Here is a 115,343-nt window from a genome sequence, read left to right on the forward strand (position 1 = left end):
TCGCGCATGCGTGCAGGTACACTGACCTGTCTGACCACAAGTACGCCCCGGGGCTTGATGAAACGTTGGTACGGAAAACTGCTGGGCGTCTTCGCCGGCGCCGCCCTGGTGCGGTTCAACCCCTTGCTGGGCGGACTGATCGGGCTTTTGATCGGGCACGCCTTTGATGTCGACTGGTTCCGGTTGCGGCGCGACGACCCCTACGCCGCGCTCGGACTGACGGCGCAGGCATCGGATGTGGAAATCGACCGCGCCTATCGCCGCCTGATCTCCCAGTACCATCCCGATCGTCTGCAGGGTGCTGCCAGCGAGTTGCGCCAGCAGGCCGAGCACAAGGCGCGCCAGATCAACGGCGCCTATGACCGCATCAAGACCCTGCGCAAGCGAAAATAGCCGGCGCAAGCCGCCAGCGCTTGTCGTCGAGCCCCGCCCATCGAGCCCCGCCATGCAACCGACCATCATTTCCCCGTCGATCCTTTCCGCCGATTTCGCACGCCTGGGCGAGGAGGTCGACAACGTCATCGCCGCCGGTGCCGACTGGGTCCATTTTGACGTGATGGACAACCACTACGTGCCCAACCTGACCATCGGGCCGATGGTCTGCCAGGCACTGCGCAAGCACGGCGTGACCGCGCCGATCGACGTCCATCTGATGGTCGAGCCGGTCGACCGCATCGTGCCGGACTTCGCCCAGGCCGGGGCGAGCATGATCAGCTTCCATCCCGAGGCCGTGCGCCACGTCCATCGCACCATCCAGTTGATCAAGTCGCATGGTTGCCAGGCCGGGGTGGTGTTGAACCCGGCGACCTCGCTGGACGTGCTGGACTGGGTGCTGGAGGACGTGGACATGGTGCTGCTGATGTCGGTCAACCCGGGGTTTGGCGGCCAGTCGTTCATCCCGTCCACGCTGGCCAAGCTGCGCCAGGTGCGCGCGAGGATCGATGCCAGCGGCCGGCCGATCCGGCTTGAAGTCGACGGCGGGGTCAAGCCCGACAACATCGCCGATATCGCCGCCGCCGGCGCCGACACGTTCGTGGCCGGCTCGGCGATCTTCAACGCCAGCGACTACGCCGAGGTAATCGGTCGGATGAAGGCCGCGGTAGCCGACGCACGTCGCTGAACAGAGCGCCACCTTCACCGCGTTCTTCTCGGAGCGCCGACGCTCACCACCCGCTTGGGTGCCGTCGCGCCCACTTCTTCAGTTTTTGAGGAGTACCGTTTGGATCAGCATCTGCTCGATATCCGCGAAGACGTTTTCCATCGCAACCAGGGTGAATCAGAATTCCACCAAGCCGTGACCGAGGTCTTCCAAAGCCTCAATGCCGTCATCGGCAAACACCCTGAATACGTCAACGCGGCCATCCTGGAGCGCATGTGCGAACCCGAGCGGCAGATCATCTTCCGGGTGCCGTGGACCGACGACGCCGGCAAGGTGCAGATCAACCGCGGTTTCCGCGTGGAATTCAACTCGGCGCTTGGCCCGTATAAGGGGGGTCTGCGATTCCACCCCTCGGTCTACCTGGGCACCGTGAAGTTCCTGGGCTTTGAACAGGTCTTCAAGAACGCGCTGACCGGCATGCCCATCGGCGGCGGCAAGGGCGGCTCCGACTTCGATCCGCGCGGCCGGTCCGAAGGGGAAGTCATGCGCTTCTGCCAATCGTTCATGACCGAGTTGTACCGCCACATCGGGGAGTACACCGATGTCCCCGCCGGCGACATCGGAGTCGGCGGTCGCGAGATCGGCTTCCTCTTCGGCCAGTACAAACGCATCACCAACCGCTACGAATCAGGCGTGCTCACTGGAAAGGGCATGGGTTGGGGCGGGTCACTGCTGCGCCCGGAAGCCACGGGCTACGGGACGGTGCTGTTCGTCCAGGAAATGCTCAAGACCCGTGGTGCCAGTCTGGACGGCCAGCGGGTGGTCGTCTCCGGGTCGGGCAACGTCGCCATCAACGCCATCGCCAAGGCGCAGAGCCTTGGGGCCACGGTCGTCGCCGCCTCCGATTCCGGCGGCTGTATCGTCGACGAGGCCGGCATCGACGTGGACCTGCTGCGCCAGATCAAGGAGGTCGAGCGCGGCCGGATCAGCGCCTACGCCGACCGGCGTGGCGGCAAGGCCACGTACGTCGAGGGCGGCTGCGTCTGGGCCGTCGACGCCACCGTGGCGCTGCCCTGCGCCACGCAGAATGAACTCGAGACCAAGGATGCCAAGCGCCTGGTCGAATCCGGCATCCTGGCGGTTGCCGAGGGCGCGAACATGCCGTGCACTGCCGGTGCCACGGCCCTCTTCCAGGAAGCCGGGGTGCTCTTCGGCCCGGGCAAGGCCGCCAACGCCGGGGGAGTGGCGACCTCGGCCCTGGAGATGCAGCAGAACGCCAGCCGCGACTCGTGGAGTTTCGGGCACACCGAACGCCGCCTCGAGGAGATCATGGTCGGCATCCACACCACCTGTGCCACGACGGCCGATGCCTATGGCAAACCCGGCAACTATGTGGCCGGCGCCAATATCGCCGCTTTCACGAGGGTCGCCGACGCCATGCTCGCGCTGGGGGTCATCTAGGCCGGCATCGGCCGCGCTAGCCGACGCACGTCGCTGAACAAACCGCCACCTTCACCACCGCATTGGTAGCGTGGTCTCCCGCAATATTTTTGGCCCGTCATTCTCGTCTGGCCCGTCATTCCCGCGAAGGCGGGAAGCGCTCCACCACAGCCCAAAGGGCTGGTCATCCATGGACGTTAAGCCGGTCGAATGCAAAGTCCATGGATCCCCGCCTTCGCGGGGATGACAGCTGTTCGCAGAGATGACAGTTGTTCGCGGGGATGACAGTTGTTCGCGGGGATGACAGGTGAACGTTTTTTTCAGGACAGCACACTAGCCCCCTCCATGAACGTACCCACGAACATTGAGTCGAAACCGGTCGAGTCCGGGCAGCGTTGGCGGTTGATCCTCAACGGCAAGTCCGCCGGCGATGAGGCGTTGCGCGCAGCGGTCATGACAATGCGCGAACGCGGCGTCGCGCTCAGTGTGCGGGTGACCTGGGAAAGCGGCGACGCCGAGCGTTACGTGGCCGAGGCCATTGCCGACGGCGTCGACACGATCGTGGCGGCTGGCGGCGATGGCACGCTCAGTGCAGTGGCAACCACGCTGGCACATCGCGACGAAGCCGCCGAGAACCTGCCAAGCCTTGGGCTGGTGCCACTGGGAACCGCGAACGATTTCGCCACCGTGGCGCAGATCCCGGTCGAGGCCGAGGCCGCGCTGGAGCTGGTACGCGCCACCGCCGCGCAGGCGATCGACCTGCTCCGGGTCGACAGTAACGAGCAGACCCACTGGTGTGCCAACCTGGTCAGCGGCGGTTTCGGCACCCAGGTCACGGTGGAGACCGACGAGGGCCTGAAGAAAATCCTCGGTGGCCTGGCCTACCTGGTGACCGGCATCACCAAGCTCGGCCGGATCGAGGCGGTTCCCGCCCGGATCCATGCAACCACCGTGGCGGGCGACGAGTTCAACTGGGAAGGCGGCTTCATTGCGCTGGGGGTCGGCAACGGTCGCCAGGCGGGCGGCGGACAGGCGCTATGTCCGGACGCGGTGATCGATGACAGCCTGCTCGACCTGACCATCGTGCCGGAGCTGGAAGGTGAGGTCGGCAGCACCGTGGCCGCGCTGTTGGCGGAAGGCAAGGAGGCCGCGCTGGACCGCATTGCGGTGCGCCGGCAATTGCCCTGGGTGCAGATCGAGACGTCCGCCCCGCTGACCCTGAATCTGGATGGTGAGCCGGTGGAATCGACCCGCTTTCGGATCCACTGCGTGCCCGGTCGCATCCGCATGCACCTGCCACCCGGCTGTCCGTTGCTGCGCCCGCCCGGGAACCCGCTGTCGTCGGCGACAGGTGAGGATGCGCCGGACCCGACTGAGCTTGCGCCGGGCCTGCTTCCGGCGTGAGTGATGCCGGACGCGCCGGCAACCCACCCGTCGCGTAGTTGCGACGAAGCAGCTAAAGTACGCCCATGAATTTCCGGGCAAACCCGATTTCCTGCAATGCCGACACCGGTTGGCGATGGTGGCGTGCCGCCATCGTCCCCGTCCCGTCGCATCTCCAGGAAATGCCCCATGACTTCGCACGACCCGTCCACGCCCGATAAATCTTCTGACCAGTTCGCCCGGCATGCTGCCGACGGCTACACCCGCATCCCGGTGGTGCGCGAGGTGTTTTCCGACCTCGACACCCCGCTGTCGGTGTACCTGAAACTCGCCGACGGCCCGCACACCTACCTGTTCGAATCGGTCGAGGGCGGCGAACGCTTCGGTCGTTACTCGATCATCGGCCTGCCGGCGACCCGCGTGTACGCGTTCGCCGGCCACACCCTGTACGTCACCGAGCACGGCGAGCTGGTCGAGGCGCGCGAGGTCGCCGATCCGTTCGCCGAGGTCGAGCGCCTGCGTACCCAATACACGGTGCCGAAGATCGACGGCCTGCCGGGTTTCACCGGCGGTCTGGTCGGCTGGTTCGGCTTCGAATGCATCCAGTACATCGAGCCACGCCTGGCCGGTTCGCAGCCCGGTGCCGCCCAGATGCCCGACGGCGCTCCCGTGGACGATGGCCCGGTGGACGAGCTGGGCACCCCCGACATCCTGCTGATGCTTAGCGAGGAGGTCGCGGTGTTCGACAACCTCAAGGGCCGGCTGTACCTGATCGTCCACGCCGACCCGGGCGAGCCACAGGCGTGCGCACGTGCCAACCGCCGGCTGGACCAGTTGGTCCACCGCTTGCGCAGCAGCGGCGCGGCGTACCCGGAAACCCTGGACCCCAATGGCCTGGACGAGGCCGATTTCGTCTCCGGCTTCACCCGCGACGGCTTCATCAAGGCGGTCGAGAAATCCAAGCAATACATCCGCGACGGCGACATCTTCCAGGTGGTGCTGAGCCAGCGCCTGAGCGTGCCATTCAAGGCCCGACCGGTGGACGTCTACCGGGCATTGAGGGCGCTGAACCCGTCGCCGTATATGTACTTCCTGGATGTGGGTGACATGCAGGTGGTCGGCTCCTCACCGGAGATCCTGGTGCGGTTGCAGTACGACGCTGCCGGGCAGGGCATGGTCACCGTGCGCCCGATCGCCGGCACCCGCCCGCGTGGCGCCACGCCGGCCGAGGACGACGCACTGGAGGCCGAGCTGTTGGCCGACCCGAAGGAGCGCGCCGAGCACCTGATGCTGATCGACCTGGGCCGCAACGATGTCGGCAAGGTCAGCCAGCCGGGCACGGTCGAGGTCGGCGAGCAGTTCGTGATCGAGCGCTACAGCCACGTCATGCACATCGTCAGCGAGGTCACCGGCACGTTGAAGCCGGGCCTGAGCTACGCCGATGTGCTGCGCGCGACCTTCCCGGCCGGCACCGTCTCCGGCGCACCGAAGATCCGCGCGCTGGAAGTGATCCGCGAGCTGGAGCCGATCAAGCGCAATGTCTACGCCGGCTCCATCGGCTACCTGGGCTGGCACGGCGACGCCGACACCGCCATCGCGATCCGCACCGCGGTGATTCAGGACGGCAAACTGCACGTGCAGGCCGGCGCCGGCATCGTGTACGACTCGGATCCGCAGAAGGAATGGGAAGAAACCATGAGCAAGGGCCGGGCATTGTTCCGCGCTGTAGCCGAAGCGGCGCGAGGGCTTTGACGTGCTGCTGATGATCGACAACTACGACAGCTTCACCTGGAACATCGTGCAGTACCTGCAAACGCTGGGGGCCGAGGTCAAGGTGATCCGCAACGACGAGCTGTCGGTGCCGCAGATCGCGGCGCTGGCGCCGGAGCGCATCGTGATCTCGCCGGGCCCCTGCACCCCCAACGAGGCCGGGGTGTCGGTCGATCTGATCCGCCAGCTCGGCCCGGGTACGCCGATCCTGGGTGTGTGCCTGGGCCACCAGTCACTGGGCCAGTGTTACGGCGGCGACGTGGTGCGGGCCAAGACGATCATGCACGGCAAGACCTCGCGCATCCGGCACGAGGGCAAGGGCGTGTTCGCCGGCCTGCCGGATGCCTATGAAGCCACCCGATATCACTCACTGGTGGTCTCGCGCGAGACACTGCCGGCCTGTCTTGAGATCACCGCCTGGACCGATCAAGCGGACGGCAGCTTCGATGAAATCATGGGCCTGCGCCACCGCGAGCATCCGGTCGAGGGCGTGCAGTTCCATCCCGAGTCGATCCTGACCGAGCACGGCCACGCGTTGTTGAAGAATTTCCTGGAGCGTTGAGCGTCATGCCGATTACCCCGCAAGAAGCCCTGCAGCGCGTGATCGAGCATCGCGAAATCTTCCATGACGAGATGGTCGATCTGATGCGCGCGATCATGCGCGGCGAAGTGTCTCCACTGATGACCGCGGCGATCATCACCGGGCTGCGGGTGAAGAAGGAAACCGTCGGTGAGATCGCCGGCGCCGCGCAGGTAATGCGTGAGTTCGCGCTGCCGGTCGAGGTCGCCGACCGCACCCGCCTGATCGACATCGTCGGCACCGGCGGCGACGGTGCCAACACCTTCAACATCTCCACCGCCAGCAGCTTCGTGATCGCCGCCGCCGGTGGCCGGGTGGCCAAGCACGGGGGCCGCAGCGTGTCGTCCAAGTCCGGCAGCGCGGATGCGTTTGAAGCGCTGGGCGCGGCGATCGAGTTGCAGCCCGCGCAGGTGGCGCAATGCATCGAGCGCACCGGCATCGGCTTCATGTACGCGCCGCTGCACCACCCGGCAATGAAGGTGGTCGCGCCGGTGCGTCGCGAGATGGGCGTGCGTACGTTGTTCAACATCCTCGGCCCGCTGACCAATCCGGCCAATGCACCGAACATCCTGATGGGCGTGTTCCACCCCGACCTGGTCGGCATCCAGGTCCGGGTGCTGAAGAAAATGGGTGCGAAGCGGGCATTGGTGGTGTGGGGTCGCGACGGCATGGACGAACTGTCACTCGGCGCCGGCTCGCTGGTGGGCGAATTGCGCGACGGTGAGGTGCGCGAGTACGAGGTGCACCCCGAGGATTACGGCATCGCGATGGCGGCCAGCCGCAACCTGCAGGTCGCCAACCCGACCGAGTCGAAGGACATGTTGTTGCAGGCGCTGGACAACGTCGATGGCCTGCCGCGTGAGATCGTCGCCCTGAACGCCGGCGCGGCGCTGTATGTCGCCGGCGTCGCCGAGAGCATCGGCGACGGCATTGCACTCGCACGTCAGGCGATCGCGTCCGGCGCCGCGCGCGCCAAGTTGGACGAGTTCGTGACCACCACTCGCGAACTCGCGGGACAATAAGACCGCATCGCCATTCCCACCCCCACACCGTCATTCCCGCGAAGGCGGGAATCCATGGACGTCCGCGCGGCCTCCCACCCACGCAGGCGTGACAGCAGCACCGGAGCCAGCAACACGCAATGACCGACATCCTGCAAAAAATCCTCGCCCGCAAGCATGAAGAGATCCTCCAGCGCAGCCAGATCCGCGCGCTCGACAGCGTCCGCGCGCGCGCCGCCAACCAGCCGCCGACGCGAGGCTTCGTCGATGCGATACGGCGCAAGCACGAGGCGGGGGAGGCAGCGGTGATCGCCGAGGTCAAGAAAGCCAGCCCGTCCAAAGGCCTGATCCGCAAGGATTTTGATCCCGCTGCGATTGCCCGCAGCTACGAAGCAGGCGGTGCTGCCTGTTTGTCCGTCCTCACCGACGTCGATTTCTTCCAGGGCAGCAACCGCTACCTCGGCGAAGCGCGCGACGCCTGCGCCCTGCCGGTGCTGCGCAAGGACTTCATCGTCGACCCGTACCAGGTCTATGAGGCGCGCATGATCGGTGCCGACTGCATCCTGCTGATTGTCGCCGCGCTGGAGGACGGGCCGCTGGTGGAGATGGCCAACCTCGCCCACGAGCTGGATATGGACGTGCTGGTCGAAGTCCACGACATCGACGAGCTTGAGCGCGCGCTGCAGGCCGATTGCGAGTTGATTGGCGTCAACAACCGGGACCTGCGCACGTTCGAGGTGTCGCTGGACACCTCGCTGCAACTGAAGGACATGGTGCCGCCGGACCGGACCATGGTCACCGAGAGCGGCATCGCCAGCCGCGACGACGTGGCGCGGTTGCGCGGCGCCGGCATCCACACCTTCCTGATCGGCGAGTCGTTCATGCGCGAGCGCGACCCGGGTGCGGCCCTGCAACGGATGTTCGCGCCGTGACCCTCGCCCGTCCCGCGCCGCACGCCGCGACTCCCGGCGGCCGCGAGGACGCGCCACTGGTGGTGTTCGATTTCGACCACACGCTTTACGACGGGGATTCCGGCGGCCATCTGTTCCGCTGGCTGATCATGCGCGACTGGTGGCGGATCGCCTTGGCGGCGCTGATCGCACCAGTGTTCGGGCCGATGGTCGCGCTGCTGCCAACGCGCCGGGTCGGGATTTCCGGCTTTGTCTGGGCCGGAACGGTCGGCCTGCACCGGCGTCGCGACCTCGACATCGAAATCGATCGCTACGTCCAGATCCATGCCGCGCAACTGCAGGCGCGGCTGTTGCCGGTCGCGCTGGACGTGTTGCAGGCGCACCGCACGGCGGGCGACCAGGTGGTGATTGCCACGGGCGCGCCGCCGGAGCTGGCCCGCGCGATCCTCGCCTTCGTCGCCCACCAGGACCTGCCGGTGGTCGGCACCCTGGTCGGTCCGCGGCTGGGAGGAATCGGTGCCAAGCGCCATTGCCATTCGGAAATGAAGATGACGATGCTGCGCGAGGCGGGGTTTACCGCGCCCGTCGCGATCGCCTATTCCGACAGCAGCGCCGACCTGCCGCTGCTCAAGGCCGCGCAAAGCCCCGTCGTGGTGAACCCCAAGCAGAGCCGGGTGGCGATGTTCCGCCAGGTGCTAACGGCCGGTACGCCGATCCTCAACTGGGGTTGCGCGGACCGCGGCGGCGATCCGGTTCCGCCGCGCGACGCGGCGTTGCCGTAAGACCGGCGTCAGCGCGTGCCGTACAGGACCACGGTCTTGCCGCGTGCATGCAACTTGCCGTCGATCTGCAGCTTCTTCAGCACCCGGCCGGCCATCTCGCGCGAGCAACCCACCAGGCGCGAAAGCTCCTGGCGGGACACGCGTAGCTGGGTGCCGTCGGGGTGCGTCATCGCCTCGGGTTCCTTCGCCAGGTCGTGCAGGGCGCGGACGATGCGGTCGGTGACGTCGAGGAATGCCAGGCTGCCGGCCTTCCTGCTGGTATCGAGCAAGCGCTGGGAGATCTGCGATGCGATCGCGTACAGCAGTTTTGGTGCGTCGGGAGCCAGTCGTGACAGCAGCAGGTCGTAGACGCGCTCGTGGCCGATTTCCGCCAGCTCGCAGGGCGTGCGGGTGCGCAGGATCACTTCGCGCCGATCGCTCTCGACGAACAATCCCAGCTCACCAACGAACTCGCCGGGACCGAAGTACCCCAGCACCAACTCGCGGTCGTCGTCTTCCTCGGTGATGATGCTGACCGAGCCGGAGACGATGTAATACAGCGTGCTGGCCGGGTCGCCGGGACGGAATACATCCGTTCGTGACGGATAGCGTCGGCGGTGGCAGTGGGCGAGGAAGCGTTCGATGGTCGCGCCATCGGGAGTCAACGGGCTATGGGTTCGGCGCAATGCAGTCACAGGGTCTACCGGGTTGGCTGACATGTCAGTTGGGTTCAGATTATCAACCGGAGCTTAGGATGAACTGGCGCTAAGTAGCAAACCTTGACGCAAATTGGCAGCTCGGCCGGGTGAATCGGGGCTGGCTGCCGGGCCGGCTGCGTTTCAACGCGGAGACAATTGCCGCATAATCCGCCGTTCCTGTCGTGTCCGGGTCATGCATAGTGGTCAAGCCGTTGCCGCGCCTGAGGTTGCAGGGTTTCAACAACCTCACCAAAGCGCTCTCGTTCAACATCTATGACGTCAGCTTTGCCGCCTCCGAGGAGGAGCGGCAGCGCTACATCGAGTACATCGACGAGGAATACAACGCCGATCGCCTGACCCAGATCCTGACGGATGTGGCGGACATCATCGGTGCCAACATCCTCAACATCGCGCGTCAGGACTACGACCCGCAGGGCGCGTCGGTGACGATCCTGATCTCCGAGGAGCCGGTGGTCGACAAGTCCGATGCCAAGGGCGTGATCTCCGAGGCGGTGGTCGCGCACATGGACAAGTCGCACATCACCGTGCACACGTATCCGGAGACGCATCCCGACAACGGCATCGCGACCTTCCGTGCCGACATCGACGTGGCGACCTGTGGGGTGATCTCGCCGCTGAAGGCGTTGAACTACCTGATCGAGAGCCTGGAGTCGGACATCGTGGTGATGGACTACCGGGTGCGCGGCTTCACCCGCGACATCAAGGGCAAGAAGCACTACATCGACCACCGGATCAATTCGATCCAGGACTACCTGGCCAAGAACATCAAGTCGCGCTACGAGATGCTCGACGTGAACGTTTATCAGGAAAATATCTTCCACACCAAGATGCATCTGAAGGACTTCGACCTTGATCAGTACCTGTTCGAGGAGAAGGCGCGCAACCTGTCATTCAAGGAGCGCATGAAGATCGAGGCGCGGCTCAAGCGCGAGATCGAAGAGCTGTACCACGGGCGCAACCTGGTCGATTGATCCGTTGGAACCACGCGTGTACCAAGCGAAGGGTCGGCACTGCCGGCCCTTTTGCGTTGATGCGGTTCAGATCCGGTAGGCGATCGTCTTCATTACCTTGGATGCGGCGGCCATGATGCTCGGGATCGGCGGCGGCAGGATTCGCGCGCCGGCGGCTTCGGCGTTGTCGGCGTGACGGGCTTCGTCGGCCTTCATCACCTCCAGGATGGCGCGGCTGCGGGCGTCTTCAGGCGGCAGCGATTGCAGGTGCTCGTCGATATGCGCCTCGACCTGGCGCTCGGTCTCGACCACGAAGCCCAGGTTCCAGCCATCGCCGCGCAAGCCGGCCAGTACGCCGATGGCGTAACTGCCGCCGTACCACAGCGGGTTGAGCAGGCTGGGACGGTCGTCGAGCTCGCGCAGGCGGTCACCGCACCAGGCCAGATGATCGGTTTCTTCCTGCGCCGCTTCCAACAGGTGCGCCCGCGTGGCGGGATCGCGGGCCACGGCCGCCTGGCCGCAATACAGTGCCTGCGCGCAGACCTCGCCGACGTGGTTGACCCGCATCAGTCCGGCGGCATGGCGACGCTGGGCATCGTCCAGCACGACTTCCGGTTCGCCGGCACCCGGGTTGGGCCGCATCGCCGGCGGCGCACCGAACACGGTTTCCAGCGCGCGCTGGGTGTCGTCGATAAAGCGATCAATGGCGGTCAGGCGGCGTGCGTTCATGCGGTCGATTCCAGTCGAGCGAGCTGTGGGGGCTTTTTGCCCGTCATTCCCGCGCAGGCGGGAATCCATGGACGTTAGCCCATTGAAGTGCAAAGTCCATGGATCCCCGCCTGCGCGGGGATGACGATGTTTCATTTCCAGGGCGAGGTTGTCAGCGCGATGGATTCCCCCTGCGCGGGAATGACGGATGAGCGTTTGTTGCGCGATATCACGCTAATGTTTGAGGTCGTGACATCGCCCGGCACAACCAACGCGTCGGCAAGGAACGCCAACGGATGCTGCACCTCCAGGGCGGTGCCGCCGGCCAGGTGCAGCCGGCAACCGATGTTGGCGCTGAGCAGGCGCGTGGCGCCACTGGCGGCCAATTGGGCCAGCAGCGGCTGGCGGTACGAAGCGGCGCGGTCGGGGTCGGTCAGCATCTGGCTGCCGGCCGCGCCGCAACAGCCGTAGCCGGCGTCGAGCTCGACCACCACCAGCCCCGGCACCCGGGCCAGCAAGCGTCGCAGCGCGGGCACGGTGCCGACCACGTTGCGCTGGGTGCAGGGCAGGTGCAGGCCGATGCGTTCTCGGCGCTCGGCAAACGTCAACCGTTCCCGGTGCTCGTCCAGGAAAGCCAGCGCATCCACGGCCGTCCCGTCCAGCGCGCCGGCCACCGATTCGTGGCAGCCGCTGGCCAGTGTGAGCACCCGCGGGTAGCCGGCGAAGGCAGTGTGGTTGATGGCCGACAGTCGCGACGCCTGGGCGAGGTTGCCGGCGTGGGCATGGATCGCGCCGCAGCATGTCTGCCCCGCAGGCGTCACCAGGTCGATCGACAGCGCCGCGCATAGTCGGCCCAGCGCGGCACGGACATCCGCTTCATACGCATTGGCAACACAGCCGACGAACACGGCGACAGGAGCGTGGGCGCCGGGGTGTTGGCGATCTCCGCGATCAGATCCAGGCTCGAGCCATCCGGCAGCCGCATGTCGGTCAGGCACAGGCCGTACTGATTGCGTGCCAGCTGGGTCATCGATCGACGAGGCGACGGACGCCGCGGTGGGTGGATTGGTGGTGGATGGATCGGGGCGTGGCGGACGTGGCAATACCCGCAGTCCGGTCGGAAGCAGGCGATGGATGCGCCGATACATGCCGAGCAGGCCGGTCAGCAGGCGCGGCCGTGCGGTAAGTGCTTCCAGCAGGCGCTGCAACAGGTTGGCGCCGCGTCGCTGGCGCTGGCGTCCGCGCGCGGTGACCAGCAGCGCGCCATACTCCACGCCCGCCGGGCACACCGCCTCGCAGGCGCGGCACGCCAGGCAGTGGTCAAGGTGGTCGTCGCCGGTCGCGCCCGGCTCGATGGTTTCCAGCGCCCAGGCGCGTACCAGTGCGATGCGGCCGCGCGGGGATTCCGCCTCCAGTCGATCGCGTGCATAAGTCGGGCAAACCGGCAGGCACAGCCCGCATTGCACGCAACGGTCGGCCAACGCTACCAACGGGTCGACGGCAGGCGGACGGTTGGCAGCGAGCATGACGGTGATGCTAACATGGGCGGTCCGGCGACTTGCGGTGCGCCGCCGGTCCCGCTATCATTCCGCCTCTTTCGTTCCGCACTTAGGTGCGAGGCGAGAATTCCGCACTCCAACGCGTGGCGAAATTCCGGACCTGTCGTTGACCGCCTACGCAGTCGACCGCCGGAATCAGCCCGACCAGGTACCTATAGATATAGCCATGAAGACCTTTACCGCCAAGAACGAGACCGTCCAGCGCGACTGGTACCTGGTCGACGCCGCCGGCAAGACCCTCGGCCGCCTGTCCGCTGAACTGGCCCACCGCCTGCGCGGCAAGCACAAGCCGGTGTACACCCCGCACGTCGATACCGGCGACTACCTGGTAGTCATCAACGCCGAGAAGATCGTGGTCACCGGCAACAAGCTGGCCGACAAGAAGTACCACCGGTTCACCGGCTACATCGGCAACCTGAAGACCGAGACCCTCGCCCAGGCGCTTGAGCGCCATCCCGAGCGCGTCATCGAGATCGCGGTCAAGGGCATGCTGCCGAAGAATCCCCTCGGCCGCGCCATGTACCGCAAGCTCAAGGTCTATGCAGGCCCCGAGCATCCGCACACCGCCCAGCAGCCGCAGCCGCTGGATATCTAAGGGCACCGATATGGCAATCCAGCAGAATTACGGCACCGGCCGCCGCAAGTCCTCCACCGCCCGCGTGTACCTGCGCAAGGGCGAGGGCAACATCACCATCAACAAGCGCACGATCGAGGAGTTCTTCGGTCGTGAGACGGCGCGCATGATCGTGCGCCAGCCGCTCGAGCTGACCCAGTCGATCGACAAGTTCGACGTCAACGTCACCGTTGCCGGCGGCGGCACCACCGGCCAGGCCGGCGCGATCCGCCTGGGCATCTCCCGTGCGCTGGTCGAGTACGACGAGTCGTTGAAGTCCGAGCTGCGCAAGGCCGGTTTCATGACCCGCGACGCACGCGAAGTCGAGCGCAAGAAGGTTGGTCTGCACAAGGCCCGCCGTGCGACCCAGTTCTCCAAGCGTTAGTTTTTAGCGTTACAATCTGCTTCATAGCCCCGTCGCCAAGCGGTAAGGCATCTGCCTCTGACGCAGACATTCGGTGGTTCGAATCCATCCGGGGCTGCCATACCAACAAAAAACCCGCCTTCGCCGGCGGGTTTTTTGTTGCCCGGTGAAGGCGGTTACAATTGAAACCATCGCGCGCAGGCGCTGCACTCAAGGAGATCCCGATGAAGCTTGGTTCGCTGAAAGAAGGCGGTCGTGACGGCACCCTGGTGGTGGTTTCGCGCGATCTCAAGCACGCGGTTCGTGCGACCGGAATTGCCGACACCCTGCAGCGCGCCCTTGAAGACTGGAGCAACATCGCCCCGCGCCTGAGCGCGCTGTCGGAGGCGTTGAACGCCGGCAATGCAGAGGCCGCGTTCGAGTTGGACACGGCCCAGTTGGCGGCGCCGATGCCGCGCGCCTACGAGTTCGTCGATGGCAGCGCCTACCTGCCGCACGTGGAGCGCGTGCGCCGGGCGCGTGGAGCGGAGGTGCCCGAGAGCTTCTACACCGACCCGCTGATGTACCAGGGCGTGAGCGCCGGCTTCCTCGGCCCGCGCGATCCGGTGCGGGTTCCCAGCGAGGAGCACGGCATCGACCTGGAAGCCGAACTGGTGGTGGTCACCGACGACGTGCCGATGGCGGTGACGCCGGAGCGGGCGGCCGGGCACATCCAGTTGATCGGCCTGATCAATGACGTCTCGCTGCGCAACCTGATCCCGGGTGAGCTGGCCAAGGGCTTCGGCTTCCTGCAATCCAAGCCGCGCTCGACGCTGAGCCCGGTGCTGGTGACCCCCGACGAGCTGGGCGACAACTGGCGCGACAGCAAGCTGCATCTGCCGATGCTGACCCACGTCAACGGCAAGTGGTTTGGTGCGCCGTTGGCCGGTGTCGACATGCAGTTCAACTTCGGCCAGCTGGTCGCCCATGCGGCCCGGACCCGGCCACTTTGCGCCGGTGCGATTGTCGGCTCGGGCACCATCGCCAACGAGGACACCAGCCTGGGTGCATCGTGCTTTGCCGAGCTGCGCACGGTGGAGACCCTGCGCGATGGCAAGCCGACTACGCCATTCATGAGCTTCGGTGATACGGTTCGCATCGAGATGCTGGATGCCAACGGTGACAGTATCTTTGGTGCGATCGATCAACGTATCGAGCGCTACGACGGCTGACCGGCGGTCGCGCGCCGGTTCTTTCGGCCGGTGCGCAACGCGCAGGCCGTCAGGCGGTCGGCGCGCGCAATCAAGCAGCGCAGGCTCAACCAGGGCGCAGCAGCAGGGATGTCGACGATGCGAGGTGGGGAAGAAATGGCGGATCAACTACAGCTGTATTCCTACTGGCGCTCCAGCGCCGCCTACCGCGTGCGTATCGGGCTGAACCTCAAGGGCCTGGTATACGAAACCGTGCCGGTGCATCTGGTTCGCGATGGCGGCCAGCAACACACGGACAGCTATCGCCAGCTCAACCCGCAGGAGCTGGTGCCGGTGCTGATGCACGGTGACCGGGTCCTGCGCCAGTCGGTCGCCATCCTTGAATATCTCGATGAGACCTGGCCGGCACCGGGCCTGTTGCCCGCCGGCAGCCGCGACCGCCAGCGCGTGCGCGCGATCGCCCACGCGGTGGCCTGCGATATCCATCCGCTCAACAACCTGCGGGTACTGCAGTACTTCGACCGGACCTGGAACGTGCCACCACCCGAGCGCGACGAGTGGGTAAGGCATTGGGTCGTCGACGGATTTTCCGCGATCGAGGCCATGTTGAATGACCATCCAGCCACAGGTGAGTTCTGCGAAGGCGACATCCCCGGCATGGCCGATTGCTGCCTGATCCCGCAGGTCTACAACGCACGGCGGTTTGGCGTGGATGTCAGCCAGTTCCCGACCATCGCCCGGATCGACAAGGCCTGCCTGGCGTTGCCCGCATTCGACCGGGCGCGCCCGGAATTGCAGCCCGACGCCCCGCAGCCGAACTGAGCCGGCGGCGGCCGGCAGCAGCACCTCCCCGGCATTCCAAGGCCCCCGCAGCTCCAAGGCCCGTCGTCCCAAGACCCCGTCATTCCAAGGCCCCGCCATTCCAAGGCCCCGCCATTCCAAGGCCCTGTCATTCCCGCGAAGGCGGGAATCCATGGACGTTCGTGCTTGACGGGTCAAAGTCCATGGATCCCCGCCTTCGCGGGGATGACGTTATGGGGTGACGACGGTTGCGGGGATGACGACCCGCAGGGATGACGAACCGTTACCGGAGATAACGGCAGCTACGCCCCCCCTAGCTGGAAAACACCTCGGCGTACGGGTCGTGTTCCTCGCCAGCGCCTTCCGACAGGCGGAACTTCAGCGCCAGGCCGTCGCGTGAATCGGCGGCCTGCAACGCTTCCTCCAAGTCGATCAGGCCCGACTTCTGCAGCCGGAACAGGCACTGGTCGAAGCTCTCCATGCCGGCCTCCAGCGACTCCTCCATCGCCTGCTTGATCTCGTGGACCTGGCCGCGACGCATCAGGTCGCGGATGTGCGGCGTGTTGATCAGCACCTCGGCCGCGGGCAGTCGGCGCCCATCGGTGCCGATCACCAACCGCTGGGAAACCACGGCCTTGAGGTTCAAGGCGAGGTTCATCAGAACGTTCTTGTGCGCGCCCTCGGGGAAGAAGTTGAGGATGCGCTCGATCGTCTGGTCGGCGTTGTTGGAGTGCAGCGTGGCCAAGCATAGATGCCCCGTCTCCGCGAAGGAGATCGCCGCCTCCATGGTGGTCTGGTCGAGGATCTCGCCGATCAGGATCACATCGGGCGCCTCGCGCATCGCGTTTTTCAGTGCGCTCTGGAAATCATGGGTATCCAGACCCACCTCGCGCTGGTTGACCAGTGAGCGCTTGTGCCGATGCAGGTACTCGATCGGATCCTCGATGGTGAGGATATGGCCGGAGACGTTGCTGTTGCGGTGGTCGATCATCGACGCCAGCGTGGTCGACTTGCCCGAGCCGGTGGAACCTACGATCAGCACCAGCCCACGTGGCTCCAGGATGATGTTCTTGAGCACCTGCGGCAGCTGCAGCTCCTCGATCGACGGAATCACGCTGCGGATCGCGCGGATCACCATGCCGACCTCGCCACGCTGCTTGAACACGTTGATGCGGAAACGGCCCGTGTCGGGCAGCGCATAGGCCATGTTCAGCTCCAGCTCGCGCTCGAACTGGGGCACCTGGCCCTCGCCCATCAGCGAGTAGGCGATCTTCTTGACCAGCCCCGATGGCAAGCCGGTATTGCCCAACGGATGAAGCCGTCCTTCGATCTTGATGTACACCGGCGCGCCGGTGCTCAAGAACATATCCGACGCATTCTTCTCCGTCATCAGCTTCAGAAAATAGCCGATGTCCATGCACGCACTCCCCGTTTACCTGGCGTATTGTTGCATCCCACGCGCAGGCCTGATCACAATGACCCGCGACAGACTATTGCCACGGCCCCCATATGCATCCCAGCTTCGCACAAATCCGTCCCCTGCTACTGGGCACAGTTCTCGCTTGCGCACTTGGCGCATGCGCGACCTTGCCTCCGCCGAGCGCCGAACTCAATAGCGCCCAGCAAGCGGTGGTGCGCGCGGCCGGCGCCGACGCCGACCAGTACGCCGATGAGCAGTTGGCGCTGGCCCGCGACGGATTGTCCCGGGCCCAGCGTGCCATGGCCGAGGGCAAGCACGATGTCGCCCGCGCACTGGCCCTGGCGTCGCAGTCCGACGCGGACCTGGCGTACGCGCTGAGCCGCGAGGCCTTGGCCAAGACCGAGCTGGCCCAGCGCCAGGCCGAAGTCGATCGCTTGCGGCAACGTGTTGAAGGAGGCCGTGGCCAATGAAACTCCAGACATCCGTGCTGTTTACCGCCCTTGCGCTCGCCGCCGGCCTGGCCATCGCGCCGGCCCACGCCCAGGACAGCCAGATCGCCCAGTTGAACCAGCAGTTGGCCAGTCTCGATGCCGATCCGGGCACCGCCTCGTTGGCGGCATACGAGCGGCTGCAGGCGCGACAGGCCATCGAAACGCTCGCCAACGCCCGCAGCAGCCAGGCCGACGGCGCCCGTTACGTCGCCGAGCGACGGGTGCGGATTGCCGAGGTGGCGGCGCGTACCGCGGCGATGGAGCAGCAGGTCCGCGAACTGGATCGTGAGCGCAGCGAGCTGTTGGTCGAGGCCAGCCGTCGCGATGCGGCCCAGGCCCGTGCCGAGGCCGAGCGCCTGCGCGTCATGACCCAGATCCAGGCCGAAGAGGCCGCCCGTCTGCGCCAGCAAACCGTCAGTGACGCCGACGCCATGGCGGACGTCGAAACCGCGTTGAAAGACGTGGCCGGCGCCCAGGCAGCCCGACTCAAGGCCGCCCGAGCGCGCGAAGCCGAACTGGCTCGCCAGGAAGCGGAACTGATGAACGAACAGCCGGAAGAAGACCAATAGGGAAGGCCTGATGTCTTGAGGTTCCCGCCTCCATCGTCATCTCCGCCCACATCGTCGTTCCCGCCTCCATCGTCGTTCCCGCCTCCATCGTCATTCCCGCCTCCATCGTCATTCCGCCTCCATCGTCATTCCGCCTCCATCGTCATTCCGCCCCACATCGTCATTCCCGCGAAGGCGGGAATCCATGGACGTTAAGGCCTGACAGTCAAAGTCCATGGATCCCCGCCTTCGCGGGGATGACAGTGGAGAGCGGGGATGACGGTGCATAACTGAGACCGCTTCCGCACTGCATAGCCTTCCGCGATATTGTCAAAATATCGTTATTCATCAATCACTTGGTTAGGTGAAGGCGTGCGGTGGCGCGGTTTCCCGGTGCCGCGGCATGCCAGTGGCCGCATTCAGTAATCCGAGCCGCCGTTACACCTCCAAATGACCCTTGCCGAGCTTCCGGGGCTGGAGTAGGGTCAGTTATCCAGGCAGCGGCTTCCCCGCCTGCGATGAGCCCCGCAAATGAAGCAGATTCCCGATCCAGACAGCGCAACGGCGTACAGAGCCGCCGCCGTCTGTGTGATCCCGCGACACCCCATGACGACACCCCATGACGCCTCGGCCAACCGGTCGGGGCGTTTGTTCATGTGCTGATGAAGGAGGCTTCAATGTTCGATGACCAAGCGCAGCCGGAAATAGAGGCATTGATCAACGCCAATCCCGAATTCAAACAGCTCTACCAGCGCCACAAGAAGCTCGACAAGAAGGTGATGGACGCCGAACTGGGCGTATCGGCGGTCGATGACGTCACCCTGACCCAGATGAAGCGGGAGAAGCTTGCGGCCAAAGATCGGCTCAGTCGGATGTACGCCTCCCAATAAGCGACAACGTTGTATCGGGCCGTGGGCGGTGGTGGCCATCCTCGTCGGTCGCCATCGCCCGCATCCCTTAGAATCACTGGTATCTGCCGCATCCGACGGCGCCAGGGTTCTTTTCCCGCATGTCCATCTCCACCTCCGTACTCGACCTGGTCGGCAACACCCCGATCGTCAAGGCCCAGAATCTCGACACCGGCGTCTGCGAGCTGTACTTCAAGCTTGAATCGCAGAACCCGGGCGGCTCCATCAAGGACCGCATCGGCCTGCAGATGATCGACGCCGCGCAGGCCCGCGGCGATATCAAGCCCGGTGACATCCTGGTGGAAGGCACCGCCGGCAATACCGGCCTGGGCTTGGCGCTGGTGGCCCGGCAGCGCGGCTACAAGCTGATCCTGGTCGTGCCCGACAAGATGAGCCGGGAAAAAATCTTCAACCTCAAGGCGATGGGTGCGCAGGTCGTGCTGACCCGCTCGGACGTGGCCAAGGGCCACCCGGATTACTACCAGGACCTGGCCGAGCGGCTCGCGCGCGAGACCCCGGGCGCTTACTTCATCAACCAGTTCGGCAACCCCGACAACCCGGCAGCGCACGAGCAGGGCACCGGGCCGGAGATCCTCGCCCAGATGGCGGAGGTTGGCGGCCTGGACGCGGTGGTGTTCGGCTGCGGCAGCTCCGGCACCATGACCGGCCTGTCGCGCTGCTTCGCCGAAAAATCCCCCCATACCGAGTTGATCCTGGCCGATCCGGTCGGCTCGATCCTGGCCGAGTACATCAACGAAGGCACCCTCAGCGACAAGTCCGCCAGCTGGATGGTCGAGGGCATCGGCGAGGACTTCCTGCCGTCCATCTCCGACTTCAGCCGGGTCACCAAGGCGTATGCGATCAGCGACAAGGAAAGCTTCCTGACCGCGCGCATGCTGCTGGAGAACGAAGGCATCCTGGCCGGCTCATCCACCGGTACCCAGTTGGCTGCCGCGCTGAAGTACTGCCACGAGCAGACCACGCCGAAACGGGTGCTGGTGCTGGTCTGCGATACCGGCAACAAGTACCTGTCGAAGATGTACAACGACTACTGGATGATCGACAACGGCTTCCTGGAACGCGAGCAGCACGGTGACCTGCGCGACCTGATCGTGCGCCCGTTCTCCCAGCGCGACACCGTGGTGGTCGGCCCCGACGATTTGCTGGTCACCGCCTACCAGCGCATGAAGCTGTACGACGTCAGCCAGCTGCCGGTGATGGCCGACGACCAGCTGGTCGGGATCATCGACGAGTCCGACGCCCTGCTGCACGTCTACGGCGACGAGACCCGCTTCCGTGACCCCGTCTCCACCGCGATGGTCAGCAAGCTCGACACGATCGACATGCGCGCGCCGATCGAGTCCCTGCTGCCGGTGTTCGATCGCGGCCACGTGGCGATCATTGCCGATGGCGAGCACTTCCTCGGCCTGATCACCCGGATCGACCTGCTGAACCACTTGCGACGGCGGGTGGAGTAGGCGTGGGCAGGTTCAGCTTTGGGCCGCCCCGGCCAATGCTAAACTTGCTGGTCGCGTATCACCGTCCAACGAGCACTCCACCATGAGCGAAAACACCTCCGGCGATTCCGGCCGCAAGCATGGCCTGGGCACCTTGGCCATCCATGCCGGCCAGTCCCCCGACCCCAGCACCGGCGCGGTGATGACGCCGATCTACCAGACCTCGACCTACGTGCAGTCCAGCCCGGGCGTGCACCAGGGCTTCGAATACACCCGCAGCCACAACCCGACCCGCTTCGCCTACGAGCGCTGTGTTGCCGCGCTGGAGTCGGGTACCCGCGGGTTTGCGTTCGCTTCCGGCATGGCCGCGACCTCGACCATCCTCGAGCTGCTGGATTCGGGCAGCCACGTGATCGCGATGGATGACGTCTACGGCGGTACCTACCGCCTGTTCGAGCGCGTCCGCCGTCGCACCGCCGGGCTGGACTTCAGCTGGGTCGACCTCAGTGACGCGGCGGCATTCGAGGCCGCGATCCGCCCCGAGACCAAAATGGTCTGGATCGAGACCCCGACCAACCCGCTGCTGAAGCTGGTCGACGTCGCCCAGATCGCCGCGATCGCCCGCAAGCGCGGACTCATCGTGGTCGTGGACAACACGTTCAGCTCGCCGATCCTGCAACGCCCGATCGAGCTGGGTGCGCACATCGTCATGCATTCGGCGACCAAGTACCTCAATGGTCACTCCGACATGGTCGGTGGCATCGCGGTGGTTGGCGATGATGCAGAACTGGCCGAGCAGATGGCGTTCCTGCAGAACTCCATCGGCGCGGTGCAAGGCCCGTTCGACAGCTTCCTGGCGTTGCGTGGTCTGAAGACCCTGCATCTTCGGATGAAGGCGCATTGCGAGAACGCACAGGTGCTGGCGGAATGGTTGGAAGGCCACCCGGCGATCGAGAAGGTGCTTTATCCGGGACTCAAGTCGCACCCGCAGCATGAGCTGGCCAAGCAGCAGATGGATGGCTTCGGCGGCATGGTGTCGATCTATCTCAAGGGCGGCGTCGACGCGGCGATGCGGTTCTGCGAGCGAACGAAGCTGTTTGCATTGGCCGAGTCACTGGGCGGCGTGGAGAGCCTGGTGAACCATCCGGCGATCATGACCCATGCCAGCGTGCCGGTGGAACGGCGGGCGGAGCTTGGGGTTAGCGACAATCTGGTGCGGCTGAGCGTGGGGGTCGAGAATGTCGATGACCTGCGTGCCGACCTCGACAATGCGTTGGCGGCTCAATGACGAAGGCCGAAGATCGTCCACAAGCCCCAGTTCGAGAAGGCCAGCAGAAGGGCGAGACGGCATGAAACTTCTGCACGATCTGCGCGACAGCTTGCGCCATCACGAATTCTGGACCTATGCGATATGGCTGGATATCGTCACTAGATATCGCCGCACCCGCATTGGTGTCGCCTGGATAGTGATGCCGCCATTGGCGTACGTGTTGGGCCTGGGCTACCTATATTCCACCATGCTGGGGGGAGGTGCTGCGGAATTCATTCCGCATCTGGGCTTTGGTTATATCTTGTGGCGCCTGGCAATCCAGACGATGACCGAGTCGGCCGACGTCTTTTCTGCGCATCATGCGTTCATCATGGATGGGCGAACAAGATTCACCGATTTTATCCTGCGCACCGTCGCCAAGTCATCTTTGTTCTTCGTGGTTGGGCTGGCGATAGTCGTGGTGGTCGTCATGGCTATTTCACCGTCTTCGAACATTCGATTGTTGACCCTGGTGGTTACTCTGCCGGTGTTTTTCATCAATGTCCTCTGGATGGCAGTTGTCATCAGCTTGGTCGGTGCGCGTTTCCCGGACACCAAGGAGATGATCGGCACGGTGCTGATATTCGGATTTCTCCTTACGCCTATTTTGTGGGACGCGTCCATGGTGCCGCCGGAAACCCTTCGTGGCTCAGTGATGCGACTCAACCCGTTCTTCCATTTGCTGGAGTTTGTGCGCGCGCCCGCGCTGGGCGGATTGCCTGAGAAGCTGACGCTTTACTATGTGATTCCGGCCATGACGATATTGGGGTCCGCGCTTGCCGCGATACTCTATCGGCGCTACTCGCGATTCGTACCGCTTTGGATATGAGCAGGAATTTATTTCGATGACCATACACTTGGACGCGCATGGCATCGGTTTGCGAGTGCCACACTACGTACAGACCCCGCGCAAGGACAAGTCGTGGTTCGACACACTGGTGGGCGCGTCGATGTCGAGGCCGAAGCGGGTATTCCGCACCATTCTCGAGGATGTGAGTTTCAATGTCGCTGATGGTGATCGGATTGCGTTGATTGGCCGCAATGGTGCAGGAAAGTCCAGCTTGTTGCGCGTGCTTACCGGTGCCTATCCGCCAACCACGGGTTGGCTTGACATCAAGGGCGAGCGGCAAGCGCTGCTGAACATCTCGTTAGGTTTCAGTGGGGAGGCCACGGTCGAGGAGAATATCCTGCTGCGTGGGACCGCAATGGGCATGGCTGCAGACCATATCCGCGAACTCAGTAGCGAGATACTGCAGTTTGCGGGGCTCAATGATGCTGCCCAACACCGGTTACGCACGTTGTCATCCGGACAGAGGATGCGCTTGGGATTTGCGGTTTCCACGGCCGCAGTGCGGGATATCATGTTGCTCGATGAATGGCTCGGTGCCGGCGACATGCAGTTCATCAAGAAGGCGCGGGCACGAATGAACGACCGCGTGAATGGAAGCCGTATCGTTGTCCTCGCCACACACAATCTTGAAATTGCGCGGCGCGTTTGCAACAAGGGTGTTGTGATGGAACACGGCCGGGTTGTATTTGTCGGCGGGGTAATAGATTCAATAATGGAGTATCGGAAGCTGTGCCGCTGACAGCTGAATTGTGCAGGCGACCATGCGAATACTGTTGATTGCGCATGAATTTCCGCCAATCCCGTCTGCACAATCGTTGCGATGGGCGTACCTCGTACGGGAGTTGGCACTGCAGGGGCATCAGGTGCATGTGCTCGCCCCCGATCATCCGGGCTATGGGCCTTCCCATGGTTATCCCGAGCTTCCATCTACCGTAGCGGTCCACCGAACATTCCCCGGGCCTTTTGCCTGGTTGTTGAAGTTCCGCCCGACGCGGTCGCCGGCGACGACGACAGCAGTCTGTCCTGATACGCCCGCAACGAACTCGGTACGGCCGCCGGGCGACGGGCAGTCATCGCCTGTAGTACGGCTTAACTGGAAAGGGCGCTTGTTTGGAACCATCACTGGCTTGTATGGTTTTGGAATGTTCCCCGACCTGCGTGCGGAATGGAATCCTTGGGCGCGCCGGGCGTTGGGCCCGTTGCTTGAAAAAATCAGGCCAGATGTGGTCATCGCATCGCATGAACCGGCAAGCACACTCTCGCTCGGGTTCATGGCGCAGCAGCACGGCTATCGGTTGGCCATAGATCTTGGCGACCCTGTTTGTACCGGCTACACGCCTCGCCGGTGGCGCCAACGGTCTTTGCGTTTGGAGCGTCGAGTTTGTGACGAAGCCGACCTGGTCACTGTCACCTCGGCGGCGACCCGTGATTTGTTGATTTCCCGCCACGGCGCGAAGTACTCCCGCATCCATGTCATGGAGCAGGGCTTCGATGACTCTGTCAAGAGAACTGAAGGAGGTTCTCTTGCCGCTCCAATGGATGCTGGCCGTCTTGAGATGTTGTATACCGGTAGCTTCTATTCGTTCCGTCGGTCTACCGAGTTGGTTGCTGCGGTGGTTGGGACAGCCGGAGTTCGGCTCACTGTAGCGTCATCGGCCGTCCCCGACGCTCTTGTCCACGCAGCTGATCGACATCCCGAAGCAATTCGTTTGCTGGGCTTTCTTCCCCATTGCGAAGTACTGAAAATGCAGCGAAGGGCCGATCTTCTGGTCAATCTCGGGAATGACGACCCAACCCAGATCCCAGGGAAGATATACGAGTATCTGGGCTCCGGCCAGCCGATCCTCCATATCGGCGACGATTTGGAAGATGAGTCTGCGATGTTGTTGCAACGCACGGGTGCGGGCTGGGTCTGCAACGACGACAGAGGCGCGATCGCCGGGATATTGGTTGAACGTTTACAAGAGCATTTGACGGAGGTAGCTCCGTTGCAACGACACCGCAATGAGGACGCAATAGGCCGCTACGCATGGAAAGCACATGCTCATAAGCTGGCTCAGGAGCTTCTTCGGTCAGAGCGGTAAAAGTGGAAATTGATATTGGACTCAGGGAGTCACGAGATGCAAGATGAGTTTGTACAGGAAATCTCTACCCTTTCGGTGATCGGACTTGGCTATATCGGCCTACCGACTGCAGCGATGTTTGCTTCGACTGGATTGCGTACGATCGGTGTCGATGTGAGTCAGCGCGCGGTTGATGCGATCAACAGCGGTGAGGCTCATATCGAGGAAGATAACTTGGATGAGCTGGTCGAGCGGTGTGTTCAGTTGGGCCATCTGCGCGCGGTGAAAGAGCCGGTGCCTGCCGATGCCTTTATCATTGCGGTGCCCACCCCCGTTGCGCACGACGAAGCACATACCCCGGACGTATCCTACATTGCGGCTGCCGGCGCGGCCATCGCGCACGTGTTGAAAAAAGGAGACTTGATCATCCTCGAGTCGACCTCACCGGTAGGAACTACCGGTCTCCTGGCGGACATACTGGCGCAAGCACGGCCAGACTTGAGCTTTCCGCAGAATGCGGAAGATCAGCCTGATGTGTGCTTGGCATATTGTCCCGAGCGCATCATTCCCGGGCGGATGTTGAAGGAGTTGGTCGAGAACGACCGAATCATCGGCGGCATGACTCCTCGTTGTGCGGAACGAGCCGCAGCCCTGTACAAGCGCTTTGTACGTGGTACGTGTCATATAACCACGGATCGCACCGCGGAGATGGTAAAGCTGACTGAGAACTCCTTTCGCGATGTCAACATTGCGTTTGCCAACGAGTTGTCGATGATCTGCGATGACCTCGACCTCGACGTATGGAAGGTGATTGAATTTGCCAATCGCCATCCGCGCGTATCGATTCTCAAGCCGGGTGCAGGGGTTGGCGGGCATTGTATTGCGGTGGATCCGTGGTTCATCATTTCCAGTGCACCCGAACGGTCGCGCATGATCCGCACCGCGCGCGAGGTCAATGATTTCAAACCCCATCATGTCGTCGCCAAGGTGGACGCTGCATTGGCGCTCGACCCGGATGCCACCGTCGCGTGCCTCGGGTTGACGTACAAGCCGGACGTGGATGACTTCCGCGAAAGCCCATCGCTTGAGATTGCCACGGTGCTCTCTCGCAAATATGCTGGACGCGTTGTCTGCTGCGATCCGTTTGCCACGGCACTGTCGGAAGATGAGGCGCGGGATCGCGGAATCACGTTCGTCGAGATCGACAGGGCGTTGAACCAAGCGGACATAATCGTGGTGCTGGTGTCGCACAGCGCGTTCCAAGGCTTTCCGAAGCCGCAGAACAAGACTGTCGTCGATCCCGTAGGATTTTGGATCTAATCGCTTCTAATCGGGATGTCCATCGGATGTTCCAACACCAAGTTCAAGTGAGAAAATGATGGCGGGCATGGGTGCGGATCGCGAAGTACCTGAGGTGGAACAGTGTTTCGACCCGCCCGTGGGCGCCGGGCAGCAGCTGGATGCAACGCAACGACGCATTCGGCAGCTGCATGACGATCTGCGGCGCAGCCAGGGGGAAGTCCGTGAACTGCGCGCAACGGCCCAGCGGATCAGGAGTGAAAGCTCGCGCAGGGCGGATTTGCTGATTGAAGCCGATACCTTGGTGACTGCGGTGGAAGCGGGCATGCAGGCGGTGCTGCGCTCTATCTCCCTGCAGCTGGGCTACTTGATCACGCGCTCGGTCCGATCCGTAACAGGCATGCTGGCGCTTCCCTATCGCGCTGCGAAGCTGTTGCTTGAAGCTCGTCGTTCAGCCCGGTCCATGCCAGGCGAGGCGCGACCGGTGGTCACGGTTCCGTTGCCATATGACTGGTTCCCACCGGCCCTGCGCCAGCAACTGACGAGGTTTCATGCTGAGTACGTAGCGGATACTGGCGAGGAGAGGAAGATCGAGGGTAGTCAAGCAGCGGCCATGGCTCCGCGTGTCAGCGGCCTGCCGGCGAACTCGGCGGATCTCCGGGTCGCTGCGATCATGGACGAATTCACGTTCAACGCCTATCGCGACTGCTGCGATGTCAAGGCGGTGACGCCGGAAGGCTGGCGCGGAGAACTTGAACTACAAAAGCCCCACCTGCTGTTCATTGAGTCGGCGTGGGATGGCAAGGACAGCCTGTGGCAACGCAAGGTCTCCAATGCCTCTGCAGAATTGCGCCAGTTGGTCGGGCATTGCCGGCGGACCGGCATTCCGGTGATCTTCTGGAGTAAGGAAGACCCCGTCCACTTCAAGACGTTCCTGGACACGGCCCGGCTAGCCGACTTCGTGTTCACCACCGATATCGACTGCATCAAGCACTACAAACTCGCGTTGGGGCACGAGAGGGTGTATTTGCTGCCGTTTGCCACACAGCCGCGTGCGCACGACCCAATCGAACGCTATAACCGAAAACATGCGTTTTGTTTTGCCGGCTCCTATTACGTCCGCTACCCGACCCGGCAGAAGGATTTCGCCAATCTTATCGCAGCGGTATCGACGCTGGCGCCGGTCGACATCTACGATCGCAATCACGGAAAAACCCATCCGAACTACATCTTTCCCGAAGAGTACCGTCCACACATTCTTGGCACCCTGCCGTTCGACCAGATCGACATGGCCTATAAGGGCTATCAATTCGGCATCAACATCAACACCGTAAAGCACTCGCAAAGCATGTTTGCGCGCCGGGTTTTCGATTTGCTGGCGAGCAACACGGTGACTGTCAGTAATTATTCCCGCGGCATGCGGCTTGTGTTCGGCGACCTGGTGATAGCCAGTGACGACAGCCAGCAGCTGATCCGCCAGCTCAAGCCGCTGGTGGACGATCCCATCAGGGTGGGCAAGTTCCGCTTGGCTGGCCTGCGCAAGGTCATGCGCGAACACACCTATCAGCACCGACTTGGCTATATGGTCGAAAAAGTATTTGGCCACACCGCGCAAGCGCAAGGCGCGAAGGTTGTTGTGTTGGCCAACGTCGCCGATGACGCTTCGCTTGATGCGGTGATTGCCAACTATCGGCGCCAGCAGTGGGTGCACAAGCGGTTGTTGCTGAGTCTGGCAGCCGGTTTCCTCCCTGCGAATCCGGCTGTAGTCGACGACGTGGAGGTGATTCTCGCGGACCAACACTGCCACAGAAAGTTAAGTGATCTGATTCCCGGCGGTCACTATGTTGCCTTGTTCACGCCTGGTGACTACTACGGTCCCAATTACCTTGCCGATTTGGCGTTGGCCACCGGCTACAGCCCGGTGGATGCCGTCGGCAAGCACGCCTACTACCGCTCCACGCCAAACGGCACCCAACTGGAGAACGCGGGGGGGCAATATCAGATGAGCGAAGAAGTGGCGTTGCACCGGGCTTTGGTCTTGCCGAGCGCGCTAGACGGCAGTGCCACACTCGAATGGGCCCAAACACCCCAGATCGTGCCGATTGAAACCCTGACTGTTGATGAGTTCAATTACTGCGCTGGAGGCACTGCGCAGCCCGATGACAGCATTAGTGCCCTGGTGGGTGATTTGGAGGGTCTGGACGAAGGTGTTCCCGTCGACGAGTTGTTGAAGATCGCAGAAGGCATCCGGGGCGGAACTCTTACCGTCGACGCGAGCGGCCAACATGGAATCGAGCAGGTCGGCTCTGAGCGACTCCATGATCTGTTCGGGGCAATGGCCAATAAGTATCTTTCGATGGAACACGACGGGAGCGAGCTGATAGTCGACTCGACCGTGCCGCCGGGCCAGCATGCTTATTGTTACCTGACACAGGCGCTGCCCAGAGCTTCCTTGAACCTGACCGACGTGGCACGCATGCAACTGGTTTGCGAACCAGGTAAGGGACTTGAACTGGTCCTCGTCTTCCAGGATGAAACAGGTAACAAGCTTGGCCATTCGATCGTGAAGGCCGCCAACAATATCACCGCTGCCGTACCGGTCGGGACGACCCAGGTGCTGATCGGCCTGCGCCTGACGTCGGCGGGGCGTTTCACGATCAAGCACCTCGCGCTCGACCACGTCCCACTCCAGGTGGATACCATCATCGGTCGCTCCCGCACTCTGCTGCTGGCGAAAAATTATCCCTCCTACCGCGATCGCTACAAACATGCATTCGTGCATCGAAGGGCTATGGAGTACGACCGGTGTGGCGCAAGCGTCGACGTGTTCCGGATCGGCTCAGGGCAGCTTTGCTTCAGCGAACACGAAGGTGTGGATGTCACCGAAGGGCAGTTCGAGCATCTACGCGCTGCGCTGGCGTCTGGCCACTATCGCAACATCCTGGCGCATGTCCTCACCGAGCAGGCATGGGAGGTGTTGCAGAAGTACGTTAGTAATACACGCATCTACGTATGGGCGCATGGATCTGAAGTGCAGCCTTGGACGCGGCGGCCGTTCGAGTACAGCACCGACGGCGAGCGGAATCGTGCAACCGTGCTCAGCGAACGGCGCATGCGCTTTTGGAAAGCGCTTCTCAAGGTTCCGCATCCCAACCTTGTCATGGTGTTTGTTTCACAGCACCTTGCGGAAACCATGTTCGAAGACCTGGGATTCCGATTGCCGGACAGTCAATACCGGGTTATCCACAATTTTGTAGATGATCAATTGTTCGCCTACTGCCAGAAGTCGCCGGAGCAGCGGACCAGGATTATCTCGATCAGGCCGTACGCTGGACGGGTGTATGCCAACGATCTGACGGTTCAAGCGATCGTCGAACTCAGTCGTCGCGAGTTCTTCGATGAACTCCAGTTTCATCTGATCGGCGACGGCGTTTTGTTCGACGAGACGGTTGAACCGGTACGGACGTTCCCGAACGTCAAGATAGAGCGTCGGTTCCTGTCGCAACGCGAGATCGCCGATTTGCATGCCGACTACGGTGTGTTTTTGTGTCCGACGCGCATGGACTCCCAAGGCGTTTCGCGCGACGAGGCGATGGCCTCCGGACTGGTTCCGATCACCAACCCGGTTGCTGCCGTCCCCGAGTTCGTCGACGAAAGCTGTGGATTACTGGTCGAGCCCGAGAGTGCTACCGCGTTGGCCGATGCCATTGAGCGGCTGTATAGGGATCCTGCGTTGTTCCTCCGCCTATCAGAAGCTGCCGCGGCAAGGGTGCGCGAGCAGAGCGCGTTTGAAACCACCATCGCCCGGGAGATCGAGCTGTTCGACCACCAAGTGGAGCGCGCTGGCGCATGATGCTTGCGTTGGATTACACGCGTTGGGGCAGTGCGAGGCACGTTTGGGACTCTACTTCCGACCTGTTGGCAGCTACGAGCATTGCCGATGGCGTGCACAGCATCCAGGCCGAGGGGTTGCCGCTCGATGTGCTGATGGTCAACGGCGCCCGCTTGGGGAGAGCGACACAGACAGTGCTCCCGGTGTTCTTCTCCGGCGCGGTGAGCAATCGCGATGGCAGGCCGGGACCTTTTTTCTCCGGGTCTGGCATCGCCGAATCAAAGGGCATCGCCGCGCTATGCATCGCCGACCCGACCTTGGCGTTGGATCCGGACCTCGGTCTGGCGTGGTACGCCGGCAGTAGCCGGCAGCAAACCCAAGCCTGTGTCCTGGAACTGTTGGCCGGACTTGCCGACAAGTTGCAGGTCGAATTGCTTCTGGTCGGGGGATCCGGTGCGGGTTTCGCAGCACTGCAGCTCGGGGCCAAACTGCAAGAGCGCGCTTCAGTGCTCGTCTGGAATCCGCAAACTGATCTGCTGGCGTATTACCGCAATGCGGTCAAAACGTACTTGCGCAGCGCATTTCCGGACGAAGCCTGGGAAGACGATCCTCAATTGACCGGCGCGGGCGCCGTGATGCAGGGCAAGGGTGTCTCGCACGCAGTGCACCTGGACTACGCTGCGGGGCAGTTGCCGCGGCGGCTGGTGTACCTGCAGAACGCCAGCGACGACTTCCATGTTCTGAACCATGCGGGCGCCCTGCTGGCCGGCATGACGGTCGAGGCGGACGAGGGCCGATACCGAACTGCCGACGAGCGCGCGCTATTCTGGTTCGGCGATTGGGCGCAGGGGCATGAGCCCATTCCAAAGCGGACCCTCGGCGCCTTGATTGACCTGATGCTGGACCCCGGGAAGTCGATCGAAATAATCAGTCATAGCTTGCGAACGCTGGTGGACGACGCGGGTGGCGAAGTATCAAGGCTGCCGCTTAGTTTCCGTCATGCTGCCAATCGCGCAAACCTTGGCGTCCGGGCGTTGACCGACATGGCCAGCCTGAAGGTAAGCGCCACCGTTGAGGGGGTGCCATCAGGACTTGCCTCTGCGCGGTTCGCGTTCTACGTCTTTTCGGGCGCAGAGCGTATCCAGACGCGGTGGTACGAAAGCGCACCGGAGGCCGAGTTTCCGCTTTTGCCGGGCAAGCCGCCGACCCGGGTTGCAGCTTTTGCGATGGACAGCTTCGGGCAGAAGATGAGGGCCATGGCGCCCGTTGGGTCTGCTGCCTCCCTAACCCGTGGCAGTTCAGCGGCGCTCGATCCGAGCATCCATTCGGACCAACCGCGTCCCGTTGCTGTATTCGTGCTCGGGAGTTGCGTCTCGCGGGACGCGTTCGCATTGGTCGACACCGACATCGCCCTGGTCCGATACGTCGCCCGCACCTCGCTGGCCAGCGCCTTCCATCGGACTCCGGCGCCGGCGCACATGTTATCCGCTCTAAATTCCATGGACAGCGAGTGGCAACGCCGCATGGTCGAAATCGATCTCGCCAGAAAGCTGCCGGCCATGCTTAGATCGGCTCAGTTCGATGTAGTGCTGCTGGACTTGATCGATGAACGTTTTCCACTATTGATGTTGGGCGATGTGCCGGTCACGATATCCACGGAGTTCAAGAAAGCGGGATTTCCGGAAGATCGGAACCAATCGCTGGGATATGCCAGTGACTCGCGGATGCAGCTTTGGCTGGATGGGGTGAAGCGGCTTATGGATACGGTTGACCCGTCAAAAATTATTATCAATCGCGTGTATTGGGCTTCACGGTCCGATAGTGGCGAACTTCTAGAAGATCAAGATAGCATTCGTGCCCACAATGAAATGCTAGGAGATATGTATGATAACCTTGCAATATGCTATCCATTCGCGACGATAGATTATCCGCCGGACATCCTGGTCGCGGATACGAATCATCGCTGGGGGCTTTCGCCGTTTCATTACGTGCCACAGATGTACCTGCACACCATGAAGCGTTTGCGTGAACTGACCGAAGATTCGCATGGGTTCGGATAATCTAAGAGACGGCTTCTCCGGACATGCTGTTAAATATCTCAACTGATACGGGATTCACATGGTGATTGGCAGGAATCTGTACAAGGCAGTCGTTGTCTTGGGAGTGGTCGCTTGTGCCTTGGGGGCAGGGTTGGCGCTGTGGTCAGCGGAAGTGGTGAACGCACTGGTATGCGTCGTGCTCGGCTGTTTGTTGGTAGCAACTCACTTGAATCACGTTTCCTCGGTTGGTCAATTCACGGATCTAGGGGGACGGATCGATCGCGGGCTGCAATCACTTGGCTTGGGCTTGCTGGATCGGGTTGACCGTTCGAACGAGAAGCTCGAGGCGTCCATTGTTCAGATTGACAAGAAGGCCAAGGATCTTATTTCCAAGCAGATCGAGATGAAAACAGCAGTTATTGAAACTCAGACGACTATGATCGACATTTTGCGTCGGGTAAAGATCAGTCATAAGGCGGTAGCCACGGCCGAGGACGAGCTTGCTAAACATGTGATTGGGAAGAGTGCAATGACACTCCTGGCCATGCGTGAAATGCAAAGTTCGCTTGAACGATCAATTTTATCGACGAAAGATCAGATTGATAGCGGCGTGAACTTGAACGTCAGCGGACTGTTGAAAGAAATAAGTTCATCGGAGGATCGGCTCGGTCGCGCGACAATCGAAGTTCAGGATGTCATTACAAAGAACGGACAAGCTCTGCGCCGCCAGATAGACCAACGGTATGATTCCCTCAGGGTTCAACTGGAGAGGTCTCCCGGTGAGTTGGCTGGCTTGATGAGTGTGGCGAACGATCTTCTTCTGGATTCGACCGACGTTCCTTTACTCGGTGGTTGGGCGGTATCCGCGCCGACTCTTACGGCACTGCTCAAGGAAATTGGCAGGAATCCTGGCGTCGAGAATGTTGTTGAATGCGGATCGGGAGCGTCAACGATCTGGTGCGGACTGGCGTGTAGGAAGCGAGGTCACGGCCACGTTTATGCGCTTGAGCACGATCCAAAATTTGCCGAGGTGACAAGGAAGTATATTACCAGGAACGGGCTCGACCCTTGGGTCACCGTAGTCGACGCGCCACTTATTCCATATGTCGTCGAAGGGGTGGAGTACCGTTGGTATTCATTGCAAGAAATTGAGGGCGTCGAGAAAATTGATCTACTGTTCGTTGATGGCCCGCCTGGGGAAACCGGCCCAATGGCCCGATACCCAGCCTTCCAATTGCTGGCTCCGAGATTGTCTGAGAACGCTTGGGTGGTTCTCGATGATACGGTCAGAAAGGAAGAGCGGGACATAGCGGCGATGTGGTGTGAAGGGCAGGCGGCTGGATTGAAGCTGACACTGCTCCAGGAGCTGCCAAAGTCCATGATTTTGATTGCTAAACGCAGCCTCGGGGCCTGAGCTGCTCCGGCCAAAGGAGGCAAGAATGCAAGTAGCTGTATCCGTAATCATTCCGGTCTACTGCGGCGCGCAGTGGGTCGAAACCTGCCTACAATCGTTCCAGCGGCAGACCCTTGAGTCTGAAAAATTCGAGCTCGTTCTCATCTTCAATGGGCCGGAGGATGGCGCTCGCGAAATTGTTGGACGTTTTTCCGAACGACATCCGGATCTAAATATGGTCCTGTTGCGAGCTGAAACAGCCTCGGCGTCTCTTGCGAGAAACGTTGGGGTAGAGCACGCCCGCGGTGAGTATATAACCTGGGTCGATTGCGACGACTGGGTATCCGAGAACTACCTGGAGCTCCTGAGCTTTGCAGCTCATCGTCGTATCGTGCCCGTTGCCCAGATCGTGGATGTGCTTCCAGATGGAACCAGGGATGAGTCGTCGGCAATCAATGTCGACATACTTTCTAGGGCCGAAGGGTTGGTTGCAGCGAAGGCATTGAGGCGAATGATGACGATTGTGGCGTGCAAGCTAGTCCCGCGCGCGGTGGCCATGGAAACGCCGTTCGATTGTTCACTTAGGAGTGGCGAGGATGTTGCTGCTTTCGCCAGAATTTTTGCGGCAGCCGGACTCAGGTTTGACGTAACGCCCGCGTTGGCTGGCGCAAAGTACTATCGTCTTCGCCGCGAGGGGTCTGTTTCACGGCAAGTTCCGAATTTCGACTTTTCTGTGGCCCAACGTTTGGATGTCATCGAGTCCTTGAATGAGACTCTGAAGCTTTATCCTGGAAAGCTGGACGAGACCATAAAGGGTCTTATCAACTCCCAGACGCATTTTATGCGCCGATACCTCGAACTGAATCCTTCCGAGTATCAGCGTGTCGCGGACCTAGTAACGTCGGCGTACCCGGCATACTTTCCATGGGAGTTGTTCAACGGCTCGGCTGACAAGCTCGTCGTGGCATATAACTTCGCCCCCTACGCCGACACTGGAGCGGTAGTTGCCGCCAAGCGCATCCGCAATGAGGCAAACGTTGTCGACGTAATCTCGAACCGGATGGATGGTGCCCGCAAGAAGGACGACGACATCCTTAGCCTGGTTCGGCCCTATATACGGGATACTGTCAGTATTGACTTGCCGGTTGCCTTTGGAAGTTGGTCTACCATAGGGCAGTTTGTCGCTCGGGGGATGGAGATAATTCTGGCCCGTTTTGATGGGCGCCCCACCTATCGTGAGTTGTATAGCCGGGCGATGTGGCCTGCTTCGCACTTTTTGGCCGCGATCTACAAGATTCGCTTTCCTCATGTCAGGTGGACGGCGGAATTCTCGGATCCGTTGTCGATCGATAGCGTTGGTTGTCGACGTCAGGGTCTAGTCGGGATCGATGAGATCAGCGAGGAACTGCTGGACGCCCTGCCGGAGAGTATCCGAACAGGGCTTGCGGAAACTAGGAATCTGTTCGAGTGGGCCGAGATCGTCCCTTACCTGCTTGCCGATGAGTTGGTTTTCACGAATCCGAATCAGCTGGAGGTGATGAGTTCTTGCTTGGCCCGGCCGGAGATCAGAGAGGTTGTTCGCGAAAAGGCAACCATCAGTCCGCAGCCAACGCTTCCTGAGTGTTTCTACAGAATTGGCAACCCGGCGATCCTCATGGACGCTGCCACAGCGAACATCGCCTACTTTGGCGACTTCTACTCAACGAGAGGGTTGGAGGAAGTGCTTGATGCGTTGGGTCGGCTCGACGCTCGGGCGCGAACTCGGGTTAAGCTGTATGTCTTCACGTCGAACGTAGCCCGGACAAAGGCTGAATTTCAGACGCGCGGATTGGCCGACGACACCGTTTCAGTGAACGAGTCCATCCCGTACTTTGACTTCCTAGCGGCACTGAATAGGTTCGATTGCCTGATCGTAAACGACGCTAGGACGCGCGATCATTATTCGGTTAATCCATATCTTCCATCCAAATGGAGCGATTATTCTGGCTCCGCCTCGGCAAAATGGGGGATAGTGGAGCGTGGGAGTTCGCTCGCCGCGGTTCATCACCTCGATTTCAAGACCTTCCTCGGGGACGTTGCGGCTGCGGAGGAGGTGTTGTCCGAGTTGATTTCGCGGAAGATGCCGGGAGATACCTATCGAGCCCGGAAGAAGGCTGCAGAGTAGGTCGTTCCGTCCGAATCCTTTCAGAGCCCCCGATGTGAATTTTATGTTCCGCCGACCTTGGACCGCGATGGTTTTGGTCGTCAGTTGTGTCGATCCAGGAAAGTTGAGGAATTGTGAGGGGCGGTTGCACTACCGGCGCCCCAGCGGCCTCAAGGGATGCATATCTATGGTACGGAGAAACCATTTTGAGGAAGATAGGAATATTCGGGGCTGGCGGGCATGCTCGAGAGATTCTTGGTTTGCTGGATGACCTCGGCATGCTCAGTCGGGTATCGAGCTTTGTTGAAAGCGATGAATTGTGGAACGAACGTAGTGTCGCAGGATTTTCTGTCAAACGTCTATCGCAGTTTGATTGCATGTCTCACGACGTTGTGATCGCGATCGGCGACTCATTTGGGCGGCGCGCGATTCGTGCGGCTCTCCCCAGCGATGTGCGCTATCCCATTTTAGTCCATCCCACAGTGGTTCGCGGCAGCCGCATCGAGATGGGTCCAGGTTCAATTATCTGTGCCGGCAGTGTCCTGACCTGCGACATCGTACTTGGAGAACACGTTCACCTGAACAGGACGTCGAATATTGGTCATGACTGCGGGATAGATAATTTTGTAACCACGGCGCCCGGGGTCGTGATTGGGGGCAACTGCACCGTTGGTGAAGCCACTCAGATTGGTGCGAGCGCGTGTGTACGGGAAAGGACCAAAATTGCGTCCGAGGTTGTAATAGGAATGGGAGCAGTTGTCGTATCGTCAATTCACGAGACCGGCGTCTATTTTGGCAACCCTGCAAAGAAGCGAGTCCTGTGAAGCGAGAGCAACCAAACGCAGAATCTCGATTCCGGCAGTTGGTTGCTCTATGTCGAAGTGAGAAATTTCGCTTTCTGGCGGTAGGTGCTTGGAACACCTTGTTTGGTTATATCGTCTTCTGTTTTGTGCATATATTTTGGGGTGGCCTACTTGGTGTGATCGGCACCCTCATCACCTCTTATGCTATTGCTCTGCCCCAATCATTTTTGACCCAGCGCCTGCTTGTCTTTCGCGCCGCGGGGGCTTGGCCCCGGGAGCTGAGTCGATTTTCGCTAGCAAGCAGTGTTATATTCACTTCCAATCTCGTTTTTTTGCCAGTCGCTGTTCACGCCACGGGCTCCGATCCCGCGGTTGTCCAAGCGGCATTTATGGTGCTATCAACTTTCGTTAGTTACCTCACCCACAAGCATTTTTCATTCAGTCGGTAGAATTTAATGAAGCGAATTCCATTGCTAGTGCCGCAGATGCCGAGAGCGGAGCAGTTACTTCCGTATCTTGTTCGAATCGATAGGAATCGGCAGTACACCAATTTCGGACCGCTAAACGCCGAGTTTGAACGTCGACTCATAGTCGATTCCGCCCCGGGTCTCGGAATAGGTAACATTACGACGGTTTCAAACTGCACAGTCGGGCTCGAGCTCGCTTTGCAAGCTTTGGACCTGCCGCCACACGCGAAAATTTTAATTCCAGCCATCACATTCGTGGCGACGGCAACAGCAGTCATTCGAGCCGGGTTTATCCCAGTGATTGGAGATGTTGACCCGGATACTTGGTGCCTGTCCCCAAGCTTGGCCGAGGCCGCGTTTCGTTCAGACGCAATCGCGGCAGTGATGCCCGTTGCGACATTCGGGAGACCGCATAACGTAGATGAATGGGATGCGTTCACTGGCCTGACTGGTGTGCCGGTCATTATTGATGCTGCGGGTGCTTACGGAAATCAATCGGTTGGTACCTCGACGGACGTAGTCTATAGTTTCCACGCGACCAAATCGTTTGGCGCGGCGGAGGGAGGCGCCGTCATTTCATCAAATAAAGATCGAATCCGAATGATCCGCCGCTTAGCAAATTTTGGGATAGATACGACTGATGGCCGGCTTCAAGCGGTTGGTACCAACGGTAAGATGAGTGAGTATCACTGTGCGGTTGGACTTGCGTCCTTCGATGAGTGGGCAGAGACAAAGAGCGCACGAATCGAACTCTACGCACGCTATAGTGAATCACTGCGTCGTACCTGCTCGTCGCTAACCTTTCAGGAAAAGCCGGTTGACGGCATATATCCACTCATGCCGGTATTACTGCCTCCCGGCGTGCTTGCCATCGACATTTATAAAGATTTGTTGGAAAGCGGGGTGGAAACCAGACGCTGGTACTGCCCGCCGCTGCATACTCATCCAGCGCTCATGGACATGCCTGTCATAGGAGAGCTGTCAGTCGCTGAGGATATGGGCAGCCGGATTCTTGGACTTCCTTACTATATCGGAATGAGTGATGTAGATATTGAGTTTGTATGTGATCGCCTGGACGCTGCGCTTTGCGAGCGACGAGAGAAATATCAGTGAAAAAAATTAGCTATGTAGTCCCCGTCTATCACAATGAAGGAACTATTGTTCTCACTTGGCAGGCTATCAAAAAGCTTTTTGATGCTCAGTTAGTCGGCTATTTGTACGAAATAGTTTTTGTTGACGACGGGTCTGCTGACGGATCTTGGGCGGAGATGTGCGAAGTTTCTGCGCAAGATGAGAATGTAGTACTCGTCAAGTTCACTAGAAATTTTGGACAAGTTCCCGCAATTATCGCCGGCTACCAGCGAGCTGCTGGTGACGCCGTCATCAATATGTCTGCTGATCTCCAGGACCCCGTGGAATTGACGGTTGAGATGGTGCGTAGTTGGGAGCGTGGTTCTGAGATAGTAGTTGGTTACAGGCAGGACCGGGAAGATTCGTTCGTCGCGCGCACCTTTTCCCGACTTGCATACGGCGCGCTACGGTTATCCAACAAGGAAATCCCCGAAGGCGGCTTCGATTTTGTACTGATGGGTCGACGCGCTATGGGGTCTTTTCTGAGTTATCGAGGGCGTAACCGGTTTTACCAGGGAGACATATTATGGGCGGGTCACAGCGCAGCTTTCTTGCCTTATACCCGAAGAAAACGACCGGTTGGAAAATCGCAGTACAGTTTCAGCAAAAAACTTAAGCTCTTCTTTGATTTTATTCTTGATGGGTCATACCTTCCCATCAGGTTGATGTCAATTTGTGGCGTAGTCATTGCAGGACTGGGGGCTTTGTATGCTGTAGCGATCGCCGTATCGTGGGCTTTCGGCGGCACTCCGTTTCCTGGCTGGGCCCCGCTGATGGTTGTTGTGTTGTTGGTTGGCGGGGCAATCATGCTGATGTTAGGGGTGATTGGCGAATACCTTTGGCGAATACTCGATGAGATCAAGGCGAAGCCCCTCTATATTGCGGAGAAACCTGCAGCGTCCATTGACCCTTGACAGCAGTGCCACCTATCAGAGTGAGCTCCAACATGTTTTTTTCATTTCAGCGGCTAGCAATTTACGGCGCGCTATCGGTTCTCGGTCTTTTCTTTCTTCTAGTTCTATCTGAGAACGCTAAATATATTTTTGACGCCGCGAACCCAGCGATGCTGGCTCGCGGGCTTGTTTTGTGCTCGCCTCCTCTTGCAACAATTGCTGTGCTACTAATCAGGCGAAGCGCATTTAGTCCGATTTGGTATGTGAGTGGCACAATTTTTTTCATAATCTGGGCGAGTGCCGCATATGGCATGCTGGTACCCACTGTATTGGTTAGCGATTTTCGTGCGATGTGGATTGCGGCTGAAAAGTTGGCGGCCACAGACTTCACAGGCGTTGCTACTGTGTATGAGCAACGGGTCGCGCTTCTGCTGGTTCCCGCGCTGAAGATCTTCGGTTCCGAGCTCTGGGTGTTACATGCTTTAAACACGGCGTTAGCGATAGCCATTTGGGCGCTGTGCTACGATGCCATACGTATATGGTCAGGGCATTATCCTGCGCAGATAATGTCTGCAATACTAGTTTGTGCCCCGGAACTTATGATGTCGTTAATGATTCCGACCCACGATCTATGGGGTTGTTTCTTTCTGGCGGTGTGGTTCTGGGCGGCTGCCAGATCGCTGCGTCGAATGGATGATTGTGCCTCGAACCTTCGAGTACTGGGTTGGAGCTTGTTTGTAGGCGTCTGCGCTGCGTTTCTGCAGGTACAGCGCGAGTTCGGATATTTTGCGATCGGTTCGATTGGCGTTGTGCTCGCGGCCAGGGCGGGCTGGAATCCTAAAGCAGCCAAGTTCAAGCTCCCTGCACTTTCACTGCTATGTGTGGTGCTAGCGTTTTCCGCAAGTTCCATGTTCATCAAGCGGGCTGATCTGGTCGAGCCCGTAGCCGGCGCCGGAATAAATGGCAGTGATTTTCGAATGACATACCGGCTTGGTAGCTTCACGCCATCCTATAGCACCGGTAAGTATGCATATGGAAAGGCATATCTGGAAACCTTCATTAAGGGTAACGATGCAGCGGCGTCGTTGTCCCGGTCTATCGTCGTTTCTGACTTGGCTGATAACCCCGATGGACGGGCCGCAGGTGTCCTGCACAAGCTGCGGATACTCGCGCGTATCGGGAGCCAATCATATTTCTATGCGGCCGAGAGGGGGCCTGAGGTTCGGCGCACGCTTATGTTCTGGAGCGCGTTGTATGCCGTGATGCTTTCTGTGTTGGCTTTGTTGGCAGTTCTCCAGTTTTTCAGTGTTTCGACCCTACCCGCTCCTGCCTTATTGATCACGCTATTTACGGGGTCAGTTATTGGTGCTCTTGCCTTGGTAGCTGAGGTGCAGAGTCGCTATATATTTTTCATCTGGTTGAGCTTGTCAGTAATCATTGGCTATGGCGCGTCATTGCGACTCGAAGGAGGTCACAGTATCCGCCACTTGGGTCGGAGTGGTTTCGGGGTTTTTGCATTGTGGGTCGGAATCTTCGCGTTGTACTTTGGACTTTCCGCACTGGTTTCCGTTGGTTACGCTACGCGCGATGGTCGTATCATTACAGAATGGAGCCATCCAGACGGACGTGACGCAGGAGTTGAAGTGGGGGAAAAGCTTAGCTTCCTCAAACAAGCTGGATACGACCGAGACGTGGGGTTGGGAGGTGCAGCGTTCACCATGGAAATTCCAGGGAGTGGAGAAAACTCACGGGTGGACACGATCGCCTGCGACTATGGGGATGCATCCTTTGGTTTTCACTACGCCATTAGATCGCTCGCTCCACGTGCGGAAGTTCCCATCCGGATGCGCGTCCTGGTTGACAACATTGTTGTGTGGACAGGTGAAACTCCTAGTGGTGAATCCGGATTAGTGAACGCGCCGATTGTTGCGAGCACCGGTTGCCATAGACTGGCTATAGTCCTGGATGCGCCGCTCGCGTCAACAGCTGTGACGGAGGACGGATTGATCGAGATCTATTACCCTCGGCTAATCTTCGACTGAGGGTAGTTCGCTGCGCTCAAGACTGGTCGCTGCGGTTTTCGTGACGAAGGTCTTCACCTTGCCAAGGGAGCGCATCCATCGAGCAAAATCTCAACGCATCAAAATGATGCGTTGAAATAAGCACCCCAGGCTCCAGGATCTGCCCGCCGTCAAAGTGCGGTATTGGCGACGATCGATGCGATGCGATTCGCGGACTCACCGTCGCCATAGGGGTTGAGCGCGCGTGCCATCGCCGTATAGGCTTCGGGGTCGTCCAGCAAGTTCGTTGTTTCCGTCAGGATGCGTTCCAAGGATGTCCCCACGAGCCGCACCGTGCCGGCGTCCACCGCCTCGGGGCGTTCGGTGTTGTCGCGCATCACCAGGACCGGCTTACCCAATGACGGCGCCTCTTCCTGTACACCGCCCGAGTCGGTGAGGATCAAGTATGAGCGCATCATCAGGTAGACAAATGGCAGGTAGTCTTGCGGGGCAATCAGGTGGATCCCATCGGTACCGGCCAATATACGATTGACGGGTTCCTGCACATTGGGGTTCAGGTGCACGGGGTAAACAACCTGGACGTCACCACGGTCGGCCAAAGTGCGCAATGCAATGCACATTTGCTCAAAACCGGTGCCGAAGTTCTCGCGGCGATGGCCGGTGACGAGCACCAGGCGCTTGTCGGGATCAAGGAACGGGAAGCGAGCCTCCAGCTCACCTCGCAGGCCGGCGTCGTCTTCGATACGGCGGACTACGTCAAGTAGCGCGTCGATCACGGTGTTGCCGGTGACATGGACGCTTGTGGCGGAGATACCTTCAGCCAGCAAGTTGTCCCGAGACAACGGCGTCGGTGCGAAGTGCAATGCGGTCAGCGGCGCGGTGAGGCGGCGATTGCCTTCTTCCGGCCAAGGGGAGTACAGGTTTCCGGTACGTAGGCCGGCTTCGACGTGTCCGATTGGTATCCGCTGGTAATAGGCGGCCAGTGCCGAGGCAAATGTCGTGCTGGTGTCGCCATGTACGAGAACGAGATCGGGGCGTCGGCGGGCCATGACTTCACTCATGCCGGCGACGATACGGCCGAACAGCTCCGGCAATGTCTGCCCGGGTGTCATCAGGTCAAGATCTTCGTCGGGAACGAGGCCAAACAAATCAAGTACCTGATCAAGCATTTGCCGGTGCTGCGCGGTGACTGCAACGATCACCTCGATGTTGGGGGTAGACCGGAGCGCTGATACGACCGGGGCCATCTTGATAGCCTCCGGACGAGTTCCGAATACCACCATCACCTTTTTCTTTGCAGTCATTTTTTGCTTTCTCTAAACGTAAATAACTCCGGGCTGTCAGGTGGCCCCGGAATAATATGGATTACAGCGCCACCTCTATCTCCGGCAGAATCTTGAACAGATCCCCCACCAGGCCAATATCCGCAATCTCGAAGATCGGCGCATCGCCGTCCTTGTTGATCGCCACGATGGTGCCGGCGTCCTTGATACCGGTCAGGTGCTGGATAGCGCCGCTGATACCGATCGCGATATAAAGCTCAGGCGCGATGATCTTGCCGGTCTGGCCGACCTGCATCTCGTTGGGGCAATAGCCAGCATCAACCGCCGCGCGCGAGGCACCGACCCCCGCACCGAGCTTGTCGGCGAAGTCGTAGATGATCTTGAAGTTTTCCTCCGAGCCGACGCCGCGGCCGCCGGAGACCACGCGCTTGGCGCTCTGCAGGTCGGGGCGGTCGGATTCGCCGGCGGCGAGGCCGACATAGCGGGTGTGGGTCGGCAGCTCGACGTCGGCCGATGCGGCTTCGATGCTCGCATTGCCGCCGGTTGCCGCTTCCTGCCAGGAGGCGGTGCGCACGGTGGCGACGACGGGGTGCTCGGCTGGTGCTTCGACGGTGATGATGGCGTTCCCGGCGTAGATGGGGCGCTTGAACACGTGGCTGGATTCGATCGCCATGATGTCCGACACCTGGGCCACGCCGAGCAGGGCGGCGACGCAGGGCATCAGATCCTTGCCGAAGGTGGTGCTCGGGCCGAACACGTGGCTGTAGCCGTCTGCCAGCTTGGCGACCTGGGGGGCCAACACCTGGGCGATCGCGTGGGCGTTGGCGTCGTTGGTGACGGTCAGGACCTTGGCGACGGCGGCGATCTGCGCGGCTTCGGCGGCGACTGCGGCCGGGTCGGCGGCGAGCACGACGATGTCGATGCTCTGCGGCGACAGCGCTTGCGCGGCGGTGACGCACTTGGCGGTGGAGGCGTTGAGCTTGCCGTCCAGGTGTTCGGCGATGATCAGGACTTTGGGCATCGAGATTTCCTCTGTAGGGCGGGTTTTAACCCGCCGTTTGACGTTGCGGGGTGGCGGGTTAAAACCCGCCCTACAGCAGCCCTTTGGATTTGAGTGCCGCGACCAGTTCGGCGGCGTCCTTGACCATTACGCCCTTGCTGCGTTTCGGCGGCGGGGCGTAGTGGGTGGTCTTGAGGGTATCGCCGGTGTCGACGCCGAGGTCGGCGAACGCGATGGTTTCCATCGGCTTGCTCTTGGCCTTCATGATGTCGGGCAGCTTGATGAAGCGCGGCTCATTCAGGCGCAGGTCGGTGGTGATGACGGCCGGCAGGTCGACTTCCAGGGTTTCAAGGCCCGCATCCACTTCGCGGGTCACGGTGGCCTTGGCATCCGCCACCTCCAGCTTGGAGGCAAACGTCGCCTGCGGGCGACCCCACAACGTGGCCAGCATCTGGCCGGTCTGGTTGGCGTCGTCGTCGATTGCCTGCTTGCCCAGGATCACCAGGTCCGGCTGTTCTTTTTCGATCAGCTTGACGAAGGCGCGCGCAGCGGTCAGCGACTGGATGTTCTGGCCGGCGTCGACCACCACGTGGATCGCGCGGTTTGCGCCCATCGCCAGGCCGTTGCGCAGGTGGGCCTGTGCATCGGCCGGGGCGATGGTGGCGACGATGACTTCGGTCGCGATGCCCTTGTCACGCAGGCGCAGGGCTTCTTCCAAGGCGATCTCGTCGAACGGGTTGGCCGACAGCTTGACGCCGTCGGTGACCACGCCGGAGCCGTCCGGCTTGACCTGGATGCGGACGTTGAAGTCCACCACTCGCTTGTAGGCGACAAGGATTTTCATCGTTGTGGGGGTTCCTTGATTGATACGGGGCCAGCCGATTGGGAACGGCATGCAGGCCCGGAAGTTGCCCATTCTAGCCGAGCGGGGCGCTGCTCGCAGTAGCCGGGGTAGCCAGTTCGGCTATCCTTTCAGGCGACACTTTTTCGGGAAAACCAGCATGCTGCATCCAGTCGTACTCAGTGGTGGCAGCGGCACCCGGCTATGGCCGTTGTCGCGGCAGAACCAGCCCAAGCAGTTCCTATCGCTGATCGGTGAGCGCTCGCTGTACCAGGAGACGATCCTGCGCGCGAACGGTCTGCCCGGGGTGCAGCCGCCGGTCACGGTGTGCAGTGAGTTGCATCGCTTCATGGTGGGCGAGCAGCTGCAGGCCATCGAGGTCGCCAGCGGCGGCATCGTGCTGGAGCCGGTCGCTCGCAACACCGCCCCGGCGATCGCCTTGGCGGCGCTGCACGTGTTGGCGACCGATCCCGACGCGACCTTGCTGGTGATGCCGGCCGATCACCTGATCGAGGATGAGGCGGCGTTTCGGGTCGCCGTCGCCGGCGCGCTTGAGCTGGCGAAACAGGACTGGCTGGTGGCGTTCGGCATCACCCCCGATTACGCCGAAACCGGCTACGGCTACATCCTGCGTGGCGAGGCATTGGGCGAGGGCGGTTTCAGGATCGAGCGCTTTGTCGAGAAGCCTGGCCAGGAGACGGCCGAGCGTTATGTGTCCGAGGGCAGTTATGCATGGAACTCGGGCATGTTCCTGTTCCGCGCGCAGCGTTACCTGGACGAACTGGGCCAGCACGCACCGGCCATCGTGGCGGCGGCGCGCGCGGCTTGGGCAACCTCCAGCTCGGACCTGGACTTCATCCGCATCGACGAAGCGCCGTTTGCCGCCAGTCCGGCCGATTCGATCGATTACGCGGTGATGGAAAACACCGACCGTGCCGCCGTGGTGCCGGTAAGCTGCGGCTGGAGCGACATTGGCTCGTGGTCGTCCTTGTGGGCGGTCGCCGAGCACGATGCCGATGGCAACCGCGCCGAGGGCGACGTGATCTCGGTGGATACCAGCAACAGCCTGATACGGGCCGCGGAGCGGCGTCTGGTCGCGACCATCGGGGTCGAGGATCTGATCATCATCGACACGCCCGATGCGACCCTGGTGGCGCACAAGGACCGGGTGCAGGACGTCAAGACCGTGGTCGAGCAACTCAAGGCGGCCGGCCGCAGCGAACACCTGTTCCATCGCAAGGTGTACCGGCCGTGGGGCAGCTATGACTCGATCGGGGTCGGCGAGCGCTTCCAGGTCAAGCGCATCGTGGTCAAGCCCGGTGCGGCGCTGAGCCTGCAGAAGCACAAGCACCGTGCCGAGCACTGGGTAGTCGTGTCCGGCGTCGCCGAGGTGACCTGCGACGAGCGGGTGTTCGAGCTGCGAGAGAACGAGAGCACCTTTATTCCGCTTGGCAGCGTGCACCGGTTGCGCAACCGCGGAACCGAGCCGGTTGAGCTGATCGAGGTGCAATCGGGCGGCTACCTGGGTGAGGACGACATCGTCCGGCTGGAGGATGTGTACGGGCGGTCGTAGCGGGCGGCTCGTAGCGAGGGTGTCCGAAAGGCCACTTCGGCGAGGCGCAATGCTCGCGGTAGACTGGCGTCATCCCGTACCAGGAGTCGTCCCATGGCCCAGGCCAGTACCGTATCGACCAAGATATTTCCCGATGCCAAGGCCGCGCTGGACGGCGTGGTCGCCGATGGCCAGACCCTCGCCGTGGGTGGCTTTGGCCTGTGTGGCATCCCCGAGGCGCTGATCGAGGCGCTGCGCGATTCGGGCGTCACCGGTTTGACCGCGATCTCCAACAACGCCGGTGTCGATGGTTTCGGCCTCGGCCTGCTGCTGGGCACCCGGCAGATCCGCAAGATGGTTTCGTCCTACGTCGGCGAGAACAAGGAGTTCGAACGCCAATTTCTGGCCGGCGAACTCGAACTTGAATTCAACCCGCAGGGCACGCTGGCCGAGCGCCTGCGCGCGGGTGGCGCAGGCATCCCGGCGTTCTTCACCGCGACCGGTTACGGCACGGTGGTCGCCGAAGGCAAGGAGACCCGCGAGTTCGACGGCAAGCACTACGTGATGGAGACCGCGCTCAAGGCCGATGTGTCGCTGGTCAAGGCCTGGAAGGCTGACCCGTCGGGCAACCTGGTGTTCCGCAAGACCGCCCGCAACTTCAACCCGGCGGTGGCGATGGCCGGCGCAGTCTGCATCGTCGAAGTCGAGGAGATCGTCGAACTCGGCGCGATCGACCCCGACCACGTGCACCTGCCCGGTATCTACGTCGACCGTATCGTCCACAACCCGACCCCCGAGAAGCGGATCGAGCAGCGCACCGTGCGCGAAGGAGATAAGTAATGGCCTGGTCCCGCGAGCAGATGGCGCAGCGCGCCGCGCAGGAACTCACCGATGGCGCGTACGTCAATCTCGGGATTGGCCTGCCGACCCTGGTCGCCAACTACATTCCCGACGGCGTCGATGTCTGGCTGCAATCGGAAAATGGCCTGCTCGGCATCGGTCCCTTCCCGACCGCCGAGGAGATCGACGCGGACCTGATCAATGCCGGCAAGCAAACCGTCACCGCACGTTCCGGCGCCAGCTACTTTGGCAGCCACGACAGCTTTGCGATGATCCGTGGCGGCCACATCGACCTGGCGATCCTGGGCGGGATGGAGGTCACCGACAAGGGCGACCTGGCCAACTGGATGGTGCCCGGGAAGATGGTCAAGGGCATGGGCGGCGCGATGGACCTGGTCGCCGGCGTCAAGCGCGTGGTTGTGCTGATGGAGCACACCACCAAGCGCGGCGAGCCGAAGATCCTGTCCGAATGCACGCTTCCGCTGACCGGCGTCGGCGTGGTCAGCCGGATCATCACCGACCTGGCAGTGATGGACGTCACCGCGGACGGGTTGAAGCTGGTGGAGTTGGCGCCGGATGTCGGCAGGGAAGAGCTGCAGGTGAAGACCGGCTGCCCGTTGTTACTGACTCAGTTCACGCCGGGGTGACGGCCGCGACAGTGAGGCCGAGTGGGTATCGGCCGGACATCGACGGGCTTCGCGCAGTCGCCGTCCTCAGCGTAGTTTTCTACCACATCAAAAATACCTGGGTGCCCGGAGGATATGTCGGGGTAGACATCTTTTTTGTCATTTCCGGCTTTCTGATCACCCGAAACATCTGGAACGAACTGCAATCGGGTAAGTTTTCGCTGGCCGATTTTTACCTGCGGCGGATCAGGCGAATTGCCCCCGTATTTTTTGTTGTCACGGCAACCACCTTGTTGGCTGGTGCGTTGCTATTGCTCCCAGCCGATCTTTTGAGGCTTTCGATATCTGCGATCTGGGCCTCGTTGTCCGCAGCCAACATCTACTATTGGAAGTACCTGGATACCGGTTATTTCGCCGCCGCGTCCGCAGAAGAGCCGTTACTCCACATGTGGTCTCTGGGGATAGAAGAGCAATTCTATCTGGTCTGGCCTGCCCTGCTGATGCTGCTTGCACTGGTTTCGCGGCGCCGGATGGTGACGATTGCTGCAACTGTATTGATCTGTGTGGGTTCGTTCGTAGTTGCTGAGCTGACGAATGTCAGTGCACCGAAGTTCGCTTATTATATGCTGCCAGCCCGTACCGGCGAGTTAATGATGGGGGCGTTGCTGGCATTTTACGCATGCTGGGCTGCGAAAGAGAAAGATCTTCCGTTAAATTGGCAGGTATGGGTCGGCGAGATAGCCTCGGTTCTTGGGCTCGGGCTGGTCGCGTTCTCGCTTTGGTGGCTAGACGATGCCTCGCCGTTTCCCGGTATTAATGCGGTCTATCCTTGTCTGGGTGCGGTTCTGATCATACTGTCGGGACAATGGGGTTCGAGGCTTACTGGATCACTGCTTACTTTACGTCCCGTGGTTTATATCGGACTGATTTCCTACTCGCTGTATCTTTGGCATTGGCCGATACTCGCTTTCATTCGCTACTTCTATGGTGAGGTGAGCCTCGGTCACGCGGCGATTGCGTTTGTAGCAATGTTGATTTTGTCTGTCGCCAGCTATCGTTTTGTTGAGCGACCGACACGGCGATCTCGATTACCCCCGCTAAAGCAAGTTCTAGCGATGTTGGTCCTGCCGGTTACGGTAGTTTCGCTCAGCGCAGGTTTTCTGATTCGCAGCGATGGGCTGAAGTCCGTGATTGAGTCATCGGGCCAGTACATGGCGTCCATGGCCACCTTGAACCGGCAAACAAGCGCGGCGAGCCGGAATGTATATCCGTGCATGGATTCGAAGCTTCCGATGGAAGCGGCACTCGCCAGTGAGCCTTGTGTCCTGGGGGCAAGATCGGGCGGAGAGTCGATCATGCCGAAGGTGTTCCTCTGGGGTGACTCGAATGCTGGCCATTATATTGGGGCGCTAAAGGCGATTGCGGAGCAGGATGGATTTTCGTTCAGATATGCGAGCCTCTCCACCTGCCCTGCGCTGTTTGGCTCCGGTGAGTTTGGCGCGCCTTACGCACGGGATCGTTGCGATTCTTTCCGGCAATCAATCCGGACATATTTGCCGGACTCGGAAATCGAGACCGTAGTGTTGGCGTCGCAATGGGCAGTCCATCAGCGGGCTCCAGGATTCAGGAAAGCTCTGGGCAGAACCATTGAAGAGCTGAAGGCTGCGGGGAAAAACGTACTTCTTCTCGGACAGGTCCCGGGTTTTGTTGGTTACAACAAAGACTGTGCTTTACGTTGGGCGCGAATTTCGACTGCGAGATGTGAGCAACAACAGTCAAGGAGTGAAGCTGGTAATTTCGCAATAAATAGGTATATGGATGAAATCGCGGACGGGGATGCGATGGTCGACTATGTCGATATTCATGAGGTGCTCTGTCAAGAGGGGCGATGCTCGCCTTATATTGATCAAGTTCCGGTGTACTTCAATCCAACGCACCTGAGTAGTACGGGCTCCTATTTGATAGGAAAAACGATCTTGGAGTCGCATCAGCACGACCGCTGGCTCGCTGCGTTCTCGAAAGTAATTCCACGATCGCGCGCGATTCTTGTGGGTGGCTATCAGCCTGGCTTTCCCTACAAGATCAGATCACAACGTCACGTGCGCCGCGACAATGGAGTAGTCCAACATGTTGTAATCACCGAATACATCGGCATTGACGAAGACGCCGTCGTAACAACGCTTCGGGACGAGCTCGGCAAACGTGGCTTTTCAATCGATGGACCTGTTTCAAAAGGCAACGCGAAACGTTGGGTCGCCAGGCGAGGGACGTACGACATGGTCATCGATATCACTTCGGATCCTGCCATCGAATTGGTATCTCCGGGAGCTCGAGGCATTGCTTACTTCGCTTGGAAAGATGAGCGTCTGCGGTAAGGGGTTTGCGGCCGACGGTTTCGAGCCTGAGGCTATATCGTCTTTCCCCGCCCCACCAAGTTGGCCAGATACTGGCCATAGCCGTTCTTTAGCAGCGGTTCGGCCAGCTTGAGCAATTGCTGGTTGTCGATCCAGCCGTTCTGCCAGGAAATCTCCTCGGGGCAGCAGATCCGCAGTCCCTGGCGGGCTTCGATGGTCTCAATGAAGGTCGAGGCCTGCAGCAGCGACTGGTGGGTGCCGGTATCGAGCCAGGCCGAGCCTCGCCCCAGGGCTTCCATGTGCAGTGCACCGTCATCCAGATAGAGGCGGTTGAGATCGGTGATCTCCAGCTCGCCGCGCGGCGACGGCTTCAGCGACGCGGCGCGGTCGCATACCGTGGCGTCATAAAAGTACAGCCCGGTGATCGCGTAATTGGAGCGCGGCTTGGCGGGCTTTTCCTCAATGCCGAGGACCTTGCCCTGGGCGTCCAGTTCGGCCACGCCATAGCGCTCCGGATCGGTGACGTGGTAGCCGAAGACGGTGGCGCCTTCGGTACGGGCGCTGACGCGACGCAGGGTATCGGTCAGGCCCTGGCCATAGAAGATGTTGTCGCCCAGCACCAGGCAGCTGGGCTGGCCGGCTATGAAGTCGCGGCCGATGGTGAATGCCTGCGCCAGGCCGTCGGGACTGGGTTGCACGGCGTACTGGATGTCCAGGCCCCACTGCGAGCCGTCGCCCAGCAGGCGCTGGAACAATGCCTGCTCGTGCGGGGTGTTGATGATCAATATCTCGCGGATCCCGGCGAGCATCAACACGCTCAGCGGGTAGTAGATCATCGGCTTGTCGTACACCGGCAGCAGTTGCTTGCTGATGCACTGGGTGATCGGGTACAGCCGGGTGCCGGAGCCGCCGGCCAGGATGATGCCCTTGCGTGTCATGGTCAGTCTTCCTGTCCGAGGCGTTGGAGGCGGTAGTCGCCATCGAGGATCCGTTGGGTCCAGTCGGTGTTGTCGAGGTACCAGTCCACGGTGTGTGCGATGCCTTCCTCGAAGCTCAGCGCCGGCTGCCAGCCCAGCTCGGATTCGATCTTGCTGGCATCGATGGCATAACGCCGATCGTGCCCGGGGCGGTCGCGGACATAAGTGATCTGGCTGGCGCGCGGTTGGCCATCGGTGCGGGGACGGCGCTCGTCGAGCAGGCGGCAGATGGTCTGGACCACGTCGATGTTCTGGTACTCGGCGTTGCCGCCGACGTTGTAGGTCTCGCCCACGCGACCGGCCTCCAGCACCCGCACGATCGCGCTGCAGTGGTCTTTGACGTACAGCCAGTCACGCACGTTCTTGCCGTCGCCATAGATCGGCAACGGTTCGCCGGCGACGGCCTTGGCGATCACCAGCGGGATCAATTTTTCGGGAAACTGGTAGGGGCCGTAATTGTTGGAGCAGTTGGTGGTCACCACCGGCAGCCCGTAGGTGTGGTGGAAGGCGCGGACCAGATGGTCGGACGCGGCCTTGGAGGCAGAGTAGGGGGAGTTGGGCGCGTACGCGGTGGTCTCGGTGAACTTGCCTTCCGCGCCGAGCGATCCATAGACCTCGTCGGTGGACACGTGCAGGAAGCGGAACGCCGGCTTGCGACCGTCGGGCAGGTCGCGCCAATAGTCGCGGGCGCACTCGAGCAGGCCGAGGGTGCCGACGACGTTGGTCTGCACGAACTCGGCGGGACCGTCGATGGAACGGTCGACGTGGCTCTCGGCGGCGAAATTGACGATCGCGTCGGGCTGGTGCTCGGCCAGCAGCGTTGCGACCAGCGCCCGGTCGCCGATGTCGCCCTGTACGAAGACATGGCCGGGATTGCCGTCCAGCGACTTGAGCGTGTCCGGGTTGCCGGCGTAGGTCAGCAGGTCGAGATTGACGACCTTGATGCCGGTGGCCACCGCGTCAAGCACGAAGTTGCCGCCGATGAAGCCAGCGCCGCCGGTGACGAGCCAGGTTTTTTGGGTCATTGATTGGTCCTTCAGTTGAGTCTTTGCCGCGCCGTTCTGATGGTCCGAACAACGCTATTTGTTTCCGTTCCGGTCATTCCGGTCATTCCGGTCATTCCGGTCATTCCGGTCATTCCGGTCATTACCGCGTCGCCTCCGTCATCCGCGTGGCGTCTTTCATCCCGCATAGCTTCGGTCATCCCCGCATAGTCCGTCATCCCCGCGAAAGCGGGGATCCAGTGACTTCAGGCCCCGGAACGGCAAAGGCACTGGGTTCCCGCTTTCGCGGGAATGACGGGGGAATGACGGAATGACGGAATGACGGAATGACGGAATGACGGAATGACGGAATGACGGTGATTGTGCGGGGATGATGGCAGTTGTTCAGATCTTTGCTAATGCCCTTCGCGCTCATGCTGGTTGCCACTGGTCAGGATCCAGCCGGCGAGCTCGTCGGTGACGGTCTGCAGGGATTGCTCGAATGCGTTGACTACGTCGCCGATGTCCGCGCTCGCCGCTGGTTGCGCTTGCACGAACGTACGGGCGGCGACGATTTTCTGGTCGGGGGCATGCAGCAGCTTGGCATTGAGCTCGATCGTCGCGGCGGGATTGGCTCCGCCGGCATAGTCCGAATCGAACCGGCGCAGGTCCAGCACCAGCTTGTAGTCCGCATTGACCCCGGCGCCCTGGCGGGCGATGGCGCGCAGCTTGCCCGAATCCTCCAGCGTTTGCAGCAGGGCGTCCTCGACCATCTCGGTGGGCACCTTGGCCCAGCGTGCGCCCTTGTAGATCTGCAGTTCGTTGGCCGTCGGGCGCACGGTGATGCGCAGGTTGTCGGTGCTGCGCGAGGCGTTGGCAGGCGTCAACGAGAGTTGCCAGTCTGCGCTGGGCCAATCGGCCTGGGGCGTCACGTGCGGGTCAAGCGTATAGATGGTGGAGGCTTCGCGGGTGCCGGCACCCAGGATCGAGCAGCTGGCAAGCGTAATCGCCAGCGCAGCAGCGGCGAGCACGCGCGCGGTGCCGTGCCACTGGTGGGCGTTATCGGGACGGTGGGCTTCGGTAGCCGGTGGGCAGGTCGGTTTCATTCTGGCTCAAACTCCTTCGGACCATCGCGGCCGAGCAGGTAGCGGGTCGGATTGTTGTCCAGGCGGTCACTCATCCGGCGCAGGTCGCCCACCAGTGAGCGCAGTTCGCCCAGGGTCGGTCCCAGTTGGGCCAGCCCGTCGTTGGCAAAACTGTTGATCGCGTTGCGGTTCTCGCCGAGGATGCCGTCGGCGCTGGTTGCGGCCGAGTCCAGCCGGGTCAGGGTGCCGTCCAGCTTGTCGACCAGTTGCGGGAGTTTCTGTATCAGTTCGCGGTCCACGTCCAACACCACCTGGTTGGTGTTGGCCAGGGTCGCCTGCAGCTGTTCACTGGCCTCGCGTGCGTTGACGATCAGCGCGCCAAGGTCCTCGCGCTGGGCGGCAATCGAGCCGGTCATGGCCTCGATGTTCTCCAGGGAGTTGGACACCCGCGCCACGTTCTCTTCGCTCAGGACCTGGTCGAGCCGGGCGACCAGCCGGTTGGCGGTGTCGGCAATGTTCTGCAGCGCGGACGCTTCGGTCTGGATGACCGGGAAATCGCTCTTGTCCACGTCCGCCAGCCGCGCGCTGGCCGGGTCACCGCCGGTGAGCTGGATGATCGGGCTGCCGGTGAGGCTGGTCATCGACATCTTGGCCCGGGTGTCGGTCTTGACCGGCGCATTGGCCTGCACCCGCAGCAGCGCGCGGACCCGGCGCGGGTCGTCGGGCGCCAGGCTCAGCTTCTCCACCGTGCCTACCGAGATGCCGTTGTACTGCACGCTGCTGCCTTCACTCAGGCCGGTCACCGGCTCGTTGAATATCACCAGATACTCCTGCCAGGTTTTCTCGGAGGAGTATTTTGCCGCCCACAATGCGAACAGCAGCAGCGACAGGGTGGCGATGATAGTGAAGGCGCCAATCAGGACGTAGTTGGCCTTGGTTTCCATCAATCAGTTGCCTCTTTGAGCCGTGCCGGGTTGCCGCGCGCTGTCTGGGCGGCGCGTGCGCGTGGACCATGGAAATACTCGCGCACCCAGGGGTGATCGAGCCGTTCGATCTCGGCCAGTGGGGCGCAGGCAATCACCTTGCGGTCCGCCAGCACCGCGATCCGGTCGCAGATAGCGTAGAGGGTATCGAGGTCGTGTGTGATCAGGAACACGGTCAGCCCGAGCGCCTGCTGCAGGGTGCGGATCAGGCGGTCGAACGCGGCGGCGCCAATCGGGTCCAGGCCGGCGGTCGGTTCGTCCAGGAACAGCAGCGGTGGATCCAGCGCCAGTGCACGCGCGACTCCGGCGCGTTTTCGCATCCCGCCGGACAATTGCGACGGCAGCTTGTCAATGGCATCGGCGGGCAGCCCGGACAGCTTCACCTTCAACAGCGCGAGCTCGTACAGCAGCGATTCGGGCAGGTCGCGGTGGTATTCCTTCAACGGCACCTGCACGTTCTCGCCGACGGTCAGCGACGAGAACAGCGCGCCGTCCTGGAACAGCACTCCGGTATTGCGCTCGATCTGCCGGCGGACGTTGTCATCGGGGCTGCGCGCATCGATCCCGAGTACCTCGATCGCGCCTTCGTTGGGCCTGCGCAGTCCCAGGATGGAACGCATCAGCACCGATTTGCCGGTGCCCGACCCGCCGACCACACCGAGGATCTCGCCGGGCAATACGTCCAGGTCCAGATCGTCGTGCACGAGCTGGCTGCCGAAGCGATTGACCAGCCCGCGCACGCGGATGATCGGTTCGGCGCTCACCAGCCCATCTCCATGAACCAGATCGCGAAGAACGCGTCCAGGATGATCACCACGGAAATGGCCTGGACCACGCTGGAGGTGGTGCGCTCGCCAACCGACTGCGCCGTGCCTTCCACCTGCAAGCCTTCCAGGCAACCGATCAACGCGATCAACATCGCAAATACCGGCGCCTTGACCAGACCCACCCACAGGTTGCTCAGCTCCATCGTGTCCTGCATCCGGACCAGGTACTGCTGCGGCGGGATGTCCAGGCCGAACGCACCGACGCTCAACCCGCCCAGCAGTCCGGCCACCATCGCCACGAAGGTGAGCAACGGCAGCATCACCAGCAGCGCCAGCACGCGCGGGATCACCAGCAGGTCGACCGGGTCCAGCCCGAGGGTACGCATCGCGTCGACCTCCTCGCGGCTGACCATCGCGCCGATCTGCGCGGTGAACGCGCTGGCGGTGCGGCCGGCCAGGATGATCGCGGTCAGCAAGACTGCAAACTCGCGCATGAAGGCGATGCTGACCAGGTCGACCACGAAAATCTCCGCGCCGAACTCGCGTAGTACGTTCGCGCCCAGGAAGGCGACCACCGCGCCGACCAGGTAACACAGCAAGGCCACCAGTGGCACCGCATCCAGGCCGACCTGCTCCATGTGGAAGACGGTCGCGGTGGGCCGGAACCGGCTAGGCTCCTTGATCAGCCGCAGCAACTTGACCAGCACCTCGCCGAGGAAACCGACCAGAGCGAGGAATTCCCGCCAGTTGTTGGTGACCGCGCGTCCCAGCCGCGCCAATGCGTCGTAGACGCCGTACTCGCGCCGGCGCGGCGGCCGGTCGTCGGCGACATCGTCGATTGCCTCGACCAGTGCCTGGTGGTCGGGACGAAACCGGAAATGGGTGAAGTCCAGATTGCGCTGACTGGCGAAGCGCAACAGGTGCAGCACGCCAAGCGAGTCGAGTCGCTCCACCGCGCACGCATCCAGGAAGGTGATGCCAGGCGGCACCGTCTCCAGGCAGTCGCCGACCTGGCTGGCATACTCCAGCGTCCACTGTCCCGCAAGCCGCAGGCAGCCGGGCGTGCGGTCGTCGGATTCGATCGTCGGCGGCTGGACTGAGAGCGGCTTCATGAGTGTCTTGGCAGGATACACGGGCCGCCGGGATCGAGCCGCGAACTTCCGGCTGGGAACGCTGTTGGTCCGTGGCCTCGCCGTGCGATGCTTGCCCGATGACGACCCCGCTGCCGCTGCCAAGCACCTCCGATGCCTTCCCGCTGAGCAACGCCAGTTATCCGGACCGCATCGCCTTCATGGTGGAACTGGCCGAGCGGCTGCATATCTACGGCACCACCGCCCAGCGGCTGGAGGGCGCGTTGCTGTCGGTGGCCGAGCGGCTGCGCCTGGATTGCGAGCCGTGGGTGAGTCCAACGGCATTGATTCTGTCGTTCAGCGATCCGCAGCGCCTGACCGGCGCCAGCGACATTACCCGCGTGATCAGGTTGCCGCCCGGTGACAACGACCTGTATCGCCTGGCCGAGACCGACCGCATCGCCGAGGCACTGATCGGCGGCGAGATGGATCTTGCGACCGCATTCGAGGCCATGAACGCGCTCGACGCGCCACCCGGCTGGAAAGGGCGGTTGGCCCAGATAGTGGGCTACGGGCTGGTCGCCGCCGCCGTTGGCGGGATGTTGCGGTTGCCATGGCTGGATATCGGCGTGGCCGGTTTCAACGGCCTGGCGATCGGCCTGTTGACCCAGTTGGCGGAATCGCGCCCGCGCCTGCGCGAGGCTTCCGATGCGGTACTGGCGATGATCGCGACCATGGTGGCGGTGCTGGTGGCGAGTTTCATCGCGCCGTTGAACCAGAACACGGTGATCATCGCCTCGCTGATCGTGTTGCTGCCGGGCCTGACCCTGACCAATGCGATGAACGAGTTGACCAGCCAGCATCTGGTGTCCGGCACCGCGCGTGTTGCCGGCGCGTTGACCACGGTCCTCAAGCTTGCGCTGGGTACGGTGATCGCGTTGTACCTGGCCAACTTGATGTCGCTTGAGCCAGCGGTGCGCGCGCTGCGGCCGCAACCGGACTGGGTGGAATGGGTGGCGCTGGTCGCCGCGTCGCTGTCATTTGCGGTGCTGTTCCGGGCCAAGGCCAGTGATTACCCGTTGGTGATGGTGGCAGCGGCCAGCGGTTACCTGATCTCGCGTTTCGGTGGGCTGGCCTGGGGCGCCCCGGCCGGCATCTTCCTGGCGGCGCTGGTGATGACCGCAGCCGGCAATGCCTATGCGCGCTGGTTCCATCGGCCCGGGACCATCGTGCGGGTGCCCGGAATCATCTTGCTGGTGCCCGGCAGCGCGAGCCTGCGCGCCTTGCTGGACCTGCTCCAGCAACAGGACATGGGGGTCGGGGAGGAAGCGCTGTTGGGAGTGTTGAATATCCTGCTGGCGGTCGTCGCCGGTTTGCTGTTCGGCAACCTGTTGCTACCAACGCGCCGGAATCTCTAGGACAACTGCCGTCATCCCCACAGCAAACCGCCATCCCTGCAACAAACCGTCATCCCTGCAACAAACCGTCATCCCCACAGCAAACCGTCATCCCCACAGCAAACCGTCATCCCTGCAGCAAACCGTCATCCCCACAGCAAACCGTCATCCCCACAGCAAACCGTCATCCCCGCGAAGGCGGGGATCCATGGACGTGGGCTCGTGAAGAACAACGTCCTTGGACTCCCGCCTTCGCGGGAGTGACGATTCGGAACGACTGTCCAGAACCAAGAATGCCGGCGCATGGCCGGCATCCTGGGGGAAACCGGCCATAGCCGGTTTCTATTTTTCATCCACGTTTCCGTTCAGGAATGGGACGCGGATTAACTGCTCGTGCCGGCACCCGCGTTCTTCTCGATCAGAAACTCGTCACGGTTGCGACCGCTGTCGGTATACGCCGCCAGCCACAATGGCTGCCTGCCGCGACCGGTCCAGGTGTTGTCTGCGTTGGATGGATCGCGGTATTTAGGAGCGACCTTGCCCGTCGATTTGCGGGTTTTCTTTACCGCGGTACCGCGCGGAGCACGCGCGACAGTGGCTGTGGCGCCGGTACCGAACAGCTCATCGATGGTGTATCCCTCGTTTTTTGCCTGCTGGGTCAGCTTCTTGCGGACCTGTGCCAGCGGCTTGCGCTTGCTCAAGGTGGTCTTGCGCTTGCGCGCCTCGGTGATCAGGGCTCCGAGCTCTTTCGCGGACATTGCGTTGATATTGATCGACATTGGAACCTCCAAGGGTTGATTAACTCGGGCCACGCCATGGCCTGCCGCGCAATGGTAGTCGCGCAGCAAGCGTTAGTAAATACAGGTGTTTATTCCCGACACCCTTAAATTCAGGTTCAAAGGAGCCCTGCGGCTTTCAACCCGGATTGTTCGACCCGGACTGTTCAACCCGGGTCGGCAATACCCAACTGCGTCCGCAATGCCGCCGCCGCCAGATTGACCGATTCGCTGGCCCGGCGATGGCGATACTCAAAGGTTCCCGCGGCCAGGCCCCGCTCGGACACGACAATCCGATGCGGGATACCAATCAATTCGATATCGGCAAACATCGTGCCCGGCCGCAGGCCGCGGTCGTCCAGCAGGGTCTGGATGCCGGCGGCATTGAGCTCGGCGTACAGAGTTTCGGCCGCCTCGCTGACGGCAGGATCCTTCTTCGGGTTAATGATGCAGACCGCCGCCAGCCACGGCGCCATCGCCTCCGGCCAGGCGATGCCGTTATCGTCGTGGTTCTGCTCGATGGCCGCCGCGACGATCCGCGACACGCCGATGCCGTAACAGCCCATGGTCGGGGTGGCGGCCTTCCCGTTTGCGTCCAGCACGGTGCAACCCATGGCTTCGGCATAGCCGCGACCCAGCTGGAATATGTGGCCAACCTCGATGCCGCGCGCGATGTCGAGCGTCCCGTGGCCGTCAGGCGAGGGATCTCCGGCCACCACGTTGCGGATATCGGCAACCAGCGCAGGCTCGGGAAGATCGCGGCCCCAATTGACGCCGGCCAGGTGGAATCCTTTCTGGTTGGCGCCGACCACGAAGTCGGCCATGGCAGCGACGCTGCGGTCGGCAATCACGTGGATGCTGCTTTTGGGAGCGACCGGCCCGAGGAACCCCGGCTCGCAGCCCAGCGCATCGTGGATTTCCGCCTCCGTGGCGAGCCGGTAGCCGGCCATTCCGGGAAGCTTGGCCAGCTTGATCTCGTTGATGGCGTGATCGCCGCGCACCAGTGCCATCACAAGTCCGGTCTCGCCGACCATGACAACGGATTTCACCGTGTGCGTCAGCGGGATGTCGAGCAGCGTTGCCACCGCTTCACAGGTGCGCTGGAAAGGGGTCTCGACCTGGCGCATGGTCTCGCCCGCCGCGGCGCGTGCCTCGGGGGCCAGCGCTTCGGCCAATTCGGTATTGGCCGCATACCCGGAGCCGTTGGAGAACGCGATCGCATCCTCACCGGAGTCGGCCAGCACGTGGAACTCATGCGACGCGTTGCCGCCGATCGCGCCGGTATCGGCAAATACGGCGCGAAACTCCAGGCCCAGGCGTTTGAATATCCGGCTGTAGGCGTCATGCATGACCTGGTATTGGCGGTCCAGGTCGGCATCGTCCAGATGGAAGGAGTACGCATCCTTCATCAGGAACTCGCGCGCGCGCATGACCCCGAACCGCGGCCGGATCTCGTCACGGAACTTGGTTTGTATCTGGTAGAACGTCACCGGCAGTTGCTTGTAACTGGCCAACTCGCTGCGCGCAAAGTCGGTCATGACTTCTTCGTGGGTCGGGCCGACGCAATACCAAGCGTCCTTGCGGTCCTGCAGTTTCAGCAGTTGGCCGCCAAATTTCTCCCAGCGTCCGGTTTCCTCCCACAGCTCGCGCGGCTGCACCGAGGGCATCAGCATCTCGATGGCGCCGGCCGCCTCCATCTCCTCGCGCACCACGCGCTCGACCTTGCGCAACACGCGCAGGCCCAGCGGGGACCAGGTGTAAAGCCCGGAGGCGAGTTTGCGGATCATTCCGGCCTTCAGCATCAGCTTGTGGCTGATGATTTCGGCTTCGGCCGGGATCTGCTTGCTGGTATGGAGGTGAAACTGCGACAGACGCATGGGCGGAGTTCTTGCCGGAGGGATCGGGCATTCTGCCACGGAGCCAGCCCCGTGGCCCCTGCCAAGGGATGGTCAGGACTCGGCGACAGGCGGCGCGTCAGTACTGCAATGGACGTTGATCGCCGCCTCGGCCAGTTGCTGTTGTGCGCTGCGTTGATCGACCGTCATCTCGCTGTCGGGTTTGCCATCGCCGTCGCTGTCGATCCCGACCGCGCCCTCTGCGCCCAGCAACGCCAGGTTGTCGCGCGCGGTGGTGCACTGGGTGTTTTCGGCCGGAGCGTCGTCGGTGGGCGCGCTGGCAATCGCCGCCGAGCCGGTGTTGCTGATCACCCGGTTCTCGTACTCGCCGTCGGGTGGCGGCGCGTCGGAGTAATGGGTCACGCCGCTGGCATCCTTCCACTGGTACAACTCGCCGGCCGTCAACGGCAAGGCGACCAGTAATGCGGCGGCACCCAGCCAGGGCAGCAGGTGGAAACGGGGCGAGCGATTGAGGTCGGGCATGGAGCTTCTTCCGTGTGCGGCGTTGTCAATGGTGATTGCAGCACCGCTGTGCGCGGCAAGCAAGCGCTAAACTGCTGAAATGGAACCTACAGACCCACTTTCCACCTCGCCCCCCAGTCCGCCGTCACGCCCGCGCGGGATTTACCTGTTGCCCAATCTGTTCACCACCGGCGGTTTGTTCGCCGGTTTCTACGCGATCATCGCCGCGACCCAGGGACATTTTGATCATGCCTGCGTCGCGATATTCGTCGCCGCCATCCTGGACGGACTGGATGGCCGGGTGGCGCGGCTGACCAATACCCAGAGTGAATTCGGCGTGCAGTACGACTCGCTTGCCGACTTGATCAGCTTCGGCCTGGCGCCGGCGTTGGTGATGTACCACTGGGCGCTGTTCGCGATGGCGCAGGACGGGGTGACGATGCGGAAGATCGGCTGGGTGGCCGCGTTCCTGTACGCCGCCTGTGCCGCGCTGCGACTGGCGCGGTTCAATTCCCAGGTGGGGCAGGTCGACAAGCGCTGGTTTATCGGCCTGGCCAGTCCAGCGGCGGCGGGACTGTTGGCGAGCCTGGTGTGGACCTGCTTCGTGCTCGGCTATGACGGCCCGCAATTGCGCTACCTGGCATTGGCGGCCACCATCGCTGCCGCGTTGCTGATGGTCAGCCCGGTGCGGTATTTCAGTTTCAAGGGTGGCGGGCCGAAGCACGACCGGATGCCGTTCTTGACGGTGCTGGTGATCGTGGTGGTGGTGGCGGCGATTGCGATCGACCCGCCGCGCGTGCTGCTGGCGATCACTGCGCTGTATGCGATTTCCGGGCCGTTGCATGCCGCCGGCCGGCGCCTGCGCAAGGCGCCCGTGGAGCCGGTCTCGTGAGCTTGTGGACGACGCAGCAGCACCAGTGGCTGCAGGCACTGGGTCATCCGGTGCTGTTGCTGGTCGGCGATCCGGCGTTGTCCGTGATCGCCCCGGTGCCGCCGCCGGTCGCTGAACCAGCGGGAGTCACCGGAGTGACGGCGGCGACCAGGCCGGCACAAGCCGACACGCGCCCGACTCGCCCGGCGAGCACCGCCCCGAAGCGGGTCAACCCGATTGCTGCCGGTGAACCGGCGGCGGTGGTGGGGGCGGTGGGAGAACCAGGCCGCACTCGCGATCGCACCGATGTGGCCACCAAGAAGGCGGCGCTGGATGAGGCGCGTCGCGCCCGTCGTGCGGCGCGTCCCGCCGCGTCAAACGCGCCGCACGATGATGCGTTGCTGGCAGCGATCCTGCTTGCGACCGGGCTGAAGGGATCGGCCGCCCAACAGGCCGTGGCGGCGTTGGCGATCGATCTGGAAAAGCTGCGTGTCGACCCATCGGCCAAGCGCGCGCTGTGGCGGCAATTGCAAGACCTGCGGGGAGGCCGCAATCGGTGAGCGCATTGGCCTCCGACGCGTTGCAGACACCGGTGTCACGCCGTCCGATGCGCGAGGACGACTTGTTTGAGGTGCATGCGCTGGAGGTCCGCAGCTACGAGTACCCGTGGACGCTGGGGATCTTCCGCGACTGCCTGCGCGCGGAGTACCCGGCGTGGGTGCTGGTCGCCGAAGGCCGCATTGTCGGCTACTTCCTGATCAGCCTGGCGGTTGGCGAGGCGCATATATTGAACATCTGCATCGCCCCGGAGCTGCAAGGCCGCGGCCACGGCCGTGAGTTGTTGCACGCGTTGTTGCAGGTTGCCCGCATGCGTCGCGCGCAACGGGTGTTCCTGGAAGTACGTCCGAGCAACGTCGGCGCGATCGCGCTGTACCACCACGAGGGCTTCAACGAGATCGGCCGGCGCCCGCGCTACTACCCGGCCCGCAGTGGCCGCGAGGACGCAGTGGTGATGGCGCTGGAACTGCTGGAATCCGCCCTGTAGTCAACCCGGGAAACGTTTGAACCATTGCCGTCATTCCCCGAAAGCGGGGATTGACGGGTAAACGCTGTCGTGTAGTTCTGCCAGATCATCCTCACCGCAGCTCACCCCAAAACCGTCACTCCCGCGAAGGCGGGAGTCCATGGACGTTGCTTTTCAGGGGCCCACGTCCATGGATCCCCGCCTTCGCGGGGATGACGGGCAGAGGCGAGGATGACGAGCAGAGGCGGGGGTGACGGGCAAAGGCGGGGATGACGGGCAAAGGCGGGGATGACGGGTAAGGGGGGGGGTGACGGGCAAGGGCGGGGATGACGGGTAAAGGCAGGTTGTTCAGGTCTTTCCCAGCTTGGCGTGTTGCGTGGCCAGGGCCTCGCGTTGCATGTTCCAGTCGACCAGTCGCTTGCGCTCTTGCTCGACCACGGCAGGCGGCGCGTTGTTGACGAAGGTCTCGCTGGCCAGCTTGCCGTTGCACTTCCCGATCTCGGTTTCCACGCGCTTGAGCTCCTTGTCCAGCCGGGTGCGTTCGGCGCCCAGGTCGACCAGGCCTTCCAGCGGCACCAGCAACTTGAGCTCGCCGACCACGGCGGTGGCGGCCGCGGGCGCGGTGGACGCGTCGTCGATGAATTCGATCCGTTCCAGCTTGTTCAGGAAACGCAGCGAGTCCTCAAAACGTGCGGTGCGCTCGCGGTCACGATCGGTCGCACCGGCCAGCAGCAGCGTGACCTGCCGGGACGGCGCCACGTTGAGCTCGCTGCGCACCCGGCGCAGCGCGGAGACCATCGCCTTCAGCCATTCCACGTCGGCCTCGGCGCTGGCATAACCCGCGGTCGCGATGTCCCCGGCCTGCGGGTAGGGCTGCAACATGATGGTGTCGCCGTCGATCCCGAGCCGGGGCGCGACCTGCAGCCACAACTCTTCGGTCACAAACGGAATCAGCGGATGCAGCAGGCTGAGCAGGCGTTCGAGCACGTACAGCAGGGTGTGGCGGGTGCTGTTCGCGGCAGCGACGTCATCGCCGTGCAGGGCCGGCTTGGCCAGTTCGACGAACCAGTCGCAGAAGTCGTTCCAGGCGAACTCGTACAGCGACTGGGCGAGCAGGTCGAAGCGGTAGCCGGCGAAGTGCTGCGCGGCCTGCGCGGCGGTCTTCTCAAGCTGGGCGAGGATCCAGCGCTCGGCATCGGTCTTCGGCTGCGGGGCAAGGGCGCCCTCATCCGCCCTTCGGGCACCTTCTCCCGCAGGCGGGAGAAGGGAGAACGACTCGGTGTTCATCAACACGAAACGGCTGGCATTCCACAGCTTGTTGCAGAAGTTCTTGTAGCCTTCGGCGCGGCCCATGTCGAAGCGGATGTCGCGGCCGTGGGTGGCCAGCGCGGCGATGGTGAAACGCAGCGCGTCGGCGCCGAAAGCCGGGATGCCCTCGGGGAACTCGCGCCGGGTGGCCTTCTCGATCTTCGGCGCGTCCTTGGGTTTCATCAGACCGGTGGTGCGCTTGGCGACCAGCGCCTCCAGCGAGATGCCGTCGATCAGGTCGATCGGGTCGATGATGTTGCCCTTCGACTTGGACATCTTCTGGCCGTGGCTATCGCGGATCAGGCCGGTGATGTAGACGTCCTTGAACGGCACCTCGCCAGTGAAGTGGTCGGTCATCATGATCATCCGGGCGACCCAGAAGAAGATGATGTCGAAGCCGGTGACCAGTGCGGAGGACGGCACGAACTTGTCGAAGCCGCGCTCGGCCATCAGGGCCTGGTTGGGCCAGCCCATGGTGCTGAACGGCCACAGCGACGAGGAGAACCAGGTCTCGAGTACGTCGTTGTCCTGCGACAACGCGACGTCGTCGCCGAGCGAATGTTTAGCGCGCACCTCGGCCTCGTCGCGGCCGACATAGATCTTGCCGGCCTCGTCGTACCATGCCGGAATCCGGTGCCCCCACCACAGCTGGCGGCTGATGCACCAGTCCTGGATGTTCTCCATCCAGTGACGGTAGGTGTTGATCCAGTTGCCGGGGACGAACTTGACCGCGCCCGGCTGGCTGTCAACGCCCTCGACCAGCGCCAACCCGCGCTTGGCCAACGTGTCCATCTTCACGAACCACTGATCGGTCAGGTACGGCTCGACCGCGACACCGCTGCGGTCGCCGCGCGGCACCTGCAGCTTGTGCGGCTTGGCTTCCTCCAGCAGGCCGGCGACTTCGAGATCGGCGAGCACGGCCGCGCGCGCGTCATAGCGGTCGAGGCCTTGGTACTTTTCGGGGATGCAATCGACAGTAGGGCTGGTGCTCAATCCTGTGTCAGCCGGTTGTGATCCAGGCACGGCAGATGCCCTGTGCCCCCTGAAGCTGAAGTCATCTAGCTCCGACGACTTGATTCGAGCTTCGGGCGTAAAGATGTTGATCAGCGGCAAGCCGTGACGCTGTCCGACCGCGTAATCGTTGAAATCATGCGCCGGGGTGACCTTGACCACGCCGGTGCCGAACTCGCGGTCGACGTAGTCGTCGGCGATCACCGGGATCTCGCGGCCGGTGAGCGGCAGGCTGACCTGCTTGCCGATCAGGGCTGCGTAGCGCTCGTCGTCCGGGTGCACCATGGCCGCGCTGTCGCCCAGCAGGGTTTCCGGACGGGTGGTGGCCACCACCAGGTAGTTGCGGGTTTCGCGTAGCAACTCGTTACCGTCCGCGTCGCGCTCGATGTGCTCGTAGCTGACGCCGTCGGCCAACGGGTAGCGGATCGACCACAGGAAACCTTCTTCTTCCTCGTTGACGACCTCCAGGTCGGAGATCGCGGTCTTCAGCACCGGGTCCCAGTTGACCAATCTTTGACCACGGTAAATCAAGCCGTCGTCGTGCAGCTTCACGAACGCTTCGATCACCGCCTCGGCGGCCATCGGGTCCATCGTGAACACGCTGCGCGACCAGTCGCCGGAGGTGCCGATGCGGCGCATCTGGCGTTCGATGGTGTCACCCGAGTGCTGCTTCCAGTCCCAGACCTTTCCGATGAAACCATCGCGACCGAGCGAGTCGCGGGTCTCGCCCTTGCCTTCCAGTGCCATGTTGCGGGCAACCACCATCTCGGTGGCGATGCCGGCGTGGTCGCTGCCCATCTGCCACAGGGTGTCGAAGCCGCGCATGCGGTGGTAGCGGATCAACGCGTCCTGCAGGGTGTGCTGGAACGCGTGGCCCATGTGCAGGGTGCCGGTGACATTCGGTGGCGGCAGCAGGATGGTGTAGGGCTCGCCCTCGCCACGCGGCTGGAACACGCCGCTGGCCTCCCACTGCTGGTACAGCCGGGTTTCAAACTGGGTGGGGTCGTAGCTGGAGGCGAGGGTGTCGGTCATGGGTCTTGGCTGGTTGTCCAGCGGTCCACCGTCATCGTCGTGAAAGCGGGGGAGTCACTGGGTTCCCGCTTTCGCGGGAATGACGGTGTAGGCGGGATGACGGTGTAGGGAGATGACGGTGTAGGGAGATGACGGTGCAGGGGGGTGACGGTGTAGCGCTACATGTTGTGTGCATTCACGTCGAGGCCGCGCGCCTTGTACTGTTTCCAGCGCTCGCGCAGCGGGCCGCGGGCCGAATCGTCGGCGGGTACCACTTCCAGTACCCGCTCGAACTCGCCCTCCACGGCGCCATCGCGCAGATTGATGACCAACGGTCGCAACGCGACATCGTGCTCCGGGGTGGCGATCAACACGGCCACCTCTTCGTCGGCTTCATCAAGGGCGTCCTCGTCATCGTCGGCACCCACGATCTGGTGCGGGATGAAGGCGTCGGGATCGAAGGACCACAGCAGGTCGTCGAGCAGCTCGGCCTGGGCGGTGTCGCGGGCCAGCACCAGCGTTGCCAGACCGGCGTCGCTGGCCTTGCGGGCCAGCTCGCAGACCAGCAGCAGCGGCTCCTGGCGGAACCGCGGCTTGGCGATCAGGTAGAAGTCGGCGCGCACGGCAGCCGGTCTACTTGGCGGCCTGGTCGAGCAGCCACTGGCTCAGCAGGCCGACCGGGCGGCCGGTGGCCATGCCGCGCTTGCCGTCGTCGCTGCCGCTGCCGGCAATGTCCAGGTGCGCCCAGCGCTGGCCTTCGGTGAAGCGCGACAGGAAGCAGCCGGCGGTGATGGCGCCGGCCCAGCGGCCGCCGATGTTGTAGACGTCGGCATAGGTCGAGTCGAGCATGCCCTGGTACTCGTCCCACAGCGGCAGGCGCCAGGCGCGGTCAAACACGTTTTCGCCGGCGGCCAGCAGCTCGTTGGCGAGGCCGTCGTCCTTGCTCATCAGGCCGGACGCGTACTTGCCCAGCGCGACCATGCAGGCGCCGGTCAGGGTGGCGACATCGACCAGTGCCGCTGGTTCGTACTTCTGCGCATAGGTCAGCGCGTCGCACAGGATCAGCCGGCCCTCGGCATCGGTGTTGCCGACTTCAATCGTCTTGCCGGACATGCTGGTCAGCACGTCGGACGGGCGGTAGGCGTCGGCGTCGGGCATGTTCTCCACCGCCGGCACGATCACCACCAGGTTGACCGGCAACTGCATGCCGACCGCGGCGACGAAGGTACCCATCACCGTGGCGCCGCCGCACATGTCGAATTTCATCTCCTCGATCCCGCCCTGGGTTTTGAGGTTGATGCCGCCGGTGTCGAAGGTGATGCCCTTGCCGACCAGCACGTAGGGCTTGGCGTCGCCGCCGCCGTCGTACTTCAGCGCGATGAGCTTGGGCGGGTTGGCCGAGCCGCGGCCGACCGCGAGCAGCGAGCCCATGCCGAGCTTCTCCATCGCGGCGACGTCGAGCACTTCGCAACTGGTGGTGTCGAAGCGGCCGGCGAACTCCTGCGCCTGCTGCGCCAGGTAGGCCGGGTTGCAGACGTTCGGCGGCAGGTTGCCGAGCTCGCGCGCGAAGGCGACGCCGGCGGCGATGGCCTGGCCCTGGGCGACGGCAAGTTGGTGCCCGGCGTCACTCTGGCCGGTGGGCGCATGGATGGACAGTTTGCGCAGTCCCGGCTCGCCGGCCTTGGCCTTGTTCTTGTCGCCCAGCGTCGCGGAATAGCGGTAGCAGGCGTGATCGGCGGCGATCGCGGCCTGGCGGACGGCCCAGGTGCTGTCGCGACCGGTCACCGGGGCGTCGGTCAAGGTGAACAAGGCATGGCTAACCGGGCCGGTCTTGAGTGCATTGGCGGTATCGGCGACGGCCTTGAGGTACTGCGGCACGCCGAACTTGCCGGCCTCGCCCAGGCCGATCACCAGCACCCGCGGCGCGCTCACGCCGGGCAGGTCGTGCAGCAACGCGGTCTTGCCGGCCTTGCCGCTGATATCACCGCGTCCCAGCAATGCCTGCAGCCGGCCACCGGAGGCCTGGTCCACGGCGCTGCCGGTGGTGGTCAGGGAGTTGTCGGAAAACGCGCCGACGACGATGCAGTCCACCTTGGCAGCAGCGGGAGCGTCGTGGTTCAGGTCAAATTCGAGGGCCATGCAACAGATTCCAAGGGAAGTGAAAGGATGATTCGCGGCGCCCGGGCGGCGAAAACGGTCGATCCGGGCGACAATGGCGGCCGGATCGCGCGTGGCGCGGCCGGCGTGAACCGTGCGAATGAACCATCGAGTCTAAAGCAAGCCCCTGTCTTTATAAAAAGAACGCAACCATAGGCCGCCGATGTCCAAGCTCGACCGTTACCTGCTGAGCGAACTTGCCCAATCGACCTTCGCCGCCCTGGTGGTGCTGCTGATCGTCAGCGTTGGTGGGGTGATCACCGACGTACTCAAGGACATTGCCTCGGGCCGGCTGCCGGCCGGGCTGATGCTGGCCCAACTCGGCCTGGTGTTGCTCAACTGGTTGCCGCTGATCCTGCCGCTGGCGTTGATGCTGGGCATCATGATCGGCGTCGGCCGGCTGTACCGCGACTCGGAAATGCCGGTGATCGCCGCCATGGGCATTGGTCCCAGGCAGCTGCTGCGGCCAGTGCTGACGCTGGTGCTGCCGGTGGTGCTGGTGGTCGCGTTGTGTTCGTTGTGGCTGGGGCCGATGGCCGAGCGTATCTCGCGCCAGATGATCAACGACGCCAACCGCAACCTGGTGATCTCCGGGCTGGAGCCGGGCAGCTTCACCGAAATTCCCGGCGGCGGCGGGGTCGTCTACGTGGGTGCGATGTCCAGTGATGGCAGCCAGTTCCGGAGGATCTTCATCTACCGCCAATCGGAAGGTCGGCTGGATGTCACTACCTCCAACAGCGGCGCGCTGAGCGTGGACGACAGTGGCGAGCGCTACCTGACCCTGGACGATGGCTTCCAGGTGGAAGGGCCGATGGACTCGGGGCTGGACTACCGGTTGATGCGCTATGCCAGCAACGAGGTGCGGCTGCCGGCCGGCCGCCAGCGCTTCGACCCGGACGATCCGGAAGTGCTTCCCACCACCGAGCTGTTTGGCGACCCGCGTCGTGCCGCCAACGCGCAGTTGCATGTCCGGTTGGCGCCGCCGCTGCTGACGCTGGCGTTCGCGCTGATGGCGATCCCGCTGGCACGCACCACCCCGCGCCAGGCGCGCTATGGCGGGATGATGATGGGCTTTTTCGCCTACTTGATCGGCATGAACCTGGTGCTGATGGGCGAGGACTGGCTGGTTACCGGGCGGATCGCGCCCGCGCTGGGGTTGTGGTGGCTGGTGTTGCCGCTGCTGGGCGGATCGCTATGGCTGTACTTCAACGATGGCCGGATGCGCCGTAGTCGACTGCCGAAGGTGCAGGAGGCGGGCCCATGATGCCGTTTCCGAAGATCCACGACCTGTACCTGGGGCGAGTGGTGATTGGCAGCGTGTTGTTGACCTGGGCGGTGTTGCTGGGGCTGGACATGATGCTGGCGCTGGTCTCGGAATTTGGCAGCGTCGGTGAGGGCAATTACGGTGCGATGGAGGCCCTGGTCTACATCCTGTACACGGTGCCGCGGCACGCCTACGCGTTGTTCCCGACCGCCGCGGTGATCGGCTCGCTGATGGCGCTGGGGCAACTTGCGGCGACCTCGGAGTTGACTGCGTTGCGGGCGATTGGCTTGTCCCGGCAACGCATGACCATCGCCGTTGGTGCCGCGCTGGCGTTGTTGACGCTGCTGATGGTGGTCAACGGCGAGACCCTGGCGCCCTGGGGGCAGCGCAGCGCCGATGCGCTCAAGGCGTCATCGAAGTCCAAGAACATGATCGTCGCCCGCTATTCCGGGGTGTGGGCGCGCGAAGGCGCGGTCATCCTCAATGCCGAAGGTGGCGAGGAACACAATGAAGGCGGCGACCAGTGGCTGGAGCTGCATGACGTGCGCTTGTACGAGTTCGAGGACGACGGCCGGCTGAAGTCGCTCGCGCTGGTCAAGGTCGCCGAGCACCGCCCGGGCGGCTGGCTGTTGCGCGACGTGACCCGAACCACCTTTGGTGACGACTCGGTTACCCGGACCCAGGTCGCGCAGGAGCGTTGGGAGTCCCAGCTGGATGCCACCGCATTGAGCGCGGACATCGACCGGCCACGCTATCTGAGCACCCGCGAATTGCGCGACGCGATGCAGTACCGCGCCCGCAACGGGCTGGATGCGCGTGACTACGAGGAAAATTACTGGGGCCGCTGGTTCTATGCGATCAACGTGCTCGCGCTGTGCCTGGCCGCGATTCCGTTTGCCTTTGGCAGCCTGCGCAGTGGCGGCATGGGCAAGCGGCTGTTCATCGGCATCGTCTTTGCGCTGGGCTTCTGGTTGCTGCAGACCCAGTTCGTGAAAATGGCGAGCGCGTTCAAGTTCGACTTCCGACTGGCGTATGCGTTGCCAACGATAATCATGGTCGGCGTGTCGATGTACCTGTTCAAACGGCGATCGGGTTAGGGAAAGTCTGAACCATTGCCGTCATTCCCGCGTCCGACTGGACTTCCTTCGGTCGAAGGCGGGAAGCCATGGACTTTGATGTTCAAGCACGCAACGTCCATGGATCCCCGCCTTCGCGGGGATGACGGGCGAAAGCGGAATGACGAGCGAAAACGGAATGACGGCAATGGTTCAGACCTTACTTGGGTCTGCACAGCCAGACGGCGATATTCAGCGGGCCCGGCCGGGCTCGCGGCGCATCCGGGTGCCGCTGGCGCGGTCGTGCCAGGTCAGCCTGTCGCGGTCGATCCAGGCCCACCAGAAACCCAGCCCGCCCAATAGCAACGACACGTTGCCGACCGCATAGCGGACCAGCAAGGCGCGCCAACCCGGGCTGCGACCGTCGGCCGCCACCACCCGCAGCCGCCACGGCCGCATGCCCAGGGTCTGGCCGCCGTAGCGCCAGCTGGCGATGGCATAGGCGGCGGTGATGCTCCACAGCGCCGCGAACTCGAACCCGCCCCACACGCCGCCGGTGATGGCGTCCTGACGTGCGGCGACGAAGATCGCGGCCACCAGCAGCCACAGTCCGAGCGCCGCGAAGAAGTCGTACATCAATGACAACAGCCGCCAGCCGATCAGGGCTGCGGTGGCGGGCGGCGTTGACGGCCGGGTTTCCGTTGGGTTCTGGGTCATTGGCGTGCGGCGGATCGGTTTCGGCGGGCGAGATGGGACAGGCATGACGCCATAGGCGTGACGCGCTGATCGGCAAGTCTAGGGCAAGCCTTCGCGCTGCGGCTAAGCTGGTGCGATGAGCCCGTCTACTGCCTCCGAACGCCGTCGACATGCGATGGCCATGCCGCCGGTGCCGGACGCGGACGCGGCGGTGATCGCCGCTTTCCTGGATGCGGTCTGGGCCGAGAACGGCTTGTCCCAGTCGACCCTGGCCAGCTATCGGCGTGACCTGGAGGGGTTTGCCCGCTGGCGCGGCGGGAGCAATGGCGGCCTGGGCGGCGCTGACCGGAGCGGCCTCTTTGCGTATCTGTCCGCGCGTGCGGCGCAACAGTATTCACCGCGCAGCAACGCGCGGTTGCTGTCGTCGTTGCGTGCGTTCTACGCCTGGCGGGTACGTCACGGCGAGCGCGCCGACGATCCAACGGCATTGTTGGATCCGCCCCGGTTGCCACGCCCGTTGCCCAAGGCACTGACCGAGAGCCAGGTCGAGGCCTTGCTGCGCGCACCCGACATCGATACCCCGCTGGGGCTGCGTGACCGGGCGATGCTGGAGCTGATGTATGCCTGCGGCCTGCGGGCGAGCGAACTGGTCAACCTGCCCTCCACGGCGATCAATCTGCGCCAGGGCGTGTTGCGGGTGACCGGCAAGGGCAGCAAGGAGCGTCTGGTACCGCTGGGGGAGGAGGCGCAGCACTGGGTCGAGCGCTACATCACCGGCGCCCGGTCGCAGTTGGCGGGGAAGCGCGTACGGGCACCGCTGTTCATCGCCGACAGCGGCCAGCCGCCGACCCGCCAGCAACTGTGGCAGATGGTCAAGCGCTACGCCGCCGTCGCCGGTATCGACCCGGCACGGATCAGTCCGCACGGATTGCGTCACAGCTTCGCGACCCACTTGTTGAACCACGGCGCCGACCTGCGCGCGCTACAGATGCTGCTCGGCCACAGCTCGCTGTCGACCACCCAGATCTACACCCTGGTCGCCCGCGAGCAACTCAAGCAACTGCATGCCAAGCACCACCCGCGCGGGTAGGGGCCGGGCGGTGGACGTGCCACAATTCGGGATTCCCTCCGGGGCGGTGCCCTTGCCGCCCAGCACCCAGGACAGTCCATGAAGCGTCTCCTCCTTGTCGCCGCGCTTGGCGCGATCAGCGTTTCCGCCTGCGCGAAGACGCCCGGCCCGGACAGCGACGGCTCTGTGCCGGCTGCGGCCGCAGCGGCGACGGTGGAAGCGGTTGCCGGTACCGCAGAGGCCCGCGCGGTGGCGGCCATCGAGCGACTCAACCCCCGCGCGAAGATCGAACATATTGGTCCCGCGCCGCTGCCGGGCTTCCGCGAGGCGGTGGTCGGTGGCCAGGCCATCTATGTCAGCGACGATGGCCGCTACCTGTTCCTGGCCGGCGCCGGCGGTGCGCTGCTGGATACCCGGACCCAGGAAAACCTCAGCGAGAGCACTCTGGGGAGCATGCGCACCAAGTTGCTGGCGACCATCCCGGCCAGTGAGCGGATCGTGTTCGCCCCGCCGAACCCGAAGCACACCGTCACCGTGTTCACCGACGTGGAATGCGGCTATTGCCGCAAGATGCACAGCGAGATCAAGGAATACAACGCCCAGGGCATCGCCGTGGAGTACCTGGCGTTCCCGCGGATGGGGATCGGCAGCGAGGACTTCGAGAAGATGGTCTCGGTGTGGTGCGCGTCCGATCGCAAGGCGGCGTTGACCACGGCCAAGACCACCGGTGGCGTCGCCGAAAAGGACTGCAAGAACACCGTCACCATGCAGTACAACATCGGCCAGCGCGTCGGCCTGACCGGGACGCCGATGATCATTGCCGCCGATGGCACCCAGCTTGGTGGCTACGTGCCGCCCAAGGCGCTGCGCGAGGCACTGGATAAACTGGCCGCAAAAGACGCGCCCAGCGGCGGCGCCTGAGCGCTTTGACCCGGGTCTGGCTTACAATAGCCGGCCCGCCGACCTGTGGTTCCCGGACATGATCGTCCTTGAGGGCGCTTCCGCCCTGTCCGCGTTCCGTCGTGAACGCCTGCAAGCCCGCCTCCAGACCCTCCATCCCGGGATTCGCCTGCTCGATGCATGGCCGGTCTACTGGGTCCAGCCCGAGCCCGGTGCCAGTCCCGACGATGCCGCACTGCGCCGGATACTGCAGGCCGAACCCGCCGCCGCCGCGCGTGCCGACGGCGCGGTCTCGCGTTATGTCACCCCCCGGCTGGGCACGATGTCGCCCTGGGCGAGCAAGGCCACCGATCTGCTGCACGGGGCCAACCTGGCGGTCCGGCGCGTCGAGCACGGGACCCGTTACGACTTTGCCGGCTGGCCCACCGATGCGGCCGTCCAGCGCGCGTTGGCTAAGGCGCTGCACGACCCGATGACGCAATCGTTGCTGGAGTCCCGCGACCACGCCGCCGCGTTGTTCGTGACCCCGGCGCGCGGCGAGCTTGAGCGCATCGCGCTGGACCAGCTGGAAGTGGCCAACGACCGCCTGGGCCTGGCCTTGGCCGAGGACGAGATCGCCTACCTGCGCGAGCGTTACACCGCGCTGGGTCGTGCGCCCTCGGACGTCGAACTGATGATGTTCGCCCAAGCCAACTCGGAGCATTGCCGACACAAGATCTTCAACGCATCGTGGATCATCGACGGCGTTGCGCAGTCCACCTCGCTGTTCAAGATGATCAAGCACACCCACGCGCAGACGCCGGAGAACACGCTGTCGGCCTACAGCGACAACGCGGCGGTGGTGGCGGGCTACACCAGCCAACGGTTCCGGCCCGACCCGGCGACCGGTGGCTATCGCGCCGAGGCGCCGGTCGAGTCGGCGTTCTGCATCAAGGTCGAGACCCATAACCACCCGACCGCGATCTCACCGTTTGCCGGCGCCTCCACCGGCAACGGCGGCGAGATCCGCGACGAGGGCGCGACCGGCCGCGGTGGCAAACCGAAGGCCGGGTTGTGCGGGTTTTCGGTTTCGCACCTGCGCATCCCGACCCTGCCGCAGCCGTGGGAGGGCGAACGCGCCTTGAACCCGCGCATGGCGCCGGCACTGGAGATCATGCTTGATGGCCCGCTCGGCGCGGCGGCTTTCAACAACGAGTTCGGCCGGCCCAACCTGGTCGGCTACTTCCGCACGTTCGAGTTGGGCGAAGGCGAGCTGACCCGCGCCTACGACAAGCCGATCATGCTGGCCGGCGGGCTGGGCGCGATCGACCGCAACCAGGTCGAGAAGCTCGGCCTTAAACCCGGCCACGCGGTCATCGTGCTGGGCGGGCCGTCGATGCTGATCGGCCTGGGCGGCGGCGCGGCCAGCTCGGTGGCATCCGGTGACAGCCACGAGGCGCTGGATTTTGCCAGCGTCCAGCGTGACAACCCGGAGATGGAACGACGCTGCCAGGAAGTGATCGACCATTGCGTCGCGCTGGGCGCGGCCAACCCGATCGACAGCGCCCACGACGTCGGGGCCGGCGGCCTGTCCAACGCGATCCCGGAATTGCTGCACGACTCGCAGCTGGGCGGGGTGATCGACCTGGGCAAGGTGCCCAGCGACGACCCCTCGCTGTCGCCGATGCAGCTGTGGTGCAACGAGTCGCAGGAGCGTTACGTGCTCGGCCTGCCGGCCGACCGCGTAGCCGAGTTCGCCGCGATCTGCGAGCGCGAGCGCTGCCCGTTCGCCGTGGTCGGTCATGCCACCGCCGAGGAGCGGTTGGTAGTGGGGTATGGGGCGACCATAGAAACCGTTTACGGCGAAGCCGCAGCAGATTCCCTTCTCCCGTTCACGGGAGAAGGTGCCCGAAGGGCGGATGAGGGCACCAACAATCATTGGCCGATCGACTTGCCGATGGACCTGCTGTTCGGCAAGGCGCCGAAGATGCAGCGCGACGCCCATCGGCCGGATGACGCACCGTGGCCGGCGCTGGACTGGAGCGGGCTGGACCTGCGCGACGCCGCGCTGCGGGTGATGGCGCATCCGACCGTGGCTTCCAAACAGTTCCTGATCACCATCGGCGACCGCAGTGTCGGCGGCTTGACTGCGCGCGATCAGATGGTCGGGCCCTGGCAGGTGCCGGTGGCAGATTGCGCGATTACCTTCGCCGGTTTCGACGGATTTACCGGTGAGGCGATGGCGATCGGTGAGCGCGCGCCACTGGCATTGCTGGACTCGGCTGCGGCCGCACGGATGGCGGTCGGCGAGGCGATCACCAATTTATGCGCGGCGCCGGTGGAATCACTCAACCGGGTCAAGCTGTCGGCCAACTGGATGGCGGCGGCCGGGCACGACGGTGAGGATGCATTGCTGTTCGACGCGGTCCGCGCGGTGGGTATCGAGTTGTGTCCCGAGATCGACCTCAGCATCCCTGTCGGCAAGGATTCGTTGTCGATGCAGGCGCAGTGGCAGGCGGGCGATTCACCGCAAAAATCGGTCTCGCCGGTATCGCTGGTCGTCACCGCGTTCGCACCGGTGGTCGACGTGCGCCAACAATTGACCCCCTTGCTTGCTCGCGAGGAAGATTCGGAGCTGTGGCTGATCGGTCTTGGCGCCGGCAAGCAGCGTCTTGGCGGCTCGGTGCTGGCCCAGGTGCACCCCGAGGCGGTGGCTGGCAACGACGGCAATGGCGGCAATGGCGCAGGTTCCCCGGCAAGTCGTTTGCCGGCGTTTGCCGGACAGCCCTCCGAGGACGGCCGCCGCGATGCCGGCGTGCCGGACCTGGACGAGCCCAAGCGCCTGCGCGACTTCTTCGAGCTGATCCGCGAGGCGCGCGAGGCCAATTTGTTGCAGGCCTACCACGACCGTTCCGACGGTGGTGCGTTCGCGACGCTGTGCGAGATGGCGTTCTGCTCGCACCTGGGCCTGGAGATCAACCTGGATGGCTGGGGCGAGGATCCGTTCCGGACACTGTTCAATGAAGAACTCGGCGCGGTGGTCCAGATTGCCGCCGGGGACCGGGCGGATTTCGCCGACCTGGTCGCACATCACGGCCTGATCGATTGCGCCCAGCGCATTGCACGGCCAACCACGGCCCCGGTGATCCGGATCAGCGAGGAGGCCGGGACCCTGGTCGAATGGCGCTGGGACGAGTTGTTCGATGCCTGGTGGTCGACCAGTCACGCGATACAGAAGCTGCGCGACAACCCCGATTGCGCCGACCAGGAGCGCAGCGCCGCACGCGACTTCAACGCGCCGGGACTGATGCCCAAACTGGGTTTCGACCCGGCGGAAGACATCGCAGCGCCGTATCTCAACCTTGGTACTCGGCCGAAGGTCGCGATCCTGCGCGAGCAGGGCGTCAACGGCCAGATCGAGATGGCGGCGGCCTTCGACCGCGCCGGCTTCGAGGCGTTCGACGTGCACATGAGCGACCTGATCGCCGGGCGCGTCGTGCTGGACGGCTTCAAGGGCGTTGCCGCCTGCGGTGGCTTCAGCTACGGCGACGTGCTCGGCGCGGGCCGCGGCTGGGCCACCAGCATCCTGGAGCGCAGTGCGTTGCGCGACCAGTTCGCGGCATTCTTCGCCCGCGGCGACAGCTTCACCCTGGGCGTCTGCAATGGCTGCCAGATGCTCAGCCAGCTCAAGCCGATCATCCCCGGCGCCGAGCACTGGCCGAGTTTCCTGCGCAATCGCAGCGAGCAGTTCGAGGCCCGCCTGAGCCTGCTCGAAGTGGTCGAATCGCCGTCGCTGTTCCTGCGCGGCATGGCCGGATCACGGATCCCGGTGGTGGTGTCCCACGGTGAGGGCCGCGCCGCCTTCGACAACCCGTCCGACCGCGCCGCAACCCACGCCGCGGCCCGTTATGTTGACGCCGACGGCTCCCCCTCCAGCCTGTACCCGGCCAACCCGAACGGCTCCGCGGACGCGATCGCCGCCGTCACCAGCGCCGACGGCCGCGCCACCATCCTGATGCCGCACCCCGAACGCACCCTGCGCACCGCCAACCTGAGCTGGGCCCCGCGCGAATGGGGCGAGGATTCCCCGTGGCTGCGGATGTTCCGCAACGCACGGGTGTGCGTCGACTGACTCGCGAGGGCGCCGCTTCCGCCCGACGCCGGGCTTTTGCTCCCTGTCGTTTCTTGTCCGGCAGTAACGTTCCATTCCCTGGACACCGACTGGGCCACGAGCCGATCACCACGCAACCGACCTGCTAAAGTCAGCCGCTGAAGGATTCGGAGAGCGATGTGAGCGCAGTTGCAGACACACTCGCGGGCGGCACGGATGGTCGCGGTATCGGCAGTAACCGTGTCGACGAACTGATTGTCGACGCCCTGCTCGCGAAAGGGCGGCTCAAGGAAGCCGACCTCGGCCGCGCGCGCCGGCTGCAGGCGGAAACCGGCGGCAGCCTGCTGGCGCTGCTGACCCGGCTTGGACTGGTGTCCGAGCGTGACCACGCCGAGACCGTGGCCGAGGTGCTCGACCTGCCGCTGGTCAGCGCCAAGACCATGCCGGAGCTGCCGCCCGAGGGCGTGCTGCTCACCACCAAGTTCATGAAACAGTTCGCGGTCTGTCCGGTCGCCGAGACCGAAACCAGCGTCGCGATTCTCGCCGCTGACCCGCAGGACTCCTACACCCTCGACGCGGTGCGACTGGCGACCGGCCGGGAGGTCCACGCCAGCGTCGCCTTGCGTTCCGAAATAGACGAGTTGATCGAGCGCTGGCATGGCCAGGGTCGCAGCGCGATGGGCGCGATCATCGAGACCGCCGAGGGCGAGGGCAGCGACCTCGACGACGTCGAGCACCTGCGCGACCTCGCCTCCGAGGCGCCGGTGATCCGACTGGTCAACCTCGTCATCCAGCGTGCGGTCGAGTTGCGCGCCTCCGATATCCACATCGAGCCGTTCGAGAACCGGCTCAAGGTGCGTTACCGCGTCGACGGTGTGCTGATCGACGGCGAGAGCCCACCGGTCAACCTGACCGCGGCGGTGATCAGCCGCATCAAGATCATGGCCAAGCTCAACATCGCCGAACGCCGGCTGCCACAGGACGGGCGGATCATGCTGCGGGTGCAGGGCAAGGAGCTGGACCTGCGTGTCAGTACGGTGCCGACCGCGCATGGCGAGAGCGTGGTGATGCGCCTGCTGGACCGCGAGTCGGTGGTGTTGGATTTCCACCAGCTGGGTTTCACCGACGAGTTCCTGCCGCAGTTCCAGCACGTGCTGCAGCAGCCGCACGGGATCCTGCTGGTGACCGGCCCGACCGGTTCGGGCAAGACCACCACGCTGTACGCCGCGTTGAGCAATCTCAACACGCCCGACGTCAAGATCATCACCGTCGAGGACCCGGTCGAGTACCAGATCGAGGGCATCAACCAGATCCAGGCGAAGCCGCAGATCGGGCTGGATTTCTCGCAGGCGTTGCGATCGATCGTGCGCCAGGATCCGGACATCATCATGATCGGCGAGATGCGCGACCTGGAGACCGCGCGCATCGCGATCCAGTCGGCGCTGACCGGGCACCTGGTGTTGTCCACGCTGCACACCAACAACGCCGCCGGCGGCATCACCCGTCTGCTCGACATGGGCGTCGAGGATTACCTGTTGACCTCGACCGTCAACGGCATCCTGGCCCAACGGTTGGTGCGGAAACTGGAGCCGACGCATGCCGAGCGTTACCCGGCCACACAGGAGCAGATCGAGAAGTTCGCGCTGCGCCGCTACCAGCCCGATGGCGACATTCACCTGTACCGCCCGGTCGCCTCGCCGCTGGCGCCGACGGGCTACAAGGGTCGCTCCACGATCATGGAATTCATGGTCCTGAATGACGACCTGCGCCGCGCCGTCATGCGCCACGCCGGCATGGGCGAGATCGAGCGCATCGCCCGCGACGCCGGCATGCGGACCATGTACGAAGACGGCATCATCAAGGCGCTGGCCGGCCTGACCACCATCGAGGAAGTGCTGCGCGTGACCGAGGATGCGTGAGATGGTCACCCCCGTTTCGACCGTCATCCCAGTTTCGACGGTCATTCCAGTTTCGACGGTCATTCCAATTTCGACGGTCATTCCAATTTCGACCGTCGTTCCCGTTTCGACCGTCATTCCCGCGAAGGCGGGAACCAGCTCGGCATCAGTACACTCCGTCATCCTCGCGGAGACCGAAGCCCACCGGGCATCAACACCTACCGTCATTCCCGCGAAAGCGGGAACCCAGTGCCTCATCGCCACTACCCGCACAGGAACGTCATGGAACGACAACCCGCCACTTACCTCTTGGCCAGCGCTCGCAACGGAATTTTGTACGTCGGTGTAACCAGCAATCTCGTGAAGCGGGTCTGGGAGCATCGAAATCACGTGATGAAGGGCTTCACCGAAAAGCACGGCATCACACACTTGGTGTGGTACGAAATGCACGACACCATGGAGGCCGCCATCAGTCACGAGAAACGGATCAAGAAGTGGCGGAGGGACTGGAAGATGCAACTGATCGAGACAACCAATCCCTACTGGAATGATCTTTGGACGCAGATCACCGGAGCGGAGGCCGAAGTCGCTGGGTTCCCGCTTTCGCGGGAATGACGGCGGGAATCAACCCCATGCCCCTTTACAACTACAAAGCGATCAACGCGCGCGGCGACATGCTGGACGGCCAGATGGAGGCTGCCAGCAATGCCGAGGTGGCTGCGCGTCTGCAGGAGCAGGGGCATCTGCCGGTCGAGGCGCGGCTGGCCAGTGAGGGGGGCGGCGCGTCGCTCTGGAAGGGGCTGTTCCAACCCAGCCCGTTTGCCGGTGAGCGGCTGGTCCAGTTCACCCAGCAGCTGGCGACGCTGCTGGGGGCGGGCCAACCACTGGACCGCGCGCTGACGATCCTGCTGGAGTTGCCCGAGGATGAGGCGGCCAGGCGCGTGGTCAGTGACGTGCGTGACGCGGTGCGTGGCGGCACGTCGTTGTCGACCGCACTGGAGCGCCAGCACGGCACGTTTTCGAGGTTGTACGTCAACATGGTCCGCGCCGGTGAGGCCGGTGGCAGCCTGGATGAAACGCTGGCGCGGTTGGCCGATTACCTGGAGCGCTCACGGGCGATGCGGGGGCGGGTGATCAACGCGTTGATCTATCCGGCCATCCTGCTGGTGATGGTCGGGTTGAGCTTGTTGTTCCTGCTGGGTTACGTGGTGCCGCAGTTCGCGCTGATGTACGAAAGCCTGGACGCGCAGTTGCCGTTCTTCACCCGGATCGTGCTGGGCGTTGGCTTGTTCGTGCGCGACTGGTGGATCGTCCTGATCGTGGTGCCGGCGTTGCTGCTGCTGTGGATCGACCGCAAGCGCCGCAATCCGGTGTTCCGCGAGGCGCTCGACGGCTGGATACTGCGCCGCCGTTTCTTTGGCGGGCTGGTCGCCAAGGTCGAGACCGCGCGGTTGGCGCGTACGCTGGGCACGCTGGTGCGCAATGGCGTGCCATTGATGGGCGCGCTCGGCATCGCCCAGAAAGTGATGGACAACCGGGTTTTGGCCGCAGATGTCAGCGCCGCCAGCGAGGAGGTCAAGAGCGGCGTCGCGCTGTCGACCGCGCTCGGTCGTGGCAAGCGCTTTCCCCGCCTGGCGCTGCAGATGATCCAGGTCGGCGAGGAATCCGGCGAGCTTGATGCGATGCTGGTCAAGACCGCCGAGACGTTCGAACATCAAACCTCGCTGGCACTGGACCGGATGCTGGCGGCTTTGGTGCCGATCGTCACCGTGGTGCTGGCCGGCGTAGTCGGCATGGTGGTGATGGCCGTATTGACCCCGCTGTATGACCTCACCAACCAGATCGGCTGAGGAATCTTGAACCATTGCCATCATTCCCGCAGGGACGAGCGAGGCCAGCATGGATGTCAGGTGCTTGTCGAATATCAAAGTCCATGGATCCCCGCCTTCGCGGGGATGACGAGAAAAACGGGGATGACGAGAAAAACACCATATGAACCCACACAGGACCCACGCAATGCACAACAGTCATTCCCTTAACCGAAACTTCCGGCCCCGGAATTTCCGCGCCCCGTCCGCCGCGAAACAGGCCGGCATGAGCTTGATCGAGATCATCATCGTGATCGTGCTGATCGGGGCGGTGCTGACCTTCGTCGGCTCGCGCGTGCTCGGCGGTGCCGACCGCGCCAAGGCCAACCTGGCCAAGTCGCAGGTGATGACCGTGGCGCAGAAGGTCGAGGCATTCCAGATGGACACCGGCCGGCTGCCGACGGCGCTCGACGAACTGGTCGCCGAGCCCGGTGACGCGCCCGGATGGCTGGGGCCGTATGCCAAGGCGACCGAGCTGAATGATCCCTGGGGCCATCCGATGGAGTACCGCGCGCCGGGCGAGAGTGGTGACTTCGACCTGACGATTCTGGGCAAGGATGGCAAGGTCGGTGGCAGTAGCGTCGATGGCGATATTCACTACCAGTGACGTGGCACACCGTGGGCGGTCAAGGCCGCTTCGCCGGTGACCGGAACGCGGCCGCGCCAGGCAGGCGTCTCGTTGTTGGAGATGCTGCTGGTGGTCGCGCTGATTGCGGCGGCCAGTCTGCTGGCGATGGCGGCGTTCAGTGGCGGGATGAAGGGTGCCCAGCTGCGTTCGGCGGCCAAGCAGATCGCCGCCGAGCTGCGCTACACCCGGTCGCGGGCGATCGTCACCGGGCAGCCGCAACGCTTTGTGATCGACCCCCAAGCGCGTACCTGGCAAGGACCGGGCGACCACCGCGGCGAGATCCCTGCGGCCCTGCAAGTACGGTTCATCGGCGCGCGTGAGACACAGCCCAGTGAGCGCGAGGGCGCGGTGCTGTTTTTCCCGGACGGGGCGGCGACCGGCGGCCGGGTGCAACTGGACCGCAATGGCGCGAAATGGAACATCGACGTGGCCTGGCTGACCGGGCAGGTCACCGTGGAGCGCTCGGGGCCGGGTGGCTGATGGCCGGGCGTTCCGGCCATCAGCGCCGCATGCGGGGCGGTTGCGTCCCGCGCGGCCGTCGGCAACGTGGTTACACCTTGATCGAGGTCATCGTCGCGTTCGCGCTGCTCGCCGTCGCGTTGACCTTGCTGCTGGGCACCTTGTCGGGTGCAACCTCGCAGGTGCGCTGGTCCGGCGATGCGGGGCGCGCGGCGTTGCATGCGCAATCGCTGCTGGACACGGTCGGGGTCGTGGAGCCGGTGCAACCGGGCCAGCGCCATGGCGAGTTCGATGACGGGCGCTATCGCTGGTCGTTGCAGGTGGCCGGTTGGCGCGATCCGGCGCTGGCCAACGTGCCCGTCGCGCTTTCCGGTCCCCAACTGCTTGAAGTGGTGCTGGATGTGACCTGGGGCGACGGTGGTCCACGCGAACGCCTGCAGATGCGCACCCTGCGGCTCGTGGTGGCCGAGCCGACCGACGGATGGCCATGAGCGCCCTCCACATGCGGCACTCGAGCACGCGGCCGACGACCGTGGTGCCAACCGGCGCCCGGCGTCGGCGGGTGACCGGGTTCACGCTGATCGAGGTATTGCTGGCGACGGTGCTGCTGGCCGCCGGGCTGGCGCTGGCGTTCGCCACCCTGTCGGCGGCGAGCCAGACCGCGACCCGCGGCGAGTTGATGGCGCAACGCAGCGAGCAGGTGCGCGCGGTGGAAGGCTTCCTGCGCAAGCGGCTGGCGGCGGCCCGGCCGCTTGCCTTCAGCACCGGGCAAGACGATGCGTTGCCGCAGTACTTCATCGGCGAGCCGGGGCGGATGCGGTTCGTCGCCAACCTGCCCGATTACCTCGGTCGGGGCGGTCCGTACCTGCATGACTTCCGCGTCGAGGTCGACCAGCAGAAGGTCAGGATCGTGCTGGCGCTCAATATTGTCATTGCGGGTCAGACCATCGAGGATCCCGGGCAGCGGCCAGCGGAGTTGCTGGTCGATGGGTTGGGCCGGGTCACGTTTCGCTACCGCGGGATGGATCCCGATCGCCCGGGGCTGGGCGACTGGCAAGACAGCTGGGACCACGCCGGCCAGTTGCCGCGATTGGTCGAGGTGGAGTTCACCGACGCGGACGAACGCAAGTGGCCGACGTTGGTGGTCGCGCTGCCCCAGGCGGGTGGCGTCGCCGGTATCGCGCCGGGTGCGGGCAGATGAGGGTGTTCGGCAGGCCTGGCAGGAGGCGGCGACGGGCCGCGAAGTCCGCCACCCGCGGGGCGGCCTTGTTGCTGGTGCTGTGGCTGATCGTGCTGTTGACGGCGCTGGTCGGCGCGTTTGCAATGGTGGCACGGGTGGAGCACATGCAGGGACGCGTACTGGTGCGCGGGCTGGCCGCCGATGGTGCGGCACGCGCCGCAGTGGAGTACGCGATCAGCCGGTTGCAGGCCACCGACCCGCGCTTGCAATGGGTGCCCGATGGCCGCTTGTACCCATGGAGCTATGCCGGCGCGCAGGTCGAGATCCGGATCGTCGACGAGAGCGGCAAAGTCGATCTCAACCTGGCCGGCGCGCCATTGCTGGCGGGGCTGTTGCAGGAACTGGGCAGCGACCGGGTCGAGGCGTCGCGGCTGGCAGCAGCGATCATCGATTGGCGCGACCCCGGCAGCCTGACCCAGGTGGCAGGCGGCGCGGAAGACCAGGATTACGCGTCTGCCGGTCGTGGTTATGGCGCCAAGGACGCCCCTTTCGAAAGCATCACCGAGCTGGAGCAGGTACTGGGTTTCACACCGGCCCTGTATGCCGGTTTGTCGCCCCATGTGACCGTGCATGGCGGGTTGCCGCAGCCCGATCCTGCATTCGCATCGCAGCCGGTGTTGAACGCATTGGGCCTGGATGGTGCGGCCATCGTGGGGCAACGCGGCCGTCCCGCACCGCCCCGCGCAGGACTCAACATCGGCATCGGCGCACGCGCCGGCGGTACGTATAGTATTGACAGCCGCGCCCGGCTTACCAACGGGCGGCAGTCCGGGTTGCGGGTGGTGGTGCGCACGGGCGCGGGGCGCTTGCCCGGGATGGCCTACACCGTGCTGGATTGGGATATATCGTATGGGAGCGCGTCGCATTGGAGCGCGCTGCAATTGGACGCGTTGGATCGAAGACAAGGAGCCTCGTCAAAATGAGCCAGATCGCTTCCAGTACCGGCAGTCGCCTGGGCGATATCGGCACCCGTCTGGTCCCGCGTGTTGCCGGGCTATGGCGCTGGTGGGGGCGCTCACTGGCGGAATGGTTGCCGCCGCGGCTGCGCCGGGCGCTGGGCTTCGATCGTGGCCGGCTGTTGCTGCATGTGGATGGCGATGACCTGCAGCTGCGGCTGCAACAGGGCGATGAGTTGCGTGACCTGACGCGCGTGGGGCTGGCGGATGTCTCCGGTCCATCCGATCAGCTGGACCGGCTACTGGGCCGCGGGCAGGACGACCTGCCGCGCTGGTTGCTGCTGGCGCCAGCGACCAGCCTGCGTCGTCGCCTGGTCCTGCCCGCCGCGGCAATCGACCGGTTGCGCGATGTGGTGGCCTTCGAGATTGATCGACAAACGCCATTCCGTGCCGATGCGGTCGCGTTCGATGCACGCGTAGCGGGACGGCGCGAAAGCGACGGCCAACTCGACGTAGAACTGGTGGTCGTCCCGCGGCAGGCGTTGGACCCGGCATTGGACCGGCTGGGTTCGCTGGCCTCGACCCTGGCCGGGGTCGATGTGGCGGCGGGCGACGGCGTGCCATTGGGAGTCAACCTGCTGCCGGTGTCCGAGCGTCGGCTTCATCGTGATCCGTGGGCGATCTGGAACGCCGTGTTGGCGGCGGTCGCGGTGGTTGCCGTGGCGGCGCTGCTGTGGCAATTGCTGGATAACCGGCGCGCGGCGGCCGACGCATTGGAGCAGGCGATGGCCGAACAGGCCGACTCCGGGCGTCAGGCCGCCGCCCAGCGCCATCAGCTGGCCAGCCTGGTGGAAGGCCAGGCGTTCCTGGACCAAGCCCGGGCCCGGCGGCCCACCGCGATCGAGGTCATGGACGAGTTGACCGTGCGGCTGCCCGACCATACCTACCTGGAAAAGCTCGCAATCAATGACGACCAGTTGCTGCTGATCGGTCTGAGTGGCCAGGCGGCCGCCCTGATCGGCCAGTTGCAGGGGGCCCAGGCGTGGAGCTCGCCGGCGCTGGCCGGCGCCCTGCAACCCGACCCGGGCAGCAGCCGTGATCGGTTTACCCTGACCGCGAAACTGGCGGTCGCCGCGCCGCAAGCACCAACACCAACATCGCCAACACCACCAAAGCCCGGGGAGGTCGCCGATGGCGCTGCCAAGCCGGGTCGCTGAACGCCTGGGTGGCCGGGACCGCTGGCTGGCGTTGGCGCTGCTGCTTGCGGTGCTGGGCATTGTATACGCGGTGTTGATCCACCCGTGGTGGACGCTTCCCATGGCCGACGCGAACCAGCGCATCGAGTCGCTGCAACAACGTGAACTGCGCCTACGCGCGCACCTGCAGCAGGCGCCGCAGGTCGCACGCCGACTGGAGCAGGTGCAGGCACGACAGAAGGAGCTTCCGGGGTTCCTGCCCGAGGCCAACCCGGAGCTGGCGACGGCAAGCCTGATCCAGCGACTGGAGGCGGTGGTGCTCCAGGCCAGCCCGGGCAATCGCAGTTGCGCCATCACCAATCGCTCGCCGCTCGATTCCGATAACCGCGAGTCCTACACCCGGGTGACGGTGCAGGTGCGATTGCTGTGCGGGACCCCCGAGCTGGCCAGGGCGCTCGATCTGCTGGAGAGCGGCGCCCCCAGGCTGTTCGTCGACAACCTCAATATCCTGGCCCGCGGCCGCTTCCTCAGCCGCGATACGTCCAGCGGTGCCGGAGGGTTGGATGTGTCGTTCGACCTGTACGGCTATCTGGCGCTTCCCGCTTCGCCGGTGGTATCGGACGGGGCCAACGGGGTGATCCATGCGGATTGAGGACGCCGGTCCGCGAACCCGGCTGCTGGCCGCCGTCGCCGGCGCAGCCGTGTTGGTCTGGGCGTTGGCCGTGGCCGGGATGGGGGGGCGTGTCGCGCCGCTGGATGACACCTCCGACGTGCTGGCGCCATTGCCGACGCTGCCCGCTGCGCCGACGGCCCGGCCGGACACGCCGGGCGGGCATGAAGCGATTGCCGCACGCCCGTTGTTCTCGCCCGATCGCACTCCGCAGCCGTTTTTCCTGGAAAACGACGATGGCGAGCAGACGCAGGGCTTCAACTACGTGCTGACCAGCGTGCTGCTCACGCCCCGGCTGCAATTGGCGATCCTGCAGCCACCGGACGGCAGCGCCTCATTCCGCGTCCTGCTCCAGCACGGGCCGGAGCCTCATCCCGCTTGGCGCCTGGTCGAGCTGGACGAGCGCAGCGCGGTATTCGAAGGGCCGGAAGGACGTCGCACCTTGCCGCTTCGAGTGTTCGATGGCGTGGGTGGTTCGCCGCCAACCGTCCTGGGCAGGTCCGCTGAAGCACCCGCGCGGCGCTTGGATGATGCCCCGGAGCCGGTCTTCCCCGATGATCCGCAACCACCGGTCCGCGAGCAGCCACCCGCGCCGGCTTCGCCCGATGGCACTAAGCAGGACGCGTCCGGCACAGCTGCCGAGCCACCGGCCACCACCGATGCGGCGCAGATGGATTTGATCCGTCAACGCATCCAGGCGCGACGCGAGAAATTGCGTAACCCACCCGCACCGGAACCACCGGCCAACAACCGCTAGAGTGAATGCAATGAAGCAACGCCCTACTGATCACTCGTCATCGACGCCGGCCCGCTTGTCCTCCCTGCGGCGGGGGGCCGCTGTGATCCGCCTGCTCGTTGCCTGGCTGATGGTCGCCGGCCTGGTGGCGGGATGCGCCAGCACCGCGGTGCCCAATGTCCGCCGTGACGGACCGCCGCACCCGACCGGAGCGGCGGGGGTACAGATGCACACCGCGGGAACCGCGCCGGCCACGGTGGTTGATGGCGCGCCAACGCAGTCGCCGGAGGATCCGGAGACCGGATTGCAGCCCCGGATCCACCGCGGCACCGGTCAGGTCATCAACCAGTCCGCCGCAGCGGCTCCACGGCCCAACCCGGGTGGCACCAGCGGGCAGGCCACCTTCAACTTCGAGGGCGAGTCCCTGCATGCGGTGGCCAAGGCGATCCTGGGCGACATGCTGGGCCAGAACTACGTGATCGCGCCCGGCGTGCAGGGCACAGTGACCCTGGCCACGCCGAACCCGGTCAGCCCGGCCGAGGCGATCAGCCTGCTCGACCAGGTGCTTGGCTGGAACAACGCCCGCATGATCTACAGCGGCGGGCGCTACAACATCGTGCCGGCCGACCGGGCTCTGGCCGGCACCGTCGCCCCGCGTACCGGCAGCGCCGCCAACGCGCGCGGTTTCGAGGTCCGCACGGTGCCGCTGCGCTATGTCGCGGCCGAGGAAATGAAAAAGATCCTCGAGCCATATGCGCGCCCCGGCGCGATTGTCGGCACCGATGCGTCGCGTAACGTGATCAGCGTCGGCGGTACCCGCGCGGAGTTACAGAACTACCTGCGCACGATCGAGGTCTTCGACGTCGACTGGCTGTCGGGCATGTCGGTGGGCGTGTTCCCGCTGCAATCGGGCAAAGCCGACCGGGTGGTCGCCGACCTGGAAAAAGTGTTTGGCGAAAGCAGCAAATCGCCGGTGGCCGGCATGTTCCGCTTCATGCCGCTGGAAGGTGCCAATGCGGTGATGGTTATCACCCCGCAGGCGGAGTACCTGGGCCAGATCCAGCAATGGCTGGAGCGCATCGATGGCGCGGGCGGTTCGGTACAGCTGTACACCTACCAGCTCAAGTACATCAAGGCGCGTGACCTGGCCGATCGCCTGTCAGAGGTGTTTGGCGGTTCATCGGCGGGCTCGGACGGCGGCGGCGACGACGGCCGGCCTTCGTTGATGCCGGGACTGCAATCGGCGGAAATATCGTCCAGCGACTCCGGCTCCAGCGTCGTGGTTGGCAACCAGGGGAATTCCGGCGGCAGGAGTGGACGCATCGGCAGAGGCGGGCGCAGTGGTGGTTCTGGCGGCGGTGAGATGTCGCTGGATGCGGCGCAAGGCGGCAATGGCAGCGTCAGTCTGGAGATCCAGGGGGACAAGGTCGGCGTGTCCGCGGTGGAAGAGACCAACGCGCTGCTGATCCGCTCGACCCCGCAGGCCTGGCAATCGATCAAGGACGTGATCGTCCAGCTCGACGTGATGCCGATGCAGGTCCATATCGAGGCGCAGGTGGTCGAGGTGCAGCTCAGCGGCGCGCTGGAGTACGGCGTCAACTGGTTCTTCGAGCGCGGCGTGACCGATGCCGGCTTGCCGAGTGCCGTCGGCCGGGATACCTGGAGCACCCTGGCTGGCAGCGTGCAGGGCGAGGCGGGAAACGGCAGTCCCGCCGGCATGGCGTGGACGTTCCTGGGGCGCAATGCGGCCGCCGTCATCAGCGCGCTCGACTCGGTCACCGACGTCAACATGTTGCAGACCCCGTCGGTGGTGGTCCGCAACAACGCGCAGGCGGAGTTCAACGTCGGCAGCCGGATCCCGGTGTCCTCGGTCACCGTCAACCCCGGTCTGGGCGGCGACAACAGCTACAGCCAGGTCGAGTACCTGGACACCGGCGTGATCCTCAAGGTCCGTCCGCGGGTGACCCAGGACGGCATGGTGTTCCTGGACATCGTGCAGGAGGTCAGCGCGCCTGGCGGTGACCCGGACAAGTACGGCAACGTGCGCATCGACACCCGCAAGCTCAAGACCGAGGCGGCAATCCAGAGTGGCGACACGGTGATGCTGGCCGGCCTGATCCGTGATGGGGTGACCCGCGGCTCGAAGGGCTTCCCGGGCCTGAGCCGGATCCCGGTGATCGGCGGCTTGTTTGGCACCCAGAGCTCCACGACCCACCGCGAGGAAACCATCGTGCTGCTGACCCCGACCATCATCAGGAACCCGCAGGAAGCGCGCGAGATGACCGACGAGTACGGCCGCCAGTTCCGCGCGCTGGAGCCGTTGTACCGCCAGCCCAAACCATGACCCGGAACTTCACTCCGGCAGGGATCCATGGCTGAACTGCCGATCGTTGTATTCCCGGTAGGCGCCGACGACACCGCGCTCGACGCCAGCCTGGCGGCGCTGGAGGCAGCGACACCGGCGGGTACCCGGGTTTGGCTGGCCGACGACGCCCTGGCCGGTCCGCGCGGTTACGCGATCATCGAGCATTGGATGTCGCGCACCGCGTTGAAGGCCGACTACACCCGTCGCCTGCGCAGCATCGGCGAGCTGGCACACCTGGACGAGATACTGGCTGCTTGCGGCGATGCCGACGTCGCCGTGCTCGCCGCCGATGCGGTGCCCGTGTCGGGCTGGCTCAATGCAATGGCCGCTTGCCTGGGCAGCGACGGCGCCATCGCCACCGTCAGTGCCTGGAGCAACGCCGGTGAGGCGGCGGCCTGGCCGCGGATCGGCGAGATCGATCCGATGCCGGCCGATCCCGAGCGACTGGGACGCGCTGCCGCCGCGATGCCGCAGATCCATCCCGAGCTGCCTGCCGCGATCAGTCACGCCGTGGTGTTGCGAGGCAGCGCGCGCAAGCGTGCCGGCGGGCTGGACGTGGCCAGTTACGGCTCCTGGTACGCCGGCCTGATCGACTTGTCGTTGCGGCTGTCGGGACTGGGTTGGCGCAATGTGTTGTGCGAGTCGGCGTTCGTCGCCCGCCCGGCAGAGGGCGCGGCGTTCGAGGGCGACATGGATCGCCTCGCGGCGCGCTGGCCGGACTGGCATGCGCGACTGGCCGCCTTCTTGATGGGCGATCCGCTGCACGGCGCGCGCGAGCAGCTTGGCCAGTTGCTGGCTTCGGTCGGGCCACCGGTGCCGCAGGCCGATCTGTTTCCGCCGCCCGACACGATGGTGGATGCATCCACCGGGCCGGATCGAACGTGACCAGTCCAGCGCCCGCTGCCACCATGCCCGATGCCTCCACGCCGGGGGCCGAAGCCGACATTGCCGTGGTCGTGGTGACCCACCAAAGCGCGTCGACCATCGACGACTGCCTGTGCCGCTTGCGCGCGGCCACCGGCGTCGGTGCGATCCGGGTAGTGGACAACCTGTCCGACGACGGCAGCCTGGAGATCATCCAGCGCCACGCCACCGCCGACCCGCGCGTGCGCTTCATCGCCAACCCGGACAATCCGGGATTCGGGGTGGCATGCAACCAGGGCGCGGCGGATGTCGCCAGCCGCGCGCCGGGATGCAAGTGGCTGGCCTTCGTCAATCCCGATGCGATGGTCGAGCACGACACGCTTGCCCGCCTGCGGGCGCTGGCGATCGACGCAACCACCCCCGGGCACATCCTGCTGGGCGCTGATCTGGTCGGCGAGGATGGCGTGCGTGACCCCGCTGCGCGTCGCCACGCCCCCGACTTTGGCGCGATGCTGGCCGGCTGGTTCAACCGCACAAACCGCAGCTCCGGCGGCGCCGACACGGCGATCCCGCCCGACGACGCCCAGGTGCTGCAGCCGGTGGCGGCGATTTCCGGGGCGTTGATGTTCCTGTCTTGCCGCCTGTTCGAGCAGGTTGGAGGATTCGACGAGGACTACCGCCTGCATGCCGAGGACCTGGATCTGTGCCGCCGGATCGCCGGGCTTGGCGCAACCATTGCCGTCGCCAACCAGGTCCGCGTGGTTCACGTGCGCGGCGTGTCGAGCCGGTCGCGGCCGGTGTTCGTCGAGTGGCACAAACACCGTGGCTTATGGCGCTACTTCCGCAAGTTCGAGGCACCCCGTCGCGGTGTACTGGCGCGCGCTGCCGTCTGGCTGGCGATCTGGCTGCACTTCCTGCAGGTCTTGACCCGGCAGCTGATTGCCCAGCTGATCAACGGCGATCGTTGACGGCGCGCGGGGAAGCTGACCTGCAGTAGATCGCGGGCGCGGATCAGCGGCGGATCAGCGGTACCGGTTGATCTGGTCGCGCAGCGCGCGTGCCACGGTAGCGGCGGCCTGCGCGTAGTCGTCACCAGTGGAGGCATACAGGACCGCGCGCGAGGAGCTGACCATCAAGCCAGTCCCGTCGGCGGTCTTCGCGTTTTTCACCACGGCCTCGACATCGCCGCCCTGGGCACCGACGCCGGGCACCAGGAAGGGCATCTCGCCGACGATCGCGCGTACCTCGCGCAGTTGTTCCGGCCAGGTCGCGCCGACCACCAGTGCGCAATTGCCGTGGCCGTTCCAGTCGCGCGCGATGGTCTCGGCGACGTGCTGGTACAGCGGACGCTCCAACGGGCGCTCGCGGCCGTTGCCGGTCACCAGCAGGTCCTGCAGGTCGCTCGCGCCGGGGTTGGACGTGCGGCACAGGATCACCACGCCGCGGTCGGCGCGATCCAGGAACGGCTGCATCGAGTCACGGCCCAGATACGGGTTGGCGGTCACCGCGTCGGCGCGGTAGCGATCGAACGCCTCGCTTGCGTAATGCTGCGCGGTGCTGCCGATATCGCCCCGCTTGGCGTCCAGGATCACCGGGATGCCGGGGTGGCTGGCGTGGATGTGGGCGATCAGCCGCGCCAACGCATCCTCCGCGCCCAGAGCGGCGAAATGGGCGATCTGCGGCTTGAATGCGCAGACGTATTCGGCCGTTGCATCGACGATGCCGCGGCAGAAGTTGAACACCGCATCGGGATCGTTGGCGAATTGCGCCGGGAACTTCGCCGGCTCCGGATCGAGGCCGACGCAGACCAGTGAGTCGGCGTCGGACCAGCGGTGTTTCAGGGCCTGCATGAAGGTCATCTGGAGTTCGCTCGCGGTGCCTTTGGGGTTACGAGTCCGGTGCGCTTGCCCGGGCTGCATCGTCGTTCCCGAGAAGGCGGGAAACCATGGACATTGGATTTACATCGTAGGTCAGGCAAACGCAACGTCCCTGGATCCCCGCCTTCGCGGGGATGACGGCGAAGGACTGCATCGTCGTTCCCGCGAAGGCGGGAAACGCTTTACAGCAGCCGTACGGCTGATCACCTATGGACATTGGATCTACATCGGAGGTTACGCAAACGCAACGTCCCTGGATCCCCGCCTTCGCGGGGATGACGGCGAAGGACTGCATCGTTGTTCCCGCGAAGGCGGGAAACGCTTTACAGCAGCCGTACGGCTGATCACCTATGGGCATTGGATCTACATCGGAGGTTACGCAAACGCAACGTCCATGGATCCCCGCCTAAAGCATGCGGGGATGACGGTTTGGCAAAGCCGTGGCCGCAGCGCGGTCACGGGCCAATCCGTCACTTCAGCGCCTTGAACCGCAGGCGCTTGGGCTGGGCGCCTTCCTCGCCGAGGCGGCGCTTCTTGTCGTCCTCGTATTCGCGGTAATTGCCCTGGAAATACTCCACGTGCGAGTCGCCCTCAAACGCGAGAATGTGGGTCGCGATGCGGTCCAGGAACCAGCGGTCATGGCTGATCACCACCGCGCAGCCGGGGAATTCCAGGATCGCGTCTTCCAGCGCGCGCAAGGTCTCCACGTCCAGATCGTTGGAGGGTTCGTCGAGCAGCAACACGTTGCCGCCCTGCAGCAGGGTCTTGGCCAGATGCAGGCGACCGCGTTCACCGCCCGACAGCGTGCCGACCAGTTTCTGCTGGTCCTGGCCCTTGAAGTTGAAGCGGCCCAGGTAGGCGCGCGACTGGATCTCGACCCCGTTGATGTTGAGGATGTCCGCGCCGCCGGAGATTTCCTGGAACACGTTGTGGTCGCCTTCCAGCGTGTCGCGGCTCTGGTCGACATAGGCGACCTTGGTCGACGGGCCGCGGGTGATCTCGCCCTTGTCCGGAGTTTCCTGTCCCGTGATCATCTTGAACAGGGTCGACTTGCCGGCGCCGTTGGGGCCGATGATGCCGACGATCGCGCCGGGCGGGATGATGAAGCTCAGGTCGTCGATCAGCAGGCGGTCGCCGAACGACTTGGAGACGTTGTTGAACTCGATCACCGAGTTGCCCAGGCGCTCACCCGGCGGAATGAAGATCTCGTTGGTCTCGTTGCGGCGCTGGTATTCGACCGAGTTGAGCTCCTCGAACCGCGCCATGCGCGCCTTGCCCTTGGTGCGGCCGCCCTTGGCGTTGCTGCGCACCCATTCCAGTTCCTTGGCCAGCGCCTTCTGGCGCGCCTTCTCGCCGGACTCCTCGCGCTTCAGGCGCTCGGATTTCTGCTCCAGCCAGGCGGTGTAGTTGCCCTTCCACGGGATGCCCTTGCCGCGATCCAGCTCCAGGATCCACTCGGCGGCATTTTCCAGGAAGTAGCGATCATGGGTGACCGCGACCACGGTGCCGCTGTAGCGGGCCAGGAACTGCTCCAGCCACTCCACCGACTCGGCGTCCAGGTGGTTGGTCGGCTCATCCAGCAGCAGCATGTCGGGCTTTTGCAGCAGCAGTTGGCACAGCGCGACGCGGCGCTTCTCGCCGCCCGACAGCTTGCCGATGATGGCTTCCCACGGCGGCAGGCGCAGCGCGTCGGCGGCGACTTCCAGCTGGTGCTCCAGCGTGTGCGCATCGCCGGTGGCGAGGATCGCCTCCAGGCGTTGCTGCTCGGCGGCGAGCTTGTCGAAGTCGGCGTTCTCGTCGGCGTAGGCCTCGTAGACCTTGTCCAATGCGGCCTGGGCATTGATGACCTCGCCCAGGCCTTCCTCGACCGCTTCGCGCACGGTGTGCTCGGGGTTGAGCTGGGGTTCCTGGGCCAGGTAGCCGACCTTGATGTCCTTGGCCGCGCGCGCCTCGCCGGTGAAGTCGGGGTCGACGCCGGCCATGATCTTCAGCACCGTCGACTTGCCCGAGCCGTTCAAGCCCAGCAAGCCGATCTTGGCGCCGGGGAAGAACGACAGCGAGATGTCCTTGATGATCTGGCGCTTGGGCGGAACGGTCTTGCTGACGCCGTTCATGGTGTAGATGTATTGCGACATTCGGGGGCTCCGCAGGCAGACGGCGGCGCCCTGCGCGGGGGCAGGGGCCGGAAAGGATCGATAGCCGGCCATTATCCCGGATGCGGGAGTTTCCTGCAGCGGGCGGGTCAGCGGGCAGTTGGTTTGGGTGTACGCCGCACCGGCAACCCGCTCGCCCGTGGTTCCGGCGCCGGGTCAGGGCTAAACTCGGGGCCTTCCCTTCTTCATCTGAACTGGAGTGGCAATGTTTGCGCGCGATGCACGTATTGAAGGATTTGACCCGGAACTCGCCCAGGCCATCGCGAACGAGAATCGCCGCCAGGAAGACCACGTCGAGCTGATCGCCTCGGAAAATTACGCCAGCCCCCGGGTGATGGAAGCCCAGGGCAGCCAGCTGACCAACAAGTACGCTGAGGGCTACCCCGGCAAGCGTTACTACGGCGGCTGCGAATACGTCGACGTGGCCGAGCGGCTTGCTATCGACCGGTTGAAGGAGTTGTTCGGCGCGGACTACGCCAACGTGCAGCCGCATTCGGGCTCGCAGGCCAACCAGGCGGTGTACTTCGCATTGCTGAAGCCCGGTGACACCATTTTGGGCATGAGCCTGGCCCACGGTGGTCACCTCACCCACGGGGCCAAGGTCAACATCAGCGGCAAGCTGTTCAACGTCGTCCCGTACGGCCTGGACGAGTCCGGGTTGATCGACTACGACGAGATGGAGCGGCTGGCCCGCGAGCACAAGCCGAAGATGCTGATCGGCGGCTTCAGTGCTTACTCGCAGGTGGTGGATTGGGCGCGGATGCGCGAGATTGCCGATGCGGTGGGCGCGATCTTCTTCGTCGACATGGCCCACGTCGCCGGCCTGATCGCCGCCGGCGTGTACCCCAACCCGGTGCCGCATGCGCACGTGGTGACCTCGACCACCCACAAGACCCTGCGCGGCCCGCGCGGCGGCATCATCGTTGCCAGCAACCCGACCGAGGAGCTGGTCAAGAAGCTGCAGAGCATCGTCTTCCCCGGCCTGCAGGGCGGCCCGCTGATGCACGTGATCGCGGCCAAGGCGGTGGCGTTCAAGGAGGCACTGGAGCCGGCGTTCAAGGACTACCAGGCCCAGGTGGTGAAAAACGCCAAGGCCATGGCCAAGGTCATCATCGACCGCGGTTACAAAGTGGTCTCCGGCGGCACCGAGAACCACCTGATCCTGATCGACATGATCGGCAAGGGGATTACCGGCAAGGACGCGGAAGCCGCGTTGGGCAAGGCGCACATCACCGTCAACAAGAACGCGGTACCCAACGACCCGCAAAAGCCGTTCATCACCTCCGGTCTGCGCATCGGCACCCCGGCGGTGACCACGCGTGGCTACCTCGAGCCGGATTGTGTCGCGCTGGCCAACTGGATGTGCGACATCCTCGACAACCCGAATGACGAGGACCTGATCAAGTCCGTGCGCGAAAACGTGACCACGCAATGCGCGAAGTTCCCGGTCTATGGCTGACCGCCGCGCGACGAGCACCCGTCCTGCACCCGTAGGTCGGGTTTCAACCCGACACGGCCAGTCCCCCGTAGGTCGGGTTTCAACCCGACATGGCCAGTCCCCCGTAGGGCGGGTTTCAACCCGCCGTCCCCGCACGACCGGGCAACCCGGCTAACCCCCGCCCGCCATGCACTGTCCCTTCTGCCAACACGTAGACACCCGCGTCATCGACTCGCGGGTGTCCGACGACGGTGCGACCATCCGCCGCCGCCGGGTCTGCGAGGCCTGCGGCGAGCGCTTCTCCACCCTGGAGACGGTCGAGCTCAAGTTGCCGGTGATCATCAAGTCCGATGGCCGTCGCGAATCCTTTGACGCACGCAAGCTGCGCGGCGGCTTCGACCGCGCATTGCAAAAGCGGCCGGTGGCGGAAGAGCAGATCGAGACGGCGGTGCGCGCGGTGGTCCACCAACTTCGCCGCACCACCGAGCGCGAGTTGTCGTCGCTGCGGGTGGGCGAGTTCGTGATGGGCGAGTTGCGCAAGCTCGATCATGTCGGTTACGTGCGCTTTGCCTCGGTCTATCGCGCGTTCCAGGACGTGGCGGATTTCCGCGACGAGCTCGACCGGCTGGAGAATGACAATTCCGGCGCGGACCAGTTGCCACTGCTGGGCGGGGACCCGGACACGGCAACAAAATCCCGAAAGCGCTGATGGCGGAACGTTTTCGCATCCGCGCTCGCGCCCGCCAGCGCCCCTGACCGCAGACCTTCCGACTCCCGCAAGAGGAATCCACCGTCCATGCCCGAATTCACCGCAACCGATCACCTGATGATGGCGCGCGCCCTGCGCCTGGCCGAGCACGGCGCTTACACCACCCGGCCCAATCCGATGGTCGGGTGCGTGATCACCCAGGGTGACGAAGTGGTGGGCGAGGGCTACCACCAGCGCGCCGGTGAGGCGCATGCCGAGGTGCTGGCGCTGCAGGACGCCGGCGACCGGGCCAAGGGCGCCACGGTCTACGTGACCCTGGAGCCGTGCGCGCATACCGGTAGCACCGGGCCATGCGCGGACGCGTTGGTCGCCGCCGGCGTGGCAAGGGTGGTGGCGGCGATGCGCGATCCGTTCCCACAGGTCGATGGTGCCGGTTTCGACAAGCTCCAGGACGCGGGGATCCAGGTCGAGCACGGTTTGATGGAAGCCCTGGCGCGCGAACTCAACCGCGGCTACCTGTCGCGGATCGTGCGTGGCCGGCCCTGGGTTCGGGTCAAGCTGGCCACCAGCCTGGATGGCCGCAGCGCGCTGGCCAGCGGCGAATCCAAGTGGATCAGCGGCGAGGCGTCACGCCTGGACGTCCAGCATTGGCGCGCCCGTGCCGGGGCGCTGGTGACCGGTGCCGGCACCGTGTTGGCGGACGACCCGTCGTTGACAGTGCGGTTGGGCGAGGGCGTCGACTTCGCGCCGCCATTGCGGGTGGTGCTCGACCCCGGGTTGGCCACGATCGCCCGCGGCCGGGTGCGCGATGGCGATGCGCCGACCCTGTACATCCATGCGCCCAATACCAAGCTCGGCCGCGGCATCGATGCCGAGCTGGCGACGGTGGCGGTCGATGGCGGTCGCTTCGATCTGCACGCGGTGCTGAAGCTGCTGGCCGAGCGAGGCGTCAACGAAGTCCAGGTGGAAGCCGGGGCAACCCTGGCGGCGGCCTTCCTGGAGGCCGGGGTGGTCGACGAGCTGCTGCTCTATGTCGCCCCGGTATTGTTGGGATCCAAGGCGCGACCTTTATTTGACGGGCTCAACATCGAGACGATGGCCGAGCGCATGCAGATGCACGTGGTTGAATCGCGCCAGTTGGGCGAGGACATCCGGGTTCTGTTGCAGCCGCAACAGGGCTCGTAAAACCAGTGCCCGTAAAACCAGGCGCCGCAAGCCAGGCTTGACGGCGCCGGTACCGATCAGAAGCTGGCGCGGACGCCGACGAGATAGCGCGTGAAGTCTTCGATCATCTCGACCTCGGCGACCAGACCCCAGGTCGGGTTGAACTTGACCTGGCCGCCCAGGGTGCCGACGAAATCACCTTCAAAGTCGCCGCCATCGATGTAACCGGCCTTGACCCAGGCTTCGGTGCGTGCCGATGGCATGCCACGCAGGCCGACACTGACCTTGCCACCCTTGGCGTCTTCGGAGACCTTGCCATCGTAGTCGGCGCCCAGCCCGGACAGCTTCAGCGTCAGCTCCTGGCGCAGGTACGCGATGTCGGCGGTGAAATCGACCCGGTCGCTGAACGCCATGTGGTAGCCGAAGCCCAACTCGGCCTGGTCGATGGAGACATCCAGCGTGGCGTCGCCGTCACGGAAATCATCGGACACCTGGCCATAGCTGCCGAACACATAAGCCTGTGGTGCAATGGCGACCGAGCCGCGCAGGTAACCGCCGTCGCCTTCGGGGTTGCCGAGGAATTCGTCGTCGATATGCAACTTGGCGTAGCCGCCTTCGACGTAGGTGTAGTTGATTTCATTGGCATTTGCGGCAAAGCCGACCGTTGCCAGCATCGCTGCCAGCAGCACACACTTCTTCATCTGGACCCCCTGAATTGATATCCGTCTCTCGCAGTTCAGCGATCAACGGCACGACGCGAATGTGTCGTGGGTCGTATTATCGCTGTGACACAAGTTGATCGTCCAGCGCGAACGGCCGCCACAGCGTTCCACGGATCGGACAGTCGTGGCGCCCGCGGGCTGGTAGAATCACCACGCCACTGCGGTGGCACCACACGTAAACGTCTTCAGGGCGGGGTGCAACTCCCCACCGGCGGTAGGTCACCTGGCCATGACGGCCGCGGTGACAAGCCCGCGAGCGCCTGCAGCCAACTGCTGCAGGGTCAGCAGATCCGGTCGAATGCCGGAGCCGACGGTCATAGTCCGGATGAAAGAAGACGGCGTACGCCAGGCCCTGGGGCCATGCGTAGGCCATTGCCTTGTGGCGTTTTTCGCCATCCATTGATGCGGGAAACGAGCCATGTCCATGTCATTGAAGTGTCCGGTGTTGCGGTGCGTTCTGGCGACCCTGCCGGCTGGTCTTGCCGGGGAGTCACGCTGATGTTCACCGGCATCATCGAAGGTGTCGGCCGCCTGGCCGCACGGGATTCCCGAGGCGGTGACGCACGACTTGTCATCGAGGTCGGCTCGCTGCCATTCGAGCAGGTGGCATTGGGTGAGTCGATCGCCGTCAACGGCACCTGCCTGACCGTGGTCGAGTTCGACGTCGATAGGGGCCACGCAAACACATTTCAGGCCGACGCATCCAACGAGACGCTGGCGCTGACCACCCTGGGCCAGTTGCCCATTGGCGCGCCGGTCAACCTGGAGCGGGCGATGCGCCCGACCGACCGGCTTGGCGGCCACATGGTCAGCGGCCATGTCGATGGGGTCGGCGAGGTCGCAACGATCTCCCCGGATGCGCGCGCCCAACGCTGGCGGTTCACCGCACCACCGGCCGTGCTGCGTTATATCGCCAAGAAGGGCTCGATCTGCGTTGACGGCGTCAGCCTGACCGTCAATGAGGTCGATGCGGACAGTTTCGAGGTCGCGCTGGTGCCCCACACGGTTGCCCACACCGCTTTCGCCGATACCCGGCCTGGCGACGCGGTCAATCTGGAGGTGGATCTGGTCGCGCGCTATGTCGAACGCCTGCTGCAGGGCCGTGCGGAAAGCTGACGTCGCGAGCCTCCCTTCCGCATTTGCCTCCACTACCGGTTTCCGCCCTTGCGGAAATGACGATCACGGGCCCGCGGCGCCTCCCTGCCGCCGGCCCACACCACAGGAACCACCCCGATGAGCTTTGCCACCGTCCCCGAACTGCTGGAAGAAATCCGTGCCGGCCGCATGGTCGTCATCGTCGATGACGAGGATCGCGAAAACGAAGGCGACCTGATCATGGCCGCCGAGCTGGTCAAGCCGACCGACATCAACTTCATGGTCACCCACGCGCGCGGTCTGGTGTGCCTGTCGCTGACCCGCGAGCGCTGCGTCCAGCTCGGTCTGCCGCCGATGGTGCGCGACAACACCTCCCAGCACCACACCAACTTTACCGTCAGCATCGAGGCCGCCGAAGGCGTCACCACCGGCATCTCCGCCTACGACCGCGCCCACACCGTGCGCACGGCCGTCCGCCCCGACGCGACACCGTCCGACGTGGTCCAGCCGGGGCACATCTTCCCGCTGCAGGCCCAGCCTGGTGGCGTACTCAACCGCGCCGGCCATACCGAGGCGGCGATCGACCTGGCACTGATGGCCGGTCTGGAGCCGGCCGGGGTACTGGTGGAGGTGCTCAATGCCGACGGCACCATGGCGCGACGACCGGAGCTGGAAAAGTTCGCCGCCGAGCATGGCTTGAAGATCGGTTCGATCGAGCAGCTGATCCGGCACCGGCTGGAGACCGAGCACACCGTGGAGCGGGTCGACAGCCGGCCGATCGAGACCGACCACGGCCCGTTCCAGTTGCTGACCTACCGTGACCGGCTCAGCCACGCGCTGCATTTTGCGATGTTGCGGGGCGAGCCCGATCCGGCCATCCCGACCCTGGTGCGGGTGCACATGAACAACCCTCTGGCCGACGTGCTGCATTGGCGGCGCGCGGACTTTGGGCCCGCGGTCGGCGATGTGCTCGCCGCGATCGCCGAGCAGGACCGCGGCGCCCTGGTGCTGTTGGCCGATCATGCCGATACCCCCGCGCTGCTGGCGCGCATCCGCGCCGAACCGCAGGCGGACGACGCGCCGATGCAGGAGATCAGTCCCGGCGCCGGCCAGGGCCTGACCGAATGGCGGCGCAATGGCGCCGGCAGCCAGATCCTGGCCGACCTCGGGCTGGGCAAGCTGCGGGTGCTGGGTACGCCGCGCAAGCAGGTCGGGCTGGCCGGCTTCGGGCTGGAAGTGGTCGAGTACGTGGAGTCGATGTAGCCGGTGCGCCCGCGCGGTAAACTGCGGTCTCGCCAGACCCCGGCATTTCCCCTTCCCCTCCAAGGCTTCCCCTGACATGCCCCATATCGAAGGCGACCTGCGCAGCCCTGAAAGCGCGCGTTTCGCAATCATTGCCAGTCGCTGGAACCCGCGCATCACCGACACCCTGGTGATGGGCGCACGCAAGACCTTCTCCGACAACGGCGTGGCCGAGGAGGCCATCGACGTGATCCGGGTACCGGGCGCGTGGGAGATCCCGGTGACCGCCGCGCGTATTGCCGCGGCGGGGCGTTACGCGGCGATTGTCGCGCTGGGTTGCGTGGTGCGTGGCGATACCCGCCACTATGAGCAGGTCGCCGACGGCTGCTCCGAAGGTCTGATGCGGGTCGCACTGGATCACGGCGTGCCAGTCTGCAACGGCGTGCTGGCCGTGGAGATGCACGAGGATGCGGAGAAGCGCGCCAACGGCAGCCATGGCAACAAGGGCGAGGAAGTGGCACTGGCCGCACTGGAGATGGCGAACCTGATGGAGCGACTGGCATGAACCACCGTCGCCGGCCGGGAGGTATTGACGCGGTGGGTCGCTCGCGGGCACGACGGCGCGCATTGCAGGCTCTGTATGCCTGGCAGATGTCCGGCTCCAGCGCGCGCGAAGTGGTGACCCAGTTCGCCCACGAGCAAGCCCGCGAGGTCGCCGACCTGGCCTATTTCGAGGAGCTCGTGCACGGCGTGGACAAGCATCGCGTCGAGCTGGACCAGGCATTGACGCCCTTCCTGGATCGCGATATCGCCCAGGTCGATCCGATCGAGTTGGCGGTCCTGCGGATCGCCGCCTACGAGTTGCAGCATCGCCCGGACGTACCGTACCGGGTGGTGATCAACGAGGCGATCGAGTCGGTCAAGCGTTTTGGCGCCGAGCACGGCCACACCTACGTCAACGGCGTGCTGGATCATGCCGCGGCGCAGTGGCGCGCGGTCGAGGTCAACGCATCACGGCGCAAGCCCGACTGAGCCAACACGGGCATGGCCGAGTTCGACCTGATTGACCGCATCCGCTCCCGGGCCCAGAGCCGCGATGACGTGGTGCTGGGCATCGGCGACGATGCCGCGATCATCCAGGTGCCGGCCGGTTTCCAACTGGTGGTGTGTACCGACACACTCAATGCCGGGGTCCATTTTCCGCTCGATACCACGCCCGCCGATATCGGCTGGAAGGCGTTGGCGGTCAACCTGTCGGATCTGGCCGCGATGGCGGCGACCCCGGCCTGGTGCACCTTGTCGCTGTCGATGCCCGGCGATGACCCGGTCTGGCTGGATGGGTTCCTAGACGGTTTCCTGGCGTTGGCCGCAGAGCACCGCGTTGCCTTGATTGGCGGCGATACCACGCGCGGGCCGCTGTCGGTCAGTGTCACCGCGCATGGGCTGGTCGCGCCCGGCCGCGCGCTGCGTCGCGATGGCGCCCGGGTGGACGACGATCTCTGGGTGACAGGAACGCTCGGTGACGCGGCGGCGGCGCTGGCGTTGTTGCTGCTCGACGCAGATCCGTCCGAGGCGATCGAGTCCCTGCGTCCGCGTCTGGATCGACCGACACCGCGCGTCGCCATCGGTCAGCAACTGGGCGGCCTTGCCCACGCGGGGATCGATATTTCCGATGGCCTGCTGGCCGACCTTGCCCACCTTTGTCGCGCCAGCAGCGTCGGCGCCGAGATCGAGCTCGATGCCCTGCCGAGTTCCTCTGCACTGGCCCGGGCATTCGATCTGCCACAGCGACGCGGCTTGCAGGCGGGCGGTGGTGACGACTACGAACTGTGTTTCACCGCGCCGGTGTGCGCGCGCGAATCGATCGATGCGCTGGCGATACAGACGGCAACCACGATCACCCGCATTGGCCGGGTGATCGCCGGCGAGGGCGTGCGGGCGCTGGAGGCCGATGGCCGGCAGTGGCATCCGCCGCGCACCGGTTATACGCACTTTTAAAGCGACAACGCTTCGCGCACGCGCTGTTTCAGGACCGGCAGCACCTCACCTTCGAACCAGGGATTCGCCTTGAACCAGGCGACGTTGCGCGGGCTGGGGTGGGGCAGCGGCAGCTCGGTCGGCAGGTAGTCGCGCCAGGCGCGCATGGTCGCGGTGAGATTGCTTCCGCGTCGCCCGCCAAGAAAATAGGCCTGGGCGTACTGGCCGATCAGGACCGTCAGTTCGATATTGGGCAGCAGCGGCAGCAATCTCGGATGCCAGGTCGCGCGGCATTCGGGGCGGGGCGGGGCATCGCCGGAACCGGCCTTGCCGGGGTAGCAGAAGCCCATCGGGATGATCGCGACCTGGGCCGGATCGTAAAAGGTCGGGCCATCGATCCCCAACCACTCACGCAGGCGCCGCCCGCTGGCGTCATCCCACGGCACCCCGCTGAGGTGCACCTTGCGCCCCGGTGCCTGGCCGACCACCATCAGCCGCGCGCTCTGGCTGGCGGCGAGCACCGGGCGCGGTCCCAACGGCAACGAGGCCTCGCAGATCCTGCAGGCGCGGATGTCCACCAGCAAGCGATCCAGCTTGGCAACCTCGCCGGGAGGGTCCGTGGGGCGAGCCGGGCCTGGTGTCGCCGCTGCGCTCACGGCGGCAGCAGCTTGCCGGGGTTGAGGATGCCGTCGGGGTCGAAGGTGGACTTGATGGCGCGCATCAGCGCCAACGTCGGCGGCGTGATTGCCTGCGGCATGAAGTCGCGCTTGGCCAGCCCGATGCCGTGCTCGCCCGACAGGGTGCCGCCGAGTGAAATCGCCAGCGTGAACACTTTGGCCATTGTGGCGTTGGCGCGCGTGGATTGATCCTCGTCGGCGGGGTCGTACATCAGGTTGACGTGCAGGTTGCCATTGCCGGCATGGCCGAAACAGACAATCGGCAGCCCGCAATCGCGCGCCAGTTGTTGCACGCCATCGACCAGTTCCGGGATGCGCGAGACCGGCACCACCACGTCCTCGTTGATCTTGCCGGGGGCGAGCGTCCGCAGCGCCGGCGACAGCGATTTGCGCGCCGCCCACAACTGCGCGCGCGCGGCCTCGTCGGCGGCGTCGTCCAGGGCGACCAGGCCTTCGCCCCGAGCCGCGTCCTTCAGCGCTTCGATATCGTGCGGCAAATGCGCCGGGTCGCCGTCCGCTTCGATCATCAGCAGGGCGCCGGCGTCATCGGGCAGGTCGGCGCCACTGACGTCGCGCGCCAGCCGCACTGCGTGGGCGTCCATGAACTCCAGCATCGACGGCGTGACCGGCTGCGCCATCAAGCGGGCCACTGCCTGCGCGGCACTGGACACGTCGCGATAGATTGCGCGGAGGGCGCGCCGTGCGGTCGGTGCCGGGGTCAGTCGCAACGATGCTTCGACGATCAGCGCCAGGGTGCCTTCACTGCCCACCAGCAACCGCTGCAGGTCGTAACCGGTTGCGCCCTTGGTGGTCTGGGTGCCGCAGTGGATCAGCTCACCGGCACCGGTGACCGCGGTCAGGGCGAGCAGGTTGTCGCGGCTGGCCCCGTACTTCACCGCGCGCGGCCCGCCGGCGTTGCAGGCCAGGTTGCCGCCGACGGTGCTGAACGCGGCGCTGGTCGGGTCCGGTGGCCAGAACAGCCCGTGCGGAGCGAGCGCGGCTTGCAGATCGCCATTGAGGACTCCGGGCTGGACCACCACACAACGGTCGCCGGGACGGATGTCGAGGATCTTGTCCATGCGCTCGAACGACACCACCACGCCGGCATGGATCGGCACCGCCGCGCCAGTGGTGTTGGTGCCACGACCCCGGGGGATCACCGGCACCCGGTGCCGGCGGCAGGCGCGAACCAGCGCGACCACCTGCGCCGCCGAGGTGGGCAGGGCGACCGCGTCGGGCAACGCCAACTGCCGCGAGTTGTCATAGGCGTAGGCAAGGCGTTCGCTGTCGTCGGTGAGCCACGCCGCGCCCAGCAAGCCGGTCATCTCAGCATGCAGTTCGGGCGGCAATGGTGTGGACATCACGCTATCAGCTCAGCAATCGTCGGCGCGAAACGCATCGCGCAACCAGTTCAGCCGTGGGGATTCCGGGTCGCCATCGGCCTCGACCACATCGAAACGGCACGGGCCGTCGGCATAACGGGGGTGGCGCAGCAGGAACATCTGCGCGGCGCGTACCAGCTTGCGCTGCTTGCGCCAGTCGACCGAAGCGGCGCCGCCACCGAAGCGGTCATCGTGGCGGTAGCGCACCTCCACGAATACCAGGGTGTCGCCGTCCAACATCACCAGGTCGATCTCGCCGAGGCGGTAACTGGCGTTGGCGGCAACCGGACGCAAGCCCGATTGCTGCAAGTGGTCGCGGGCAGCGGCTTCCACCGCGGCACCGCGCTGGCGCCGGTCAGTAACGGTTGCCATTGCCCAGCGATACGACCACCCCGCCACTGAAGGTCAGCCAGGCAGGAACGCGCTGGACATTGCCGGAGGCATCGATGCTGAGCGCACCGGTGGCGCCGGCGACGTAGGCATCGGCCGATTGCGACAGGCGGTCCAGATAGACGGTGAGCAGCCAGGCGTCATAGCCGAAGGCGAACAGGCGAGCGCCGCCGCCGCGTGCGGTCGACACGGTTTGCGCGGCACTGGCCGCAGACGGCAGGCCGGGCACGTGACCGCCGCTGGTCCAGGTGCCGCCGGGGAACGCGATGCCATCCAGGACCCGGTCCTGGTCCGCCTCGCCGGTGTCGGAAATCAATTGCGACGTTGCCACGATTGGCTTTCCCGCCAGCCCGGCCATGGCCAGCCTCGGCACCAGCTCGCGTGCCGCACTGCCGCGAAGGGCAAGGAAAATCGCGTCGACACCGCCTTCTTTCTGCACAAACGGCGTCAGGTCGGCGATGCCGGCACTGAGCACATCCGTCACCACCACGCCTTGTCCGGCCAGCCGCTCGCGCAGCGCCTCGACCGCGCGGCGTGCCTGGTCGTCGCTATCGGCCACCACCAGGACGCGTTTCGCGCCGCGCTTGACCAGCAGGTCGGCGGCGGCGATGCCCTCGTCCTCCGGTGACAGCGAGAAGCTGGCATTGCCGGCCGGCGGTGCGACCTGGCCCTGGTTGAGCGCCAGCAGCGGTACCGGCAACGCTCCACGACGGAACACGGCATCGACACCGGTGCGCGACAACGGCCCGACCACGAAATCGTTGCCTGCCGCCACGGCCTGGTCATAGGCCGCCACCGCGCCACCGGCGGTGCCGTGGGTATCGTAGAACGCCACTTCCGGCCGGCGCCGGGATTCGGCGTAGTAACCGGCGAGGAAACCGTCGCGCACCGGTGCGGCGGCGGCCGAGATGTCGCCCGACAAAGGCAGCAATACGCCCAGTTTCACCGGCGGCCGGTAGCCATCGCGAGCGTCGGCCGGGGGGCGATTGCCCGCATCGAACCGCCAGCGGGCGCGGTCCAATGGCCTTGGCAGGGCCAGTCCGCGCTGGAGCAGCGCGCGGGCAAGATGACTGTAGAGCGGGTCGCCGACCGGCAGCGCGGCGGCTTGGCGGGCAAGGGTGTCGTCATCCAGTTGCGCCAACAGCGCGTCGATCTGCTGGTTGTCGGCTCCGGACTGCAGCAACTCGCTGGCCTGCGTGACCAGTGGATGCTGGGCGCCCTGGCCGGTCCGGGGTGAGGTTGGGGACATGGAGACGCAGCCGCCCAGCAGGACGATGGCGGTTATCAGCGCGAACAGCCAGGTGCGCCGGGGACGTCGGAGGTGTGTGCTCATCGGCATGCGCTCGCCGCGATGCGGCGTTCCAGTGGGGACCTTGATGATTCTACCGGCCATGCCGGGAGGTGGTGCAAAGGCGCCGTCGTGCTTACCATCGTCCCGATGCACAAAGTCGCTCCGATGCACAAACTTGGCACCCTGCACGTCGTCGCCACCCCGATCGGTAACCTGGGTGATATTTCCGCACGTGCGCTGGAGGTGCTGGGGCAGGTCGATGCGATCTGCGCCGAGGACACCCGGCATACCCGCCAGTTGTTGTCGCACTTCGGGCTGGAACGGCCATTGCTGGCGCTGCACCAGCACAACGAGGAGGCGCAGGCGGATCAGTTGGTCGCCCGGCTGCAGGCCGGTGAATCGCTGGCGCTGGTATCGGATGCAGGCACTCCGCTGGTCAGCGATCCGGGCTTCCGTCTGGTTCGCGCCGCGCGTGCGGCCGGGGTGCGGGTGTCGCCGCTGCCCGGTGCCTGCGCGGCGATCGCGGCGTTGAGCGTGGCCGGGATTGCTTCGGACCGGTTCGCGTTCGAGGGGTTCCTGCCGGCCAAGGGTGGCGCGCGCCGCGAGCGGTTGGCGCGGTTGGCGGCGGAGACACGCACGCTGATCTTCTACGAGTCCGCGCACCGCATCGAGGAATCGCTGGTCGACTTCGTTGCCGCGTTCGGTGCCGGGCGTCCGGCGGTGCTGGCGCGTGAGTTGACCAAGTTGTTCGAGACGGTGCTCGATGGCGACCTGGCGGCGTTGCTGGCGGCGGTGCAAGCCGATGCGAACCAGCGCAAGGGCGAGTTCGTACTGGTCGTGGAGGGACTGGGCGACGACGCCGAGGCGAAGCTGATCGAGGGCCGGCGGCTGTACCTGAAACTGTCCGAACACCTGCCACCGTCGACCGCAGCCAAGCTGGCCGCCGACCTGAGCGGCGCGTCGCGCAAGGCGTTGTATGGGGCGACGGGTTCGGATTGATCGCCGCACAAGGGCAAGGGCAACAGCAACAGCAACAGCAACGGCAACAGCAACGGCGGTGGAGTGGGTGGGCTTCGGTGGGGCGCCGCCCTGTCCGGGCATTGCTACTCGGTTCGGGTGGCCATCCATGGCCACACTCACCGCCGTGCGCCATCCATGGCGCACTCTCCGCAATGCCCGGACAGGACGCCGCACGGGGGCTCGAATGTCGCGGCCTTGTTTCAGTGAGAGCGGGTTGGTCTTAGACGATCCGCGCGAAGCGACTCCCCGCTGTAGATATCGAGTCGGACAAAAACACACTCTCGTGGATGTAGCGAAACGCCACCGAGGCGCGCTCCTCGCCTTTCCCGAAGTCAGCGAAGTCCGGCAGGAGGTGGACGGCGGGGGGATTGCGGCCCGCCTCAGGGCAGGGTGAGTGCAGGCAGCTTGCGCGGCACTGCCGCGCGCCTGTGCGAACGCCCGGCGCGCTGCGCCGGGCCGGACCGCGGAGCGGCCCTGATGAAGGGCTGGAGCAATCCCCCCGCCGGCCGCCTCCTGCACGCCGAACCATAACGAGGCCGCTCTTGCCTCTGAACACAACACCGCCCGAGCATCAAGCAATCCCCCCGCAACCGTCGCGCAACCGCTAAACTGCGCGTGGCGGAGTCGGCCAGACAGTCGCGTCATCGCAGCGGGTTTACCCGCGGCGGTGCCGAGGAAAGTCCGGGCTCCACAGGGCACGGTGCCAGGTAACTCCTGGGCGGCGCGAGCCGACGGAAAGTGCAACAGAGAGTAGACCGCCGAACGGTCCTTCGGGATGCGTGGCAAGGGTGAAACGGTGCGGTAAGAGCGCACCGCGAGTCTGGCAACAGACCGGCATGGCAAACCCCACCGGGAGCAAGACCAAATAGGGACCTAATGGCGCTGCCCGCGTCGGGTCCGGGTAGGTTGCTCGAGCGTATCGGTGACGATGCGCCTAGAGGAATGACTGTCCACGACAGAACCCGGCTTATCGGCCGGCTCCGCCACTTTTTCCCACACCACGCCGCTTCCGCGGCGCACATAACGCTGCAGGCGCGCCCTGCGGTGGCCGGCAGGGTCGGTTTCCTGAACCGAATTTCACATATGCCCTAAACCCGTCAGTCTCAAAATGTGAGACGAAACAAGGGTTAGTGGGTAACTCTTGACCAAGACTATGAAGTGTCGCGCAAGCCATTGATCCGACAGGCGAAATACGCCGGGAATTTTGTTGACAACCCTATGGGTGGTGCATAAGGTGGTCATCAGAGGGAAAACCGGGTTTTTTGTGGTTTTCGATGGTTGCAACCGGGTTCCAGCCCCGGTTGTCCGACAGGCGAACCGTCCGCAGAGGCGGGCCAACGCGAAGGTGTGCAATGTTCCAGGGCGAGACCGCCATCACTATTGACGACAAAGGCCGATTGGCGATTCCCACCGCCCATCGGGATCTTGTTGCGCGTGATTGTGGCAACCGGTTGGTCGTCACCTACAACCCGTTCGAGTCCGGCTGCCTGTATCTGTATCCGGTAGCGATATGGGAGCGCATCAGCAAAGAGGTCAACAAGCTGCCCAGGGCCAAGAAGGTCAATCGCTCCATGCAGCTCAAACTGGTCGGCGCGGCAAGCTTCGTGGAGCTGGATGGCAATGGCCGCATCACCATTCCGGCCAGCCACCGTGCCGCGGTGGGAATCGAGCGAAAGGCCATCTTGTTGGGGATGGATGAGAAGTTCGAGTTGTGGAGCGAGCAGGCGCATCACGCACAGATCCATCAGACGATTTCTGATGACGATCTGAGTGACGAGCTGCTCGACCTGCAGCTATGACGGGCGGTGGCATGGAGCGCGCAGCGACTTCCGGCCACCTTCCCGTGATGTATCGACAGGCGCTGGATGGCCTGCAGGTGCGTGGGAATGGCACTTACCTGGATGGCACGTTCGGTCGTGGAGGTCACGCGCGCGGTGTGCTTGAACGGCTGGGGCCGGCCGGACGGCTGCTGTTGATGGACAAGGACCCCGATGCGATCGCGGTCGCCGAGCGCGATTTTGGCGACGACCCGCGGGTGGCGATCTTCCGTGGCAGCTTCGCCGACATGGCGCATTGGGACGCGACCGGTGCGGGCGCGGCTCTGGACGATGGTGCCCTGGACGGCATCCTCCTCGATCTGGGCGTCTCATCGCCGCAGCTGGATGTCGCCGAGCGTGGTTTCAGTTTCAGCAAGGATGGGCCGCTGGACATGCGCATGGACCCCGATACCGGCCTGAGCGCGGCGCAATGGCTGGCCATGGCCGATGAGCGCGAGATCGCCGACGTGCTGTGGACCCATGGCGAGGAACGCCAGTCGCGCAAGATCGCGCGCGTCATCGTCGCCCGGCGTGAGGAACAACCGATCCTCCGCACCGCCCAACTGGCCGAGCTGATCGCCTCGGTGATGCCGCGCGGCAAGGACAAGATCCATCCCGCCACCCGCAGCTTCCAGGCGATCCGCATCTTCATCAACCGCGAGCTGGCCGACCTGGAGACCGGGCTGGACGCGGCGCTGGCGCGGCTGAAGCCCGGTGGCCGGCTGGTGGTGATCAGCTTCCATTCGCTGGAAGACCGGATCGTCAAGCAGTTCATCAACCGCCACGCCAAGGCCCCGCCTGGCAACCGGCGCATGCCGGAGGTCGAGTTCACGCCGGTCCTGCTGGCGATCGGCGGCGCCCGGAAAGCCGAGGTTGACGAAACTTCGGCCAACCCACGTGCGCGCTCGGCGGTGTTGCGCGTGGCCGAGAAACTTCCCGTGCAGGAGGCCGCATGACGCTGCGCCTGCTGCTGATCGTCCTGGTGGTCGCCAACCTGGTGTCGGCCCTTGCGGTGGTGCATGCGCGTCATCGCCACCGGGTGCTGTTCGTCCAGCTCAGCCAGTTGGAGAAGGCGCGCGACGAGCTCGATATCGATTTTGGCCGCCTGCAACTGGAGCAGGCGACCTGGGCCGAGAGCAACCGCATCGACCAGATTGCGCGTGACCGGCTGGGGATGAAGCTCCCCGAAGGCGCGGAAATCGTGGTGATCCGGCCATGAGGGGCAATGGCCGGCGCGCGCGTGGTGCGCAGTCGTCGCGTGAGCGTTCCCGCTGGGCCTGGTTGCAGGCCTACCTCGGTCGCGGCGATGGCGCCGCCACCCGTGGTCGAATGCACTACAACGTCCGCAAGCGCATGGCGCTGGTGGGCGGCACGCTTGGTTTGTGTTCGGTCGCGCTGGTGGGCCGCGCGCTTGATGTCCAGGTGTTCAACAACGATTTCTACGTCCGCCAGGGCGACGCGCGCGCGCTGCGCGAGATCCCCATTGCCACCTCGCGCGGCATGATCACCGACCGCAATGGCGAACCGCTGGCGGTGTCGACGCCGGTCGAGTCGGTATGGGCCAACCCGCAGGAGCTGTTGCAATACCCCGATCGGATTCCCGAGCTGGCCAAGGCGCTGGGCGTGCCGGCCGACGAACTGGCACGCAAGCTCAGCCAGCGTGCGGACAAGGAGTTCATGTACCTGCAGCGCCGGATCAATCCGAGCCGGGCGCGCCAGATCCTGGGCCACGAGATCCCCGGCGTGTTCTCGCAGCGCGAGTTCCGTCGCTTCTACCCCCAGGGCGAGGCGATGGCGCATGTGCTGGGCTTCACCAATATCGATGACCGCGGCCAGGAAGGCCTGGAGCTGGCATTCGACGACTGGCTGAGTGGCACGCCGGGCTCCAAGCGGGTGATCCGCGATGGCCAGGGCCGGATCATCGAGAACGTCGACCTGATCCGGCCGGCACAGCCCGGCCATGACCTGACCCTGACCATCGACCGCAGGATCCAGTACCTGGCGTTCCGTGAGTTGCGCCGGGGAATCGAACAGGCGAGGGCGTCAGCCGGCTCGGTGGTGATCCTGGATGTGGATACCGGCGAGGTGCTGGCAATGGCCAACCTGCCCAGCTACAACCCCAATCAGCTGGACGGCGGACGTGGTGATGCGCGCCGCAACCGTGCCGTTACCGACGTGGTGGAGCCGGGCTCGACGATGAAGCCGATCACCATCGCCGCGGCGCTGTCCAGCGGCAGGGTCACCCCGACCACCATCGTCGACACCTCGCCGGGTTACATGCGCAACGGCCGCTACACCATCAACGACTATCGCAACTACGGCGCGCTGACGGTCACCGGCGTGCTGACCAAAAGCTCCAACGTGGGCGCGGCCAAGCTGGCGCTGGCGATGCCGGACGACTACTTCTACAACGTCATCCACCGCTTTGGTTACGGCACCAAGCCCGGCAGCGGCTTTCCCGGCGAGGCGTCCGGCCTGCTGGCCGCGCCCCGGCAGTGGAGCGGCACGACCAAGGCGACCATGTCCTACGGCTATGGGCTTTCGGCGACCCCGTTGCAGATCGCGGTCGCCTATGCGGCGCTGGCCAATGGCGGCCGGGTGATCGCACCGACTTTCGTCAAGGGCCAGCGCAATGAATCGGAGCAGGCGGTCAAGCCGGAGATCGCGCATCAGGTGCTGAGGGCGATGCAGACGGTGACCGAGACCGGCGGCACCGCGACCAACGCCGCAATCCTCGGTTACCACGTCGCTGGCAAGACCGGCACCTCGCGCAAGTTCAGCGCCAGCGGCGGGTACTCGGACGAGTACGTGGCGTTGTTCGCCGGCGTGGTGCCGGTCGAGCATCCCCGCTTCGCGATGGTGGTGATCATCGATGAGCCCGATGCCAGCGCCGGCCATGGTTATGGTGGCGGCGCGACTGCGGCGCCAGTGTTCAAGCGGGTGATGGAAGGCGCTTTGCGGCTGATGGACGTGCCACCAGACGACATCGAGACCTGGCTGGCCGCGCAATCGGCGGCGCGCGCCAAGCGACTGAAGGCCAATGGTGGCAAGCCGGCCGAGGATGCGCCGGTATTGCCCGACCCCACCGCGACCGTCGCCTCGCAGTCCGACTTGCCCGACCCGGTGGATGTGTCGGCGACATCGTCGGCAGTGTCATCACGCCAGGGAGGCGCACGGTGACCGTCGCTCGTACACCTCGCCGCATGCCGCCTCGCCGCATGCCGCCTCGTAGCATGCCGCTGGCCGAGCTGCTGCCGGACGTCGCCGGTATCGCGCCGGACCGGATCATCAATGGCCTGGTCCAGGACAGCCGGGCGATCAGGCCCGGTGACGCTTTCGTGGCGATCGGCGGCTTCGGCACCCATGGCTTGAAGTTTGTCGAGCAGGCGCGGGCGGCCAAGGCCGGCGCGATCCTGTTCGAGCCGCCGGCATCCGAAGCCATCCCGGCGCCCGCCGATGCGATTGCGGTGCCGGGCCTGCGTGCGCGGATGGGCGCGATGGCCGACCAGTTCCACGACCGTCCAAGTGCCGGCATGGACATGGTTGGCGTCACCGGCACCAACGGCAAGACCTCCGTCGTGCAGTTGCTCGCCCAGGCCTGGGAGCTGCTCGGCCGGCGCGGCGCCAGCATCGGCACCCTGGGGGTTGGCATCGGTGGGCGGGTCATCCCGACTGGATTCACCACACCGCTGGTGCTGCAGGTGCATGCGCTGCTGGCAGAACTGCACGACGCCGGTGCGCAGGCGGTGGCGATGGAAGTCAGCTCGCACGCGCTCGACCAGGGCCGCGTGGATGCGGTGCATTTCGATGTGGCGGTGTTCACCAACCTCAGCCGTGACCATCTCGACTATCACGGCGACATGGCGACGTATGGCGCCGCCAAGGCGCTCTTGTTTGCCTGGCCGGGATTGCGTGCCGCGGTGATCAACCTGGACGACGCCCACGGTCGGGTGATGCATGAGGTCCGGGCGTCCGGGCTGCGGGGCATCGGCTTGAGTTCCCGCGGCAATTCCGATGCGATGGTGCAGGCGCAGGCCTTGCAACTGGACAACGCCGGGATTGCATTCGAGCTGGCCATGCGCACGCCAACCGGCGATGAACACCACCCGGTGCGTTCACCGCTGCTGGGTCGGTTCAACGTCGACAACCTGCTGGCCGTCGCCGGCGCCTTGCTCGCGTTGGGCGAGCAGCCGGCCACCATTGCCGGCACCTTGTCCCGGCTGCAGCCGGTCCACGGGCGGATGAACCGGCTCGGTGGCACGGCCGGCCAGCCGTTGGTGGTGATCGACTATGCCCACACACCGGACGCGCTGGAGCAGGCGCTGGTTTCGTTGCAGGCGCACGCCGCGGCGCGCCTGGTCTGCGTGTTTGGCTGCGGCGGTGAACGCGACCGCGGCAAGCGGCCGCAAATGGCGGCCATTGCCCAGGCGCATGCCGACGTGGTGATCGTCACCGACGACAACCCGCGCAATGAGGACGGCGATGCGATCGTCGCCGAGATCATGGCCGGTTTTGCCAACCCCGGCGCCGTCATCGTGCAGCGCGACCGCGCCGCAGCGATCGCGCGGGCAGTGGGCGAGGCCGGGCCGGACGACATCGTGCTGGTGGCGGGAAAAGGTCACGAGCCGTACCAGGAAGTCGCCGGCGTGCGACACGCTTTCGACGACACTCTGGTGGCGCGGGCTGCACTGGAGGATCGGTCATGAAGCGCCTCCAGCTGTCCGATATCGCACGCATGAGCGGGGGGCGGTTGCAGGGCGACGACCTTGCAATCGACGCGATCGTCACCGACACCCGGGCGTTGCCGGCGACGGGAGCCAACCTGTTTGTCGCCCTCAAGGGCGAGCACTTCGACGGCCACGATCACCTGGCCGCTGCGGCGTCGAATGCCATCGCCGCGGCGCTGGTGTCGCGCCCGGTCGATGTGGCCATCCCGCAGGTGTTGGTCGCAGACACCGAGCGCGCGCTGGGTGAACTGGCGGGCGCCCTGCAACGTGCCCGCAGTACCCGAGTGGTGGCTATCACCGGCAGCAACGGCAAGACCAGCGTCAAGGCTCTGTTGCTGGAGATCCTGAAGCGGGCCGGTTCGACCCATGCCAACCCGGGCAACCACAACAACGAGATTGGCCTGCCGCTGGCGGTGATCGACGCGCCGGACGATGCGCAGTTCGCGATCTACGAAATGGGCGCCGGCAAGCCCGGCGACATCGCCTACCTGGCCGCAATCGCCCGTCCCGACGTCGCCCTGGTCAACAACGTTGCCCCCGCCCACCTGGAGCGGATGGGCAGCCTGCTTGGCGTGGCCGACACCAAGGCGGCGATCTACGATGCGCTGCCACTGGATGGGGTGGCGGTGATCAACGCCGACGATGCTTTTGCACCGTATTTTTCCGAGCGCGCGCACGGGCGCCGGTTGATCCGTTTCGGCCTTGATGCCAGCGCCGATATCAGCGCCCGAGACATTGCGGTGAACGCGGCAGGTTCGCACTTCACCCTGGTCGCCCCCGACGGTGAGGTGGCGATCACGCTGGCGCTGCACGGACGCCACAACGTGAGCAACGCATTGGCCGCCGCGTCGCTGGCGATCGGCCTGGGTGTGTCCATGAAACTGGTCGCCCAGGGCCTGGACGCCGCGGAGCCGGTTGCCGGGCGGCTGGTCACCCACGGCCTCGACAACAACGCGGTGCTGATCGACGACAGCTACAACGCCAACCCCGGTTCATTGGCCGCCGCCATCGACACGCTGGCAGAAGCGCCTGGCGAGGGTTGGCTGGTGCTGGGCGACATGCGTGAGCTGGGCGTCGACGCCGAAGCCATGCACGCCCAGGCCGGACGACATGCAAGGGCGGCCGGCATCAAACGTGTGTTCGCGCTTGGCCAACTGAGTGCCGCGGCAGCGCGCGCATTTGGCGACGGCGGTGACGAGTACCCGAATCACGACGCGCTGGCCACGGCATTGCGGCGCGCGTTGGCGCAGGCCGCCGCGGCAAGACCGACCGCAACGCCGATCCGCTTGCTGGTGAAAGGTTCGCGCGGCAGCGCGATGGACAAGATCGTGACCGCGTTGCTGTCTGGACAACGCCCAGAAGGTCCGGAGGACAACATAGATGCTGCTTGAACTGGCACGTTGGCTGGAACAGTTGGACAGCCTGTTCGGGTTGTTCAACTACCTGACCTTCCGCGGCATCCTGAGCGCGCTCACCGCGTTGGCCCTGTCGTTGTGGTGGGGCCCGGCGGTGATCCGCAAACTGGCCATGTACAAGGGTGGCCAGCCGATCCGCACCGACGGGCCCAAGTCGCATTTCTCCAAGGCCGGCACCCCGACCATGGGCGGCGGGCTGATCCTGTTGACCGTGCTGGCCTCGGTATTGCTGTGGGGCGACTTGCGCAACCGCTACGTCTGGGTCGTGCTGGCGGTGATGGTCGCGTTCGGCGCGATCGGCTGGTACGACGACTGGATGAAGATCGTCAAGCGCGATCCCAATGGCATGAAATCGCGCTGGAAATACCTGTTGCAATCGATCTTCGGACTGGCGGCAGGCGTGTTCCTCTACCTGACCGCCGACGTGCCTGCGGCGACCACGTTCTACATCCCGATGTTCAAGTCGCTGGCCTTCCCGATGGGAGCCGGGCTGATCGTGGTCGCGTACTTCTGGATCGTCGGCTTCTCCAATGCGGTCAACCTGACCGACGGGCTGGACGGCCTGGCGATCATGCCGACCGTGCTGGTCGCCTGTGCGCTGGGCGTGTTCGCGTACGCCTCGGGCAACGCGGTGTTCTCCGAATACCTGCAGATCCCGCCGGTGCCCGGGGCCGGCGAGCTGGTGATCATCTGTGCGGCAATCGCCGGGGCCGGGCTCGGATTCCTGTGGTTCAACACCTACCCGGCGATGGTGTTCATGGGCGATGTCGGCGCGCTGGCGCTGGGCGCGGTGCTGGGGACGGTCGCGATCATCGTCCGCCAGGAGCTGGTGCTGGTGATCATGGGCGGCGTGTTCGTGATCGAGACGCTGTCGGTGATGATCCAGGTCGCCTCGTTCAAGCTCACCGGCAAGCGCGTGTTCAAGATGGCGCCGATCCACCACCACTTCGAGCTCAAGGGCTGGCCGGAACCACGCGTGATCGTGCGCTTCTGGATCATCTCGGTGGTGCTGGTGCTGGTTGGCCTGGCGACGTTGAAGGTGCGCTGATGAACGACACCACGCACCAGGCAACACGCCTCGACGCGATCAGCGGTCACTACGACCGCTGGCTGATCGGGCTGGTGTGCGCGCTTGCGTGCCTGGGCGTGGTGATGGTCGGTTCC

The 115,343-nt window shown here is 64.2% G+C and carries 103 protein-coding genes, 1 tRNA gene, 1 other RNA gene and 1 riboswitch (1 of these 106 only partly in view); of the genes, 78 read left to right on the top strand and 27 right to left on the bottom strand.

Annotated elements, in window-relative coordinates; translation table 11 throughout:
• The first annotated feature begins 57 nt into the window (after nt 1-57).
• From ACW7G1_RS02760 to ACW7G1_RS02800, 9 genes are all read left to right on the top strand, one after another.
• Nucleotides 58-393: a J domain-containing protein gene (locus ACW7G1_RS02760; RefSeq protein ID WP_456978235.1), complete on the top strand. Its 336-nt coding sequence runs from the start codon at nt 58-60 to the stop codon at nt 391-393.
• Nucleotides 394-445: 52 nt separating this feature from the next.
• A complete protein-coding gene (gene rpe / locus ACW7G1_RS02765; RefSeq protein ID WP_456978236.1) occupies nt 446-1,120 on the top strand; it encodes a ribulose-phosphate 3-epimerase in 675 nt (224 codons plus the stop codon).
• 54 nt (nt 1,121-1,174) lie between these two features.
• On the top strand, nt 1,175-2,560 hold the full coding sequence (gdhA, locus tag ACW7G1_RS02770) for an NADP-specific glutamate dehydrogenase (protein ID WP_456978237.1): 1,386 nt from the start codon (nt 1,175-1,177) through the stop codon (nt 2,558-2,560).
• A gap of 324 nt (nt 2,561-2,884) precedes the next feature.
• Nucleotides 2,885-3,943: a lipid kinase YegS gene (gene yegS, locus ACW7G1_RS02775; protein ID WP_456978238.1), complete on the top strand. Its 1,059-nt coding sequence runs from the start codon at nt 2,885-2,887 to the stop codon at nt 3,941-3,943.
• A 168-nt stretch (nt 3,944-4,111) separates the two neighbouring features.
• On the top strand, nt 4,112-5,674 hold the full coding sequence (trpE, locus tag ACW7G1_RS02780) for an anthranilate synthase component I (protein WP_456978239.1): 1,563 nt from the start codon (nt 4,112-4,114) through the stop codon (nt 5,672-5,674).
• A 1-nt stretch (nt 5,675) separates the two neighbouring features.
• The gene (locus tag ACW7G1_RS02785) at nt 5,676-6,254 is read left to right on the top strand and encodes an anthranilate synthase component II (protein WP_456978240.1); all 579 of its coding nucleotides are present in this window, start codon (nt 5,676-5,678) and stop codon (nt 6,252-6,254) included.
• Between the two features lie 5 nt (nt 6,255-6,259).
• A complete protein-coding gene (gene trpD, locus ACW7G1_RS02790; RefSeq protein ID WP_456978241.1) occupies nt 6,260-7,294 on the top strand; it encodes an anthranilate phosphoribosyltransferase in 1,035 nt (344 codons plus the stop codon).
• Nucleotides 7,295-7,413: 119 nt separating this feature from the next.
• The gene (trpC, locus tag ACW7G1_RS02795) at nt 7,414-8,205 is read left to right on the top strand and encodes an indole-3-glycerol phosphate synthase TrpC (protein ID WP_456978242.1); all 792 of its coding nucleotides are present in this window, start codon (nt 7,414-7,416) and stop codon (nt 8,203-8,205) included.
• Nucleotides 8,202-8,966, top strand: coding sequence for a haloacid dehalogenase-like hydrolase (locus ACW7G1_RS02800; RefSeq protein ID WP_456978243.1), 765 nt, complete (start codon nt 8,202-8,204; stop codon nt 8,964-8,966). Before trpC ends, ACW7G1_RS02800 begins: the two co-directional genes overlap by 4 nt.
• 8 nt (nt 8,967-8,974) lie before the next feature.
• On the opposite strand, the gene crp is transcribed toward ACW7G1_RS02800, so the two are convergent.
• The gene (gene crp, locus ACW7G1_RS02805; protein WP_456978244.1) at nt 8,975-9,664 is read right to left on the bottom strand and encodes a cAMP-activated global transcriptional regulator CRP; all 690 of its coding nucleotides are present in this window, start codon (nt 9,662-9,664) and stop codon (nt 8,975-8,977) included.
• Nucleotides 9,665-9,843: 179 nt separating this feature from the next.
• Here crp and speD point away from each other — a divergent pair, with 179 nt between their 5' ends.
• Nucleotides 9,844-10,635: an adenosylmethionine decarboxylase gene (gene speD / locus ACW7G1_RS02810; RefSeq protein ID WP_456963025.1), complete on the top strand. Its 792-nt coding sequence runs from the start codon at nt 9,844-9,846 to the stop codon at nt 10,633-10,635.
• A 66-nt stretch (nt 10,636-10,701) separates the two neighbouring features.
• Here speD and coq7 read toward each other — a convergent pair whose 3' ends face one another.
• The gene (gene coq7, locus ACW7G1_RS02815; RefSeq protein WP_456978246.1) at nt 10,702-11,343 is read right to left on the bottom strand and encodes a 2-polyprenyl-3-methyl-6-methoxy-1,4-benzoquinone monooxygenase; all 642 of its coding nucleotides are present in this window, start codon (nt 11,341-11,343) and stop codon (nt 10,702-10,704) included.
• Between the two features lie 131 nt (nt 11,344-11,474).
• On the bottom strand, nt 11,475-12,848 hold the full coding sequence (locus ACW7G1_RS02820) for a (Fe-S)-binding protein (protein WP_456978247.1): 1,374 nt from the start codon (nt 12,846-12,848) through the stop codon (nt 11,475-11,477).
• A 199-nt stretch (nt 12,849-13,047) separates the two neighbouring features.
• Between ACW7G1_RS02820 and rplM the strand changes: the two genes are divergently transcribed.
• The 5 genes from rplM to maiA all read left to right on the top strand — a co-directional run bounded on the left by rplM (nt 13,048) and on the right by maiA (nt 15,870).
• Nucleotides 13,048-13,476, top strand: coding sequence for a 50S ribosomal protein L13 (rplM, locus tag ACW7G1_RS02825; RefSeq protein ID WP_456962456.1), 429 nt, complete (start codon nt 13,048-13,050; stop codon nt 13,474-13,476).
• Between the two features lie 10 nt (nt 13,477-13,486).
• Nucleotides 13,487-13,879: a 30S ribosomal protein S9 gene (rpsI, locus tag ACW7G1_RS02830; protein ID WP_456978248.1), complete on the top strand. Its 393-nt coding sequence runs from the start codon at nt 13,487-13,489 to the stop codon at nt 13,877-13,879.
• A gap of 25 nt (nt 13,880-13,904) precedes the next feature.
• A tRNA-Gln gene (locus tag ACW7G1_RS02835) sits at nt 13,905-13,979 on the top strand.
• A gap of 103 nt (nt 13,980-14,082) precedes the next feature.
• Nucleotides 14,083-15,069, top strand: a complete 987-nt coding sequence (locus ACW7G1_RS02840; protein WP_456978249.1) for a fumarylacetoacetate hydrolase family protein — start codon at nt 14,083-14,085, stop codon at nt 15,067-15,069.
• Between the two features lie 135 nt (nt 15,070-15,204).
• A complete protein-coding gene (gene maiA, locus ACW7G1_RS02845) occupies nt 15,205-15,870 on the top strand; it encodes a maleylacetoacetate isomerase (RefSeq protein WP_456978250.1) in 666 nt (221 codons plus the stop codon).
• 292 nt (nt 15,871-16,162) lie between these two features.
• On the opposite strand, the gene ACW7G1_RS02850 is transcribed toward maiA, so the two are convergent.
• Nucleotides 16,163-17,266, bottom strand: a complete 1,104-nt coding sequence (locus tag ACW7G1_RS02850; protein ID WP_456978251.1) for a PilT/PilU family type 4a pilus ATPase — start codon at nt 17,264-17,266, stop codon at nt 16,163-16,165.
• A 170-nt stretch (nt 17,267-17,436) separates the two neighbouring features.
• Between ACW7G1_RS02850 and ACW7G1_RS02855 the strand changes: the two genes are divergently transcribed.
• From ACW7G1_RS02855 to ACW7G1_RS02940, 18 genes are all read left to right on the top strand, one after another.
• Complete coding sequence (locus ACW7G1_RS02855) at nt 17,437-17,739, top strand: DUF4398 domain-containing protein (protein ID WP_456978252.1); 303 nt, start codon at nt 17,437-17,439, stop codon at nt 17,737-17,739.
• Nucleotides 17,736-18,329, top strand: coding sequence for a hypothetical protein (locus ACW7G1_RS02860; protein ID WP_456978253.1), 594 nt, complete (start codon nt 17,736-17,738; stop codon nt 18,327-18,329). Before ACW7G1_RS02855 ends, ACW7G1_RS02860 begins: the two co-directional genes overlap by 4 nt.
• Before the next feature lie 656 nt (nt 18,330-18,985).
• Nucleotides 18,986-19,198 carry a YdcH family protein gene (locus ACW7G1_RS02865; protein ID WP_456962448.1) on the top strand — a complete coding sequence of 71 codons (213 nt, stop codon included), beginning with the start codon at nt 18,986-18,988 and terminating at the stop codon, nt 19,196-19,198.
• Nucleotides 19,199-19,317: 119 nt separating this feature from the next.
• The gene (locus ACW7G1_RS02870) at nt 19,318-20,694 is read left to right on the top strand and encodes a pyridoxal-phosphate dependent enzyme (RefSeq protein WP_456978254.1); all 1,377 of its coding nucleotides are present in this window, start codon (nt 19,318-19,320) and stop codon (nt 20,692-20,694) included.
• A gap of 82 nt (nt 20,695-20,776) precedes the next feature.
• Nucleotides 20,777-21,961 (top strand): cystathionine gamma-synthase, encoded by a 1,185-nt coding sequence (locus ACW7G1_RS02875; protein WP_456978255.1) that lies wholly within the window; start codon nt 20,777-20,779, stop codon nt 21,959-21,961.
• A gap of 61 nt (nt 21,962-22,022) precedes the next feature.
• A complete protein-coding gene (locus ACW7G1_RS02880) occupies nt 22,023-22,811 on the top strand; it encodes an ABC transporter permease (protein ID WP_456978256.1) in 789 nt (262 codons plus the stop codon).
• A gap of 16 nt (nt 22,812-22,827) precedes the next feature.
• Nucleotides 22,828-23,571, top strand: a complete 744-nt coding sequence (locus ACW7G1_RS02885) for an ABC transporter ATP-binding protein (RefSeq protein ID WP_456978257.1) — start codon at nt 22,828-22,830, stop codon at nt 23,569-23,571.
• A gap of 22 nt (nt 23,572-23,593) precedes the next feature.
• Entirely contained in the window at nt 23,594-24,916 is a 1,323-nt protein-coding gene (locus ACW7G1_RS02890; RefSeq protein ID WP_456978258.1) for a glycosyltransferase, read from the top strand.
• 36 nt (nt 24,917-24,952) lie between these two features.
• Nucleotides 24,953-26,215 (top strand): UDP-N-acetyl-D-mannosamine dehydrogenase, encoded by a 1,263-nt coding sequence (gene wecC / locus ACW7G1_RS02895; protein WP_456978260.1) that lies wholly within the window; start codon nt 24,953-24,955, stop codon nt 26,213-26,215.
• A 67-nt stretch (nt 26,216-26,282) separates the two neighbouring features.
• Nucleotides 26,283-30,047 (top strand): glycosyltransferase family protein, encoded by a 3,765-nt coding sequence (locus ACW7G1_RS02900; protein WP_456978261.1) that lies wholly within the window; start codon nt 26,283-26,285, stop codon nt 30,045-30,047.
• Nucleotides 30,044-32,086 (top strand): DUF6270 domain-containing protein, encoded by a 2,043-nt coding sequence (locus tag ACW7G1_RS02905; protein WP_456978262.1) that lies wholly within the window; start codon nt 30,044-30,046, stop codon nt 32,084-32,086. Before ACW7G1_RS02900 ends, ACW7G1_RS02905 begins: the two co-directional genes overlap by 4 nt.
• A 58-nt stretch (nt 32,087-32,144) precedes the next feature.
• The gene (locus tag ACW7G1_RS02910; RefSeq protein ID WP_456978263.1) at nt 32,145-33,479 is read left to right on the top strand and encodes a class I SAM-dependent methyltransferase; all 1,335 of its coding nucleotides are present in this window, start codon (nt 32,145-32,147) and stop codon (nt 33,477-33,479) included.
• Nucleotides 33,480-33,504: 25 nt separating this feature from the next.
• On the top strand, nt 33,505-35,622 hold the full coding sequence (locus tag ACW7G1_RS02915) for a glycosyltransferase (RefSeq protein ID WP_456978264.1): 2,118 nt from the start codon (nt 33,505-33,507) through the stop codon (nt 35,620-35,622).
• A 185-nt stretch (nt 35,623-35,807) separates the two neighbouring features.
• Complete coding sequence (locus ACW7G1_RS02920; protein WP_456978265.1) at nt 35,808-36,425, top strand: NeuD/PglB/VioB family sugar acetyltransferase; 618 nt, start codon at nt 35,808-35,810, stop codon at nt 36,423-36,425.
• Complete coding sequence (locus tag ACW7G1_RS02925; protein ID WP_456978266.1) at nt 36,422-36,853, top strand: GtrA family protein; 432 nt, start codon at nt 36,422-36,424, stop codon at nt 36,851-36,853. Before ACW7G1_RS02920 ends, ACW7G1_RS02925 begins: the two co-directional genes overlap by 4 nt.
• Nucleotides 36,854-36,859: 6 nt before the next feature.
• Nucleotides 36,860-37,984 (top strand): DegT/DnrJ/EryC1/StrS family aminotransferase, encoded by a 1,125-nt coding sequence (locus ACW7G1_RS02930; RefSeq protein WP_456978267.1) that lies wholly within the window; start codon nt 36,860-36,862, stop codon nt 37,982-37,984.
• A complete protein-coding gene (locus ACW7G1_RS02935; protein WP_456978268.1) occupies nt 37,981-38,916 on the top strand; it encodes a glycosyltransferase family 2 protein in 936 nt (311 codons plus the stop codon). The genes ACW7G1_RS02930 and ACW7G1_RS02935 overlap by 4 nt, the downstream gene beginning before the upstream one ends.
• 290 nt (nt 38,917-39,206) lie before the next feature.
• On the top strand, nt 39,207-40,937 hold the full coding sequence (locus tag ACW7G1_RS02940; protein ID WP_456978269.1) for a hypothetical protein: 1,731 nt from the start codon (nt 39,207-39,209) through the stop codon (nt 40,935-40,937).
• 149 nt (nt 40,938-41,086) lie between these two features.
• Here ACW7G1_RS02940 and wecB read toward each other — a convergent pair whose 3' ends face one another.
• The 3 genes from wecB to ACW7G1_RS02955 form a co-directional block, all read right to left on the bottom strand.
• Nucleotides 41,087-42,220: a non-hydrolyzing UDP-N-acetylglucosamine 2-epimerase gene (gene wecB, locus ACW7G1_RS02945; RefSeq protein ID WP_456978270.1), complete on the bottom strand. Its 1,134-nt coding sequence runs from the start codon at nt 42,218-42,220 to the stop codon at nt 41,087-41,089.
• 61 nt (nt 42,221-42,281) lie between these two features.
• The gene (locus tag ACW7G1_RS02950) at nt 42,282-43,220 is read right to left on the bottom strand and encodes an electron transfer flavoprotein subunit alpha/FixB family protein (RefSeq protein WP_456978271.1); all 939 of its coding nucleotides are present in this window, start codon (nt 43,218-43,220) and stop codon (nt 42,282-42,284) included.
• A 70-nt stretch (nt 43,221-43,290) separates the two neighbouring features.
• Nucleotides 43,291-44,043, bottom strand: a complete 753-nt coding sequence (locus tag ACW7G1_RS02955; RefSeq protein ID WP_456978272.1) for an electron transfer flavoprotein subunit beta/FixA family protein — start codon at nt 44,041-44,043, stop codon at nt 43,291-43,293.
• Between the two features lie 157 nt (nt 44,044-44,200).
• Between ACW7G1_RS02955 and ACW7G1_RS02960 the strand changes: the two genes are divergently transcribed.
• The 4 genes from ACW7G1_RS02960 (at nt 44,201) to ACW7G1_RS02975 (ending at nt 49,433) form a co-directional block, all read left to right on the top strand.
• Nucleotides 44,201-45,613: a mannose-1-phosphate guanylyltransferase/mannose-6-phosphate isomerase gene (locus ACW7G1_RS02960; RefSeq protein ID WP_456978273.1), complete on the top strand. Its 1,413-nt coding sequence runs from the start codon at nt 44,201-44,203 to the stop codon at nt 45,611-45,613.
• Nucleotides 45,614-45,706: 93 nt separating this feature from the next.
• A complete protein-coding gene (locus ACW7G1_RS02965) occupies nt 45,707-46,432 on the top strand; it encodes a CoA transferase subunit A (RefSeq protein ID WP_456978274.1) in 726 nt (241 codons plus the stop codon).
• Nucleotides 46,432-47,079, top strand: coding sequence for a CoA transferase subunit B (locus ACW7G1_RS02970; protein ID WP_456978275.1), 648 nt, complete (start codon nt 46,432-46,434; stop codon nt 47,077-47,079). Before ACW7G1_RS02965 ends, ACW7G1_RS02970 begins: the two co-directional genes overlap by 1 nt.
• A complete protein-coding gene (locus ACW7G1_RS02975; RefSeq protein WP_456978276.1) occupies nt 47,076-49,433 on the top strand; it encodes an acyltransferase family protein in 2,358 nt (785 codons plus the stop codon). The genes ACW7G1_RS02970 and ACW7G1_RS02975 overlap by 4 nt, the downstream gene beginning before the upstream one ends.
• 32 nt (nt 49,434-49,465) lie before the next feature.
• Here ACW7G1_RS02975 and rfbA read toward each other — a convergent pair whose 3' ends face one another.
• The 6 genes from rfbA to ACW7G1_RS03005 form a co-directional block, all read right to left on the bottom strand.
• Nucleotides 49,466-50,350 (bottom strand): glucose-1-phosphate thymidylyltransferase RfbA, encoded by an 885-nt coding sequence (rfbA, locus tag ACW7G1_RS02980; protein ID WP_456978277.1) that lies wholly within the window; start codon nt 50,348-50,350, stop codon nt 49,466-49,468.
• A gap of 2 nt (nt 50,351-50,352) precedes the next feature.
• Nucleotides 50,353-51,414, bottom strand: a complete 1,062-nt coding sequence (gene rfbB / locus ACW7G1_RS02985) for a dTDP-glucose 4,6-dehydratase (protein ID WP_456978278.1) — start codon at nt 51,412-51,414, stop codon at nt 50,353-50,355.
• A 374-nt stretch (nt 51,415-51,788) separates the two neighbouring features.
• Nucleotides 51,789-52,478, bottom strand: coding sequence for an ABC-type transport auxiliary lipoprotein family protein (locus ACW7G1_RS02990; RefSeq protein ID WP_456978279.1), 690 nt, complete (start codon nt 52,476-52,478; stop codon nt 51,789-51,791).
• Nucleotides 52,475-53,401 (bottom strand): MlaD family protein, encoded by a 927-nt coding sequence (locus ACW7G1_RS02995; protein ID WP_456978280.1) that lies wholly within the window; start codon nt 53,399-53,401, stop codon nt 52,475-52,477. Before ACW7G1_RS02995 ends, ACW7G1_RS02990 begins: the two co-directional genes overlap by 4 nt.
• Entirely contained in the window at nt 53,401-54,225 is an 825-nt protein-coding gene (locus tag ACW7G1_RS03000; RefSeq protein WP_456978821.1) for an ABC transporter ATP-binding protein, read from the bottom strand. Before ACW7G1_RS03000 ends, ACW7G1_RS02995 begins: the two co-directional genes overlap by 1 nt.
• Complete coding sequence (locus ACW7G1_RS03005) at nt 54,201-55,319, bottom strand: MlaE family ABC transporter permease (protein ID WP_456978281.1); 1,119 nt, start codon at nt 55,317-55,319, stop codon at nt 54,201-54,203. Before ACW7G1_RS03005 ends, ACW7G1_RS03000 begins: the two co-directional genes overlap by 25 nt.
• A 116-nt stretch (nt 55,320-55,435) precedes the next feature.
• Between ACW7G1_RS03005 and ACW7G1_RS03010 the strand changes: the two genes are divergently transcribed.
• On the top strand, nt 55,436-56,695 hold the full coding sequence (locus ACW7G1_RS03010; RefSeq protein ID WP_456978822.1) for a threonine/serine ThrE exporter family protein: 1,260 nt from the start codon (nt 55,436-55,438) through the stop codon (nt 56,693-56,695).
• A gap of 362 nt (nt 56,696-57,057) precedes the next feature.
• On the opposite strand, the gene ACW7G1_RS03015 is transcribed toward ACW7G1_RS03010, so the two are convergent.
• From ACW7G1_RS03015 to ACW7G1_RS03025, 3 genes are all read right to left on the bottom strand, one after another.
• A complete protein-coding gene (locus ACW7G1_RS03015; RefSeq protein ID WP_456978282.1) occupies nt 57,058-57,453 on the bottom strand; it encodes an H-NS histone family protein in 396 nt (131 codons plus the stop codon).
• A gap of 164 nt (nt 57,454-57,617) precedes the next feature.
• A complete protein-coding gene (locus ACW7G1_RS03020) occupies nt 57,618-59,327 on the bottom strand; it encodes a proline--tRNA ligase (protein ID WP_456978283.1) in 1,710 nt (569 codons plus the stop codon).
• A 72-nt stretch (nt 59,328-59,399) separates the two neighbouring features.
• The gene (locus ACW7G1_RS03025) at nt 59,400-59,828 is read right to left on the bottom strand and encodes a DUF4124 domain-containing protein (RefSeq protein WP_456978284.1); all 429 of its coding nucleotides are present in this window, start codon (nt 59,826-59,828) and stop codon (nt 59,400-59,402) included.
• 79 nt (nt 59,829-59,907) lie between these two features.
• Here ACW7G1_RS03025 and pssA point away from each other — a divergent pair, with 79 nt between their 5' ends.
• From pssA to rimI, 3 genes are read left to right on the top strand one after another with little or no spacing between them, the layout of a single operon-like run.
• Nucleotides 59,908-60,699, top strand: a complete 792-nt coding sequence (pssA, locus tag ACW7G1_RS03030; RefSeq protein WP_456978285.1) for a CDP-diacylglycerol--serine O-phosphatidyltransferase — start codon at nt 59,908-59,910, stop codon at nt 60,697-60,699.
• A complete protein-coding gene (locus ACW7G1_RS03035; RefSeq protein ID WP_456978286.1) occupies nt 60,696-61,238 on the top strand; it encodes a hypothetical protein in 543 nt (180 codons plus the stop codon). Before pssA ends, ACW7G1_RS03035 begins: the two co-directional genes overlap by 4 nt.
• A 47-nt stretch (nt 61,239-61,285) precedes the next feature.
• Entirely contained in the window at nt 61,286-61,723 is a 438-nt protein-coding gene (gene rimI / locus ACW7G1_RS03040) for a ribosomal protein S18-alanine N-acetyltransferase (RefSeq protein ID WP_456978823.1), read from the top strand.
• Between the two features lie 327 nt (nt 61,724-62,050).
• Here rimI and ACW7G1_RS03045 read toward each other — a convergent pair whose 3' ends face one another.
• The 3 genes from ACW7G1_RS03045 to ACW7G1_RS03055 form a co-directional block, all read right to left on the bottom strand.
• The gene (locus ACW7G1_RS03045; RefSeq protein WP_456978287.1) at nt 62,051-65,053 is read right to left on the bottom strand and encodes a valine--tRNA ligase; all 3,003 of its coding nucleotides are present in this window, start codon (nt 65,051-65,053) and stop codon (nt 62,051-62,053) included.
• A gap of 158 nt (nt 65,054-65,211) precedes the next feature.
• On the bottom strand, nt 65,212-65,655 hold the full coding sequence (locus tag ACW7G1_RS03050) for a DNA polymerase III subunit chi (protein WP_456978288.1): 444 nt from the start codon (nt 65,653-65,655) through the stop codon (nt 65,212-65,214).
• Nucleotides 65,656-65,665: 10 nt separating this feature from the next.
• Nucleotides 65,666-67,171 carry a leucyl aminopeptidase gene (locus ACW7G1_RS03055; RefSeq protein WP_456978289.1) on the bottom strand — a complete coding sequence of 502 codons (1,506 nt, stop codon included), beginning with the start codon at nt 67,169-67,171 and terminating at the stop codon, nt 65,666-65,668.
• A 181-nt stretch (nt 67,172-67,352) separates the two neighbouring features.
• Here ACW7G1_RS03055 and lptF point away from each other — a divergent pair, with 181 nt between their 5' ends.
• Nucleotides 67,353-68,453, top strand: a complete 1,101-nt coding sequence (gene lptF, locus ACW7G1_RS03060) for an LPS export ABC transporter permease LptF (protein WP_456978290.1) — start codon at nt 67,353-67,355, stop codon at nt 68,451-68,453.
• Nucleotides 68,450-69,550, top strand: a complete 1,101-nt coding sequence (lptG, locus tag ACW7G1_RS03065; RefSeq protein ID WP_456978291.1) for an LPS export ABC transporter permease LptG — start codon at nt 68,450-68,452, stop codon at nt 69,548-69,550. The genes lptF and lptG overlap by 4 nt, the downstream gene beginning before the upstream one ends.
• A gap of 210 nt (nt 69,551-69,760) precedes the next feature.
• Here lptG and ACW7G1_RS03070 read toward each other — a convergent pair whose 3' ends face one another.
• Nucleotides 69,761-70,225 (bottom strand): RDD family protein, encoded by a 465-nt coding sequence (locus tag ACW7G1_RS03070; protein WP_456978292.1) that lies wholly within the window; start codon nt 70,223-70,225, stop codon nt 69,761-69,763.
• Between the two features lie 115 nt (nt 70,226-70,340).
• Here ACW7G1_RS03070 and xerD point away from each other — a divergent pair, with 115 nt between their 5' ends.
• The 17 genes from xerD to ACW7G1_RS03155 all read left to right on the top strand — a co-directional run bounded on the left by xerD (nt 70,341) and on the right by ACW7G1_RS03155 (nt 90,051).
• Complete coding sequence (gene xerD, locus ACW7G1_RS03075; protein ID WP_456978293.1) at nt 70,341-71,294, top strand: site-specific tyrosine recombinase XerD; 954 nt, start codon at nt 70,341-70,343, stop codon at nt 71,292-71,294.
• A 78-nt stretch (nt 71,295-71,372) separates the two neighbouring features.
• On the top strand, nt 71,373-72,194 hold the full coding sequence (locus tag ACW7G1_RS03080) for a DsbC family protein (protein ID WP_456978294.1): 822 nt from the start codon (nt 71,373-71,375) through the stop codon (nt 72,192-72,194).
• A 58-nt stretch (nt 72,195-72,252) separates the two neighbouring features.
• A complete protein-coding gene (gene purL, locus ACW7G1_RS03085) occupies nt 72,253-76,284 on the top strand; it encodes a phosphoribosylformylglycinamidine synthase (RefSeq protein WP_456978295.1) in 4,032 nt (1,343 codons plus the stop codon).
• 206 nt (nt 76,285-76,490) lie between these two features.
• Nucleotides 76,491-78,182: a type II secretion system ATPase GspE gene (gene gspE, locus ACW7G1_RS03090; protein WP_456978824.1), complete on the top strand. Its 1,692-nt coding sequence runs from the start codon at nt 76,491-76,493 to the stop codon at nt 78,180-78,182.
• A gap of 261 nt (nt 78,183-78,443) precedes the next feature.
• Nucleotides 78,444-78,776, top strand: a complete 333-nt coding sequence (locus tag ACW7G1_RS03095; protein ID WP_456978296.1) for a GIY-YIG nuclease family protein — start codon at nt 78,444-78,446, stop codon at nt 78,774-78,776.
• A 17-nt stretch (nt 78,777-78,793) separates the two neighbouring features.
• The gene (xpsF, locus tag ACW7G1_RS03100) at nt 78,794-80,011 is read left to right on the top strand and encodes a type II secretion system protein XpsF (protein WP_456978297.1); all 1,218 of its coding nucleotides are present in this window, start codon (nt 78,794-78,796) and stop codon (nt 80,009-80,011) included.
• Nucleotides 80,012-80,177: 166 nt separating this feature from the next.
• Nucleotides 80,178-80,636: a type II secretion system major pseudopilin GspG gene (gene gspG, locus ACW7G1_RS03105; RefSeq protein WP_456978298.1), complete on the top strand. Its 459-nt coding sequence runs from the start codon at nt 80,178-80,180 to the stop codon at nt 80,634-80,636.
• 36 nt (nt 80,637-80,672) lie between these two features.
• Nucleotides 80,673-81,137, top strand: a complete 465-nt coding sequence (gene xpsH / locus ACW7G1_RS03110; protein ID WP_456978299.1) for a type II secretion system protein XpsH — start codon at nt 80,673-80,675, stop codon at nt 81,135-81,137.
• A complete protein-coding gene (gene xpsI / locus ACW7G1_RS03115; protein ID WP_456978300.1) occupies nt 81,137-81,607 on the top strand; it encodes a type II secretion system protein XpsI in 471 nt (156 codons plus the stop codon). The genes xpsH and xpsI overlap by 1 nt, the downstream gene beginning before the upstream one ends.
• Nucleotides 81,608-81,618: 11 nt before the next feature.
• Nucleotides 81,619-82,317, top strand: a complete 699-nt coding sequence (locus ACW7G1_RS03120) for a prepilin-type N-terminal cleavage/methylation domain-containing protein (protein ID WP_456978825.1) — start codon at nt 81,619-81,621, stop codon at nt 82,315-82,317.
• Nucleotides 82,314-83,279 carry a general secretion pathway protein GspK gene (locus tag ACW7G1_RS03125; RefSeq protein WP_456978301.1) on the top strand — a complete coding sequence of 322 codons (966 nt, stop codon included), beginning with the start codon at nt 82,314-82,316 and terminating at the stop codon, nt 83,277-83,279. Before ACW7G1_RS03120 ends, ACW7G1_RS03125 begins: the two co-directional genes overlap by 4 nt.
• Complete coding sequence (locus tag ACW7G1_RS03130) at nt 83,276-84,469, top strand: PilN domain-containing protein (protein WP_456978302.1); 1,194 nt, start codon at nt 83,276-83,278, stop codon at nt 84,467-84,469. The genes ACW7G1_RS03125 and ACW7G1_RS03130 overlap by 4 nt, the downstream gene beginning before the upstream one ends.
• Nucleotides 84,444-85,100, top strand: coding sequence for a type II secretion system protein GspM (gene gspM / locus ACW7G1_RS03135; protein WP_456978303.1), 657 nt, complete (start codon nt 84,444-84,446; stop codon nt 85,098-85,100). Before ACW7G1_RS03130 ends, gspM begins: the two co-directional genes overlap by 26 nt.
• Nucleotides 85,090-85,875 (top strand): type II secretion system protein XpsN, encoded by a 786-nt coding sequence (locus tag ACW7G1_RS03140; RefSeq protein ID WP_456978304.1) that lies wholly within the window; start codon nt 85,090-85,092, stop codon nt 85,873-85,875. Before gspM ends, ACW7G1_RS03140 begins: the two co-directional genes overlap by 11 nt.
• Before the next feature lie 109 nt (nt 85,876-85,984).
• A complete protein-coding gene (gene gspD / locus ACW7G1_RS03145) occupies nt 85,985-88,198 on the top strand; it encodes a type II secretion system secretin GspD (protein WP_456978826.1) in 2,214 nt (737 codons plus the stop codon).
• A 27-nt stretch (nt 88,199-88,225) separates the two neighbouring features.
• A complete protein-coding gene (locus ACW7G1_RS03150) occupies nt 88,226-89,104 on the top strand; it encodes a glycosyltransferase (RefSeq protein WP_456978305.1) in 879 nt (292 codons plus the stop codon).
• Between the two features lie 23 nt (nt 89,105-89,127).
• Nucleotides 89,128-90,051 (top strand): glycosyltransferase family 2 protein, encoded by a 924-nt coding sequence (locus ACW7G1_RS03155; RefSeq protein WP_456978827.1) that lies wholly within the window; start codon nt 89,128-89,130, stop codon nt 90,049-90,051.
• Nucleotides 90,052-90,105: 54 nt separating this feature from the next.
• On the opposite strand, the gene pyrF is transcribed toward ACW7G1_RS03155, so the two are convergent.
• Nucleotides 90,106-90,942 (bottom strand): orotidine-5'-phosphate decarboxylase, encoded by an 837-nt coding sequence (gene pyrF, locus ACW7G1_RS03160; protein WP_456978306.1) that lies wholly within the window; start codon nt 90,940-90,942, stop codon nt 90,106-90,108.
• A gap of 488 nt (nt 90,943-91,430) precedes the next feature.
• Nucleotides 91,431-93,095 carry an energy-dependent translational throttle protein EttA gene (gene ettA, locus ACW7G1_RS03165; RefSeq protein ID WP_456978307.1) on the bottom strand — a complete coding sequence of 555 codons (1,665 nt, stop codon included), beginning with the start codon at nt 93,093-93,095 and terminating at the stop codon, nt 91,431-91,433.
• A gap of 223 nt (nt 93,096-93,318) precedes the next feature.
• Here ettA and glyA point away from each other — a divergent pair, with 223 nt between their 5' ends.
• The 3 genes from glyA to ribD all read left to right on the top strand — a co-directional run bounded on the left by glyA (nt 93,319) and on the right by ribD (nt 96,445).
• Nucleotides 93,319-94,572: a serine hydroxymethyltransferase gene (gene glyA / locus ACW7G1_RS03170; protein ID WP_456978308.1), complete on the top strand. Its 1,254-nt coding sequence runs from the start codon at nt 93,319-93,321 to the stop codon at nt 94,570-94,572.
• A gap of 166 nt (nt 94,573-94,738) precedes the next feature.
• Nucleotides 94,739-95,260 (top strand): transcriptional regulator NrdR, encoded by a 522-nt coding sequence (gene nrdR, locus ACW7G1_RS03175; protein WP_456978309.1) that lies wholly within the window; start codon nt 94,739-94,741, stop codon nt 95,258-95,260.
• A gap of 87 nt (nt 95,261-95,347) precedes the next feature.
• Complete coding sequence (gene ribD, locus ACW7G1_RS03180; RefSeq protein WP_456978310.1) at nt 95,348-96,445, top strand: bifunctional diaminohydroxyphosphoribosylaminopyrimidine deaminase/5-amino-6-(5-phosphoribosylamino)uracil reductase RibD; 1,098 nt, start codon at nt 95,348-95,350, stop codon at nt 96,443-96,445.
• 56 nt (nt 96,446-96,501) lie between these two features.
• Here ribD and ACW7G1_RS03185 read toward each other — a convergent pair whose 3' ends face one another.
• Nucleotides 96,502-97,125 carry a hypothetical protein gene (locus tag ACW7G1_RS03185; RefSeq protein ID WP_456978311.1) on the bottom strand — a complete coding sequence of 208 codons (624 nt, stop codon included), beginning with the start codon at nt 97,123-97,125 and terminating at the stop codon, nt 96,502-96,504.
• Between the two features lie 198 nt (nt 97,126-97,323).
• Nucleotides 97,324-97,487: riboswitch (FMN riboswitch) on the top strand.
• 157 nt (nt 97,488-97,644) lie between these two features.
• Here ACW7G1_RS03185 and ACW7G1_RS03190 point away from each other — a divergent pair.
• From ACW7G1_RS03190 to thiL, 5 genes are all read left to right on the top strand, one after another.
• Complete coding sequence (locus ACW7G1_RS03190; protein ID WP_456978312.1) at nt 97,645-98,262, top strand: riboflavin synthase; 618 nt, start codon at nt 97,645-97,647, stop codon at nt 98,260-98,262.
• Between the two features lie 117 nt (nt 98,263-98,379).
• Nucleotides 98,380-99,504: a 3,4-dihydroxy-2-butanone-4-phosphate synthase gene (gene ribB / locus ACW7G1_RS03195; RefSeq protein ID WP_456978313.1), complete on the top strand. Its 1,125-nt coding sequence runs from the start codon at nt 98,380-98,382 to the stop codon at nt 99,502-99,504.
• 76 nt (nt 99,505-99,580) lie between these two features.
• A complete protein-coding gene (gene ribH, locus ACW7G1_RS03200) occupies nt 99,581-100,048 on the top strand; it encodes a 6,7-dimethyl-8-ribityllumazine synthase (protein ID WP_456978314.1) in 468 nt (155 codons plus the stop codon).
• A complete protein-coding gene (gene nusB, locus ACW7G1_RS03205) occupies nt 100,045-100,515 on the top strand; it encodes a transcription antitermination factor NusB (RefSeq protein ID WP_456978315.1) in 471 nt (156 codons plus the stop codon). Before ribH ends, nusB begins: the two co-directional genes overlap by 4 nt.
• Nucleotides 100,516-100,527: 12 nt before the next feature.
• The gene (gene thiL, locus ACW7G1_RS03210; protein ID WP_456978316.1) at nt 100,528-101,481 is read left to right on the top strand and encodes a thiamine-phosphate kinase; all 954 of its coding nucleotides are present in this window, start codon (nt 100,528-100,530) and stop codon (nt 101,479-101,481) included.
• Here the strand turns inward: thiL and ACW7G1_RS03215 are convergent.
• From ACW7G1_RS03215 to ACW7G1_RS03230, 4 genes are read right to left on the bottom strand one after another with little or no spacing between them, the layout of a single operon-like run.
• A complete protein-coding gene (locus ACW7G1_RS03215) occupies nt 101,478-102,116 on the bottom strand; it encodes a uracil-DNA glycosylase family protein (protein ID WP_456978317.1) in 639 nt (212 codons plus the stop codon). The genes thiL and ACW7G1_RS03215 overlap by 4 nt on opposite strands.
• Nucleotides 102,113-103,498 (bottom strand): FAD-binding oxidoreductase, encoded by a 1,386-nt coding sequence (locus ACW7G1_RS03220; protein ID WP_456978318.1) that lies wholly within the window; start codon nt 103,496-103,498, stop codon nt 102,113-102,115. The genes ACW7G1_RS03215 and ACW7G1_RS03220 overlap by 4 nt, the downstream gene beginning before the upstream one ends.
• 12 nt (nt 103,499-103,510) lie before the next feature.
• Nucleotides 103,511-103,891 carry a YraN family protein gene (locus tag ACW7G1_RS03225; RefSeq protein WP_456978319.1) on the bottom strand — a complete coding sequence of 127 codons (381 nt, stop codon included), beginning with the start codon at nt 103,889-103,891 and terminating at the stop codon, nt 103,511-103,513.
• Nucleotides 103,875-105,242, bottom strand: coding sequence for a penicillin-binding protein activator (locus ACW7G1_RS03230; protein ID WP_456978320.1), 1,368 nt, complete (start codon nt 105,240-105,242; stop codon nt 103,875-103,877). Before ACW7G1_RS03230 ends, ACW7G1_RS03225 begins: the two co-directional genes overlap by 17 nt.
• 123 nt (nt 105,243-105,365) lie before the next feature.
• Between ACW7G1_RS03230 and rsmI the strand changes: the two genes are divergently transcribed.
• The 10 genes from rsmI to ftsW form a co-directional block, all read left to right on the top strand.
• Entirely contained in the window at nt 105,366-106,199 is an 834-nt protein-coding gene (gene rsmI / locus ACW7G1_RS03235) for a 16S rRNA (cytidine(1402)-2'-O)-methyltransferase (protein ID WP_456978828.1), read from the top strand.
• 641 nt (nt 106,200-106,840) lie between these two features.
• Nucleotides 106,841-107,206, top strand: an RNA gene (gene rnpB / locus ACW7G1_RS03240) — RNase P RNA component class A.
• A gap of 366 nt (nt 107,207-107,572) precedes the next feature.
• Complete coding sequence (gene mraZ / locus ACW7G1_RS03245; protein ID WP_456962379.1) at nt 107,573-108,019, top strand: division/cell wall cluster transcriptional repressor MraZ; 447 nt, start codon at nt 107,573-107,575, stop codon at nt 108,017-108,019.
• Between the two features lie 11 nt (nt 108,020-108,030).
• Nucleotides 108,031-108,993, top strand: coding sequence for a 16S rRNA (cytosine(1402)-N(4))-methyltransferase RsmH (rsmH, locus tag ACW7G1_RS03250; RefSeq protein ID WP_456978322.1), 963 nt, complete (start codon nt 108,031-108,033; stop codon nt 108,991-108,993).
• Nucleotides 108,990-109,256: a cell division protein FtsL gene (gene ftsL / locus ACW7G1_RS03255; protein ID WP_456962377.1), complete on the top strand. Its 267-nt coding sequence runs from the start codon at nt 108,990-108,992 to the stop codon at nt 109,254-109,256. Before rsmH ends, ftsL begins: the two co-directional genes overlap by 4 nt.
• Before the next feature lie 110 nt (nt 109,257-109,366).
• Nucleotides 109,367-111,217, top strand: a complete 1,851-nt coding sequence (locus ACW7G1_RS03260) for a peptidoglycan D,D-transpeptidase FtsI family protein (protein WP_456978829.1) — start codon at nt 109,367-109,369, stop codon at nt 111,215-111,217.
• Nucleotides 111,218-111,270: 53 nt separating this feature from the next.
• The gene (locus tag ACW7G1_RS03265; protein WP_456978830.1) at nt 111,271-112,743 is read left to right on the top strand and encodes a UDP-N-acetylmuramoyl-L-alanyl-D-glutamate--2,6-diaminopimelate ligase; all 1,473 of its coding nucleotides are present in this window, start codon (nt 111,271-111,273) and stop codon (nt 112,741-112,743) included.
• Nucleotides 112,740-114,155 carry a UDP-N-acetylmuramoyl-tripeptide--D-alanyl-D-alanine ligase gene (locus ACW7G1_RS03270; protein WP_456978323.1) on the top strand — a complete coding sequence of 472 codons (1,416 nt, stop codon included), beginning with the start codon at nt 112,740-112,742 and terminating at the stop codon, nt 114,153-114,155. Before ACW7G1_RS03265 ends, ACW7G1_RS03270 begins: the two co-directional genes overlap by 4 nt.
• Nucleotides 114,145-115,227, top strand: coding sequence for a phospho-N-acetylmuramoyl-pentapeptide-transferase (mraY, locus tag ACW7G1_RS03275; protein WP_456978324.1), 1,083 nt, complete (start codon nt 114,145-114,147; stop codon nt 115,225-115,227). Before ACW7G1_RS03270 ends, mraY begins: the two co-directional genes overlap by 11 nt.
• On the top strand, nt 115,227-115,343 hold the start of the coding sequence (gene ftsW / locus ACW7G1_RS03280; RefSeq protein WP_456978325.1) for a putative lipid II flippase FtsW. It continues 1,209 nt past the right edge of the window; the window shows 117 of its 1,326 coding nt (coding positions 1-117); the start codon lies at nt 115,227-115,229; the stop codon falls past the right edge of the window. The genes mraY and ftsW overlap by 1 nt, the downstream gene beginning before the upstream one ends.

It is taken from the genome of Lysobacter sp. A378, assembly GCF_054052125.1.

Coding starts and splice junctions, on each gene's coding strand:
- ACW7G1_RS02965 (WP_456978274.1), top strand. CDS start 45,707: ATGGCCCAGGCCAGTACCGTATCGACCAAGATATTTCCCGATGCCAAG.
- ACW7G1_RS03220 (WP_456978318.1), bottom strand. CDS start 103,498: ATGTCCACACCATTGCCGCCCGAACTGCATGCTGAGATGACCGGCTTG.
- xpsI (WP_456978300.1), top strand. CDS start 81,137: ATGGCCGGGCGTTCCGGCCATCAGCGCCGCATGCGGGGCGGTTGCGTC.
- ACW7G1_RS02900 (WP_456978261.1), top strand. CDS start 26,283: ATGGGTGCGGATCGCGAAGTACCTGAGGTGGAACAGTGTTTCGACCCG.
- rpsI (WP_456978248.1), top strand. CDS start 13,487: ATGGCAATCCAGCAGAATTACGGCACCGGCCGCCGCAAGTCCTCCACC.
- ACW7G1_RS02820 (WP_456978247.1), bottom strand. CDS start 12,848: ATGCTCGCTGCCAACCGTCCGCCTGCCGTCGACCCGTTGGTAGCGTTG.
- ACW7G1_RS03130 (WP_456978302.1), top strand. CDS start 83,276: ATGAGCCAGATCGCTTCCAGTACCGGCAGTCGCCTGGGCGATATCGGC.
- ribD (WP_456978310.1), top strand. CDS start 95,348: ATGCCCGAATTCACCGCAACCGATCACCTGATGATGGCGCGCGCCCTG.
- glyA (WP_456978308.1), top strand. CDS start 93,319: ATGTTTGCGCGCGATGCACGTATTGAAGGATTTGACCCGGAACTCGCC.
- ACW7G1_RS02850 (WP_456978251.1), bottom strand. CDS start 17,266: ATGGACATCGGCTATTTTCTGAAGCTGATGACGGAGAAGAATGCGTCG.
- ACW7G1_RS02890 (WP_456978258.1), top strand. CDS start 23,594: ATGCGAATACTGTTGATTGCGCATGAATTTCCGCCAATCCCGTCTGCA.
- ACW7G1_RS02955 (WP_456978272.1), bottom strand. CDS start 44,043: ATGAAAATCCTTGTCGCCTACAAGCGAGTGGTGGACTTCAACGTCCGC.
- nusB (WP_456978315.1), top strand. CDS start 100,045: ATGAACCACCGTCGCCGGCCGGGAGGTATTGACGCGGTGGGTCGCTCG.
- trpD (WP_456978241.1), top strand. CDS start 6,260: ATGCCGATTACCCCGCAAGAAGCCCTGCAGCGCGTGATCGAGCATCGC.
- ACW7G1_RS03155 (WP_456978827.1), top strand. CDS start 89,128: ATGCCCGATGCCTCCACGCCGGGGGCCGAAGCCGACATTGCCGTGGTC.
- maiA (WP_456978250.1), top strand. CDS start 15,205: ATGGCGGATCAACTACAGCTGTATTCCTACTGGCGCTCCAGCGCCGCC.
- pssA (WP_456978285.1), top strand. CDS start 59,908: ATGGAACCTACAGACCCACTTTCCACCTCGCCCCCCAGTCCGCCGTCA.
- gspG (WP_456978298.1), top strand. CDS start 80,178: ATGCACAACAGTCATTCCCTTAACCGAAACTTCCGGCCCCGGAATTTC.
- ribH (WP_456978314.1), top strand. CDS start 99,581: ATGCCCCATATCGAAGGCGACCTGCGCAGCCCTGAAAGCGCGCGTTTC.
- ACW7G1_RS03055 (WP_456978289.1), bottom strand. CDS start 67,171: ATGGCCCTCGAATTTGACCTGAACCACGACGCTCCCGCTGCTGCCAAG.
- rimI (WP_456978823.1), top strand. CDS start 61,286: ATGCGCGAGGACGACTTGTTTGAGGTGCATGCGCTGGAGGTCCGCAGC.
- ACW7G1_RS02880 (WP_456978256.1), top strand. CDS start 22,023: ATGAAACTTCTGCACGATCTGCGCGACAGCTTGCGCCATCACGAATTC.
- ACW7G1_RS02915 (WP_456978264.1), top strand. CDS start 33,505: ATGCAAGTAGCTGTATCCGTAATCATTCCGGTCTACTGCGGCGCGCAG.
- ACW7G1_RS02885 (WP_456978257.1), top strand. CDS start 22,828: ATGACCATACACTTGGACGCGCATGGCATCGGTTTGCGAGTGCCACAC.
- yegS (WP_456978238.1), top strand. CDS start 2,885: ATGAACGTACCCACGAACATTGAGTCGAAACCGGTCGAGTCCGGGCAG.
- ACW7G1_RS02995 (WP_456978280.1), bottom strand. CDS start 53,401: ATGGAAACCAAGGCCAACTACGTCCTGATTGGCGCCTTCACTATCATC.
- ACW7G1_RS02940 (WP_456978269.1), top strand. CDS start 39,207: ATGCTGGTACCCACTGTATTGGTTAGCGATTTTCGTGCGATGTGGATT.
- mraZ (WP_456962379.1), top strand. CDS start 107,573: ATGTTCCAGGGCGAGACCGCCATCACTATTGACGACAAAGGCCGATTG.
- xerD (WP_456978293.1), top strand. CDS start 70,341: ATGAGCCCGTCTACTGCCTCCGAACGCCGTCGACATGCGATGGCCATG.
- ACW7G1_RS03140 (WP_456978304.1), top strand. CDS start 85,090: ATGCGGATTGAGGACGCCGGTCCGCGAACCCGGCTGCTGGCCGCCGTC.
- ACW7G1_RS03260 (WP_456978829.1), top strand. CDS start 109,367: ATGCACTACAACGTCCGCAAGCGCATGGCGCTGGTGGGCGGCACGCTT.
- rsmH (WP_456978322.1), top strand. CDS start 108,031: ATGGAGCGCGCAGCGACTTCCGGCCACCTTCCCGTGATGTATCGACAG.
- ACW7G1_RS02990 (WP_456978279.1), bottom strand. CDS start 52,478: ATGAAACCGACCTGCCCACCGGCTACCGAAGCCCACCGTCCCGATAAC.
- ACW7G1_RS03095 (WP_456978296.1), top strand. CDS start 78,444: ATGGAACGACAACCCGCCACTTACCTCTTGGCCAGCGCTCGCAACGGA.
- ACW7G1_RS03125 (WP_456978301.1), top strand. CDS start 82,314: ATGAGGGTGTTCGGCAGGCCTGGCAGGAGGCGGCGACGGGCCGCGAAG.
- ACW7G1_RS02760 (WP_456978235.1), top strand. CDS start 58: ATGAAACGTTGGTACGGAAAACTGCTGGGCGTCTTCGCCGGCGCCGCC.
- ACW7G1_RS03025 (WP_456978284.1), bottom strand. CDS start 59,828: ATGCCCGACCTCAATCGCTCGCCCCGTTTCCACCTGCTGCCCTGGCTG.
- ftsL (WP_456962377.1), top strand. CDS start 108,990: ATGACGCTGCGCCTGCTGCTGATCGTCCTGGTGGTCGCCAACCTGGTG.
- ACW7G1_RS03070 (WP_456978292.1), bottom strand. CDS start 70,225: ATGACCCAGAACCCAACGGAAACCCGGCCGTCAACGCCGCCCGCCACC.
- ACW7G1_RS02960 (WP_456978273.1), top strand. CDS start 44,201: ATGCTGCATCCAGTCGTACTCAGTGGTGGCAGCGGCACCCGGCTATGG.
- ribB (WP_456978313.1), top strand. CDS start 98,380: ATGAGCTTTGCCACCGTCCCCGAACTGCTGGAAGAAATCCGTGCCGGC.
- purL (WP_456978295.1), top strand. CDS start 72,253: ATGATCGTCCTTGAGGGCGCTTCCGCCCTGTCCGCGTTCCGTCGTGAA.
- ACW7G1_RS02870 (WP_456978254.1), top strand. CDS start 19,318: ATGTCCATCTCCACCTCCGTACTCGACCTGGTCGGCAACACCCCGATC.
- pyrF (WP_456978306.1), bottom strand. CDS start 90,942: ATGACCTTCATGCAGGCCCTGAAACACCGCTGGTCCGACGCCGACTCA.
- trpE (WP_456978239.1), top strand. CDS start 4,112: ATGACTTCGCACGACCCGTCCACGCCCGATAAATCTTCTGACCAGTTC.
- lptG (WP_456978291.1), top strand. CDS start 68,450: ATGATGCCGTTTCCGAAGATCCACGACCTGTACCTGGGGCGAGTGGTG.
- ACW7G1_RS02860 (WP_456978253.1), top strand. CDS start 17,736: ATGAAACTCCAGACATCCGTGCTGTTTACCGCCCTTGCGCTCGCCGCC.
- ACW7G1_RS03270 (WP_456978323.1), top strand. CDS start 112,740: ATGAAGCGCCTCCAGCTGTCCGATATCGCACGCATGAGCGGGGGGCGG.
- lptF (WP_456978290.1), top strand. CDS start 67,353: ATGTCCAAGCTCGACCGTTACCTGCTGAGCGAACTTGCCCAATCGACC.
- xpsF (WP_456978297.1), top strand. CDS start 78,794: ATGCCCCTTTACAACTACAAAGCGATCAACGCGCGCGGCGACATGCTG.
- ACW7G1_RS03265 (WP_456978830.1), top strand. CDS start 111,271: ATGCCGCTGGCCGAGCTGCTGCCGGACGTCGCCGGTATCGCGCCGGAC.
- mraY (WP_456978324.1), top strand. CDS start 114,145: ATGCTGCTTGAACTGGCACGTTGGCTGGAACAGTTGGACAGCCTGTTC.
- rsmI (WP_456978828.1), top strand. CDS start 105,366: ATGCACAAACTTGGCACCCTGCACGTCGTCGCCACCCCGATCGGTAAC.
- ACW7G1_RS03020 (WP_456978283.1), bottom strand. CDS start 59,327: ATGCGTCTGTCGCAGTTTCACCTCCATACCAGCAAGCAGATCCCGGCC.
- ACW7G1_RS02950 (WP_456978271.1), bottom strand. CDS start 43,220: ATGCCCAAAGTCCTGATCATCGCCGAACACCTGGACGGCAAGCTCAAC.
- ACW7G1_RS03005 (WP_456978281.1), bottom strand. CDS start 55,319: ATGAAGCCGCTCTCAGTCCAGCCGCCGACGATCGAATCCGACGACCGC.
- ACW7G1_RS03185 (WP_456978311.1), bottom strand. CDS start 97,125: ATGAAGAAGTGTGTGCTGCTGGCAGCGATGCTGGCAACGGTCGGCTTT.
- trpC (WP_456978242.1), top strand. CDS start 7,414: ATGACCGACATCCTGCAAAAAATCCTCGCCCGCAAGCATGAAGAGATC.
- rplM (WP_456962456.1), top strand. CDS start 13,048: ATGAAGACCTTTACCGCCAAGAACGAGACCGTCCAGCGCGACTGGTAC.
- ACW7G1_RS03225 (WP_456978319.1), bottom strand. CDS start 103,891: ATGGCAACCGTTACTGACCGGCGCCAGCGCGGTGCCGCGGTGGAAGCC.
- ACW7G1_RS03015 (WP_456978282.1), bottom strand. CDS start 57,453: ATGTCGATCAATATCAACGCAATGTCCGCGAAAGAGCTCGGAGCCCTG.
- ACW7G1_RS03045 (WP_456978287.1), bottom strand. CDS start 65,053: ATGACCGACACCCTCGCCTCCAGCTACGACCCCACCCAGTTTGAAACC.
- ACW7G1_RS02910 (WP_456978263.1), top strand. CDS start 32,145: ATGGTGATTGGCAGGAATCTGTACAAGGCAGTCGTTGTCTTGGGAGTG.
- ACW7G1_RS03150 (WP_456978305.1), top strand. CDS start 88,226: ATGGCTGAACTGCCGATCGTTGTATTCCCGGTAGGCGCCGACGACACC.
- ACW7G1_RS03190 (WP_456978312.1), top strand. CDS start 97,645: ATGTTCACCGGCATCATCGAAGGTGTCGGCCGCCTGGCCGCACGGGAT.
- thiL (WP_456978316.1), top strand. CDS start 100,528: ATGGCCGAGTTCGACCTGATTGACCGCATCCGCTCCCGGGCCCAGAGC.
- ACW7G1_RS02905 (WP_456978262.1), top strand. CDS start 30,044: ATGATGCTTGCGTTGGATTACACGCGTTGGGGCAGTGCGAGGCACGTT.
- coq7 (WP_456978246.1), bottom strand. CDS start 11,343: ATGAACGCACGCCGCCTGACCGCCATTGATCGCTTTATCGACGACACC.
- ACW7G1_RS03230 (WP_456978320.1), bottom strand. CDS start 105,242: ATGAGCACACACCTCCGACGTCCCCGGCGCACCTGGCTGTTCGCGCTG.
- ACW7G1_RS02930 (WP_456978267.1), top strand. CDS start 36,860: ATGAAGCGAATTCCATTGCTAGTGCCGCAGATGCCGAGAGCGGAGCAG.
- wecC (WP_456978260.1), top strand. CDS start 24,953: ATGCAAGATGAGTTTGTACAGGAAATCTCTACCCTTTCGGTGATCGGA.
- ACW7G1_RS03120 (WP_456978825.1), top strand. CDS start 81,619: ATGCGGCACTCGAGCACGCGGCCGACGACCGTGGTGCCAACCGGCGCC.
- ACW7G1_RS02970 (WP_456978275.1), top strand. CDS start 46,432: ATGGCCTGGTCCCGCGAGCAGATGGCGCAGCGCGCCGCGCAGGAACTC.
- ACW7G1_RS02865 (WP_456962448.1), top strand. CDS start 18,986: ATGTTCGATGACCAAGCGCAGCCGGAAATAGAGGCATTGATCAACGCC.
- gspD (WP_456978826.1), top strand. CDS start 85,985: ATGGTCGCCGGCCTGGTGGCGGGATGCGCCAGCACCGCGGTGCCCAAT.
- ACW7G1_RS03080 (WP_456978294.1), top strand. CDS start 71,373: ATGAAGCGTCTCCTCCTTGTCGCCGCGCTTGGCGCGATCAGCGTTTCC.
- rfbA (WP_456978277.1), bottom strand. CDS start 50,350: ATGACACGCAAGGGCATCATCCTGGCCGGCGGCTCCGGCACCCGGCTG.
- wecB (WP_456978270.1), bottom strand. CDS start 42,220: ATGACTGCAAAGAAAAAGGTGATGGTGGTATTCGGAACTCGTCCGGAG.
- rfbB (WP_456978278.1), bottom strand. CDS start 51,414: ATGACCCAAAAAACCTGGCTCGTCACCGGCGGCGCTGGCTTCATCGGC.
- ACW7G1_RS02840 (WP_456978249.1), top strand. CDS start 14,083: ATGAAGCTTGGTTCGCTGAAAGAAGGCGGTCGTGACGGCACCCTGGTG.
- nrdR (WP_456978309.1), top strand. CDS start 94,739: ATGCACTGTCCCTTCTGCCAACACGTAGACACCCGCGTCATCGACTCG.
- ACW7G1_RS02875 (WP_456978255.1), top strand. CDS start 20,777: ATGAGCGAAAACACCTCCGGCGATTCCGGCCGCAAGCATGGCCTGGGC.
- rpe (WP_456978236.1), top strand. CDS start 446: ATGCAACCGACCATCATTTCCCCGTCGATCCTTTCCGCCGATTTCGCA.
- crp (WP_456978244.1), bottom strand. CDS start 9,664: ATGTCAGCCAACCCGGTAGACCCTGTGACTGCATTGCGCCGAACCCAT.
- gspM (WP_456978303.1), top strand. CDS start 84,444: ATGGCGCTGCCAAGCCGGGTCGCTGAACGCCTGGGTGGCCGGGACCGC.
- ettA (WP_456978307.1), bottom strand. CDS start 93,095: ATGTCGCAATACATCTACACCATGAACGGCGTCAGCAAGACCGTTCCG.